Source organism: Flavobacterium sp. 1 (assembly GCF_002797935.1).
In the GTDB taxonomy this organism is placed as follows: Bacteria; Bacteroidota; Bacteroidia; order Flavobacteriales; family Flavobacteriaceae; genus Flavobacterium.
On sequence record NZ_PGER01000001.1, the window covers coordinates 2,768,224 to 2,883,566 of the forward strand.

87 protein-coding genes, 1 tRNA gene and 1 pseudogene are annotated in these 115,343 nt (G+C 36.7%); 40 read left to right on the forward strand and 49 right to left on the reverse strand.

Annotated features, from left to right (window positions below; all coding sequences use genetic code 11):
* Nucleotides 1–337: 337 nt before the first annotated feature.
* The 7 genes from gatB/aspS to CLU83_RS11135 all read right to left on the reverse strand — a co-directional run bounded on the left by gatB/aspS (nucleotide 338) and on the right by CLU83_RS11135 (nucleotide 11,856).
* The gene (gene gatB/aspS / locus CLU83_RS11105) at nucleotides 338–3,676 is read right to left on the reverse strand and encodes a bifunctional amidotransferase subunit GatB/aspartate--tRNA ligase AspS (protein ID WP_100431673.1); all 3,339 of its coding nucleotides are present in this window, start codon (nucleotides 3,674–3,676) and stop codon (nucleotides 338–340) included.
* Nucleotides 3,676–5,073: an amidase gene (locus CLU83_RS11110; RefSeq protein ID WP_100431674.1), complete on the reverse strand. Its 1,398-nt coding sequence runs from the start codon at nucleotides 5,071–5,073 to the stop codon at nucleotides 3,676–3,678. The genes gatB/aspS and CLU83_RS11110 overlap by 1 nt, the downstream gene beginning before the upstream one ends.
* 1 nt (nucleotide 5,074) lies before the next feature.
* Nucleotides 5,075–5,344, reverse strand: coding sequence for a hypothetical protein (locus tag CLU83_RS11115; protein ID WP_198512285.1), 270 nt, complete (start codon nucleotides 5,342–5,344; stop codon nucleotides 5,075–5,077).
* A gap of 180 nt (nucleotides 5,345–5,524) precedes the next feature.
* Nucleotides 5,525–5,974, reverse strand: a complete 450-nt coding sequence (locus CLU83_RS11120; protein ID WP_100431675.1) for a hypothetical protein — start codon at nucleotides 5,972–5,974, stop codon at nucleotides 5,525–5,527.
* Nucleotides 5,975–6,116: 142 nt separating this feature from the next.
* Nucleotides 6,117–7,937, reverse strand: a complete 1,821-nt coding sequence (locus CLU83_RS11125; RefSeq protein WP_232727067.1) for a TonB-dependent receptor — start codon at nucleotides 7,935–7,937, stop codon at nucleotides 6,117–6,119.
* A 33-nt stretch (nucleotides 7,938–7,970) separates the two neighbouring features.
* Complete coding sequence (locus tag CLU83_RS11130) at nucleotides 7,971–8,834, reverse strand: PhzF family phenazine biosynthesis protein (RefSeq protein ID WP_100431676.1); 864 nt, start codon at nucleotides 8,832–8,834, stop codon at nucleotides 7,971–7,973.
* Between the two features lie 7 nt (nucleotides 8,835–8,841).
* A complete protein-coding gene (locus CLU83_RS11135) occupies nucleotides 8,842–11,856 on the reverse strand; it encodes a tetratricopeptide repeat protein (RefSeq protein ID WP_100431677.1) in 3,015 nt (1,004 codons plus the stop codon).
* A gap of 269 nt (nucleotides 11,857–12,125) precedes the next feature.
* Between CLU83_RS11135 and CLU83_RS11140 the strand changes: the two genes are divergently transcribed.
* Nucleotides 12,126–12,809 (forward strand): cell division ATP-binding protein FtsE, encoded by a 684-nt coding sequence (locus CLU83_RS11140; protein ID WP_100431678.1) that lies wholly within the window; start codon nucleotides 12,126–12,128, stop codon nucleotides 12,807–12,809.
* Nucleotides 12,809–13,699 carry a glycosyltransferase gene (locus CLU83_RS11145; protein WP_100431679.1) on the forward strand — a complete coding sequence of 297 codons (891 nt, stop codon included), beginning with the start codon at nucleotides 12,809–12,811 and terminating at the stop codon, nucleotides 13,697–13,699. The genes CLU83_RS11140 and CLU83_RS11145 overlap by 1 nt, the downstream gene beginning before the upstream one ends.
* A gap of 5 nt (nucleotides 13,700–13,704) precedes the next feature.
* Here the strand turns inward: CLU83_RS11145 and CLU83_RS11150 are convergent, their stop codons facing one another.
* Genes CLU83_RS11150 through CLU83_RS11160 form a run of 3 tightly spaced genes read right to left on the reverse strand, consistent with a single transcriptional unit; the run spans nucleotide 13,705 to nucleotide 16,076 of the window.
* On the reverse strand, nucleotides 13,705–14,793 hold the full coding sequence (locus tag CLU83_RS11150) for a glycosyltransferase (RefSeq protein ID WP_100431680.1): 1,089 nt from the start codon (nucleotides 14,791–14,793) through the stop codon (nucleotides 13,705–13,707).
* A complete protein-coding gene (locus CLU83_RS11155) occupies nucleotides 14,790–15,188 on the reverse strand; it encodes an FdtA/QdtA family cupin domain-containing protein (protein WP_100431681.1) in 399 nt (132 codons plus the stop codon). Before CLU83_RS11155 ends, CLU83_RS11150 begins: the two co-directional genes overlap by 4 nt.
* Nucleotides 15,189–15,197: 9 nt before the next feature.
* Nucleotides 15,198–16,076: a glycosyltransferase gene (locus CLU83_RS11160; RefSeq protein ID WP_157802076.1), complete on the reverse strand. Its 879-nt coding sequence runs from the start codon at nucleotides 16,074–16,076 to the stop codon at nucleotides 15,198–15,200.
* Nucleotides 16,077–16,340: 264 nt separating this feature from the next.
* On the opposite strand from CLU83_RS11160, the gene CLU83_RS11165 reads away from it, so the two are divergent.
* Nucleotides 16,341–17,477: a glycosyltransferase gene (locus CLU83_RS11165; protein ID WP_100431683.1), complete on the forward strand. Its 1,137-nt coding sequence runs from the start codon at nucleotides 16,341–16,343 to the stop codon at nucleotides 17,475–17,477.
* Between the two features lie 17 nt (nucleotides 17,478–17,494).
* Here the strand turns inward: CLU83_RS11165 and CLU83_RS11170 are convergent, their stop codons facing one another.
* The 4 genes from CLU83_RS11170 to CLU83_RS11185 all read right to left on the reverse strand — a co-directional run bounded on the left by CLU83_RS11170 (nucleotide 17,495) and on the right by CLU83_RS11185 (nucleotide 21,560).
* Complete coding sequence (locus CLU83_RS11170) at nucleotides 17,495–18,736, reverse strand: O-antigen translocase (protein ID WP_100433707.1); 1,242 nt, start codon at nucleotides 18,734–18,736, stop codon at nucleotides 17,495–17,497.
* A gap of 34 nt (nucleotides 18,737–18,770) precedes the next feature.
* Nucleotides 18,771–19,850 carry a DegT/DnrJ/EryC1/StrS aminotransferase family protein gene (locus tag CLU83_RS11175; protein ID WP_100431684.1) on the reverse strand — a complete coding sequence of 360 codons (1,080 nt, stop codon included), beginning with the start codon at nucleotides 19,848–19,850 and terminating at the stop codon, nucleotides 18,771–18,773.
* Nucleotides 19,847–20,824, reverse strand: coding sequence for a GNAT family N-acetyltransferase (locus CLU83_RS11180; protein WP_100431685.1), 978 nt, complete (start codon nucleotides 20,822–20,824; stop codon nucleotides 19,847–19,849). The genes CLU83_RS11175 and CLU83_RS11180 overlap by 4 nt, the downstream gene beginning before the upstream one ends.
* A gap of 130 nt (nucleotides 20,825–20,954) precedes the next feature.
* A complete protein-coding gene (locus CLU83_RS11185; protein ID WP_100431686.1) occupies nucleotides 20,955–21,560 on the reverse strand; it encodes a trimeric intracellular cation channel family protein in 606 nt (201 codons plus the stop codon).
* A 132-nt stretch (nucleotides 21,561–21,692) separates the two neighbouring features.
* On the opposite strand from CLU83_RS11185, the gene CLU83_RS11190 reads away from it, so the two are divergent.
* The 6 genes from CLU83_RS11190 (at nucleotide 21,693) to nudK (ending at nucleotide 29,214) form a co-directional block, all read left to right on the forward strand.
* Entirely contained in the window at nucleotides 21,693–22,478 is a 786-nt protein-coding gene (locus CLU83_RS11190) for an RNA methyltransferase (protein WP_100431687.1), read from the forward strand.
* Between the two features lie 55 nt (nucleotides 22,479–22,533).
* Nucleotides 22,534–24,081: a serine hydrolase gene (locus CLU83_RS11195; RefSeq protein ID WP_100431688.1), complete on the forward strand. Its 1,548-nt coding sequence runs from the start codon at nucleotides 22,534–22,536 to the stop codon at nucleotides 24,079–24,081.
* Nucleotides 24,082–24,275: 194 nt separating this feature from the next.
* On the forward strand, nucleotides 24,276–26,495 hold the full coding sequence (locus CLU83_RS11200) for a bifunctional (p)ppGpp synthetase/guanosine-3',5'-bis(diphosphate) 3'-pyrophosphohydrolase (protein ID WP_100431689.1): 2,220 nt from the start codon (nucleotides 24,276–24,278) through the stop codon (nucleotides 26,493–26,495).
* 308 nt (nucleotides 26,496–26,803) lie between these two features.
* On the forward strand, nucleotides 26,804–27,283 hold the full coding sequence (locus CLU83_RS11205) for a Fur family transcriptional regulator (RefSeq protein ID WP_100431690.1): 480 nt from the start codon (nucleotides 26,804–26,806) through the stop codon (nucleotides 27,281–27,283).
* An 18-nt stretch (nucleotides 27,284–27,301) separates the two neighbouring features.
* Nucleotides 27,302–28,573, forward strand: coding sequence for an adenylosuccinate synthase (locus tag CLU83_RS11210; RefSeq protein ID WP_100431691.1), 1,272 nt, complete (start codon nucleotides 27,302–27,304; stop codon nucleotides 28,571–28,573).
* A 56-nt stretch (nucleotides 28,574–28,629) separates the two neighbouring features.
* A complete protein-coding gene (nudK, locus tag CLU83_RS11215; protein ID WP_100431692.1) occupies nucleotides 28,630–29,214 on the forward strand; it encodes a GDP-mannose pyrophosphatase NudK in 585 nt (194 codons plus the stop codon).
* 71 nt (nucleotides 29,215–29,285) lie between these two features.
* Here nudK and CLU83_RS11220 read toward each other — a convergent pair whose 3' ends face one another.
* Nucleotides 29,286–30,200 carry an AEC family transporter gene (locus tag CLU83_RS11220; protein WP_100431693.1) on the reverse strand — a complete coding sequence of 305 codons (915 nt, stop codon included), beginning with the start codon at nucleotides 30,198–30,200 and terminating at the stop codon, nucleotides 29,286–29,288.
* 127 nt (nucleotides 30,201–30,327) lie between these two features.
* Between CLU83_RS11220 and CLU83_RS11225 the strand changes: the two genes are divergently transcribed.
* From CLU83_RS11225 to meaB, 3 genes are all read left to right on the forward strand, one after another.
* Nucleotides 30,328–30,735, forward strand: coding sequence for an Rrf2 family transcriptional regulator (locus tag CLU83_RS11225; protein WP_100431694.1), 408 nt, complete (start codon nucleotides 30,328–30,330; stop codon nucleotides 30,733–30,735).
* A 57-nt stretch (nucleotides 30,736–30,792) separates the two neighbouring features.
* On the forward strand, nucleotides 30,793–31,434 hold the full coding sequence (locus CLU83_RS11230; protein ID WP_100431695.1) for an NAD(P)-dependent oxidoreductase: 642 nt from the start codon (nucleotides 30,793–30,795) through the stop codon (nucleotides 31,432–31,434).
* Nucleotides 31,435–31,584: 150 nt separating this feature from the next.
* A complete protein-coding gene (gene meaB / locus CLU83_RS11235; protein WP_232727069.1) occupies nucleotides 31,585–32,673 on the forward strand; it encodes a methylmalonyl Co-A mutase-associated GTPase MeaB in 1,089 nt (362 codons plus the stop codon).
* Nucleotides 32,674–32,729: 56 nt separating this feature from the next.
* On the opposite strand, the gene CLU83_RS11240 is transcribed toward meaB, so the two are convergent.
* A complete protein-coding gene (locus tag CLU83_RS11240) occupies nucleotides 32,730–33,524 on the reverse strand; it encodes a hypothetical protein (protein WP_100431697.1) in 795 nt (264 codons plus the stop codon).
* Nucleotides 33,525–33,741: 217 nt separating this feature from the next.
* Nucleotides 33,742–34,683 carry an NAD(P)-dependent oxidoreductase gene (locus CLU83_RS11245; protein ID WP_100431698.1) on the reverse strand — a complete coding sequence of 314 codons (942 nt, stop codon included), beginning with the start codon at nucleotides 34,681–34,683 and terminating at the stop codon, nucleotides 33,742–33,744.
* A 131-nt stretch (nucleotides 34,684–34,814) separates the two neighbouring features.
* On the opposite strand from CLU83_RS11245, the gene CLU83_RS11250 reads away from it, so the two are divergent.
* The 3 genes from CLU83_RS11250 to CLU83_RS11260 are packed head-to-tail and all read left to right on the forward strand — an operon-like array spanning nucleotide 34,815 to nucleotide 37,775.
* Nucleotides 34,815–35,528: a glycosyltransferase family 2 protein gene (locus tag CLU83_RS11250; RefSeq protein ID WP_100431699.1), complete on the forward strand. Its 714-nt coding sequence runs from the start codon at nucleotides 34,815–34,817 to the stop codon at nucleotides 35,526–35,528.
* Complete coding sequence (locus CLU83_RS11255) at nucleotides 35,528–36,160, forward strand: lipid-A-disaccharide synthase N-terminal domain-containing protein (protein ID WP_100431700.1); 633 nt, start codon at nucleotides 35,528–35,530, stop codon at nucleotides 36,158–36,160. The genes CLU83_RS11250 and CLU83_RS11255 overlap by 1 nt, the downstream gene beginning before the upstream one ends.
* Nucleotides 36,141–37,775 carry a glycosyltransferase family 39 protein gene (locus tag CLU83_RS11260; RefSeq protein WP_232727070.1) on the forward strand — a complete coding sequence of 545 codons (1,635 nt, stop codon included), beginning with the start codon at nucleotides 36,141–36,143 and terminating at the stop codon, nucleotides 37,773–37,775. Before CLU83_RS11255 ends, CLU83_RS11260 begins: the two co-directional genes overlap by 20 nt.
* Here the strand turns inward: CLU83_RS11260 and CLU83_RS11265 are convergent, their stop codons facing one another.
* The 3 genes from CLU83_RS11265 to CLU83_RS11275 all read right to left on the reverse strand — a co-directional run bounded on the left by CLU83_RS11265 (nucleotide 37,776) and on the right by CLU83_RS11275 (nucleotide 40,433).
* The gene (locus tag CLU83_RS11265; RefSeq protein ID WP_100431701.1) at nucleotides 37,776–38,003 is read right to left on the reverse strand and encodes a hypothetical protein; all 228 of its coding nucleotides are present in this window, start codon (nucleotides 38,001–38,003) and stop codon (nucleotides 37,776–37,778) included.
* A gap of 69 nt (nucleotides 38,004–38,072) precedes the next feature.
* The gene (locus tag CLU83_RS11270; RefSeq protein ID WP_100431702.1) at nucleotides 38,073–38,981 is read right to left on the reverse strand and encodes a prohibitin family protein; all 909 of its coding nucleotides are present in this window, start codon (nucleotides 38,979–38,981) and stop codon (nucleotides 38,073–38,075) included.
* Between the two features lie 69 nt (nucleotides 38,982–39,050).
* Nucleotides 39,051–40,433: an MATE family efflux transporter gene (locus CLU83_RS11275; protein WP_100431703.1), complete on the reverse strand. Its 1,383-nt coding sequence runs from the start codon at nucleotides 40,431–40,433 to the stop codon at nucleotides 39,051–39,053.
* A gap of 214 nt (nucleotides 40,434–40,647) precedes the next feature.
* Here CLU83_RS11275 and CLU83_RS11280 point away from each other — a divergent pair, with 214 nt between their 5' ends.
* Nucleotides 40,648–41,199 carry a hypothetical protein gene (locus CLU83_RS11280; protein WP_100431704.1) on the forward strand — a complete coding sequence of 184 codons (552 nt, stop codon included), beginning with the start codon at nucleotides 40,648–40,650 and terminating at the stop codon, nucleotides 41,197–41,199.
* A gap of 84 nt (nucleotides 41,200–41,283) precedes the next feature.
* On the opposite strand, the gene CLU83_RS11285 is transcribed toward CLU83_RS11280, so the two are convergent.
* Both CLU83_RS11285 and CLU83_RS11290 read right to left on the reverse strand, forming a co-directional pair.
* The gene (locus CLU83_RS11285; RefSeq protein ID WP_100431705.1) at nucleotides 41,284–43,047 is read right to left on the reverse strand and encodes a cytochrome-c peroxidase; all 1,764 of its coding nucleotides are present in this window, start codon (nucleotides 43,045–43,047) and stop codon (nucleotides 41,284–41,286) included.
* Between the two features lie 79 nt (nucleotides 43,048–43,126).
* On the reverse strand, nucleotides 43,127–44,581 hold the full coding sequence (locus CLU83_RS11290) for a hypothetical protein (protein ID WP_100431706.1): 1,455 nt from the start codon (nucleotides 44,579–44,581) through the stop codon (nucleotides 43,127–43,129).
* A 392-nt stretch (nucleotides 44,582–44,973) separates the two neighbouring features.
* Between CLU83_RS11290 and CLU83_RS11295 the strand changes: the two genes are divergently transcribed.
* On the forward strand, nucleotides 44,974–45,810 hold the full coding sequence (locus tag CLU83_RS11295; RefSeq protein ID WP_100431707.1) for a hypothetical protein: 837 nt from the start codon (nucleotides 44,974–44,976) through the stop codon (nucleotides 45,808–45,810).
* 12 nt (nucleotides 45,811–45,822) lie between these two features.
* Nucleotides 45,823–46,539, forward strand: coding sequence for a 3-ketoacyl-ACP reductase (locus CLU83_RS11300; protein ID WP_100431708.1), 717 nt, complete (start codon nucleotides 45,823–45,825; stop codon nucleotides 46,537–46,539).
* 103 nt (nucleotides 46,540–46,642) lie between these two features.
* On the opposite strand, the gene mtaB is transcribed toward CLU83_RS11300, so the two are convergent.
* Nucleotides 46,643–47,971, reverse strand: a complete 1,329-nt coding sequence (gene mtaB / locus CLU83_RS11305) for a tRNA (N(6)-L-threonylcarbamoyladenosine(37)-C(2))-methylthiotransferase MtaB (protein ID WP_100431709.1) — start codon at nucleotides 47,969–47,971, stop codon at nucleotides 46,643–46,645.
* Between the two features lie 503 nt (nucleotides 47,972–48,474).
* Here mtaB and CLU83_RS11310 point away from each other — a divergent pair.
* Nucleotides 48,475–48,996 (forward strand): hypothetical protein, encoded by a 522-nt coding sequence (locus tag CLU83_RS11310; protein WP_100431710.1) that lies wholly within the window; start codon nucleotides 48,475–48,477, stop codon nucleotides 48,994–48,996.
* 74 nt (nucleotides 48,997–49,070) lie between these two features.
* Here CLU83_RS11310 and CLU83_RS11315 read toward each other — a convergent pair whose 3' ends face one another.
* The 11 genes from CLU83_RS11315 to CLU83_RS11365 form a co-directional block, all read right to left on the reverse strand.
* A complete protein-coding gene (locus CLU83_RS11315) occupies nucleotides 49,071–49,277 on the reverse strand; it encodes a GNAT family N-acetyltransferase (protein ID WP_100431711.1) in 207 nt (68 codons plus the stop codon).
* Nucleotides 49,277–50,089: a Cof-type HAD-IIB family hydrolase gene (locus CLU83_RS11320; protein WP_100431712.1), complete on the reverse strand. Its 813-nt coding sequence runs from the start codon at nucleotides 50,087–50,089 to the stop codon at nucleotides 49,277–49,279. The genes CLU83_RS11315 and CLU83_RS11320 overlap by 1 nt, the downstream gene beginning before the upstream one ends.
* A gap of 85 nt (nucleotides 50,090–50,174) precedes the next feature.
* Nucleotides 50,175–50,393 (reverse strand): putative signal transducing protein, encoded by a 219-nt coding sequence (locus CLU83_RS11325; RefSeq protein WP_100431713.1) that lies wholly within the window; start codon nucleotides 50,391–50,393, stop codon nucleotides 50,175–50,177.
* A 169-nt stretch (nucleotides 50,394–50,562) separates the two neighbouring features.
* Nucleotides 50,563–51,081, reverse strand: coding sequence for a GNAT family N-acetyltransferase (locus tag CLU83_RS11330; RefSeq protein ID WP_100431714.1), 519 nt, complete (start codon nucleotides 51,079–51,081; stop codon nucleotides 50,563–50,565).
* A gap of 83 nt (nucleotides 51,082–51,164) precedes the next feature.
* Nucleotides 51,165–51,884, reverse strand: coding sequence for a DEAD/DEAH box helicase (locus tag CLU83_RS11335; RefSeq protein ID WP_100431715.1), 720 nt, complete (start codon nucleotides 51,882–51,884; stop codon nucleotides 51,165–51,167).
* 94 nt (nucleotides 51,885–51,978) lie between these two features.
* Nucleotides 51,979–53,142, reverse strand: coding sequence for a sigma-54 dependent transcriptional regulator (locus CLU83_RS11340; RefSeq protein ID WP_100431716.1), 1,164 nt, complete (start codon nucleotides 53,140–53,142; stop codon nucleotides 51,979–51,981).
* A 147-nt stretch (nucleotides 53,143–53,289) separates the two neighbouring features.
* The gene (locus CLU83_RS11345; protein ID WP_100431717.1) at nucleotides 53,290–54,606 is read right to left on the reverse strand and encodes an ABC transporter permease; all 1,317 of its coding nucleotides are present in this window, start codon (nucleotides 54,604–54,606) and stop codon (nucleotides 53,290–53,292) included.
* 60 nt (nucleotides 54,607–54,666) lie between these two features.
* Nucleotides 54,667–55,599, reverse strand: coding sequence for an ABC transporter ATP-binding protein (locus tag CLU83_RS11350; protein WP_100431718.1), 933 nt, complete (start codon nucleotides 55,597–55,599; stop codon nucleotides 54,667–54,669).
* Between the two features lie 118 nt (nucleotides 55,600–55,717).
* Nucleotides 55,718–56,830 (reverse strand): molecular chaperone DnaJ, encoded by a 1,113-nt coding sequence (dnaJ, locus tag CLU83_RS11355; RefSeq protein WP_100431719.1) that lies wholly within the window; start codon nucleotides 56,828–56,830, stop codon nucleotides 55,718–55,720.
* A gap of 48 nt (nucleotides 56,831–56,878) precedes the next feature.
* Complete coding sequence (locus tag CLU83_RS11360) at nucleotides 56,879–57,454, reverse strand: nucleotide exchange factor GrpE (RefSeq protein WP_100431720.1); 576 nt, start codon at nucleotides 57,452–57,454, stop codon at nucleotides 56,879–56,881.
* Between the two features lie 314 nt (nucleotides 57,455–57,768).
* Nucleotides 57,769–58,221 carry a DUF4442 domain-containing protein gene (locus CLU83_RS11365; protein ID WP_100431721.1) on the reverse strand — a complete coding sequence of 151 codons (453 nt, stop codon included), beginning with the start codon at nucleotides 58,219–58,221 and terminating at the stop codon, nucleotides 57,769–57,771.
* 469 nt (nucleotides 58,222–58,690) lie between these two features.
* Between CLU83_RS11365 and CLU83_RS11370 the strand changes: the two genes are divergently transcribed.
* The 5 genes from CLU83_RS11370 (at nucleotide 58,691) to CLU83_RS11390 (ending at nucleotide 63,049) form a co-directional block, all read left to right on the forward strand.
* Nucleotides 58,691–59,146, forward strand: a complete 456-nt coding sequence (locus CLU83_RS11370; RefSeq protein ID WP_100431722.1) for a DUF4870 domain-containing protein — start codon at nucleotides 58,691–58,693, stop codon at nucleotides 59,144–59,146.
* Nucleotides 59,147–59,292: 146 nt separating this feature from the next.
* On the forward strand, nucleotides 59,293–59,622 hold the full coding sequence (locus tag CLU83_RS11375; RefSeq protein ID WP_100431723.1) for a PadR family transcriptional regulator: 330 nt from the start codon (nucleotides 59,293–59,295) through the stop codon (nucleotides 59,620–59,622).
* A gap of 5 nt (nucleotides 59,623–59,627) precedes the next feature.
* On the forward strand, nucleotides 59,628–61,349 hold the full coding sequence (locus CLU83_RS11380; protein WP_100431724.1) for a PspC domain-containing protein: 1,722 nt from the start codon (nucleotides 59,628–59,630) through the stop codon (nucleotides 61,347–61,349).
* 43 nt (nucleotides 61,350–61,392) lie between these two features.
* Nucleotides 61,393–62,133, forward strand: coding sequence for a head GIN domain-containing protein (locus CLU83_RS11385; RefSeq protein ID WP_100431725.1), 741 nt, complete (start codon nucleotides 61,393–61,395; stop codon nucleotides 62,131–62,133).
* 82 nt (nucleotides 62,134–62,215) lie between these two features.
* Nucleotides 62,216–63,049 carry a GIN domain-containing protein gene (locus CLU83_RS11390; protein WP_100431726.1) on the forward strand — a complete coding sequence of 278 codons (834 nt, stop codon included), beginning with the start codon at nucleotides 62,216–62,218 and terminating at the stop codon, nucleotides 63,047–63,049.
* 72 nt (nucleotides 63,050–63,121) lie between these two features.
* Here the strand turns inward: CLU83_RS11390 and trxB are convergent, their stop codons facing one another.
* A complete protein-coding gene (gene trxB, locus CLU83_RS11395; RefSeq protein ID WP_100431727.1) occupies nucleotides 63,122–64,069 on the reverse strand; it encodes a thioredoxin-disulfide reductase in 948 nt (315 codons plus the stop codon).
* A 149-nt stretch (nucleotides 64,070–64,218) separates the two neighbouring features.
* Between trxB and CLU83_RS11400 the strand changes: the two genes are divergently transcribed.
* The 4 genes from CLU83_RS11400 to CLU83_RS11415 all read left to right on the forward strand — a co-directional run bounded on the left by CLU83_RS11400 (nucleotide 64,219) and on the right by CLU83_RS11415 (nucleotide 66,874).
* Nucleotides 64,219–64,293, forward strand: a tRNA-Pro gene (locus tag CLU83_RS11400).
* Nucleotides 64,294–64,592: 299 nt separating this feature from the next.
* On the forward strand, nucleotides 64,593–65,828 hold the full coding sequence (locus CLU83_RS11405; RefSeq protein WP_100431728.1) for a site-specific integrase: 1,236 nt from the start codon (nucleotides 64,593–64,595) through the stop codon (nucleotides 65,826–65,828).
* Nucleotides 65,829–66,086: 258 nt separating this feature from the next.
* The gene (locus tag CLU83_RS11410) at nucleotides 66,087–66,365 is read left to right on the forward strand and encodes a helix-turn-helix domain-containing protein (RefSeq protein ID WP_100431729.1); all 279 of its coding nucleotides are present in this window, start codon (nucleotides 66,087–66,089) and stop codon (nucleotides 66,363–66,365) included.
* Complete coding sequence (locus tag CLU83_RS11415) at nucleotides 66,362–66,874, forward strand: hypothetical protein (protein WP_100431730.1); 513 nt, start codon at nucleotides 66,362–66,364, stop codon at nucleotides 66,872–66,874. Before CLU83_RS11410 ends, CLU83_RS11415 begins: the two co-directional genes overlap by 4 nt.
* 65 nt (nucleotides 66,875–66,939) lie before the next feature.
* On the opposite strand, the gene CLU83_RS11420 is transcribed toward CLU83_RS11415, so the two are convergent.
* A complete protein-coding gene (locus tag CLU83_RS11420) occupies nucleotides 66,940–68,010 on the reverse strand; it encodes a phosphatidylinositol-specific phospholipase C1-like protein (RefSeq protein ID WP_100431731.1) in 1,071 nt (356 codons plus the stop codon).
* 246 nt (nucleotides 68,011–68,256) lie between these two features.
* Here CLU83_RS11420 and CLU83_RS11425 point away from each other — a divergent pair, with 246 nt between their 5' ends.
* From CLU83_RS11425 to CLU83_RS11440, 4 genes are all read left to right on the forward strand, one after another.
* Nucleotides 68,257–68,787: an RNA polymerase sigma-70 factor gene (locus tag CLU83_RS11425; protein ID WP_100431732.1), complete on the forward strand. Its 531-nt coding sequence runs from the start codon at nucleotides 68,257–68,259 to the stop codon at nucleotides 68,785–68,787.
* 78 nt (nucleotides 68,788–68,865) lie between these two features.
* Nucleotides 68,866–69,789 (forward strand): FecR family protein, encoded by a 924-nt coding sequence (locus tag CLU83_RS11430; RefSeq protein ID WP_100431733.1) that lies wholly within the window; start codon nucleotides 68,866–68,868, stop codon nucleotides 69,787–69,789.
* Nucleotides 69,790–69,862: 73 nt separating this feature from the next.
* Entirely contained in the window at nucleotides 69,863–73,144 is a 3,282-nt protein-coding gene (locus CLU83_RS11435; protein WP_100431734.1) for a TonB-dependent receptor, read from the forward strand.
* A gap of 3 nt (nucleotides 73,145–73,147) precedes the next feature.
* Complete coding sequence (locus CLU83_RS11440; RefSeq protein WP_100431735.1) at nucleotides 73,148–74,920, forward strand: RagB/SusD family nutrient uptake outer membrane protein; 1,773 nt, start codon at nucleotides 73,148–73,150, stop codon at nucleotides 74,918–74,920.
* A gap of 331 nt (nucleotides 74,921–75,251) precedes the next feature.
* On the opposite strand, the pseudogene CLU83_RS11445 reads toward CLU83_RS11440, so the two are convergent.
* A pseudogene (locus CLU83_RS11445) lies at nucleotides 75,252–75,491 on the reverse strand (LytR/AlgR family response regulator transcription factor); the annotation flags it as partial.
* A 229-nt stretch (nucleotides 75,492–75,720) separates the two neighbouring features.
* Between CLU83_RS11445 and CLU83_RS11450 the strand changes: the two are divergent.
* Together CLU83_RS11450 and CLU83_RS11455 are read left to right on the forward strand one after the other, a co-directional pair.
* The gene (locus CLU83_RS11450) at nucleotides 75,721–75,939 is read left to right on the forward strand and encodes a hypothetical protein (protein ID WP_100431737.1); all 219 of its coding nucleotides are present in this window, start codon (nucleotides 75,721–75,723) and stop codon (nucleotides 75,937–75,939) included.
* 508 nt (nucleotides 75,940–76,447) lie between these two features.
* Nucleotides 76,448–76,666, forward strand: coding sequence for a hypothetical protein (locus tag CLU83_RS11455; protein WP_100431738.1), 219 nt, complete (start codon nucleotides 76,448–76,450; stop codon nucleotides 76,664–76,666).
* A gap of 41 nt (nucleotides 76,667–76,707) precedes the next feature.
* Here CLU83_RS11455 and CLU83_RS11460 read toward each other — a convergent pair whose 3' ends face one another.
* Nucleotides 76,708–77,904 (reverse strand): IS256 family transposase, encoded by a 1,197-nt coding sequence (locus tag CLU83_RS11460; RefSeq protein WP_100431739.1) that lies wholly within the window; start codon nucleotides 77,902–77,904, stop codon nucleotides 76,708–76,710.
* Between the two features lie 98 nt (nucleotides 77,905–78,002).
* Here CLU83_RS11460 and CLU83_RS22850 point away from each other — a divergent pair, with 98 nt between their 5' ends.
* The 4 genes from CLU83_RS22850 (at nucleotide 78,003) to CLU83_RS11475 (ending at nucleotide 80,183) form a co-directional block, all read left to right on the forward strand.
* Complete coding sequence (locus CLU83_RS22850; RefSeq protein WP_369828805.1) at nucleotides 78,003–78,083, forward strand: topoisomerase DNA-binding C4 zinc finger domain-containing protein; 81 nt, start codon at nucleotides 78,003–78,005, stop codon at nucleotides 78,081–78,083.
* 375 nt (nucleotides 78,084–78,458) lie between these two features.
* Nucleotides 78,459–79,229 (forward strand): transcriptional regulator, encoded by a 771-nt coding sequence (locus CLU83_RS11470; protein ID WP_100431741.1) that lies wholly within the window; start codon nucleotides 78,459–78,461, stop codon nucleotides 79,227–79,229.
* 159 nt (nucleotides 79,230–79,388) lie between these two features.
* Nucleotides 79,389–79,538 (forward strand): hypothetical protein, encoded by a 150-nt coding sequence (locus CLU83_RS22105; RefSeq protein WP_157801981.1) that lies wholly within the window; start codon nucleotides 79,389–79,391, stop codon nucleotides 79,536–79,538.
* A 48-nt stretch (nucleotides 79,539–79,586) separates the two neighbouring features.
* Complete coding sequence (locus CLU83_RS11475; protein ID WP_100430376.1) at nucleotides 79,587–80,183, forward strand: ATPase; 597 nt, start codon at nucleotides 79,587–79,589, stop codon at nucleotides 80,181–80,183.
* Between the two features lie 420 nt (nucleotides 80,184–80,603).
* Here the strand turns inward: CLU83_RS11475 and CLU83_RS11480 are convergent, their stop codons facing one another.
* From CLU83_RS11480 to CLU83_RS11490, 3 genes are read right to left on the reverse strand one after another with little or no spacing between them, the layout of a single operon-like run.
* Entirely contained in the window at nucleotides 80,604–80,780 is a 177-nt protein-coding gene (locus CLU83_RS11480; RefSeq protein ID WP_198512286.1) for a hypothetical protein, read from the reverse strand.
* Nucleotides 80,767–80,991, reverse strand: coding sequence for a hypothetical protein (locus CLU83_RS11485; protein WP_100431742.1), 225 nt, complete (start codon nucleotides 80,989–80,991; stop codon nucleotides 80,767–80,769). The genes CLU83_RS11480 and CLU83_RS11485 overlap by 14 nt, the downstream gene beginning before the upstream one ends.
* An 11-nt stretch (nucleotides 80,992–81,002) precedes the next feature.
* Complete coding sequence (locus CLU83_RS11490; RefSeq protein ID WP_100431743.1) at nucleotides 81,003–81,398, reverse strand: DUF5675 family protein; 396 nt, start codon at nucleotides 81,396–81,398, stop codon at nucleotides 81,003–81,005.
* A 127-nt stretch (nucleotides 81,399–81,525) separates the two neighbouring features.
* Here CLU83_RS11490 and CLU83_RS11495 point away from each other — a divergent pair, with 127 nt between their 5' ends.
* Nucleotides 81,526–81,729: a hypothetical protein gene (locus CLU83_RS11495; protein ID WP_100431744.1), complete on the forward strand. Its 204-nt coding sequence runs from the start codon at nucleotides 81,526–81,528 to the stop codon at nucleotides 81,727–81,729.
* A 1,123-nt stretch (nucleotides 81,730–82,852) separates the two neighbouring features.
* Here the strand turns inward: CLU83_RS11495 and CLU83_RS11505 are convergent.
* The 8 genes from CLU83_RS11505 to CLU83_RS11535 form a co-directional block, all read right to left on the reverse strand.
* Nucleotides 82,853–83,770 carry a CFI-box-CTERM domain-containing protein gene (locus tag CLU83_RS11505; protein WP_157802078.1) on the reverse strand — a complete coding sequence of 306 codons (918 nt, stop codon included), beginning with the start codon at nucleotides 83,768–83,770 and terminating at the stop codon, nucleotides 82,853–82,855.
* Between the two features lie 101 nt (nucleotides 83,771–83,871).
* Nucleotides 83,872–84,540 carry a response regulator gene (locus CLU83_RS11510; RefSeq protein ID WP_100431747.1) on the reverse strand — a complete coding sequence of 223 codons (669 nt, stop codon included), beginning with the start codon at nucleotides 84,538–84,540 and terminating at the stop codon, nucleotides 83,872–83,874.
* A 265-nt stretch (nucleotides 84,541–84,805) separates the two neighbouring features.
* A complete protein-coding gene (locus tag CLU83_RS11515) occupies nucleotides 84,806–85,777 on the reverse strand; it encodes a type IX secretion system membrane protein PorP/SprF (RefSeq protein WP_100431748.1) in 972 nt (323 codons plus the stop codon).
* Nucleotides 85,778–85,828: 51 nt separating this feature from the next.
* The gene (locus tag CLU83_RS11520; protein ID WP_157802082.1) at nucleotides 85,829–107,458 is read right to left on the reverse strand and encodes a gliding motility-associated C-terminal domain-containing protein; all 21,630 of its coding nucleotides are present in this window, start codon (nucleotides 107,456–107,458) and stop codon (nucleotides 85,829–85,831) included.
* Nucleotides 107,459–108,574: 1,116 nt separating this feature from the next.
* Complete coding sequence (locus CLU83_RS11525) at nucleotides 108,575–109,231, reverse strand: response regulator transcription factor (RefSeq protein ID WP_100431750.1); 657 nt, start codon at nucleotides 109,229–109,231, stop codon at nucleotides 108,575–108,577.
* Nucleotides 109,232–109,376: 145 nt separating this feature from the next.
* Nucleotides 109,377–109,547, reverse strand: a complete 171-nt coding sequence (locus CLU83_RS22110; RefSeq protein ID WP_157802083.1) for a hypothetical protein — start codon at nucleotides 109,545–109,547, stop codon at nucleotides 109,377–109,379.
* A gap of 495 nt (nucleotides 109,548–110,042) precedes the next feature.
* The gene (locus CLU83_RS11530; RefSeq protein WP_157802084.1) at nucleotides 110,043–110,660 is read right to left on the reverse strand and encodes a Crp/Fnr family transcriptional regulator; all 618 of its coding nucleotides are present in this window, start codon (nucleotides 110,658–110,660) and stop codon (nucleotides 110,043–110,045) included.
* Between the two features lie 371 nt (nucleotides 110,661–111,031).
* The gene (locus CLU83_RS11535) at nucleotides 111,032–111,700 is read right to left on the reverse strand and encodes a response regulator (protein WP_100431752.1); all 669 of its coding nucleotides are present in this window, start codon (nucleotides 111,698–111,700) and stop codon (nucleotides 111,032–111,034) included.
* Nucleotides 111,701–112,287: 587 nt separating this feature from the next.
* Between CLU83_RS11535 and CLU83_RS11540 the strand changes: the two genes are divergently transcribed.
* A complete protein-coding gene (locus tag CLU83_RS11540; RefSeq protein WP_100431753.1) occupies nucleotides 112,288–115,218 on the forward strand; it encodes a triple tyrosine motif-containing protein in 2,931 nt (976 codons plus the stop codon).
* The last annotated feature ends 125 nt before the right edge of the window (nucleotides 115,219–115,343 follow it).

Here is a 115,343-nt window from a genome sequence, read left to right on the forward strand (position 1 = left end):
GTGGGCTGTCTCGTCCCAAAAGACCAGACGACCCACAAGGATTTTCACTGCACACGAGCGACAGCGAACTGACGAAGCAATCGAGGCTCATTATTTATTTTTTTTGTTATCATTCAAAAAATGAAACAATCCAACACAGGTTAATAAATCATTCGTGATTTTAAGCTTTTATATACCGCTTTAATTTTTTTTTACATTCAAAGTATTGCGGCACAAATAAAACAGCTGCATCACTCAAAAACGTTCATTAAAAACGCAACGAGAGAATTTAATAAAAAAAGCGGGTTTATATTTTTCAATACAAACCCGCTTTTAAATGGCTTAGATTATAAATCGGTTATCTCATGATTCGGACATTCATTTCCTCTACTTTTTTATCAGACAAAAGAGATGGTGCGCCAAATAATAAATCTTCACTTGTTCCTGTTTTAGGGAAAGCCATCACATCTCTAATAGATGCTTTTTTCTCCAAAATCATCATCAAACGGTCAATTCCCCAAGCAATTCCTCCGTGTGGCGGTGCACCGTACTGAAAAGCTTTATACATAGTTCCCACACTTTTTATCATTTCTTCTTTGTTGTAACCCATATTTCTATAAGTTGCTTCCAGAATCTCCGATTTATGTGCGCGAACTGATCCGCCGCCAATTTCATAACCGTTTAAGATTATATCGTATTGCTGTGCGATGATAGTTCCAATTTCATTGTCATCACCTTTCATATGCTTTTGCAAATCGTAAATCGCAGGCATCGAGAAAGGATTGTGCGTAAAAGTCCATCTTCCTTCATCTGTTCTTTCGAACATAGGGAAATCAACCACCCAAGCCGGGCATAATTCCTTCGGATTAATTAAGTGCAGTATTTTACCTAATTCCTGACGGACAGCATCCAAAGCTTTATTAGCAGTTGCATAATCTGCTGCTGAAAAAAATACAATATCTCCAACTTCTGCATTGGAAGCCTTAATAATTCCAGCCGCAATATCTTCACCTAAAAACTTAATAATCGGCGACTGCAATTCCTCTTCATTTACAATAATATAAGCCAATCCGCCTAAGCCGTGCTGTTGAGCAATAGCGGTAAGGTTTTCGATCTGCCCTTTAGACATACGTTTATTGCCTTGTTCTTTGGCCGAAACCTTGATACATTTTACAATTCCGCCGTCTTCAATAGGCTTGCTAAATACTTGGAAAGTGGTCTCTTTTACAATGTCGGTGATGTCCTGCATTTTTAAGCCGTAACGCAAATCAGGTCTATCACAACCGTAAAAATCCATCGCATCTTTATACGTAATCACTTCAAACGGTCGCAAAATCCATTTGTTACCATATATTTTTTTAACGACTTCATTAAACATTTTGGTGTTCAAATCTATAATCTGCTGCATACTGGCATAGGCTATTTCCATATCCAGCTGCGTAAATTCCGGCTGACGATCCCCACGAGAATCTTCATCTCTAAAACAACGCGCAATCTGGAAATACTTTTCATAACCACTTACCATCAACATTTGTTTAAACTGTTGCGGCGCTTGTGGCAATGTATAAAAGAAACCTGCTTGTTTACGTGTAGGAACAATAAATTCACGTGCTCCTTCATCGGTTCCAGCACTTAAAATTGGCGTTTCAATTTCTAAAAATTCTTCTTCATCTAAAATGTCACGCAATAATTTAATTACTTTATGACGATTTACAATTGCTCTTCTTACTTCTTCGTTTCTGTGGTCCAAAAACTTGTATTGAAAACGAATTGCTTCGTTTGTTTTAGCTGCTCTTTTTATTTCAAAAGGCAATGTTTTAGATAAATTTAAAATCTCTAAAACCGAAGTTTCTAATTCAATTTTACCCGTACGTAAACCTGCGTTGTAATCATCTTCATTACGACCAACAATTATTCCTTTAACAGAAATTACCGATTCAGGCTTTAATTTAACCAACTCATCAATGTTAGGAAATGATTCTCTGCTGATACGGATTTGAAAAATCTCATAACTGGAATCACGCAAATCGATAAACATCAGCTCACCGTGATCACGAACACTTGCAACCCAGCCAGACAATATCACTTCCTGTTGGATATTTTCTTCTGATAATTGTGAAATTTTATGAGTTCTATAGGTATCTTTTATAATAATCGGAATTTCAGGAAGTGATTCTTCTTGAGTTTCTTTATTTTCTGAAATTGGCACGGACAAATCACGATTTGCTTCCGAAAATGGTACGGACAAGTCGCGACTTGTCCCTACGTCTAATTTGTCTAAAATAATTTGACGAATTACTTTACCATTCGCACCTTTTCCAATAACACCTAAAACTTTACCAACTAAAATACCAGCTTTTCCTTGGTCACCAGCTTTAATATCATTGGCAACAGCCTCATTTTCTGAAATTACAGTAGCAATAACCTCTTGAATTTTATCTTCAGAAATGGTATTTTCTTCAAAGTACTTGTTGTAGTCAAAAGTTCTGTCTTTTAAGTACGAAGTAATCGCATTTTGAACTAAAACCGCAGTAATTTTTTCAGCTTTAAATAATTGGAAAATTTCCGTTAAATGAGCAATGCTATGGATTTCAGAATAATCTTCAGCCTTAATATTGTTTGCCAACGTTTTAGCAACAAACGAAGGGTCTTTGATTTCGTTATTTATCTCCACAAATGTCTGCGAACGTAGCTTATCTGCCGTGAAAAATTTGGCATCTTGAGGTAAAACACCACCGTTAATTAAAATAGATTCAACTGCAAATGGCAAAGCAGCTGTATCTACTTTAATAGCTTCCACTTCTTTTTTAATCGTTACAAAAGGCAGATCCGGCTCAGAAATAAAACGGTAATCCGCTTCAAATTCTTTTTTACGCATCACTTTGGTCTGCTTTAAATCAGCATCCCATAATACAGTCGTTTGATCAGGTCTAAACTCTTTGTGCTCTATAAAATAATTGAATTGTTTTTCAACTTCCTCTTTCAAAGCTTCCACCATAAACTTAAACGAGTTCAAGTTTTTGATTTCAGTTCTTGGATTCAATTCGTAACTGTGTTTTTTGCGCAAAGACACAGAAACATCCGATTTAAACTCTCCTTTTTCAAGATTCGCTTCAGAGATTCCTAAGTTTTGAACAATACGCTGAATGTATTGCGCATAAGTTGAAGCATCTTCAATATTACGAATACAAGGTTCCGTAACAATTTCAATCAACGGCACACCTGCTTTGTTAAAATCGACTAACGAAATCTTCTTTTCATGCATCAATTTAGCAGCATCTTCTTCAATATGAACCTGAGTTAAATTTACGGTAAACTGCGTACCGTCATTTCGGTAACAAGACACGTGTCCGTCAGGAATTATTGGATTATGAAATTGTGTTATCTGAATATTTTTTGGATTATCCGGGTATTCGTAATGTTTTCTATCCCAAGATATCACTTCATTGCTAAATGACGAATCCACCGCTTTTCCAAAATAAATTGCTTTTGTAATTGCTTCTTTGTTTAAAGCTGGCAAAACGCCCATTTGTCCCGTACAAACGGAACATATATTTTCGTTAGGTGTTTCTATTTCTTGATTTGGACAAGAACAAAACAACTTGGTTTTGGTATTCAATCGAACGTGAGTTTCCAGTCCAATTACCAATTCTAAATCGTGGGCTTTTATAGCCGCAGTTAATTGCTCCAATTCCATTATATTGTATCTTTTAAGAAGTTAGCAAACTTCAACACTAATTCATCATTATTTTTTGCAGCTGTAATCTGCAGTCCTGTGCTTGTTCCTTGCGGTACGGTTAAAGTTGGCAATTGACCCAAACTAAATCCAACAGTATAAGCATCGGATAAATACATAGCCAATGGATCTTTTAAACTGTCTCCAATTTTAGGCGGAGTACTTGGTGTAACCGGTGACAAAATGATATCAACCTCTTGAAAATCTTTACTGAAATTTTCAGAAATCTGATCTCTTAAAGCCAATCCTTTTAAATATATTTCATCTGAAAAACCTTGTGACAACACTTGATTCCCTCCCACAATTCTGCGTTTTGTTTCTTCTGAAAAATTTTCAGAACGTGTAACGGCGTAGGTTTCAATTAAATTTTCAGCTTCAATACGGTTACCATAATTGGTTCCGTCTAAACGAGACAAATTGGAAGCCGTTTCAGCCATAGCCAGCGTATAGTAAGTTGAAACTAAAATATCCGATTTGAAAAAATCCAATTCTTTTACTTCAATTCCTTTAGCTTTTATCTTTTCAATGCTTGCTAAAAAATCAGATTTTATCTGGGCATCGATAGCATCACTTTCAATAAAGTTTTTGAAATATCCTATTGTTTTTACTGCTGAAGTTGCAATAGCCTCTTCACTAATTTCGTTTGAAACAATTGAAGTCTGATCTTTTGGATCTTTACCGCTCATTACATTCAGTACGATTCGGATATCTTCGATTGATTTTGCCAAAGGTCCAACACAATCAGTAGAGGAAGCATAAGCCATCAAACCAAATCTCGAAATTCTTCCGTAAGTTGGTTTCAAACCGTAAATATGATTGTAACCAGCAGGCTGACGAACAGAACCTCCAGTATCACCTCCAATAGAAAAAACAGTATATTCTTTAGCAACATTCACTGCTGAACCTCCGCTTGAACCTCCGGCAACCAAAGACGGATCAATAGCATTTTTTACAGCTCCAAAAATGGTATTTTCACTAGAAGATCCGTGACCAAAACTATCGCAGTTTTCTTTTACCAAAGGAATAGCACCCGCATCCAATAATTTTTGAATGGCAGTAGCCGTATAAGGCGATTTATATTTTTTCAGCAATTCAGAACTTGCAGTAGTGTAAGTTCCCTGCACCATAAATACATCTTTGATTCCAAAAGGAATTCCTTCCAATAAACCGATTGATTCTCCTTTTGCAATTTTAGCATCAACCTTAGAAGCTAATTCCAAAGCCAAAGTATCTAATACTGAATTTACAGAATTATAAGTATTTTGTTTAAGTAAGTCTAATTTTTCCTGTACCAAAGCGGTGCAGGTTATTTGTTTTGACACCAATTGCTGGTGTATTTTTTTTATCTGAGAATCCATTTTATCCTTCTATAACTTTAGCAACCACTAAAAAACCATTTTTCTTGTTCGGGAAATTTTCTAAAATTAATTGTTTCTCAATAGCCGAACTCTCTATCACAATATCTTCCCTTAAATCACTCACAGACACACAATTATGATTGACATTATTTACAGCATTATTATTAGATGGAACTGCGTTTTTAATTACATCAAATAATTTGTTCACAGACTCTGAGGGCTGTGCTCCTTTAATACTCGACAAGATGTCTACTGTCATTGTTTTGTTCATAATTTCATTTCGTTTTAAAGTCAAACTTAAGCTGGCGAAATTACAAAAAGTTTTATTAGGGAAGCACGTTTTTTTAATGATTTCAACTGCTTAAAAACCAAAAGCTGTCACAAAAAAAGACAATTCTGTTAATTAAATAAAGTTTCATCTCAAAAACACAAATTCCATTGAAAATAGAAGCTATTCAATGCTCTCAATTGTGTATTTAGTTCCATTAATCTCAAAACCAAACCCAACTTTATTCCCCATCAATTTATTTCCAAGCGGAGATTGCGGAGATAAAGCGATGACATTAACTCCATCAACACTGATTTTTGGAAGAGCAAGGCTCAAGTATAAATAAATCCCATTGGCTTTGACCAAACTGCCCAGAATAATAGTTTCTGCCACTACCGAAGAATCCAATTTATCCAAAACCGCTTTTTGATTTAATACTTCTTTGAGTTTCGTATTGAGTTTTTCCTGTTCAATATGCATCATAGACAAGGCTGTCTCATGCTTATCGCCTGCTGAACCTTTTGCGTCATTTTTGGAATCTTCAGTCAAAGCCACAATCATGTCTCTGAAAGCATCGATTCTGTCTTGGACTAATTGATGGTATTGATTGTATATTTTTTGTTTGAAAGTCATAATTATTCTACCGCAAAGGCTCTAAGACGCAAAGAAAAAGAATTAAATTGATTTCTTCCAAAAAAAATCACACCATTATATTTTATGAAAAAAATCTCCAAACAAATATAACTTAGCGCCTTTGTGACTTTGCGGTTAATTTTTAAAAATCAAATTTATAATTCCCTCCAACCATAACCTGAAAACCTTGAACTGGATAATTCAGCCATTTTTGATAGTCATTATTCAGAATATTATTGGCTTTTAAAAAGGCGGTAAATCTTTCGTTGTGTTTGTAACGAACATTGGCATTCAAATCAAAATAACTGTCTAATGTGATTGGTCCTGGAGCAGTAACATAAACTATATCGGTATTCAGCTGATAATCTTTGCGCTCTCCTACATAAAATAAATTTACGCCTGCAAACCATTTATCAGTAATCATAAAATCAGCTTTTCCATTCAATTGAAACTCTGGTAAATTCCAAGCTTCCTGCTCAGATTTTTTAGTATAACTGTTTATTGTAACATCGGCTTCAACAGTTATTCCTTTGGCTAAATCCGCTTTTATTTCTCCATAAAAACGCATTGTCGTCAAATCATCATAAACAACTTGAAATGAATTTCCAAAACCATAATTAGCATTTGTATTGTTTTCAGTATAATCATTACTTCTAAACAATGCTTTATTTTCATCATATATATAGGACGCTTTTACATCATAACTCACCGTGCTTGCCAATTTTCCTTTTAATCCCGCCTGAATGTCATACAGCTCATTTGTCGGCTTAATATTTAATGTAGGCGAAACATAAGGATTATCATCAACAAAATCTTTATAGGTGTTTTGCTGTAAATTCCCAATGGCACTAGTATAAAATATCATCAAATCGCCCACTACATTATACGAAGCCTTAATCGACGGATAAATATAAAACTTATTGCTAGTGTTATCTTTACCCATACTATAGACCAAGCCCGCGCCAATATCGATTGTCCAATCGTCTCTTTTCATCACGAAACTCGGCACAATTCCCAAATTAGTAAAACCGTATTCAATATCGGCAGTATTGGTTCCTGAATAATCTTTCTTAAAACTTCCATCAACATAATCAACAAAAACTTTGGTTTTTATAGCTTCATCCATCACGTCAAACTTAAAAGTCGGAGCTAATAAAAAATGATTCTCTGCCGAACTAAATGCGTCTGTAAAATGTGTAAATTCAAGATTCACATTATCTACGGCACTTTCCTCAAAAACCATAGAAACTCCTGCCGTAATTGTATTATAAGACTGTTGCGGCTTAATGCCATATACTAAGTCCATACTTTCTGGAAGCGTCAAAGTACTCCCGAAATTTGCCGGCAATCCATACCAATTATAAATTTGGTTTTGATATCCCAGCTTAATATCCCAAGCCATTTCCTCCTTATTGGATCCATACATCAAATCTATTTTTGTATCATAATAGAAATTATCAAGCAGAACCTCTTTTATATCACCTTGAGAAGAATTATGGCGAAACATGCCACTTACAAAATCATTATTATTAAGATCATCGTTCACATATAATTCGGCATTCAAAGATCCATAATTGCCGAGACCAACTGTTGCATAATTTTTAAACAAACGCTCCTGCTTTCCTTTTTCTACTCCTTGAGCATTTCCTTTGGAAGGAGAAAAAGTCGAGGCAACAGGAAAAGGCAGAATAGAATAACTCACACTTTCTTTCTTAGTATTTTCATCATTTGTATTCACTGGAACTTCTTTTACTTTGAAAGCATTAGAGATTGTCGGAGTATAGGGTTTTACCACATTTACAACTTCAGTCCCGATATTATCCTGTTTGTTTTGAGCAAAAGATAACTGAGAAAGCAACAGCAGAAAAATCACTATCCTAATTCTCACACCAACTTCTCCCAAAGAAGGAGTCGAAAACGCTGATTGTTTATTTATGAATGCTTTTATGTTTTTGATTTTCATCTTTCTTTTTTTTTCTAACTTCTGATTTCTAAACTACACTTCCCATTCTCCTTTTGCGATGAATTGTGTCTTTCCTCCTATTTTAATGTCAAAATAATCTCCTGACAATTTCCCTTCAAAATAAATTCTCGAAGGACGACCAATAAAATCACCTTGATGATTGACAATTTTAATTTCTGGCGAATGATGTTTTAAAAGAAAAGCCTGCAGACAAGTACTTGCGCTTCCTGTAGCAGCATCTTCTACTAGTTGATTATGCTCAACACACAGCATTCTGCTATAGAGTTTACCTTCATCAAAACAATAGAAATACAACGCTCTATGATTTGTTTCGCAGTGAATCAAAAGCCATTCTTTCATCTTATTCAATTCAATACTTAAATTTCCCAAAGCTTTTTTGCTTTTAAGCGGAACAATCACAAACGCGCTTCCTGTAGTCACCTCCTGAATCGGAAATTTATCATCAAAATCGGCAGTGCTTAAATTACTGAAAGTCAAAAAACCTTCCTTTGCAAAAACATCCCAAAATTGAGGCTGTGCTGCCTGTAACCAAACCAAATCTCCTGATTGCTGAATTGGAATCTCACCAATTGGAACCGAAAGCTTAAAATTTCGTGGTTGGCTTTCGACAATTTTATTCATCAAAACCCATGAAGTTCCAATAACTGGATGACCAGCAAACTGCATTTCATGTTCTGCGGTAAAAATTCGAATTGATGCACTGTTATTTTCAGGCTGAATGGCAGTAATAAAAGTGCTTTCGGCAAAGTTTATTTCTCGGGCAATTTTCTGCATCTCTTCAGTACTCAAACCATCAGCTTCCAAGAAAACGGCCAATTGATTTCCGGCATATTTTTCCTCAGCAAAAACATCCACTATATAAAAAGGTAATTTCATTCTGCTTTTATTTAGTTATTGATGAATTTGTTTTGGCTTCTTCTGTTTTTATTCTATTCAATTCTGTTCTGGCTTCTTCAACAACATCCGTATAATCAGTAAAATTTTCGATTACATTGTCCAAAACATAAGTCGCCTGGTAACTGTCTTTTAAACCATAATAATTTTTTGCCATCAGGATCAATCCTTTGGCGCCATAATAACGATAGCTCGAATAATTTTTGGCTAATTTTTGAATAGCAGTGTTTGAAATCTCAAACTTTCCATCTTTATTTTTAAAATAGGCATCATAATACAAAGCTTCTGCAGCGAGTTCTCCTTTGCTTACCGTTAATAATTTTGCGTAAGCAATTTTAGCTTTGGCTTCATCACCTGACTGCATTGCTGAACGCGCCACGATAATCTGCGCATCACTTTTTACATTTTCCTCGGCTTTTGGATTAGCCAAAACGGTATCAGCATAAACAACTGAATTTGAATAATCCTTTGTCTCATAATAGCATTTCATCAAATTTGCTTGCGCAAAAGTTTTATTCTGAGGAAAATCGGCTTCTGTTTCTAAACGAACCAAAACAGAAATTCCTTTACTACAATTTTTATCTTTCAAAAATATCTGAGCCAAACGAACCAAAGACTGCTCTGTATATTCACATCTAGGCTGGCTTATCACATATTCATAATTAGGAATCGATTTATTTTCTGAACCTTCGGCATAATACAATTGTGCCAATTGGAAATTCGCCTGCAGAATATGCACTCCATTTGGAAACTTAGCCACATAATTACTAAAACCAGAAATTGCCTGCTTGGAATTCCCTTGTTCCAACTGCTTTTGGGAAGCTTCAAAAGTATCATTATCCAAATCCAAATCAGTTACAGCAACAAAATCCAAAGTACGAACCCACGTAGCATAATCATCTACTTTTCCGTTATCTACATAAATTAATCTAGCTGTGGAAACTGCCTCATAAGCTTCGGGAGTTTTTGGGAAATCCGAAGCCACCTTTTTAAATTTAGCAATAGCCAAATCATCTCTATCTGAATTATAATAAATCAGTCCCTGACGCAAAATAGCTCTTGAAGTATAGGAACTGCTTTTGTAATTTGCAATTAATTTATCATACGCCTTAATCGCTAAATCTTGTTTATTATCAGCTACATAAGTATTTCCCAATTCAAACAAAGCATCATCCTGGTAATCTGATTTTGGATACAAAGTCAAAAACGCGTTAAGCTCTTCTATTTTTTTGCTGTTTTTTGAAAGAAATCCATAGCAAAGCGCTTTCTGGAAATATGCATAATCTGCATCTACGCTTTTGGATTCTATTACCTTATTATAAGCGTCTAATGCTACTTGATATTTTGTAGTTACAAATCGGCAATCCGCCAAGCGTAGATAAGAATCATTCAGACGAAATTTATCTGCCTTATTGCTTTCTATCTGATTCTGAAAATAATTTCCAGCCGTTTCATACTCTTTCAGTTTGAAATTAGCGTAAGCAATATTGTAATTAACGTTTTTGAATTCAACAGTTTCTTTGGCTTTTGGCAAATCCAAAAACTGCTGATAACTCAATAAAGCTTCTTTGAAATTTTCCAAATTATATTCGGATTCGGCTTTCCAAAAAGTGGTGCGGGCTGTAATAGTAGCATCTTTTCGTTCCTTCAAACCTTTTTCGAACATAGATAAAGAACCAAAATAATCACTGTTTGTGTACAGTTCCAATCCTCTGTAGAAAACTACTTTTTGATAAACACCTCTGTTTTCGGATGATTTATTTTTTTCTAATAAAACCAACGCTTCCTTGTAATTCTTAGATGAAATATAAGAGTCAATCAACAATTTCTCTATTAAATTATTATTCGGATTGGTTGGATATTTAGTCATAAAACCCAGCAAAACTTCGGGAACAGTTTGGTACGAATTACCAATTTCATAACTTAATTTGGCATAATTAAAACTGGCATCTTCCTGCAGTTTTAGGTTAAAATTCATTTCGGAAGCATTCTTAAATGCATTCAAAGCCTGTTGCTTTTTATCAGATTCCAAATAGCTTTCTCCCAAATGGTAATACCCATTTTGGGCTATAAAATCGTTTCCGTCGATAATTTTATTGAATTGAGAAACCGCATTTTCATAATCTTTCTGCACATAATAAGCATAACCCAATTGATAAAAATCGGTGTTGTTCCATTTCCCTTTTTTGCCTTTATAGTCAACCAAATAAGGTATTGCTTTATCGTATTGCTTTAGATTAAAATAACTTTCGCCAATAATTTTATTCAATTCAGACTTTTCCTCAGGAGTAGAATTTGGCATTGCTTTAATTCCTAAATCAATGGCTTTTTGGAACTCCCCTGATTTGAAACTCATATCCGATTTGTAATATGATAATTTTTCGGCATATTTTTCATTTCCGGAAACCTGATCAAACTGCTTATTTGCTTCGGCATAATCATCCGATTCATACGCCATGAAACCCATATAATATTTGCTCTGCGTGCCATATTCATCCGAACTGGCTACTCGGCTAAAATAACTTTTGGCTTTTTTTGAATTTTTGGCATCAAAATAAGTATACCCTTTTTCAAAATTAAACTTGTTGCGCTCGCTGTCTTTTAAAACACTTTCATCCACTCTTTCAAACCAGTGCATGGCTTCTTTAAATTCTCGATGATCAAAATAGTAATAGGCGACATCAATAAAAGCTTGATTTTGTTTTCGGCTTGCAGGATATTCCTCTACAAAACGGTTAATCAGTTCTTCCGCATTATCCTGATCGGTGCGAATGGCGCAGTTAGCAATATAATAAGCACAATCTGACTGTAAACCTTCTGTTTTAGCAGTTTTTAGAACCTGCTTAAAAATAATTTGTGCCGAAGTATATTGTTTGTCCTCATATAAAGAAACCGCTTTGTCGAAGTCCTTTAATGAATAGGTGTTAATAGTCGATTGTTGAGAAAACATGGAGGTTATTTGAACAAAAAAAAGGAATAAAAAAAGCCTGATATGTTTACGCATTGTTGTTTTATTTAGTCAATCAAAGATATTTAATTCTGTTTCTATAACGAAAGCCGAGTCGCTTTTATTATAAACTATTTTTAAACAGAAAACCTTACCCCAAACCCTTCTCCCAAGGAGAGAGGAGCCGAACAATGAATTGGAATTTACTTTTTTTTAAAATTTTGCCATTTGAGATTTGCTTTTTTCCTTTTGGCTTTTATTTTTCACCTTTTACTTTTGTATTTGGATTTTATCTTTTTACTTTTACCCAATAAACAAATTCTATTATGTCACAATCTGTACTGTCTTTAAAAAACGTAAACATATATCAAGAAGGAAAAGCTATTTTATCTGATGTTAATCTGGAAGTCAATCACGGCGAATTTATCTACATCATTGGAAAAACCGGTTCTGGAAAAAGCAGTTTATTAAAAACATTATATGCTGATTTACCTTTAACTGAAGGCGAAGGCAAGATTGTAGAATTTGATTTAGCCACTTTAAAAGAGGATGATATTCCTTATTTGAGAAGAAAAATCGGTATCGTTTTTCAGGATTTCAAATTATTGCCAGACCGTACTGTAAAAGACAATATGTTATTCGTTTTGAAAGCAACCGGCTGGAAAGACAAAGACGAAATGGATGCTAAAATCGAAGAAGTTTTGTCTAAAGTAAACATGAAAGATTTTGCAAATCAGATGCCTCACCAGCTTTCTGGCGGTGAACAGCAGCGTATCGCGATAGCAAGAGCATTATTGAATGATCCTGAATTTATTCTTGCTGATGAACCAACAGGGAATCTTGACCCGCAAACCAGCATCGAAGTACTTGAAGTTTTGCGTCAAATCAATGCGCTGGGTAAAACAGTCATTATGGCAACTCACGATTATGCTTTATTGATGAAATATCCATACAAAACCTTAAAATGTGAGGATGCAACTATTTTTGAAGTAGTTCAAAGAACGGTATAATGCTTTCTATTCTTATTCCGGTTTACAATTACAATGCTTTCCCTTTAGTTTTAGAATTATACAAACAGTGTTTAGAATGCAATTTAGAATATGAAATAATCTGTCAAGATGATGCTTCGAATGCTTTTCTAGCTGAAAACAACGAAATAAATGCTTTAGAAAACTGTCATTTTTCCTCTAATGAAACTAATTTAGGAAGAGGGAAAAACATCAACAAAATGGCTAAAAAAGCAAACTATGACTGGTTGCTCATTTTAGACTGCGACACTTTTCCTCAAAACTCCGATTTTATAAAAAAATATTATTTTAAAATCCAGAAAAACGACAGCTCAATTGTTTTTGGGGGAATCCTTTATGAACAAAAAAAACCAGAAAAAGATCAATTATTGCGTTGGGATTACGGCCATAAAAGAGAATCGCTTTCTGTAAAAAAAAGAAAAAGAAAGCCCAACAGCAGCGCATTAACTTCTAATTTACTGCTAAAAAAAGAACTTTTTTCACAATATCCTTTTGATGAAAATATCACAAAATACGGCTACGAAGATTTATGCTTTATGATAACATTGGAAGCAAATAAAATTAAGGCAGCGCATATAGAAAACCCAACTTTCCATTTAAATTTAGAGACCTCTGCCCTGTTTTTGGATAAAACAAAAACAGCACTGGAAAACTTAGCTTACATTCTTAATTCCAAAAAAGCAGATTTGAAAGACAGCAAAATTATTACTGTTTATTCTTTGCTGAAAAAACTAAAACTGACACGCTTTACGGCTTACTTATTTAATTTATTTGAAGATAAAATTTCTGCCCAGTTAATTTCAAACAAACCGTCACTTTTGTTATTTGACTTATATAAACTGGGGCATTTTTGTAAATTACAATCCGAATAATTTCTTTAATACAAACCTTCCATAAGATTTTTCCAAGATTTCATTACAGCTTCGCTACTGTATTTTTCAGCATTTAGTTTTGCTTTTTGTCCAAATTCAATTCGCAACTCTTGATTTTCCAATAAAAGGAATAGTTTCTTGACAAACAGATCAATATTTCCGTCTTCAATAAGAAAACCGTCTTCATTATTAGTTATTATTTCTCTCGGTCCGCAGGGACAATCATATACTACAGAAGGCAAGCCACAAGTCATCGCTTCTATCAGCACCATTCCAAAAGCCTCGGATCTTGAAGTCATCAAAAAAACTGAAGATTGCTCAAAACAGCTTTTTATATCTTTTGTAACGGCAATGAAATTGACATTCTCAGATATTTGCATATCGACTGCCATTTTTTGGTACAACATTGTATCTTCCCATTCTCCATAAACATCAAGCTCCCAATCCGGGTATTTATTTATGGCTTCTTTCCAAATTAACAATAATCTGTCCAGACCTTTTTCATAACTATGTCTGCAGACAGCAATTGCTTTTTTATTTTTAAGTTCTGTGGCATTTTCTGAAACAAAAGAAAGCGGATTAGAAATAATCACACTATTTTCAGCATTCCATTCTTTGCTACCAGAATAAGTCTCATAAATAATCGCAATGAATTTTTTTAATGTTTTTTTCTTTAAAAAATACACCAGCTTAAATCTCAATAAACTCAACCAATCTTTTCTTCTCACTAATTTAAGAGAAGTGGAAAAATGTGTTTCTAGGACAATTGGCGTGTTTTTTTTCAAAAACCATGGTATTATCATCCATTGTGGCGCATCACAAATAACAATTACATCTGGATTTCTTTCTGCAATTATTCTTTTTATGAAAGCAATATATTTCCATAAAAAAAATATTGATTTTTGAAAATCTACACAATTATGCCATTTTATTTTTGAGTTAAAATCATAAAAAAAAGGAGCATTTTTGGTATTCGGAGCAATAATATCAACTTCATAATTAAAGACAGACACAAAATAATTTGCTTTCAGCGAAACCACACAGGCAATTCCCCCATAATCGGTCATGTCTGGAGTTATATATAAAATCTTCATTTTTTAGAATTCAAAAAAACATTAAAATCACGAATATAATCTTCTTCATCAAAAACATCAGATGCCAAAACAAGACAAACTGCTCCAGATGAAAAATTTTCAAGCTCTCTCCAAAAACCATTTGGAATCAATAATCCTATATTGGGTTTATTCAGCAGATAACTTTTTTTACTGTTTCCATCGTGTATTGTAACTTCAAAACTTCCGCTCAAAGCAATAAGAACTTCCTTTTGCAGGATATGTGAATGTCCACCGCGAAAAGCACTGCTTGGTACATCAAAAAGATAATAAACCCGTTTAAATTCAAATGGCAGGAAACCACTTTCTATAACCCCTAAATTTCCTCTGACATCTTCGACAACCGGAATTTCAAACAATTGTATTTCTTCGATCATTTCCTTTTATTATTTTGTACCAATTTGCATCAAATTTAGCCATTGTTCTCCAATTCTATCCAAAGAAAAATGCTGAATACTTTCTGATGCATTTTTTTTACAGTAGTCGTATAACACCTCATCTTCAATAAATAGATTAATAGCTTCGGTCAGTTTTTCCAAATTTTGATTTTCTACTAAAATGCCATTTTTTTTATCAATAATTATTTCACTCGGACCAGAAAGACAATCAAAAGATACTACAGGTGTTTCACAGGCTAAAGATTCTAAAATCACATTAGGCATACCCTCATTCAAACTACTTAAAATTAAAAATTTTGCCTTTTTCAGATATTTAAACGGGTTGTTTTGATATCCAAGGAAGTGTACTTTATCCTCAAGTTTTTTTTGTTTTACTAAATCGAAAAGGCTTGATCTTTTAATACCATCTCCTAATAAAACCAAATGTATATTCCTCGTTGGCAAAATAGAATTAGAATAGGCCTCAATCAATTTATCAAATTGTTTAATTGGGGTTTCCATTTGACCAATTCCTATAACAAATTCAAAGTTTAAATTTACGGCATCATTATACTTACCCTCTATATCTTTAAAATCAACAGGATTATTAATCGTGATGACATTTTTAAAATTATATTTTGATTCTATTAAATTTTTAGCTGTATTCGTAACCGAAACAATGGAATAACAGTCACCATACATAAAACGGGCTAAACTAATCCAGTTTGGAATATAATAATCTAATAAATAACTCCGAACACTAAAAATCACTTTAGTTTTATAAAGCCATTTGGCAATAAAAAATTCCTGAATTGTTTTTGTTCTTGGTCGAAAATCCAAAATAAAATCAAATTCATTTTCATTGAGGTATTTTTTAAAAAAAAACAATCTTCTAATTTTATTAAAAATGTCATTCGAATTATTTTTCAACTTTCCTAAATTGAGTAATTTTCCGGCATATGGATATGAAACATCATCTAAGACAATCACATTATGAACATCAATCCCCTTACTGTCAAAAAAAATAGACAAATTTGCCAAAGCTTTTTCGGCTCCTCCCTTTCCAAGTCGATATCCAACTAGAGCAATTTTTGTTTTTTTACTTGGCATTATCATTTTTGATTTATTATTTTCGTTCCAAATATAACACTTATGCGGATTCTACTTGTCGGTGAATATAGCCTTTTACATAATTCCCTCAAAGAAGGATTACTTGAACTTGGTCATGAAGTTACATTGATTGGAATTACTAACGGTTTTAAATGTTATCCTGTTGATTATGATTTTGAAGCTAAATTTTTCAAAAAAAAGATATTTACCATTCCCAGAAAAATAATTTATAGAATCTTTAAATTTGATTTTGCCAGTTTAGAAGCTGGAATGCGTTTTTATTTTTTCCTTCCTAAATTAAAAGACTTTGATATTGTACAGTTTGTCAACGAAGCATCAATAAAAACTACGCAAAAATTTGAGCTATACTTGATGAATCGCATTTATAAAACGAATAAAAAATTTTATATGCTATCCACTGGAATTGATTATTCCACTTTAAAATTTTACATTGAAAATAAATCCAAAAAGTCAATTCTTCAACCCTATTTCAAAAATCCAAAACAATACAAAGAGTTCAAACCCTTCTATGCCTATTTTACCAAAAATCATATTAAAATACATAATTTTATAAAAGAAAAATTCAATGGAATAATAGCCACCGATTTTGATTATGTGGAAGCAAACAAGAGTAACACTAACTATTCGGGTTTTATTCCATGTCCGATTAACACTAAAAAATTAACATTCAAAGAATTAGTTATAGAAAATAAAATAATAATTTTCCTTGGCATCAATAAATGGAGTTACAATCAAAAAGGCATCCCTTACTTTGAGAAAGCATTAGAAATTATCAAAGAGAAATATCCACATAAAGTAGAAGTTATTACGGTCAATACAATCCCATATCCTGTTTATATTGAACTATACAACAAAGCACATATTTTACTGGACCAATTGCATTCTTGTGATCAAGGCTATAATGCCCTCGAAGCCATGGCAAAAGGAAAAGTGGTTTTTACTGGAGCAGAAAGTGAATTTACGGAATACTATAACATCACCGAAAGAGTATGTGTCAACGCCATTTCCGATGTGGATTATTTGGTAAAAGAGCTGTCATTTTTAATCGAAAATCCCGAAGAAATTATTGCAATTGGAAAACGGGCTAGAGCTTTTATAGAAAAAGAGCATGATTATGTAAAAATTGCTAAAAGGTATTTAGAGGTTTGGAAAAGTTAGGATTTTGCCTATTTAATTCAAAACAAACTTTTTCTAAAATAAACTGCCAAGACCAATAAATAAATCAAGTTATCCAAAAATTGAGCTATTAAAATCCCTTGGATTCCAAAAAAATGAATTAAAAAATCACTTAAAAAATACAAAACGGCAAGCGAAGCTATTTCAAAAATGATAAAAGCCAGAGTTAATTTCTTTGCAAAAAACTGGTAACCCAAAATTAAAAAAGCAACTTTTAAAATATCTCCTGTCAATTGCCAAAAGAACATAGAGGCTACAGGCAGAAACTCTTTGGAGAAAAGTAATTCTACTATAAAAAAACGCAACACATAAATCAGAAAAAGACCAACGATAAATAATGGCAAAATACTTTTATAATAACTCCAGAAAACGGTTTTTGTTTCTCCATTACTTTTGGCACTAGCCAATTTTGGCAAAAAATACACTGACAAAATAGTACTTGCAAATAACATGTAATAGGATGAAATTCGATTCATTGTTTCCCAATAACCCGCTTGGTCAATTCCTACTGTAGCGATTACATTTTTTCGGATGGCGAGATATACCAATGGTCCAATTACAGATGAAACCAATGCCATAAGAGAATAGGACGAAAGGTTTTTTATGATTTTAAAGTCAAAATAATGTAACCGAATAGTATTCAAAAAAGGAATCTCTTTATTCACAAAATAAAAACCTACAAAGAATAACAATGCTGGAGATACTACCGTCGCTAGCAAAGCACCGAGAGTTTGATAATTCCAAATCAAAATTAATGACACCAATAAACCAATAATATTTCCAAAAATAGTAATCCAAATTACTTTCTTGAATCTCCCCAACCCATTGACAACTGAAACAAAAAACAGAGAAACAGCATACCAAGGCAAAGCCAATGCCAAAACTTTAAAAACAAACGAATAATTAAAATAAGTTCCAAAGATTTGATTGTTCCAATAGGCTGCAAAGAAAAACAAAATCCCGCTTAAGCCAATTGCGACTATCATCAGGCTGATGAAAACAGTAGCTATTATTTTCTGAAGTTCAGATTTATCATTGTCGCACTCAGTTACATATTTTACAATTCCGTTTTGAAAACCCAATGTCGAAATACTTTCCAACGAAGTCATGAAATTTCGCAAATTCCCTACCAAAGCCATTCCGCTGGGACCAACAAAAACAGCCAACAACTTGGAAGTTACAAGTCCTACCCCTATTTTCAAGATAACACTTAAACTGTTTAAAGATGAAATTTTAAACAACTGAGTTCGATTTATGTTTTTTATGAAGTTCAATTTAGTATTCATTTAAAATCTCAACAACAAAACTTACCTCATCAATTGTCATAACTGGACTTATAGGCAAACTCAGCACTTCCTGATGAATCTTTTCTGTAATAGGGAAAGACAAATTATTCCAGCTAGACAATGCCCTCTGTTTGTGTGGCGGAATCGGATAATGAATTACAGTCTGAATATTATTTTGGGCTAAATAGTCCTGCAAATCTTCTCTGTTTTCAGTTCGAATAACAAACAAATGAAAAACATGATTGTCGCTTAAATCCCAAAAAGGCAAAATGATTTTATCATTTTTTATTTCGGATAAATAACGTGTGGCAATTGCTCGGCGACGCTCATTATCTGTGTCTAAATTAGGTAATTTCACATTCAGGAAAGCCGCTTGTAATTCATCTAATCTTGAATTAACGCCTATGTATTCATTCTGATATTTTGTTTCAGAACCATAATTTCTGAGAGATTGAATAGTTTTAGTAAGCTGTACATCATTGGTCACTACAACTCCACCGTCTCCAAGCGCACCGAGATTTTTTCCTGGGTAAAAACTGTAAGCTACAGCCGATTGCGGGTTACTGATTGTTCCTGCCGATTGTGCGGCATCTTCAATAACTAAAAGATTATTTTGCTTTGCAATAATGTTTATCGCATCCATTTCTGCCAATTGCCCATAAAGATGCACCGCTAAAATAGCTTTGGTTTTAAATGTTACTTTTTCTTGAATTAAACTAGGATCAATATTGTAGGTTTCCAATTTTGGTTCGACTAAAACAGGTACTAAATCAGCTTGTAAAATTGCTAAAATACTGGCAATATAAGTATTGGCCGGCACAATTACTTCGTCTCCTTTTTGCAATTCCCCCAGTTGTATGTAACCTTTAAAAATTAAAACCAAAGCATCCAAACCATTCCCGACACCAATGCAATGCTTGGCTCCGCAATAGTTAGCGAAATTGGATTCGAACGCCTGAACTTCATTCCCTAAAATATACCAGCCCGAATCTAAAACCGATTTCAATTTCTCTTGAAAAGCGGTTTCATAAGGCCCATTTATTTTTTTTAAGTCTAAGAATTTGATCATTTTAATACGTTTTCGAGTTTAGAAAAATGAATCGTGGCTACTTCGTAAAAATCATGGACGATTATATTTGCGCCAAAACTTTCTTTCCAATACGATAACCCATCATTGAGTGTTTTCCCTTGATTTTCATTCGATATTCCAAAATCAAAAAAATGCTTATGAGCAAATACATTGTTTATTAAATGATCATACAAAAAGTCTAGACTCCCAAGATTTTCCTGTTCTTCATATTTTGAAATGTATTGGCAATGTACCACATTCTCGGATTCAAAAACGGTGGTTCCTGCTACAATTTCTTCATTGTAATACACATTAAATTGTCTTATGTTTTTATCAAAATGGCTTTTTAATAATTGAATTTCTTCAAGTGTGTGAACGGGTTCGGCGTTGTGTCTTGATTGCAAGTTGGGAATCAAAACCTGATTCCAAAAAGATTTAAAATCATTCTCTTCTTTTACGATTAAACCATTGCTTACTCCTTTTTGAATACCCCGCTTTCTTATTTTTGAAAATTGAAATGGTTTTGACAAATCTATAACTGCAAGCGTATCTCTTCTTATTAATTGAGCTTCGGCCAGAAACAGCGCATAATTCAATTCTTCGGCGGGTTTGTTATGATAAATGGATGGAAGTGTTTTGATTTGGATTTTGGTAATTTTATTTTCGTTCAAATAAAATAAAACCGCTTTGAATACTTGGATTACGGAGGCTAACTTTAGATTCTCTTTGTAAACCAAACCTCCATAAGTCAATCCTTGATGAGAATAAACATGCTCTCCTGCTCTGTTAGCTGGTAAAACGGCAACTGTTTTTTCACCGTCAAAAACCATTAAAGAAAAATCTTCAAACCGGTCTTTGTGATACTCCATAAAATCGCGATGAAAAAGAAACGTAGCATTTTTGGCTTGGTTTACAAATGTATTCCAGCTGTCATAATCACTTTCCTGATATTGTTTTACACTGTAGTTTTTCACAATTGAGTATTAAAGACTGGAAAAGTACACAATTAGGCTAATATTCTAAATAGGAATTGCAAAAAAACATCAAAGAGATCGATTACGCAAAGATTCACAAAGAGAAACTCAAAGGTAGTCCAAAATCACTTTATTTTTCATTTTCTAAAGGAGCCAGATGCCATTTGTATTTTACAGCTATCAAACGAATCACAATAATTATGGATGAAGTTGCCAGATATAAAACATCATTTTCTACATTCATTTTTCGAAGGGCAAAAAATACGATGCCTCCAATTATACAAATGGTAGCATAGACTTCCCGGCGAAAAATAATGGGAATTTCTACACATAAAATATCACGAGTGACACCTCCAAAACAGGCTGTCATAGTTCCCAAAGCAATGCAAATAACGGGATGAAGGTGATAATCTATACCTTTTTGAATTCCGATTAAGGTAAAAACACCCAATCCAATGGTGTCAAATAAAGCTAATGACGTTCGAAGTTTATCAAATTTTTTTCTAAATATAATCGCCAAAATAAAACCCCAAACAATTACATACACATAAGTTGGGTCTTGCATCCAGCCCACAGGCGTCCGGCCAATCATGACATCGCGCAAAGTTCCGCCTCCCACAGCCGTTACAAATGCAATGATAAAAACGCCAAACGGATCTAGTTTTTTGCTCATCGCTGTTAATGCACCTGACATCGCAAATGCCATGGTTCCAATGATGTCGAGTAGATGAAACATTTAGATTTTAGATTACTATTAGTGTTTCAAAATTAAATAAAAAAGGACTTACTGCTGATTATTTTAAGAATTTAAAAAATGATAGTACCTTAGCGCCTTTGCAACTTTGTATCTTTTCTCATTGAAATCGCCATGAAACAAATCACTTCTATCCAAAATCCTTTTATAAAATCCTTGGTGTTATTGCAGGAAAAAGCTAAAGCCCGCAAACAGTCGGGAACATTCCTGATTGAAGGAAAACGTGAAATTTCATTAGCCATGAAAGGCGGATATGAAATAGAAACGATTTTGTTTTTGCCCGAAGTCTGCTCGGAAACAGAAACCCGAAAATTATCAGGTAAAACAGAATTGATTGAAATCAACAAAGACGTCTATCAAAAACTGGCGTACAGAGATACTACCGAAGGAATTTTGGCTGTAGCCAAAGCCAAATCAATGCAGTTATCCGATTTGCAGTTATCCGAAAACCCATTGATTATTATTGCCGAAACTCCTGAAAAACCAGGAAATATTGGCGCTTTATTGCGTACTGCCGATGCTGCAAATCTTGATGCGGTGATTATTGCCAACCCAAAAAGTGATTTATACAATCCTAATGTTGTCCGCTCTAGTGTTGGCTGTCTATTTACTAATCAGATTGCAACAGGAACTACTTCCGAAATTATTGCTTTTTTGAAAGAAAGAAAAATTAATTTTTATTGTGCCACTCTGCAAAATTCCACTTCCTATCATACGCAAGATTATACTTCGTCAACAGCATTGGTTGTCGGTACAGAAGCTACAGGATTGACACAAGAATGGCGAGATGCAGCAACTCAAAACATTATTATCCCAATGCAGGGCGAAATTGACAGCATGAATGTTTCGGTAGCTGCAGCGATTTTGATTTTTGAAGCAAAGAGACAGAGAGGGTTTTAGATTTTAGAATTGTAGATTTTAGAATAAAGATTTTGAAAAAATTTAAATTAAAAACATGAAAAAATACAGCCTTTCCCTTTTAACCATTCTTGTATTCAGTTTCCATTCTTTTGCCCAAATTACAGAACAGGAAGTAGACAATTTAGTTAATCGGACTTTAACTGCCTTCAATATTCCCGGAATTGCTGTTGCGATAGTTAAAGACGGAAAAGTCACACTGGCCAAAGGCTACGGAGTAAAATCTATACTGACCAATGAAAAAGTCGATGCAAACACTCTTTATGGAATCGCTTCCAACAGCAAAGCCTTTACAGCAACAGCTTTGGCAATATTAATAGACGAAGGCAAACTGAAGTGGGATGACAAAGTGGTTACTTATCTGCCAAATTTCAAAATGTATAACGATTATGTGACCAATGAATTTACCATTCGGGATTTATTGACTCACAGAAGCGGATTAGGGCTTGGCGCAGGTGATTTGATGATTTGGCCAGACGGAAGTAATTTCACCGCGCAGGATATCATAGGAAATTTACAATATTTAAAACCAGTATCAGGCTTTAGAACAAAATTTGATTACGATAATTTATTATATATGGTAGCTGGTGAAGTTGTTCATAAAGTAAGCGGTATAAGCTGGTGTGATTTTGTCGAAAGCCGAATTATGAAACCATTAGAAATGAAAAACAGTGCTGCATCTTTTGTCCGATTGAAAGACACCAGCAATGTTATTGTTCCTCACGTACCCGTTGACGGAAAGCTAAAAGTAATCTCCAGATACAAAAATCAAATATTGGATGCGGCGGGAGGAATTTATTCAAACGTAAATGATATGAGCAAATGGATGATTATGCAATTGAATAATGGAAAATACGGAACCGAAAACAAACAATTATTTTCTGAGAAAGAACACAACGAAATGTGGACGCCGCAAACCATACTTCCTGCAGTCACAAGACCTCCATACAACACACATTTCTCTTCTTACGGATTGGGTTGGTTTTTGAACGATGTAAAAGGATACAAAGAAGTAACTCACACAGGAGGACTGGAAGGAATTGTAACTCAAGTTACTCTTCTTCCCGAATTGAATTTAGGAATTGTAGTTTTGACGAACCAGCAGTCGGGTGCTGCTTTTACTGCAATAACTAATACAATCAAAGACAGTTATCTAGGAATCAAATCAGTGGATTATGTGATGGCTTACAGTAATAGAGTAAAAGCCGTAGAGGAAACAGCAGATAAAACGACCGAAGAAGTTTGGGCAATGGTTGCCAAAAATAAAAAAGACAAGGTCAAAATCGACTTCAGTAATTATGTTGGAACCTACAAAGATGTATGGTTTGGCGAAATTATAATCAGCGAAAAGAAAGGAAAATTACTTTTTGCCTCCAAACGATCCCCGCAGCTTGCAGGAGAGCTTCTTCTTTATAAAGACAAAAATCTGGTTGTAAAATGGAACAATGCATTTTTCCATGCAGATTCTCATCTGTTTTTTGAATTTGATGCCGCTGGAAAAGCAATTGGAATTAAAATGAAACCTATTTCTGAGCTAACCGATTTTAGTTATGACTTTCAGGATTTGGATTTTAAGCGGATATAAAGGATTCGAATAGAAAACACAACATAGAGAATAGATTAAAGAAACTCAAATAATTCTTTAATTTATTCTCTATTTTTTATTCTAATATCTAAAATCAAAAAATAAAATTCTACAGTTTAAATTCTAAAATCCCTCCTCTTCCCCTTGCACAGCAGCTAAAATTTTCTTATTTTTAAGAATTGAACCATGCCGTTATGATAGAAATCGATATAGAAAAAGAAAACAAAGCAATTGCTCACGAGTACAAAGAGCTGCTTCGCATCAGTTACCAAACCTTAACCACAGAGGATAAAAAGGTGATACGCAAGGCGTTTGATGTTGCTGTGGACGCACATAAGGATCAGCGCAGAAAATCTGGCGAAGCCTATATATTCCACCCCATTGCAGTTGCCAAAATCGTAGCCTCAGACATTGGTTTGGGAGCAACTTCTATAGCAGCGGCTCTAATGCACGACGTTGTAGAGGATACACCGATCACCGTCAAAGACATAGATAAAATGTTTGGTCCAAAAATCGCACAGCTGGTCGAAGGATTAACAAAAATATCTTTGGTACAAAAAGATCTCAATGTATCAATGCAGGCAGAGAATTTCCGCAGAATGCTTTTGACTCTAAATGATGATGTACGTGTAATCCTGATAAAAATTGCTGACAGACTCCATAACATGCTGACCATGGATTCTATGGAAGACCACAAGCAAGTCAAATTAGCATCCGAAACCTTATACATTTATGCCCCATTAGCACATCGGTTGGGACTCTATAAAATAAAAAACAAACTGGAAGATTTAGGTTTAAAATATACCGAACCTGAAAGATACAATAACATTGTCAGCAGAATAAGAGAAACCAAGGAAGAACAGGATCTTTACATCAAAGACATTTCTGAAGTGCTCCAAAAAGCTTTAGATGAAGAAAATATAGACTACATCATTAAAGGACGACCAAAATCCATTTATTCGATAAATAGAAAGATGCTGGCGCAAAATGTAAGTTTTGACGAAGTCTATGACAAATTTGCTTTACGCATAGTTTACAAGTCAAATCCGCACGACGAGAAATTCTTAGCCTGGAAAATTTACTCCATTGTGACAGATCATTACAGACCCAGCCCAAGCCGGTTACGTGACTGGATATCGTCACCAAAATCAACTGGTTACGAAGCCCTGCACATTACCGTAATGGGACCAAAAGGCCGTTGGGTAGAAGTACAGGTTCGAAGCGAGCGTATGGATGAAATTGCCGAAAAAGGATATGCTGCACATTATAAATACAAAAACGGAGCTACCGAAGAAAACGGTCTTGATGTTTGGTTAAATCTTCTGAAAGAAGCACTGGAAAACTCAGAAACGAGTGCAGTAGATTTTGTAGAAGATTTCAAAATGAACCTGTACTCCAAAGAGATTTATATTTTTACACCGAAAGGAGAAATCAAATCCCTTCCAAAAGGAGCCACATCACTGGATTTTGCATTCAGTATCCACTCAGAAATTGGAATAAAAACAAGAGGAACAAGAGTCAACGGAAAATTAGTCCCTTTAAATTATGAATTAAAAAGCGGTGACCAAGTCGAAATTATCACTTCTCCTAATCAAAAACCAACCATCAACTGGCTGGATTTTGTGACCACGTCGAGAGCAAAAAACAAAATCAGAAACGTTCTCAACGAGAATACCAAGAAAATTGCCGAAGACGGAAAAGAACTTCTTACCCGCAAACTAAAACACCTAAAAGTAGCCTTAAATGAACAGACTACTAATGAGTTAGTGAATTTTTTTAAACTAAAAACCAGTCTGGATTTATTTTACAGAGTTGGTGTTGGATCTATTGACAACCAGCAATTAAAGGATTATGCTAGCCAAAAAAGCAACTCTTTAATCAACTTTTTCAAAAACAAAATTAAACGTAACAACAATACTCCCAACGAAGACATCCATAAACAAGTCATCAGCAACAATTATGACATGCTGGTTTTTGGCAAAACGCAGGACAAACTCGATTACAAATTATCCAGCTGCTGCAACCCAATTCCGGGAGACGAAGTATTTGGTTTTGTAACCATAAACGAGGGCATTAAAATTCACAAAAAAGACTGTCCAAATGCCATTGCATTACAGTCCAATTATGCTTACCGAATCATGCAGGCCAAGTGGATCGACTCCACTCAGCAAGATTTTAAAGCCACCATTAACATTATGGGAATGGATAGTTTAGGACTTACAAACGAGCTGACAAAAGTGATTTCAAACAACATGAACGTGAACATACAAAGCATTTCACTCAATGGAGAAGCAGGTATTTTTAAAGGACAAATATCTGTAATTGTGCCCAATATCACCATTTTGAAGAAATTAATGGACAACATCAAAAAAATTGACGGAATCGACAAAGTGACCAGAGTCTACAAAAACTAACTTTAAACATTAAAATTGTTTAATCGTCAACAAAATAAAAAGCTTCAAAAATCATTTGGGCGTGCCACCATCCCGAAAAAAGGGCTATTCTCTTTGCGGGTACACGCCCTTTTATCGGGATGCTGTCGGGCTATCCGTGCTACTTCGGTAGCTTACTCCTATCCCTCACGCGAAAATAAGAAGCTTAATTTTCATCAGAAAAATTCACAAAAAATAAAGCTCGAACACCAAAAAAATTAAAGTAAACTCCTTAGAATTAAAACCCTATTTTTTTATACTTTTAAAATAATAATTTATCTTTGCAGGATATGACACTCATTTCTACAGATAACAACAAAAATCAAGAGATTGTAAAAAACGTTTTTACAATGTATCTTGAAAACAAAGGACACCGCAAAACACCCGAACGTTATGCCATCCTTCAGGAAATATACGAAAGTGAAGAACATTTTGATATAGAAAACCTATATCTCAAAATGAAAAACAAAAACTACCGTGTCAGCAGGGCAACCCTTTACAATACAATCGAATTATTACTGGACTGCGCCTTAGTCCGCAAACATCAGTTTGGACAAAATCAGGCTCATTATGAGAAATCTTATTTTGACAAACAGCACGATCATATCATTATGACCGACACTGGTGAAGTAATTGAATTTTGCGACCCTCGAATTCAAACAATCAAAAAAACAATTGAAGAAATTTTTGATATCGAAATCACTAATCATTCCCTATACTTATACGGAAACAAGAAAAAAACAAACACAGAAGACACAATAGAAAATTAACTGCAAATAAAACATAGAATGACTGTAGATTTATTATTAGGATTACAATGGGGAGATGAAGGAAAAGGAAAAATTGTTGACGTTCTTACCTCAAATTATGATATAATTGCTCGTTTTCAAGGAGGACCAAATGCAGGGCACACTTTAGAATTTGACGGAATAAAACACGTTCTTAGAACTATTCCATCTGGAATTTTTCATAAAACAGCTATCAATATTATTGGAAACGGAGTAGTAATTGACCCTGTAGTTTTTCAAAAAGAAATCGAAGGTCTTGAAAAATTTAATCTGGACATCAAAAGTAAATTAATCATTTCAAGAAAAGCACATTTAATTTTACCAACACACCGCTTACTTGATGCTGCTTCGGAAGCATCAAAAGGAAAAGCCAAAATCGGTTCTACGCTTAAAGGAATTGGACCAACTTACATGGACAAAACCGGCAGAAACGGATTGCGTGTTGGAGATACAGAATTAGAAGATTTCGAAGAGCGCTACAGAGCATTGGCTGACAAGCACGAAGAAATGATTAAATTCTACGATGTTAACATCCAATACAATTTGTCCGAAATGGAAAAAGAATTCTTCGAATCTATCGAAGTTTTAAAAACATTAGACTTTATTGATAGTGAAGAATATTTAGCGCAAGCCCAAAAAGCTGGAAAATCAATCCTTTGCGAAGGTGCTCAAGGATCTTTATTAGATGTTGATTTTGGAACATATCCTTTTGTAACTTCATCAAACACAACAGCCGCTGGTGCTTGTACAGGTTTAGGAATTGCTCCAAACAAAATCAAAGAAGTGTACGGAATTTTCAAAGCTTACGTTACACGTGTAGGAAGCGGACCTTTCCCTACTGAACTTTTTGACGAAGACGGTGCTACAATGGCCAGTGTAGGAAACGAATTCGGATCGGTTACAGGAAGACAAAGACGTTGCGGATGGCTGGATTTAGTAGCTTTAAAATATGCTGTTCAAATTAACGGAGTAACACAATTAATGATGATGAAAGGTGATGTGCTTTCTGGTTTCGAAACTTTAAAAGTATGTACCGAATATAACTATAAAGGGAAAAACATTTCGCATTTCCCTTATAACATCGAACCGGAAAATGTAACTCCAATATTCAAAGAATTCAAAGGATGGCACCAAGATTTAACAGGTATGACCACTTACGATCAATTGCCGATTGAATTAAAAGAATACATCGAATTTATAGAAAAAGAAGTCGAAGTTCCAATAAAAATTGTTTCTGTTGGACCGGACAGAAAGCAGACAATTCTTAAATAATACAGCTAACGTCCCGATAAACCGGGACGTTTTTTTATATTCAAAAGACAACTCTTATGGACAATCCAAAATATAAAATACAAAAAACAGAACTGCTGTCCGACAATTGGTATATTCTAAACAAAGTTACTGTAGACTATCAGAAAAAAGACAATACTTGGGACACTCAAGAACGCGAAGTATATGACAGAGGTAACGGAGCTGCCATACTTTTATACAATAGTACAAAAGGAACTGTGATACTAACCCAACAGTTTAGACTCCCAACGTATTTAAACGGAAACAAAAGCGGCTTAATGATTGAAGTATGCGCTGGATTACTAGACAAAGATGATCCCGAAGCCTGCATTATCCGAGAAACTGAAGAAGAGACAGGCTACCGTTTGCCTGCAGTTAAAAAAGTTTTTGAAACCTACATGTCTCCAGGTGCAGTGACCGAAATTCTATATTGCTTTATAGGAGAATATGACAATAGCATGAAAGTAAGTGCTGGTGGCGGACTTGAACACGAACATGAAGAAATTGATGTTATAGAAATCCCTTTTGACCAAGCTTATCTTATGATCGAATCAGGAGAAATAAAAGATGCTAAAACGGTCATGCTGCTGCAATATGCCAAAATTCATGATTTGGTCTCCTAAAAATTGGAAGATGGTATAGAAAATCAAAATTCTGCTTTCATCTGCCTAATTTATATTATCTGTTGGTTATTTTATAAAATGGAATTTGCTGCAAAATACCAAAATAGCAAAGTAATAAAAGAAAGAGGAATTCCAAAACCAATCATCATACTGCACAATCTAGGCTTTAAACCATAAGAAGCAGCAATAATACTGGACGAAATCATAGGCGCCATTGCCGCTTCCATAAGGGACACTTGAATCATTTTAGAATGCTGATCCAAAACCACAACATACAATAAATAAATTATCGCAGGAGTCAATATTAATTTATAAAAAAGTCCCAAACCTAAAAATTTAAAGTGCTTGCTTCTTCTGTCAAAACGCAATTGCAAACCTACCGAAAGCATTGCCAGCGGAGTCATCACACTTCCTATCTTTTGCAGACCATACTGAATGTATTGATGAAAATCAAAATGAAACAGGTTCATAAAACAAGCCAAAAGAAAAGCGATAAACGGCGGAAAAAAGATTATTTTCTTCACTATTTGCACTCCATTAGAACTTCCTTTAGAATATAAAGTGGCAACAAAAACACCTAAAGTTGAAAGCACGACAAATGTTCCCGGCTGGTCAACCAAAATAGCCATTTTCAATCCCTCTTCACCATACAAAGCCTGAATAATAGGAAATCCTAAAAAAGAAGTATTACTGAAACCAGCAGTCATAATCAAACACCCTGTGAGTTTTCTAGACCATCCGTACTTCTTGCCTAGTAAACTAAAAAACAACCAAGAAACAGTAAAACTGATCCAAGTTACAGCAATCGGGTACAATAATTTTGTATCCAACTCAATTTTTGGAATGTAAAATAAGGCTAAAGAAGGAAGACAAAAATAAATAACAATATAATTCAACCGCTTGTATGTATTGGCCGGTAAACGTTTTACTTTTTGCAAAAGAATGCCAAGCAATAAACAAACGAAGATTAAAATTATGTTGTACATAAAGCAGAATTGAATGCAAAAATACCATTAATAATCTATTTTAATAAATGTAAGCTTTGAAATTATTAATAAAAAAAGCCGAACAAGTGAATTTAATTCATATATTTGTAATATATTTTATTACAGTATGATTTCAGGTAAATTTGCCATAACAGTTCACATTCTAACATTGCTGTCTAAATTTCCAGATGAATATCTATCATCGGATTTTATTGCAGTAAGCATGAATCTGCATCCGGTTTTGGTCAGAAAAGAAATAGCAAACCTGAAAAAAAATAATATTGTAGAAAGCAAAGAAGGCAAAAATGGAGGAACCCGTTTACTGAAATCCGCTTCAAACATAACTTTGGATGTCATATTCAAAATGACTTTTGATACGGTAACATTAGGTTTTTCAAAGAACGAACCAAATCCAGATTGCCCAGTAGGCAAACAAATCAATAAAAATTTAGAGAATTTATATGAAGACATTAATCAGACGATCAGCATGCAATTGAGCGACATTACATTGAAAGATTTTTCAAATAAATTTTAATTCTATTTTTTTAACCAAAACTGTAACATTTTTTATTACTTTTAAATACATATAATTATGAAAATCGCAATTATCGGAGCCACAGGATTTGTAGGTTCAGCAATTTTAAATGAATTAGCAGACAGAAACCATGAACTGACTGCCATAGCAAGAACTCCAAAAGACACTCCAGAAGCTAAATGGATTGCCGTAGACATTTTTAATACAGATTCTTTGGCAGAAATCTTAAAAGGTCATGATGTGGTTGTTAATGCATACAACTCAGGCTGGACAAACCCAAACATTTACGATGATTTTATCAAAGGTTCAAAATCAATCCAAGAAGCAGTAAAAAAATCAGGAGTGAAACGGTTCATTACCATTGGTGGTGGCGGAAGTTTATTTGTTGCGCCAAATTTACAAGCTGTTGACACTCCAGACTTCCCAAAAGAATATTATGTTGCCGCTACAGCAGCAAGAGATTATTTGAACATTATTAAACAAGAAAAAGATTTAGATTGGGCATTTTTCAGCCCCGCTTTCGAAATGCACCAAGGAATTACTACAGGACGAACAGGTAAGTATCGTTTAGGCTTAGAGAATCCGGTTTTTAACGATGAACAGCGAAGCATACTTTCGGTAGAAGATTTAGCAGTTGTTATTGCCGATGAAGTAGAAACTCCCAAACATCATCAAGTTCGTTTTACAGCGGCATATTAATCCCGTTTAGAAATATAAAATAATCCAATTCAATTTCCCTCTCCTTTGTTGAGGGATGGGATGAGGATAAATAAAAACAGTTTCAAAACAATTGCGTTTTTGAAACTGTTTTTGTTTTCACTACTTTTACTTTTCAAAAAGAAAAGCATTTTGCCTAACAAAAAAAATAACCCAAGCGCTTTGAACGAAAAAGCCGGTGTTTCTTCTCAAGAAACAATCAGCTCAAATGCTATACGCCAAATTAAGGAATCCAGAAAAAAACAGCCTTCTGCAAAAGAATTAATTGACGGCATTTTGAAAGAAAACATAACGGCTCTCAGCCGTGCAATCACATTAATTGAAAGCACTAACCCTGCTCATCTGGAAAAGGCAACTGAAGTTATCAACGGCTGCTTGCCACATGCCAACAAATCAGTTCGAATAGGAATCACAGGTGTTCCTGGTGTTGGCAAAAGCACTTTTATCGAAGCTTTTGGCAAACATCTAACTAGTTTAGGTAAGAAAGTTGCTGTTCTTGCTGTAGATCCAAGCAGTACCATTTCGCACGGAAGTATACTCGGAGACAAAACCCGAATGGAAGAATTAGTGAAAGATAAAAATGCATTCATCCGACCCTCTGCATCTGGAGAAACTTTGGGAGGAGTTGCCCGAAAAACACGGGAAACCATAACACTGTGCGAAGCATGCGGTTTTGACATCATATTAATTGAAACCGTAGGCGTGGGGCAAAGCGAAACTGCCGTTCACAGCATGGCCGATTTCTTTTTACTGCTAAAAATTGCCGGTGCCGGCGATGAGCTTCAAGGCATAAAACGAGGCATTATGGAAATGGCAGATGCAGTGGTTATCAATAAAGCCGATGGAGATAATATAAAAAAAGCGCAATTGGCAAAAGTCGAATTCAACAGGGCATTACATCTATTTCACCCAAAAAAATCAGGATGGATTCCTACTGTCGCTACCTGCAGCGCACTTACTCACGAAGGCATTGGAGCCGTTTGGCAAACTATCCTGGATTATCTTGAACTAGTCAATTCAAATCATTATTTCGAAGAAAAGCGCAAGGAACAAAACCTGTTTTGGATGATGGAAACTATTAATGAACAATTAAAAGACAATTTTTACAATCATCCTGAAATTCAAAAACTCTTAACTTCAACTAAGAAAGCGGTTTCAACCGATGAAATTTCACCTTTTGCAGCCGCTCAATTATTATTAAAAAAATATTTTAAATTTTAATTCTCTCTATGTAATATATTTAATAACAAACTTTTCTCAATCGAATACATTTTCATTTAACGAATGTTGCCTACTGAATTTTTAGCCGTATCATGTTTTGTTTTCAGTAGCCCTTTCTCAATAGTAAAACCAATGCGGACTTGAGTTTTTAATGTGTCTTTTAAACCCAAATTTGTTTTTTCGGCTATCACAAATGTTAATTGATATTCGCCATCAAGTAAATCTAATACTGCATTATTTTCGTTATCATTAATTTTCAAAACTTTTTTTTCTGAATCTGAATTTACAGTTCGTCCGGTAGTGGCATACGAAGCTGCTGCGGCTCCACTGCCGCCGCCAGCTAAATTACCCACACTCGAAACTGCTGCTGAAATAATCGATCCGCCAGGCAAAGCACCACCCAATAAAGATGCCCCTTGTGCCAAAGCGCCACCAGCCGCATGTAAACCTTGATTTACTTTTTCTCCAAAAGCAACGCATTCATTACTGTTCAATTCCTTAATACTCTTATCCGTTGTATTGACTCTATAGCCTTCATTGGAAGGGAATAAAACAATACATCCGCCTTCAGCTAATATCACATTTATTTTTCCAGAATTTACTTTTTCACCAAAAGTGGCTCCCTGTGTCTGCTTTGCGACAGTAACATTCATCGAAATTCTATTTGGCATTCCGTTACTGTTTATACCATTTATATTACTTTTTTGAGCAGAATCACCTAAAGTGCTTTCCAAACCGGAACTGGATTTATTAATTTTTTCCTTTACTATTTTGGTTTCTTGTCCTTTTACATTTGCCAAACAAAACAATACCATTGCTGCTGCAAAAAAAGTTGTTTTAAGATTTTTCATATCGCTTCACTTTAAAGATTTATTATAGATAAACAAAGTCTAATTTTTGTTACCCTCTTTTACTTTTAAAATCAACATTATTACAAAAAACTGAAAATTAAGATATTAAAGTTACAACTATTTCATCAGACAGTTGCTTTAATGTCTAGCATCTTAAAATAAAAAAACTGCAAAAGCTGTTTATCCAACTTTTGCAGTTTATATACAAAACAAGTTACTATAAAAAATTATCCTGATACCATTGCACTTGTTCTTTCAAACCTTCGTGCAAACTGGTTTTTGGATGGTATCCCAATAACTTTCTGGCTTTATCAATCACTGCTTTAGTTCTTAACTGATCGCCGCTCCTAGCCTCCACAATTTGCAGGTCAATTTTTTTATTTAAAATTTGCTCAACAATTTCAATACCATGCTGCGTTGTATTTTCTTCTTCTGTCCCCAAATTGATAATTTCATTGTTAATTATATCTTCCTTACCAATGACGCTTACCACACCATCCACAATATCCTGGACATACGTAAAACTCCGTAAATGATTTTCACTGCCCTTAAACAAAGGAAAAGAAACATCATGTAATGCATTTGCTATTAGCTTGGTATATAACTTCTCGGGTCTTTCTCTTGGTCCATAAACAGAATACAATCTCAAAGAACAAGCTTTTAATTGCCCAAGTCTGCTGCTTTCTAAAACCAATTGCTCCGCTGCCAATTTAGTCACACCATAATGAGAAACGGGAGTTGGAGGAACTGATTCATCAAAAGTCGCATTCATGCCATAAATTGAGGAAGTAGCTATATTTACAAAAAGATTTAAATTTTTATTTTTTAAAGCAAAATCAAGTAAATTTTTGGTTCCAACAACATTGTTTCCTAAGTAATCTTCAAAACTGGAAATTGCAGAAATCCCAGGCTGCGCGGCAAAATGAAAAATATAATTAAAATCTGTTGGTAATGCTTGAAGCTGTTCAATAAACCGCAAATCTATTTTCTCAATCACGATCCCTTTTACCTCCAAAGCTTTTGCATTTAAGTCTTTTAAAGATACATCGTAATAATCTGAAAAATTATCCAAACCGACCACATCATTTCCAAGTGATTTCAGCCTTTCAGCAACATGTGAACCAATGTATCCTGCTGCACCTGTAACTAATATTTTCATAAATAAAAATTTTACATATCATATAAAAGTAAGAATAAACATTATTATCTTTACCTAATAGCTTGAATTTTAATAAAAATTTAATCTAGCTCTTCTTAAAATAAAATACTTTTGTAAAAATTCCATCAGTTATGAGTTTTGAATTAACAATCATTATACCAGTTTATAACGAACAAGACAACCTGAATCGTGTACATCAAGAAATGAAACAGTTCTTGAGCATCGCTAAAAAAAAGACAAAAATTCTATTTGTCAACGACGGTTCCAAAGACAACAGCCAATCGCTTATTGAAAAAATCTGTGAAGACAATGAAGAGTTTACCTTTATTTCTTTTGAAAAAAACGCAGGTCTAAGCGCGGCCATAAAAGCTGGTTTTGATTATACAGATACTCCTTGGGTTGGCTACATAGATGCCGATTTGCAGACTGCTCCCGAAGATTTTAATATACTAATGAAATATGCAGAGGATTTTGACTTGGTTACCGGAGTAAGATCGAACCGAAAAGATTCTTTTACAAAAAATATGTCTTCAAAAATTGCCAATGGCATTCGAAGAGCTTTTACCAATGACGGTATGGACGATACTGGCTGTCCCTTGAAAATTATCCGTACAGATATGGCTAAAAGAATCCCAATGTTTAATGGTCTGCACCGCTTTTTACCGGCTATGATTTTGCTTCAAAACGGAAAAGTCAAACAAACTCCAGTAAGGCATTTTCAAAGAATAGCCGGTGTATCCAAATTCAATCTATGGAATCGTTTATTAGGACCGCTTCAAGATTGTTTTGCCTATTTGTGGATGAAGAAAAAATATATTAATTACAGTGTAGCAAAACAAGGGTAATGAATAAAATTATCATTTATTCGATAGGATTCATTGCCCAAATTTTGTTTTCGAGCAGAATGATACTGCAGTGGATTATTTCTGAAAAAAACAAAAAAATCCTAACTCCAGTTTTGTTTTGGGAAATCAGCTTATTTGCTTCTTTTTTGCTATTTGTATACGGCTATTTAAGACATGATTTCTCGATTATGTTAGGCCAAACTATTACGTATTATATTTACATTCGTAACATTCAGCTTCAAAACGATTGGAAAAAATTACATATACTTTTAAGATGGTTTGTACTTCTTTTTCCTTTTTTTATTGTTGGATATGGTTATAATAACAACGTGATTGATGTAGATTTCTTGTTTAAAAACGAATCCATGCCAAAATGGCTGCTTTGGACAGGCATTACAGGTCAAGTATTATTTACATTACGATTTATTTATCAATGGCTTTATTCTGAAAAGAAAAAAGACTCTGTCCTGCCGTTGGGCTTTTGGATTATCAGTCTGACAGGATCGCTTATTATTTTTATTTATGCAATAATCCGTAAAGACCCTGTATTATTAGCAGGTCATGCCATAGGTTTAGTCATTTATTCAAGAAATATAATAATCATAAAAAAGGATGGCAAAATTAATTCATAATTACACTTTTTGGCTTTTCATAGTAGCCTCTTTGATGCTTTTTCCCCATTTGGATGTTATTGAAACCAACATCATGGAGTCCCGTAACTTTATAACGGCCAGAGAAATGGCAACTCATAATCACTGGATACTAACGACTTTAAATGATTTGCCCCGTTATGAAAAACCGCCGTTACCAACTTGGCTAACTGCCGTTTCAGGAATGTTTTTTGGCTTTGACAGTATTTACGGCATGCGTTTGCCTGTTGTTTTAATTACATTGCTGCTTGTTTTTGGCACTTTTAAACTTTCTGAAAAAATGGGTTTATCCCAAAAACAAAGTTTCCACAACGGGCTTATATTAGTCACCTCTTTTTACATCTATTTTGCAGGAAGAGACAATCAATGGGATATGTACACTCATAGTTTTATGATAATCTGCATATTGTTTTTATGGAATTTGCTGAATGATTCTAAAAAGCCTCTTTTTAATTCTGTAATGGCTGGGTTATTTTTTGGTCTCTCCTTTTTAAGCAAAGGACCAATTTCAGTATATGCGCTGTTAATACCGTTTTTAATTGCTTATGGATTTACTTATAAATTTCAATTAAAAGACAAAAAAATATACCTCACACTCATTCTTCTGATAGGCATAATTATTGGTTTGTCCTGGCCTTTATATGTAAAATGGGCTGATCCTGCAACCTATTTAAAAGTCACCAAACTTGAAAGCAGCCGATGGGGAAACTACAACACCAGGCATTTTTATTATTACTGGAGCTTTTTTACCCAAAGCGGTATTTGGACAGTTCCAGCTTTTATAGCTTTAATTTATCCGTATTTAAAAAACAGAGTCAGCAATTTGAAAACCTATCAGTTTACGCTGATATGGACATTAGCCTCAGTAGTATTACTTTCAATTGTACCCGAAAAAAAATCAAGATATTTATTGCCTGTCTTAATTCCTATGGCTTTAAACACTGGGTTCTATATTGAATACTTAGTAAATCATTTCAAAAACATCAGTGCAAAAAAAGAAAAAGGAATTGTTTATTTTGCTTTTGGACTTATCACCCTTATCTGCTTCGCTATTCCAGTTGTGATTTTCATCAAAGTAAAAAATGATTTTGCAGGTTATGAATTTTGGCTGATTGGATTAACTCTTTCATTATTTACAATAGGCTGTTTATTGTTTACCTATCTAAAAAACAAAAATTTCACAAAAGTATTTTATGGCGTAATAGCTGTACAAGTGGCAGTGGTTGCCTTTGGTATTCCATTTACCAAACTTATTTTAAAAAATCCAGATTATGCCAGTGCTAAAGCAATTAGGGACAATGAAAAAAATCTGGGAATTAAAACCTATGAGCTGAATGCATTTACTCCCGAAATAATTTGGGATTATGGATTTAGCATGCCTATACTGTTAAATGAAAAAACCAAAAAACTAAACTTACCTGTTGAGGATAAATTTGGTTTATTGGCTTTTAAAACTGACAGCGTTACTGCAAAAAAAGAATTTAGCAGTTATAATTTAAAAGAGTCTTCTTATATAGATTTGAATCATGTTCCAAAAGGTTCAAAGAAACATAACGACCGATTGACAAGAATATACTATATCGTTACGAAGAAATAATTATTCTTCGTAGCGGATTATTTCCCTATCATAAAACTCATTGGCAAGAACAATAAGCCCTTCCATTTCGGCATTCAACTCGGCTTCATCAAGATCTTCCGCTTCTTCCATGAATTCTACTTCATCGTCTTTCAGATTGATAATAAATCTTGGGTAATCCAAGTGAATGATAAAAATATCATCTGGAAAATCGGTATTGTCGCCTAGTAAAAATTTTGGTAATTCCATGTTTTAAAGTTTAATCGTTTATTGTTTATTCGGTAAACGGTTAAACAAATAACCGTTTAACCAAAAAAATTATTTATCCGACAAAATAACTGGGGCACTTCCTTTTCCATTCATAAAAATAATTTTGGAATTTGGTGAAGCTGCTAGTTCTTTTTGTGCTTTAATCTGTTCATATTGCAGTTGCTTATCCGTCAATCCTAGAGAAATAATTCTTTGATAATCGGCAATACCCTGTGCTTCTACTCGTTTGCGTTCGGCTTCCTGTTTTTCTTTTTGAAGCACGAATGTCATTTTTTGGGCATCCTGCTCGGCATTAATTTTACTTTCTATCGATTTTTTCACCGAAATCGGAAGATCAATATTTCGAATCAACAATTGTTCCAATACCAAGCCTCTGGTTTTAAAATCAGTTTCTATGCTCTTAAAAATTCGTCCCTGAAATTCATTTCTTTTAGTCGAATACAAAGCCACAGCATCATAAAAAACAGCGTTGTCCCTTATTCTGGTCCTAGTGATTGGTCTCACAATTTTATCGGTATAATCCACCCCTATATTCTTAAAAATCTTTGGAGCATCACCAGGAACAACACGATACAAAACAGTCAAATCAATAACCACTTCCAATCCGTCATTGGACAAAACACGAATGGCATCGTCTCCTTCCTGAGCACCTTCGCCGTGAACCGCAGACATGGTGTAATTTTGAGTTTGAATATCAAATTCTGTAATATCCAAAAGAGGGTTTATAATATGCAGACCGCTTTCTAACACTCCTGAATCTACACTTCCATAAAGTGATTTCACTCCGACTTTTCCTGCATCAATTTGCTTGAACATAGAAGAGAACAATCCTAAAACAATTAGAATAAACCCAAAAATTCTAAATAAACCAGTAAATTTAGAAATCGGATTAGCCTTATTGTTCAATATAAATCCAAGAATCAGTAAAATTACTCCAAGAATAATAAATAGTATCATTTTATAGTTTTTTAATTGGTACGGTGATTATACGTTAAAACCAATTATAAGTTACATTCTTACAAACACTTATTCTCCTGAATTTTCCAAAATCAACTTTTTTGTCAAATAGGCAAATCTAATATATAAGAACACAGCGGCGGCAGTCAGACCAGCCAAAAGACCAATCCATACTCCAACCGCTTTCAAGTCAGTATATTTCCCTAAATAAAAAGAAATAGGAAAACCTACCACCCAGTATGCCACAAATGTAATGTACATTGGAACTTTTACATCCTGCAGACCTCTCAAAGCGCCCAAAACAACTACCTGTATTCCATCCGAAATTTGAAAAATTGCAGCAATCAACAATAATTTTGAAGTAATCATAATGATTTCTCTATTGTCTAAAACTTGTGCAGAATCATGCATATTTAAAAACAAATGTGGCAGCAGATTATGAAAAACTACAAAGATTAATGCAAAAACGGCTTCGGTAATTACTGCTAATAAAAAAATCGATCTCGCTACGACAATTAAATTTTTATAATCGGCCATCCCTCTAGAATGCCCTACCCGAATCATCGCGGTAACGCTCAAACCCATAGCTACCATAAACGTTGATGAAGCCAGTATAAGCGCAATCTGATTGGCCGCCTGACTGTTTTTGCCCAAAGATCCTGAAAGCCATATTGCTGCTGTAAACAAAGTCACCTCAAACAGCATCTGCATAGCCGAAGGAACTCCAAGATCAACGATTTTTTTGATTATGGATTGTTTAATTTCTTTGAACGTAAAATTTTTAAAATACTTCTTCATAACTGGATTGTGCATCATCAGATAATGCATAAAAGCTACCATAAAAATTCTGGAGATCACTGTCCCCAAAGCGGCTCCTGTCACTCCCAGTTTCGGAAAAATCCAAAACCCGTAAATCAGTACATAATTAAAAATCACATGCACAACATTAGTCAGAATAATAGAATACATCGAGTATTTAGTAAAAGACAATCCATCAGCAAACTGCTTATAGCCCTGATACATCACAACTGGAATCAAAGAAAATGCAACCCAATCAATGTAAGGAGCAGCCAATAATACCACCGCCTCCGGCTGATCCATAAAATACATCAGCTGCTTGGACAGTACTGTCAGCATAAACAGCGAAACTCCCAGAACAGTGCATAACAACAAGCCATGATGGAATGTAGTTCTGATTTTTTTATCATTTTTCTCAGCATCAGCTTCGGCCACCAAAGGGGTAATCGCTGTAGAAAATCCGATCCCGACAGCCATAGCCAAAAATATAAAACTATTACCCAAGGAAACGGCTGCTAACTCAGTAGAACCCAAATTCCCAATCATATAATTATCCACAATCCCTATCAGAGTATGTCCCAGCATCCCTAAAATTACGGGGTAAGCCAATTTAATATTATACGCAAATTCTTTAGTGTACTGTTCAATCTTCATTTTAAATTTATTGAGTCGGCAAAGGTAATTAGAACAAACCTGATTCTATTAATATTATTTCAATTATAAAAAACTTAACCGCACATCATCTTTAAATTATGTAAGAATTCCAAATAATTCTATAATCCACAAGGAGGTTATCAGCTATACTTTTGTCAAACATCCTTTACATGGGTGCCTAATTATATTTTATTACAAACTAAAAATTAAAATCATGAAAGTTACAGAAAGAATCAAAATCGTTATGGTAGCAGCAATCACAATACTATTCGCTAATTATTCCACTGCACAAGAATCATCAAGCTCTCAAAATTATGACCAAGGGTTTCGTTTGGGAATCGGTATCACCGGCGGATATGCCGTACACGATCCATACAAACTAGCATTAGGTGCAGATGCCAGATTACAATATGATTTATCCAAAAGATACTCACTAACTTTAACAACTGGATACAGCCGTTTGTTTGTGAGTGAAGCTGATGGAGATGATCTTGGGTTTGTTCCAGCAAAACTGGGTTTTAAAGCTTTTATTTGGAATGATCAGTTTTATATAATGGGCGAAGGCGGTGTTGCTTTTGTAACCGATCCTCATTATCACAATACTTCGTTGCTTTTGGCACCAAGTATTGGTTATGCCACAAAATATATCGACATTTCTTTGCGCTATGAGCATTATAATGACTTACCAAGATGGAATAATAATGGAAGCTTAGGTAAAGGCGTTGGCCAAGTAGGCGTTCGCGTTGCTTATGGTTTTGATTTGTAAAAACATTTAGAATCTTACAAAAAAATGCCCTGGAAATTCAGGGCATTTTTTTTGTTTAAAATTATTTCAGTGTTGACACTTTTTTTAATACAGATTTTTATCTGTCAAAGTCTTCATAAAAGCTATTAGCTGTTTTTTCTCTAAAGGGGTTAAATTTAGCTTATCGATCGGCAAAGTTTGATTAGTCAAGTTAAAACCTAAACCTTGTCCACCTCCAAGATCATAAAAATCTACAACTTCTTCTAAAGTTTTAAAAACACCATTGTGCATATAAGGAGCTGTTAAAGCAATGTTTCGAATTGTTGGTGTTTTAAAAGAATAACGATTTACTTCAGCATGTGTCAGATCATATTTTCCAAAATCAATATCCAGCTTTTTGTTTCTTCCGGGAACACCAAGAACTTCACTTTCCGATCGGTCAAAATTGGGAGGAACTGTTCCGTTTGTTAAAGGAATAAAATGACAGGTGGCACATTTGGCTTTGCCTGCAAATAAATTAAAACCGGCTATTTCATCAATATTAAATTTTTCTTCCTCTCGCATAAAACCATCAAATCTGGAGTCATAATTACTCAGAGATCGAATGTAGGATGCTAAAACATTTTTAATCGCAAAAGCGGTAATTTCTTTATTTGGAAATGCTTTTTTAAAATCGGCAGTATATTTTTTGCTCTTTTTTAAATCCGAAACAGATTTCTCTAAAGACCCGTGCATTTCATTCTCATTTGTAATTACGGCAACCGCTTGATCTTCGAGATAACTTACTCTCGAATCATAAAAAAAACTACGCTGAAAAGCGATATTGGAAAGTGTAGGCGTATTCCTTTTCACCATCATTGTTCCATCCAGAGAAACTGCTTTCTCCAAACCATCTGTAAAAGCTTTGTCCGCATGATGGCAAGAGGCACAAGAACGGGAATTATCACCCGACAAAACGGGGTCATTAAACAGCATTTTGCCCAATTCAATTTTTTCTTTTGTCGTCACATAATCTGGAAATCCAGAGAAGGCTTCAGCATCAAAAGCATTTTTATCAAATAAGGTCTGAGCTGTCACTTTCAATCCCCGGCTTTCTTTAAAAAAAGGAATTTTTAAATCCAATTGCATCTGATAAATCGCTTTACTCAAAGGATTCAAATATTTTTTGATAAAATAAGCTCGGTCAAATTCATTAAAATTTAAATTTTTATTCAAATACTCTTTTCCTTCTTTTAGTCTTTTCAGAGCCACAGAGTTTTGTGGATTTTCCTCATAAACAGTTAGCTGTCTTTCAATAGTTTCCAATGAAGTTATTGCTTCCGGCAAAGAGTTTTGGGCAATTGGCGAATCATATCCAGTGATTCCTAATGTAATGATTCTAAAAACCTGCAGACGAATAGCGTCAAAAACAGAAGAATCTGTTAACTCATTTGTTTTTGAAATCATTTCTAAACGATACAAATTAGCATTTAGGATTCCAATTTCCTCTAATAAATCTTTTTTTTCAATCGAATCAAACTTTGGAAAAAGATACTCCTCAATAACCTGAAGTCCTACAGGCGGAACAGTGATCCCTTCATCGACCTCATACTCATCCAGAGCCGGTCCATTTATTGCCTTAGAAACTGTCGGAAAATAGTACTCACAAATAGACTCTACTCTTTTATAACTTTGATGCACTTTTAAAAACTGAATTTGAAGTTCTTTTGACGCAGCATCACTTTCTGCCAAATGCTGTAATTGAATAACTTCTCCTTGTAAAACAACCAAATCCGACTTATACAAATCGTTAATCTGTTCCGCTTTGGTTTTAGAATCAGAACAAGAAAATAGTAAAAAAGAAATCAAAAGGAAAACAATATTTTTCATATAAATGATTAAAATGTAAAAAACAGAAACCACGGTTTCAAAAAATAAAACCGTGGACTTCTGAAAAAAAATAAAAAAACTATCTAGCCAATCCTTTAATCAAAACAATTTGGCTCGCTTGATTTTCTTTAGGCCTGCCACCACCACCGTCAATATTTGTATACTTCTCACCTGTCCAAGTATGAGGCTGTACACTTAACAAAAAAGTATCATCAATTCCCAATTGCTCAGACACGTCAATCAAAGCACCGTATTCCCAAGAACCAAATTTTGAGGTTCCGCCAACATTGTATTTTGCAGCATCAGATGCAGTGCGGCGATGATCCAATTCTACTACTACACTTAGTTTTTTCGTAGCAATATTGTACTGATATATGTATGCATCATGAGTTTCATCACCATATCCATTGGCATCTTCTTCAACATATACATAATTTTCAGTCACACAAATGTTATCCGGATTTTGAAATTTTCCTGCAATTCCAGTACGGTCGTCTCCGTCAAGCAACACCTGTAAAGTTCCAGCTAAAGGATTTGCTACATCTAAATTCAACTTATAAACCCTTCCGTATTTAGTTCTAGAAGCATCCGCATTAGTTGTAGTGATATCTTGACCGGTAACATTAAAATAAATTTCACGATCGGCATCACCACCGCCTTTTCTGTAATCTAAATCTTCAACTCTTCCAAATTTAATTGCAGAAAGCGTATTAACTGCAGCATTGATTTGAGCACCTGTCAAATCGGTATGATTCTCAATTTTTATAAAAGAGACCGGATAATCCTTCCCCGTAACCATATCTTTTTCCCTTTGGTTACCATCAGTTCTTTTCATCATATACAATGAACCGTTTGTAAGATCTCCAACAGTATTGGCAACATACATAAACACTTGCCCACCATAAGTTCCCGAATCATCATCACCAATAACTACAACAGTTTTACCTGCAAATGCAGTTTTTCTTAAAGGCAAAGCATTTTCGGCACTTAAACGCCCGAAACTTTTAATCGCTTTAGATACGTTTGCCGTCCCCACATCTCCATAAGGATTTAATGCATGCGTTTGAGACTCTTCGCCAGATTCACCACATGTTAAGTAAGTTGGCCCAAAACCGTGTTCAGCCGGTGTAGCCATCGTAGCACCACATAACCTCCAAGTTCCCCCTTTTGAATTCAATAAATATTCACCTTTTACTGGTTTGAATGTTTTATCCAAAGTGATTCTTGATACCGAAAAATTATCCTCTTGGTTAACTAAAAATGTAAAAGTTCCATCATCATTTTTCAATAATCCAGAACCGTCTGCAGAACCACCAAAAACATAATTTGGGCTTCCTGCCAAAACATCATCTGAACTAATAAGTGAAAACAATTCCAGTTTCTCAAAACCAGCTTGTTTTTTCAATAAAACAGGTGTTACAGATTGGTTTGAAGCTAAAACAACACTATTTATTGGATTTTCTTCTTCATTTTTATCATTGTTACATGATAGTAATGACACTACTGCAAGTATCGGTAAAATAATTTTTTTCATTTGGTTATTTGTTTAAATTCATCGCAAAGAAACTTCCATATTTTAAACTAAAGATGAAATTAGCATTAACAAAACTTCAACAAAAACAAATTATCACTTCTAAAAAACCAACAATTGCGTACTAATTCACCTAATATCTAATAAAATGTGATTTTATATAACACTTCTTTACCAATTAAAATTTCGGGTTTCCCTTCCCAACAAAAAAGACTATTTTTGAGGAGCTAAATCCAGCTGTTCGTTACAACCTTTTTCAAGAACTGCTTTTTTTTCTAAGCACTTGCAGGAGCTTCCGTTGGTCGCTCTGCCAGTACAAGAAAAAAATAGCCCTTCTTTTCAAAAGGATTTCCACTTCCATCTGGGCTAGGGCATTCATTTTCAAAACAGCATTAATGGAAAAATTTACACTCGAAATCCTTTTTCACATCATCGGGATAGGCTCTGCCTCCGGACTAATCTACAAAGACAACAGCTTATTTATCATTGGCGACAACAGCGGATTTCTATACGAGTACGCGATTTCTTCACAAACATTGCAACAACATAAAATCATGGAAAATGCCAAAACAAATATTATAAAAAGTGAAAAACCTGATTTTGAGGCGATTACTAATTTTGGAGATAATCTCTATATTTTTGGCTCGGGTTCAACCCAAAAAAGAAATAAAATGGTTCAAATCAATACGATAGAAAAAGAAATAAGCACCAACGACCTCACCGATTTATATTCCGTAATGCAAAGTTTCGCCGAAATTAAACCCGAAGATTTTAATCTTGAAGGAGCAATTTACACAGGAGAAGAATGGTATTTATTCAACCGAGGAAACGGACAATCTGCCAAAAATGCAATGTTCACTATTCAAGGTAAAAACTTAATTAACGAGTTCAATATTCTTTCGAATAACTATAAATTACCCAAAATAAAAGGAGTACGGAGCAGTTTTACCGATGCCGTTGCGATAGATGGCAAGATTTATTTTCTAGCAACTGCCGAAGACACAAAATCTACTTATAACGACGGTGAAATTCTAGGAAGCATCATTGGCTGTATTGATGCCAAAACCATGAAAATCGATTTTACAAAAAAAATCAGTGACACTCAAAAATTTGAAGGAATTACAGTTTATCAAAATAAAACGGATACGATTGAGTTTTTACTTTGCGAAGATAAAGATACCGAAGTATTAGAAACCACTATTTATAAATTGACAATAGCGAAGAAACATTAAAAAAACAAAGCAATGAACGACTTAAAAAATAAAAATGCTCTTATTACTGGTGCTGGAAAAGGAATTGGAAAAGCCATAGCCCTTGCACTAGCAAAAGAAGGCGTAAACGTAATTTTACTGGCTCGAACACAAGATGAAATCGAAAATGTAGCTGCAAAAGCACGCTCATTAAGAGTGAAAGCTCTAGCCATAACCGCCGATGTTGCCGATATCAACTCCGTAAACACTGCCGTAGAAAAAGCCTTGACAGAATTTAAAACCATTGACATTTTAATCAATAACGCCGGAATTGCAGCTTTTGGTAATTTTTTAGAATTAGAACCAGCCGATTGGGAACGCATCATTCAGGTAAATTTAATGGGAACCTATTATGTAACACGTGCCATTTTACCCAACATGATCGAAAGACAAACAGGTGACATTATCAATATTTCTTCAACAGCAGGATTAAACGGTAATGCATTAACCAGTGCTTATAGTGCTTCCAAATTTGCTGTTCTAGGACTGACAGACTCATTGATGCAGGAAGTACGTAAACACAACATTCGTGTTACAGCTTTAACACCAAGCACTGTTGCTACCGACTTGGCAAAAGAATTAAAACTTACCGATGGTAATCCCGAAAAAGTAATGCAATCAGAAGATGTTGCTGAATTAATTATTGCCCAGCTAAAATTAAACCGACGCGTATTTATCAAAAACAGCAGTATCTGGTCAACAAATCCTTAATATTCAAAATTATTAAATACGAATTGCGCTAATTTACACAAAACTGTTCGTGTAAATTAGCGCAATTCGTGTCAATTTTCATCCTGAAAATGTGGTTTCTTTTTCAAACCTCCACATTCAAAAACTCCATTCGAACGCTTCCATCTTCATCAATTTTTGTCAAATTGATTTCGTGCAAGGTATTTACCAATTCTGGATTCCAAGGTGTTTTTACTTTAACGTAATTCTCAGTAAAACCATGAATGTAGCCTTCTTTATTTTCGCTTTCAAAAAGTACCGTTCTATTGCTTCCCAATTGGCTTTCATAAAAAGCACGGCGTTTTTTAACCGACAAACCTCTTAGCATTTTGCTTCGTTTGGCACGAACATTAGCAGGAACTACGCCATCCATTGCTGTGGCTTCCGTATTATCACGCTCCGAATACGTAAAAACATGCAGATAGGAAATATCCATTTCGTTAAGAAAATGATAGGTTTCCAAGAAATGTTCATCAGTCTCTCCAGGAAAGCCTACAATCACATCCACACCTATACAAGCATGTGGCATGGCTTCACGAATTTTATTTACTCGTTCTGTATACACTTCTCGCAAATAACGGCGTTTCATCAATTTCAAAATAGCATTGCTTCCCGATTGCAGCGGAATATGGAAATGCGGTACAAAAGTTCTGCTTTTCGATACAAATTCTATCGTTTCATTCTTCAATAAATTAGGTTCAATCGAAGAAATACGCAGTCTTTCGATTCCTTCCACTTCGTCTAAAGCCTGAACCAATTCCAGAAAAGTATGTTCATGTTTTTTATTCCCGAATTCCCCTTTTCCATAATCCCCAATATTAACTCCTGTAAGAACAATTTCTTTGATGTTTTGCTTCGAAATTTCGTAGGCATTTTTCAATACATTTTCCAGTTCGTCGCTTCGGGAAATTCCACGGGCAAGCGGAATGGTACAATACGTACATTTATAATCACAGCCGTCCTGTACTTTCAGAAAAGCTCTGGTTCTGTCTCCGATTGAATAACTGCCAACATAAAAATCGGCTTCGGCTATTTCGCAGGAACGTACTTCGCCAAAATCATTTTTCGATAAATCATTGATATAATCGGCAAGTTTGAATTTTTCAGTAGCTCCAAGAACCAAATCTACTCCATCAACATTAGCCAATTCCTCTGGCTTCAGCTGAGCATAACAACCAACTGCAGCGACAAAAGCCTTATCATTCAATTTCATCGCCTTGCGCACCACTTGCTTGAATTGTTTATCTGCATTCTCTGTAACCGAACAAGTGTTGATTACATACATATCGGCTACTTCTTCAAAATCAACTCGGTCAAAGCCTTCATCTTCTAAATTACGTGCAATTGTTGATGTTTCCGAAAAATTCAGTTTGCACCCAAGCGTGTAAAAAGCCACTTTTTTTCTATTCTCCATAATTACCTTAAATTAATGAAATCGTTGTCAAAAAATTTAAGTGCGCAAATTTACGAACAAAAATCTACACTATAAAGCCGATGATTATTTATATTTAGCTGTTTTTGAGCCGTTAAATGTAATTTTATCTTTTCGTTATTTAAACTTACAAAACTTACACTTTAAAATCTTTATTTTTTCCTCCAAGGCTTTGTTCCTATTCATTTAAATATTAATTTCACATTTCCAAAAACAGGCTAACGGTGCAAACTTTAAATTAATCTAAATAAAGTACGTATCGTTATGTAAAAAATCTAATTATTTCAAAAATAATGCTGAGAGGATAAAATATTATATGACTTTTTGTGTTTAAAAAAAGGTAAATCCATTACTATTATATTTTTTGAACATTTACTTAATCTCTCCAAAATTTAACTTTAGAAACAAAACTATATTTTCACAACAATAAATGGGATCGCCGAAAACCATAAAGAGTAGGTAATTAAAATAAATAATAACAAAAAATGAAATCATTCTGCCTCACAATCTCCCTACTATTTATCACACTTTGCTCACAAGCTCAAAATGCACCAACAATAGCAACTAAAAATCCATTTCCAACAATCAGTACTCTGACAGCTTGGGCTAGCTATAATTCACAGGAAAAATTCAACCTTGACATTAGAAGCCTTGGTTTTAAATTTGAAGAAAAATCAGTAGAAACTGCTTCAACTGCGTACACTTATATCAGAAAAGTTTCGGTTGACAACATTAACTATACAGACAGAATCGTTTACAGAATTGCTAATGACAATTCGGCCAGCATAATTTCACTAGTTACTGCATCTACTGATTTAGTATCTTTTTACACGCCGCAATTAGCAGGTTATAAAACAGGAAAATGTGATAATGAAATGTCAAAAGACAAAAAAACAACCTGTACTTGTTACAACAATGACAAATTCGTAATCGATGTTTGTGACGAAAGAGTAAAACTGACAATGGGTGACGGAAATAATTATTTTATTTCGGTTGCGAAAAAATAACACCCAAAAAAAACCGTATATGTAGTGCAAATCATAAAAAAATCCGTCTCATTGTTATAAATGGGACGGATTTTTTATTTTGCAAAAATTACAAATTTGGATTCAGCATATTGCTTTCTTAAATTTTGGATCATCAGCCTGCTTTCATCAATATTCGTTACAGGCCTATTTCCTAAAAAACGATGTGCCTCAGAATTAGAATCCAATTCGAACATACCTTCATCATCGGAAAGAATCATTTCCCTTAAAAGCAATCTTTCAGTCTCAATACAGGACTTCATTAATTCAAAACATATCGCTTAATAACCTCGGCAACACCATGGTCATTATTGGAAGCCACAATAACATCACCAAATTCTCTTAATTCAGCATCAACATTATCAACCCAAACGCCCAATCCTGCATATTGTATCATTGTTAAATCATTTCCTGCATTTCCAACGGCAATGATTTCACTTTGATGAATGTTGAGTTTTTCGGCCAAAACCTGAATAGCAGCTGCTTTGTCAATTCCGTTTGGTGCCGCTTCCAGAAAAAACGGTTTCGACATGCAAACGCTCAGATCCGGCATCGCATCTTTCAATACGGCTTCCACACTTTTGAGATAGCTTGGCTCTTCCAGTAATAAACATTTTACAGCCGAAGTTGTTACCGCATCTTTAAAACTTGGAACAATTAAAAGCTCTAAACCTGTAATAGTACTTTCAATATCAATATATTCCGAATGCCTTTCACTGATAATTTGTTCGCCCAAATAAGTAATAATATGAGTATTATTCTGCTGGCTAAAATCATACAGGGAATGAATCTGCTCTTTGGTTAAGGCGTGCTCAAAAAGCACTTTATCTTCTTTTAAATCTGTAATCGTCGAACCATTAAAAGAAATCATATACGAATTATAGTAATCCATTTTCAATTCTTTGGCATAAGCCGTCATCGCCGAAGTTGGCCTCCCTGAAGCCAAAACCACATAAATTCCCATTTCTTGGGCTTTAAAAATCATTTCTTTATTCTCTTCAGATATGATGTGATCGTCTGTTAGTAACGTGTCATCCATATCCAAAACAATCATTTTGTATTGTACTCCTTTCATTATAAAATTATTATGTTATAAAAAAACCCTGACACTAAAATAAGTTTCAAGGTTTTTCAAAAAAATTAAAATCAATTTAATTTAACTAGATACTTAACCTAAATTCTTCGATAACCGGATTTGCTTTTGCAAAATCAGTTTCTTGAATAAACACCTCAACAGCGGAGTCCGAATTTGGAAAACCTGACATTCTAGCCGATTGAATATTATTTTTAACTGTAGTTTCCACTCCTGCGGCCTCTATTTTTTCCTGCAAAGCCAATGCCAAAATTTCACTTCCCGAAAATACTTTCATTAATCCCATGATGTTTTATTTTTTTAAAATTATTACTATATCAAATCTTCAAACTAAAAAGCGAATTAAATCCTGTTTATCGTTCCCACTCTTCAAGAGATTTAAAAAGGGTTTGCCCGAATTTATACTTTAACAAAACTAATATTAAATTACACCTAAAAAAGTTAAATTTAACTAACTACAATTTGAGTTTCATCATTATATCTGTCTGTTCATCATCTCCTAACTTAAAAATGTGTTTATCAAACTCAACGAAACCATTCTTCTTATAAAAGCTTATTGCTCTAGGATTTTCTTCCCAAACACCAAGCCAAACATATTCGGAGTTTTTCTCTTTTGCTGTTTGAATTGCTCGGTCATAAAGCAATTGTCCAACACTTTTTCCATAAAATTTTTTTGAAACATAGATTCGCTCAATTTCAAGAGATTTGTTATCCTTTAATTCGGTTTGTGAGTCTCCAAAATTGAGTTTTAAATATCCTATTACTTCATTATCAGCTGTAGCAAAATAAAATTCGGAGTTTACGTCATTAAGTTCCGCAGTGAGCTTTTCGTTAGAAAAACCTCCTTCTAAATAGCTTTTCATATTCTCTTCGGAATTTGATTCTGAAAATGTTTCTTGAAAAGTTTTTCTGCCAATTTTCTGCAGTTGGTCAATATCGTTTAGCGTTACTTTTCTGATTTTAATATTTGCCATTTTTTAAAATATTCTTATTTAAAAGCCGTTGCTGACTTCGAATTCTCTTTTCTAGCTAATTAATACTTTCTTATTTTGAAAAACTATTCTTCTTCATCATCTTCAATTTCCTCATCCTCTTCTTCAAAATCATCAACCTCTTGATTTACTGATTCTTCTTCATCAAAATCCTCCTCGTCCTCGTCATATTCTTCATCAAAATCAAAAACATAAGGTTCCAATAACATCTTATCAGCTAAAATTTCAATTCGCTCAGTCAATTGGTCAGTAAAAATAATACGTTGCGTTTTGGCAATACTATTTGAGATTCGCATGATTTTTGTTTCATGGCGCAGTTTCAAAATCGGGTCGGCATCATCAAGAATAAACATTCTTAATCGGTTTACATTATATCCCGCTGTGGTAAACATATCGCTTAATTTATTTGGAGTCCCGATCAGAACATCAATACCTGTAGAAATATAATTTTTATCATATTCCATATCACCTTTATCGTGAACGCCATACACTCTCAAATTGGTGAATTTTCCAAACTTCTCGAAAAGTTCTTCCATTTCAAGAACCTTAGCTTTGTCTTCAACAATGATTAAGGCACGAGGCGATTCTTCTCCTTCACAAACCAATTGCTGAATAACATTCATCACGATAGTCGTAGATTTTCCCGAACCTTTTGGAGAAACAATAATTGCATCTGCTCCACTTTTTATAGTCGAAAAAGTTTCTTTTTGCATTTCATTAGCTTCTGTCAACCCGCTATCAATTAAGGCTTCCTGCAATACTTGATTTATTTTTTTTAGTTTCATTTTTTAATATTGAAAGATTTAAAAATTAAATAATTAAAAGATTAACAGTTGTCAAATCTTTAAATCATACCATTTATAAATCATTAAATTTCTTTTATTTGCTTGCAAAAGCCTTTACATCACTCTCGGAAATTTCATTTCCTCCAAGAATAATCAGGCGCTCGACCACATTGCGTAATTCTCTAATATTTCCTGTCCAATCGTATTCCTGCAGCAGACTGACTGCCTGTTCCGAAAAATGCTTAACGGCATTCCCATGCTCATTAGCTATTTTTATCGTAAAATGCCCTATCAGCGCAGGAATATCACTTCTTCTGTCATTCAAAGAAGGAACTTTAATCAAAATAACGGCTAAACGATGGTATAAATCCTCTCTAAAACGGCCTTCGGCGATTTCTTTTTTTAAATCTTTATTGGTAGCGGCGATCACGCGAACATCTACTTTAATATCATTGTCTGCACCTACTCTTGTAATAATACCTTCCTGTAAAGCTCTCAAAACTTTGGCTTGCGCCGATAAACTCATATCGCCAATTTCGTCTAAGAAAATAGTTCCTTTATTAGCAGCTTCAAATTTTCCAGCACGGTCTTTCACTGCCGATGTAAAAGCACCTTTTACATGACCAAACAATTCGCTTTCTATCAATTCACTTGGTATTGCTGCACAATTCACTTCAACCATTGGAGCACTGGAACGTTCACTTTTGTCATGCAATTGATGAGCAACTAACTCTTTTCCCGTTCCATTTGGACCCGTAATCAAAACTCTAGCATCGGTGGGAGCTACTTTATCAATCATTATTTTCACTAGATTGATAGGTTCACAATCACCTATTATTTCGTATTTTTTACTAACTTTTTTCTTTAGGATTTTATTCTCTACTGTGAGTTTTTTTCTGTCTAAAGCATTTCGAACCGTATTCAGTAACCGATTTAAATCGGGCGGTTTTGAGATATAATCAAAAGCTCCAAGACGCATCGTATTAATCGCAGTTTCCATATCGCCATGACCGGAAATCATTACAATAGGAATTTCGGTATCAATTTTTTTCACAGCTTCTAGTAATTCTACGCCATCCATTTTTGGCATTTTTATATCGCATAAAACCAAATCATAGTCGTTCTCTTTAATTTTTTCAAATCCTATAACACCATCTTCAGCTACATCAACTTCATAAGATTCGTTTTCCTCGCGAAGTATTTTAGCCAATACTCTCCTAATCGCTTCTTCGTCTTCAATAATTAGTATTTTACTCATTCTTTTTTCTTAAAGTTTCTGAGAATCTAAGTTACTAAGATTCTAAGCTATTTTCTTAACGTTTCTGCGATTCTAAGATTTTCCTAAAGCACTTTTAAAACTAAAAAACTTAACATCATAGTTTCTCAGCTGCTTAGTAGCTTTCTCTTAATATTTAAGCCATTTATATAACTCTCTCCAACTTGGTTTTTTGCCATACATCAAAATTCCCACACGATAAATTTTGGCTGCGAACCAAACAACTCCAAAAAATGTACCGAATAACAAAGATACGGAAATTGCAATTTGCCACCATGGCACACCAAAAGGAATACGCATTAGCATCACTATCGGAGAGGTTAAAGGAATCATAGAGAAAACTACAGCGACAGTTCCATGCGGGTTATTTATTACTGTAAAAAAACCAATATAAACACTCAGCATCAACGGCATGATAATTGGCAGAAGAAACTGCTGTGAATCTGTCTGATTATCAACAGCGGCTCCAATAGCGGCATAAAAAGAACTGTATAAAAAATACCCTCCAATAAAATATACAACAAAACCAATCAAGATACTCGCGATTGGAAGATTCCATATTTCTTTAATATACATTTGGGCAGTACCCGATAATTCCTGTTGTGCTGCGTGCATCATTTCAGGAGAAACCCTAGCCGTTGGACCAATATTAACCCCAAAAAATGCTGAAGCGGCAAACATTAAAGTCAAACCTATTACAGTCCAAATTAAAAACTGCAGCAATCCTGCCAATGAAGTTCCTATTATTTTTCCCATCATCAGCTGGAAAGGTTTAACTGAAGAAATAATAATCTCAACAATACGGTTGGTTTTCTCTTCGATCACGCTTCGCATTACCATATTGCCATAAATAATAATAAACATCATAATGAGGTAGCCAAAAGCGCCGCCTATTCCGATTTTTATTTCATTCAGACCTCTGAGACTTTCTTCACCAGAAGATTTAGACAATTTAAAAACCACTTCCGCTTTAGCTTTTTTAATTGCCAAAGTATCTAAATGTGCCAATTCCAGATTATTCTTAGTTAATTTATCAGCAATAATTCCTTGTGTTTTTTCGATAAAACTAATACTCGGGCTTTCATTGGAAACCAGCTGAATTTTTGTTTCTAACTCTTTATTAGAAACCGTTTTAGGAATATACAGCAATGCTTCGTAGTTTTCTCTGGTAATACTGTCTTTTAAAATCTGAAGATCGATTCCTGAATAATCCAAGTATCTGTAATCACTGTTCTCATTATTTAAAGCCATGAACTCATTAACAAACAAACCCGATTCATCATGAATAGCAATAAGCTTAGTATCTGGCTTCATGGAACTTAAATACACAATAAACCCAGTAATGGCAGCAAATAGCAGCGGACTTAAAAAAGTCATCACAATAAATGACTTATTACGAACCTTGGCTACAAACTCTCTTTTTATGATTAATGATATAATACTCATATTTCGTAAATTACAAATTCTAAAAATTCCAAAAGACAATACTTTGGAATTTAGAATTCCCTATTGATTCTTGTTTTCTGTTACTGTTTGGATGAAAATATCATTTACACTAGGAATTTTTTCGACAAAATGGGTCACCTGACCACGCTGTGTCAAAGCATGCAGTAATTCATTTGGTGAAGCATTTCCAAGTTGAATCTCTAATTTTATTTCATCGTTTAAAGATTTGAAATTAGCCTGACCAACTTTAAATTTCTGAGTAATGTCAAACATTAGCCCTTCAACATTGTCTGACAATATCCCTACTTCAAAACTGTTTGTCTTGAATTGTCTTTTTACATCAATTAATTTACCTTCTATCAGCTTATTTGATTTATGAATCAATGCAATATGATCGCACAATTCCTCTACGCTTTCCATTCTGTGAGTCGAAAAAATAATAGTTGCGCCATCCTCTTTTAAGGCTAAAATTTCATCCTTGATCACATTGGCATTTACTGGATCAAATCCAGAAAAAGGCTCATCAAAAATCAATAATTTAGGCTTATGCAAAACGCAGACCACAAACTGGATTTTTTGCGCCATACCTTTAGATAATTCCTGAATTTTCTTGTTCCACCAGCCTTGAATTCCTAGGCGATCAAACCAATATTCGAGCTGTTTTTTGGCCTCGGCTTTGGACAACCCTTTCATTTGAGCCAAATACAGACATTGCTCCCCTACTTTCATAGTGCTGTACAATCCTCTTTCTTCGGGAAGATATCCGATGTATTGTATGTGTTTGGGCTGCAATTTTTCTCCATCAAGGATAACTTCACCACTATCTGGCATTGTTATCTGATTGATAATTCGAATTAAGGAAGTTTTCCCTGCTCCATTTGGGCCAAGAAGCCCATATATGCTTCCTTTGGGTACTGTTAATGATATCTCGTTAAGCGCTACATAATCACCATATTGCTTTACTACTTTACTTACTTCAAGTATGTTACTCATGCTACTTTTTTAATTGGCGTAAAAGTAAATAATTTCGAGCCTAAATTCTCTTAATTATCCATTAAAAAACCCATCCTTAACAATAAAGGATGGGTTTGTATTTTATTATTTATAAAAGTTAAGAAAACATATCTTTTACTTTTTCAAAAAATGATTTATCTGATTTTTCAGGATTTGGTGTAAAGTTATCATCAGTCAACGCTTTTTCAAAGAATTGTTTTTGTTCTTTGTTCAAGGTTTTTGGAGTCCAAACGTTTACATGAACCAGTAAATCACCGCTTCCGTAACCATTAATGCTTGGAATGCCTTTTCCTTTTAATCTCAGAATTTTACCAGACTGAATTCCTTCTTCCAGCTTGATTCTTACTTTACCGTTCACGGCATCAATATCTTTTGAAATTCCAAGAACCGCTTCTGCAAAACTGATGTAAAGATCATAGTGAAGATTTTCTCCTTCACGTTTCAGGAATTCATGCTCAATTTCTTCGATAACAACAATCAAATCTCCCGAAACACTGTTTCCTGGAGCGTCATTCCCTTTGCCGGAAACTTTCAATTGCATACCGTCTACAACACCTGCAGGAATTTTTATAGAAACAGTTTCGTCTTCGGCAACCATTCCTTGAGAATCGGCATTATTTGGTTTTTTATCCAAAATCTGACCAGAACCTCCACAAGTAGGACAAGTAGAAGCTGACTGCATTCTTCCCAAAATAGTATTAGTTACACGCATTACCTGTCCTTGACCATTACAAGTAGAACACGTTTTATAGCTTACACCTGGTGCTTGAACTTTACGCTTAACTTTTACTTTTTTCTCAACACCATTGGCAATTTCCTCAATAGTCAATTTTACTTTGATACGTAAATTGCTTCCTTTAACGCGACGGGAACCGCCTCCGCCTCCGCCAAATCCACCGAAACCAGCACCAAAAATATCACCAAACTGACTGAATATGTCATCCATGTTCATGCCACCATGACCACCGCCGCCAAATCCGCCTGAACCGTCAAATGCTTGGTGACCGTATTGATCGTATTTTGCTTTTTTGGCAGGATCGCTCAATACTTCATAAGCTTCGGCTGCCAATTTAAAATTTTCTTCTGCCGCTTTGTCGTCAGGGTTCTTGTCAGGATGGTATTTTAATGCGCTTTTTCGGTATGCTTTTTTAATTTCTGCAGCATCTGCATTTTTTGAAATGCCTAATATTTCGTAAAAATCTTTTTTCATAATTAAAGTAATTCCAAATTAAAAATCCTAAATTCCTATTGTTGGAATTTAACTGCCAATTACCACTTTTGGAAAACGAATGATTTTGTCTCCCAATTTGTAACCTTTTTCAAGAACATCTACAATTTTCCCTTTCATATCATCACTTGGAGCTGGAATTTGTGTAATTGCCTCAGCAAAATCAGCATCAAATGCATCGCCCGCTTTAACCTCAACCTGCTCTAATCCCTTAGTTACCAAAGTGCTTTTCAATTTTTCGTGAATCAGTTCCACACCTTTAGCCAAAAGTTCGTCTTCAGATTTGCTGATTTCAATTATTGCTCTGTCAAAATCATCTAAAACCGGCAGCATAGCAAGCAGAACTTCCTGATTAGCAGTTTTAAACAATTCGATTCTTTCTTTAGTAGTACGTCTTTTGTAATTTTCAAATTCAGCAAATAATCTCAAAAACTTGTCTTTTTCTTTAGCTAAGTCTTGTGTTAACTGCTCTTCAACACTTAATTCTTCAATAATAATTTGCTCCCCATTTGCATTATTTTCTAATGTCGCATCATCTATTTCTTGATCGAATTCTGTATTTTCTGTAGTCATATTACTTTTATTTTTAAAAAAATTCTTAAACATAGTTTTATTCGTTAATTTTTGATTGCAAAAGTACTGCCAAAATTTATAAAATGTCAAATTGTCACTTTTTTTAAAAAATAAAAAAATTTGTTCACAAAGTTCAAGAATCTGATCAAAAAAATTAATATAATTTTAAGACTATTACGATATAGTTTATTTAAATTTGTGGCAGATTTTTATTCTAGCCCCAAAGGATACAACTCAAAAATTCGAATTTAAGGTTGTTTTCTGTTTATAATTATTAATTCACCATGCCTTATATCAAAAAAGCTTCGTTTTAAGATAACGAAGCTTTTTTTTTTGCAAAACAGAACTTATTTCAATCGAATGCTCCATTCAAAATCCATTTCAGAAACCTGCACTCCATCTTCATTAGTACCAATAGATTTCATCCAAAACGTTTGGCCTTCACCATTAGCAATCGTCTTTTTAATGGCTTCTTCAATTAAATGTCCATCCCTGCAGACAAAAGTGATTCTGCCTGTAGCTTTCTTGGAATAATTTGATTTATTATTAGCGACCAGCATCGATATTTTTTGACCGCTATTTTGGATTTTATCAATCACCATTGCGCCAGTGGTCATCTCAGCAGCCATTGCCTGCACGGCAAAATACATGGAATTAAAAGGATTTTGGTTAATCCATCTGTGTTTTACAGTCACCACGCATTGGTCTTTATCAATAGATTTCACTCGTACTCCACAGATAAATGCTGAAGGCAATTTAAAAAGTATAAACCTGTTCAATTTTGATACTGTTAATCCCATAGTCTTTTTTTTTTGCTAAAATACAAAAAATACTATGCGTACATATAAAAAAGAAAGGTTTTAAACTTTGGGAGTGCCATTAAGTTAAGAGATTTTTGATTGAAGATTAACGATTCATGATTTAAGATTTGGTATTAGTAAATAAAAATTTGTCAGTTTTGAAGGTTTAGGAGTTCCGCCATCAAAAATCTGCCATCAAATTTATCGTCTTTCCTTAACTTAATGGTATTAGGCTTCTATCCTTCACGCAAAAAAACAAAAATCATTAAATGAGACAATTTGTATTCATAAAGCTTTTATGTAAGTATTAAGTTTCAAAATACACTATATTTGTTAATATTATGTTAACATACACTACTATGCGATACAATATACTATCCTTTAGACATATATTTGCATAAGAAATTACTAGGTAAGTCATTTAGTTGATTTCTGAAATCAATCATCAATCAAAAAACGAAATCAAATCATGGAAACTTCAACCGAAAAAAAAATTGCTGCACTTACACACTTAAGTACATTTACTCAATATATCATCCCGTTTGGGAATTATATTTTTCCGATAATTCTTTGGACTTCAAAGAAAGACGAATCAGAATTTGTAGATCATAATGGCAAACAGGTACTGAACTTTCAATTGAGTATTTTAATTTACTCGTTGGTTTTGGCAATGATCGCTATTCCAGTGTTTTTATACACTGTTTTGAAAAACATCTCATTCAATGATTTAATGCACAATGAAGATATTATTTTTGAACATTTTGATTACGGAAACAGCATCGGAATGTTGACAGTAGGCGCTCTGGCACTTTTTGGATTTGCCTGTATAAAGGTTGCTGAATTCTTTTTAATCATTTATGCTTCGGTAAAAGCTTCAAATGGAGAAGAATACAATTATCCGCTGACAATACCTTTTCTTAAATAAAACAGAAACGGTTATTTTACAATAGTACTATCAAAAGCTAATCACTAATTACTATTACTATTTACCAATAACTAAATAATAATCAATCATCAATCAAAAAATGAACAAATTAATCAACAAATCAAATCAACTCAAATTTAAAAATTATGAACATTGAAAACACAAAAGCCCAGATGCGTAAAGGTGTTCTTGAGTTTTGTATCTTATCAGTATTAAAAGAGAAAGACGCTTATACCTCAGAAATATTAGACACTTTGAAAAACGCTAAATTATTGGTCGTAGAGGGAACCATTTATCCGTTATTAACTAGATTAAAAAACGACGGACTGCTCAACTATCGTTGGGAAGAATCCACCTCCGGACCGCCACGAAAATACTACGGTTTGACCGAAATTGGACAAACTTTTCTGAAAGAACTGGATAGCACTTGGACAGAATTGTCTAATGCCGTAAATTTGATAACCAACCAAAAATAATAGTCATGAACAAAACTGTAAATATAAATTTAGGTGGAATGTTCTTCCATATTGACGAAGATGCATACCAAAAGTTAACCCGTTATTTTGATGCTATAAAACGATCGCTGTCAAAATCATCCGGACAAGAAGAAATCATCAAGGATATCGAAATGAGAGTTTCGGAATTATTGACAGAAAAACAAAAAACAGAGAAACACGTAGTTACAATTAGAGAAGTTGACGAAGTTATTGCTGTTATGGGACAGCCAGAAGATTATATTATTGAAGAAGATGGTCCATCGAATAATACAACAAATGATTATTCAGCTCCAAGAACTACAAAAAAGTTATACCGTGATAAAGAAAACGGAATGATTGGCGGTGTTTGTACTGGTTTAGGTCACTATTTTGGGGTTGACGCAGTTTGGATAAAACTAATACTTCTAATATTATTTATTTTTTATGGCGTTGGATTTTGGGCTTACATTATTCTTTGGATAGTAACTCCAGAAGCAATAACAACAACAGAAAAACTGGAAATGACAGGAGAACCTGTTACTATTTCGAACATTGAGAAAAAAGTTCGTGAAGAATTTGAAAATGTTTCAGGTAAATTTAAAAATGCAGATTACGACAAATATGGGAATCAAATAAAAACAGGAGCTGAAAAATTGGGAAACTCATTTAGCGATTTTATCATGACTGTTTTTAAAATTTTCGCTAAATTTCTTGGAGTGATTTTAATAATGGGTGGCTTAACTGTTCTAGTATTGCTTTTTATTGGAGTATTCACTTTGGGAACAAGCGTTTCAATGGATTTTCCTTGGCAGAGTTTTGTCGAAGCTGGTAATTTTACCGATTATCCAATTTGGTCTTTTGGCTTATTGATGTTCCTTGCAGTAGGTATTCCGTTCTTTTTTATGACTTTATTGGGTTTCAAATTATTGGCTCCTAATATGAAATCTGTTGGAAATATTGCAAAATACACTTTATTGGCACTCTGGCTAATCGCTCTTTCAATTGCTATCTCAATTGGTATAAAACAAGCTACAGCATTTGCAGTAAATGGCAGAACGGTTCAAAAAGAAACGATCAACTTTAAACCAACAGATACGCTTTTAGTAAAATTCAAGCACAATGATTATTTTGCTAAAGATGTAGATGACCGACATGAATTCATGATTACCAAAGATTCATTGAATAATGACATTATTTATTCTAATGATGTAAGTATCAGAATTGAAAAATCGGACGAAAAATATGCATACATTCAAATCGAAAAGGAAGCAAAAGGCAGATCATTGTCTGAAGCCAAAAAAAGAGCAGATGCAATCAAATACAGCTATAAAATTGTGGGCAATCAATTGATCTTTGACAATTATTTAATTACTGATTTAAAAAATAAATTCCGTGATCAAGAAATAGAAATCACTTTATTTTTACCTATAGGAACTTTACTAAAAGTAGATGAATCTGCGGCACATTATGATCGTACTGACGATGATTTCTTTTATTGGCATCCAGAAGATTCAGACAAAAACGTCTTTAGAGTAGAGGATGAAAAAATAAAATGTTTGAATTGCCCTGATGATGAAAATGATGAAAGCGACAACAATGAAAATGAAAGCAATATAACTATTAATAAAAATGGAGTTACAATAGAAAGTGATTCGGTAGTTAAAACAAAAAAGAATTTCAAGGAATTGAAAATCAACAAAGACGGCATTATTATCAAAACAGAATAAACCGCAGCTAAAGCAATCGAATGTAAATTAAAAACCAATAGCCATGATAAAAGTCATCACATTAATTACCAAATTTATTGTTATTACATTAATAGCGCTATTTTTTGGATCTTGCAATCAGTTAGGCGAACTAGGGTCTATAACTGGAAGCGGTCATGTTACTACCGAAAAAAGAACCGTAACAGGTAATTTTAAAAATGTAGAAGTAAGCAATGCTTTAGATCTAGTTATCGAGCAATCGGATAAAACAGAAATAATTGTCGAAGCCGATGATAATTTGCAAAAAGAAATCACTACAAAAGTAGAAAATGGAGTGCTTATTATTTCTTGCAGAATAGGTAACTATATAAATGTTTCTTCCAAAAAAATAACTGTAAAAATGCCTGTTATCGAAGGGCTTGAAGCTTCATCAGCATCAACAATCAATGGCAGTAACACATTAAAAGGAAGCCGTTTAAATTTAACCTCGTCAAGTGCTGGATCCATTCATGTCACAGCAGAATATGAAAACATTCAATTGACCAGCAGCAGTGCCAGTAATCAAACCATTAATGGAAAAGCAATCCATTTAGAAACATCCTCTTCCAGCGGTTCGATTTTAAATGCTGGTGAATTATTAGCAAATGAAGTAGTTGCCCATGCTTCGAGCGGATCATCAACAACTGTTTTGCCTATTGTGAATTTGAAAGCGGAGGCTTCAAGCGGAGGAAGCATCTCTTATAACAAAACTCCAAAATCGATTCAAAAAGAGGAGAATTCTGGAGGAAGTGTTCATCAAGAGTAACATATAAACATTAAAATTCAAAAAATCATCCATCAGAAATGGGTGATTTTTTTATATTTGCATTCAACCCAAAACGTATAAAATGAAATATTCACATCTTGTTGTTTTTTTCCTATTTACAACAACTCTCGCTATTGGTCAAAATAAAGAAAAAATAAAAGGATCTAAGACAGTCGTTGAAAAACCAAAAGAAATTGGTGAATTTACTGCTCTGGAAATTGAAGACAACCTAACTGTTTTCTTGGAAAAAGGAGCTAAAAATGAAATAAAAATTGAAGCCGATGATAATCTTCAAGAAGCCATCTCTTTTGACATCAAAGAAAAAACACTGCGTATTTACACTACCAAAGAAATCAGCAGTTTTAAAAAACTGACCTTAAAAATTAAATACACTAATGATTTAAAATTAGTTACTGCCAAAAATATTTCTATTATAAATGCACTCGAAGCTGTTCAGCTAGATGATATTACTTTTAAATCATTAGATTTTGCCAAATTATATTTAAACGTAAATTCAAAAAGCTTCAACTTGATTTCGGATGATAAATCGAAAGTGGAATTGAATTTAAAAGCCGAAAAATCTAAAATTCAATTAAGCAAAAATGCACAAGTTAAAGCTTTGATTACAACAACAGACCTTGCATTTGATATGTACCAAAAAACCACAGCGATAATTGAAGGCGAAAGTACCAATGCCATTATCCGACAAGACAATAACAGTGTATTTACAGGAGTTAACTTTACAATACACAACGCCGATGTAACTGCTGAAGCATCTGCAGTCTGCAATTTAAGAGCGGATACGAGTCTTATTGTTGATGCGAATGGTTCGTCTAAAATATATTTATTAGGCACGCCAAGAATCGAAGTCCGTAAGTTTTTAGGCGAAGCTCAATTGATTAAAAAAGCGAAATAATCTCAAACTTTTTTGACCATAAAAAAAGTCCCAACTTAAAAAATTGGGACTTTTTTATTTTAAAGCAAATTTTTAATGTTTTGCAGCCAAATATCTTTCAGCATCCAAAGCAGCCATACAGCCTGTTCCCGCAGCAGTAATTGCCTGACGGTACACATGGTCAGCAGCATCTCCAGCAACAAAAACTCCTTCAACATTCGTTTTTGAAGTTCCTGGTGTATTTATAATATAGCCAGTTTCATCAAGAGTAAGATAATCAGTAAAAATATCGGTATTCGGTTTGTGTCCTATAGCTGCAAAGAAACCTGTAGCAGGAATATCAAAAATATCTCCCGTTGTTTTGTTTTTTGCTTTCACGCCTGTAACTACTTGACCGTCTCCTAAAATTTCAACAGTATCGTGGTTCAACAAAATAGAAATATTCTCTGTTTTACGAACACGAGCTTCCATAATTTTGGATGCTCTAAATTTATCACTGCGGACAAGCATTGTCACTTTCGAACATAATTTAGATAAATAATGCGCTTCTTCACAAGCTGAATCTCCTGCTCCAACGATAACCACTTCTTGATTTCTATAGAAAAAACCGTCGCATACCGCACAAGCCGAAACGCCTCCACCCATTTTTAAATAATGCTGTTCAGAATCTAATCCTAAATATTTAGCTGATGCGCCAGTAGAAATAATCACAGTTTCGCAATGCAATTCTATTTTATCGTTAATCCAAACTTTGTGGATATCTCCAGAGAAATCAACTTTGGTAGCCCAGCCATCACGGATATCTGCACCAAAACGTTGTGCTTGTTCCTGCAATTGCACCATCATTTCCGGACCAGTAACTCCATCTACATAACCTGGAAAATTTTCAACTTCATTCGTGGTAGTCAATTGACCCCCTGGCTGCATACCTTGGTATAATACTGGATTCATATTAGCTCTAGCAGCATAAATAGCGGCAGTATAACCTGCAGGACCTGAACCTATAATAAGACATTTTATTTTTTCGATTGTATCAGACATATTTTTATTTTTTGAGGTACAAATGTAATCTTTATTCTAAAAAATACATACCCAAACAAATCCAAAAAACTGATGCAGAAATAAATTTTATTTATTTTATAATTTTATTTTGAAAAGCAGAAATAAACCTTATATTTGCACTCGATTTACGGGGTGTAGCGTAGCTCGGTTATCGCGCCTGCTTTGGGAGCAGGAGGCCGCAGGTTCGAATCCTGCCACCCCGACAATAACGCCTCTTAAAGGTAGTCAAAACCCCTTAAATCCTATGATTTATGGGGTTTTTCTTTTTATTCAACTCCAAAATATTCAAGTTATATCAAAGAAAATGGGACCTATTCGGCTACCCCTTTTCTTTTTTTACCTTTAGGTCCCAAAAATATATTTAATATTTTAATAATCAGTCAATTGTATTCAAATTTTAACATTTGATGCTTCTCGAAGTACGCGTTTTTTTTAACCAAAAATTCGGCAGTATTGGGACCCATTTAATGTGCAAATGATCTGAACATTAAATTTTTGAAATATGAAATCAACAAACACTACATTCGGGGTACTCTTTTACTTAAAGACACAAAAAACTTCTACGCAAGGCAAGGCCCCTATCTGTGCCAGGGTAACAGTAAATGGCAAACGCACCGAGATTTCGGTAAAGCGTTCGATTAACGCAAATGAATGGGATGAAAAAAAAGGCATGACAAAAGGAAGTCGTAAAGAGACAGTTGAACTTAACATGTTCCTTAACCAGTTCAAGGCAAAGATCATAAATACGTATCAGCAGATGGTCCTAAGTGACGCTGCGATAGATGGCCCAGCAATCCGCGATAAGGTATTGGGCGCAGACCACTTGGTACCAACGTTAATATCCCTGATCGAATATCATAATGAGCAACAGGCCTCTAAATTAGCTAAAGGCACTATGAAAAACTACTATACAACGCAGCGGTATATCGAAAAATTCCTCAGGGAGAAATACTATAGGAATGATATAATCCTTTCACAACTTACTTACAAATTTATTTTGGACTTTGAGCACTACCTTTTTAATTATGTTCCTAAGGACCATCAAAAGCAACTTAACAACAACGGTGTCATGAAGCATATCGAAAGACTGCGCAAAATGATAAATATGGCTGTTAAATTAGATTGGTTGCCCAAAGATCCCTTCGCAAGCTTTAAAAAACATTTTGACAAAGTGGAGCGAGAGTGTCTGACCAATAGAGAACTTGCAGATTTAGAAAAGAAACATTTTAGCATAGAACGTCTGAAACATGTAAGGAATATGTTCCTATTCAGCTGTTATACAGGACTTGCCTATATTGATCTTACCGAACTATCACCACATAATATCATTACCGGCCTTGATGGAGGGCTCTGGATATCCACAAGCAGGGCAAAGACAGATACAGGTGTTCGTGTACCACTGTTACCACAAGCAACTGAGCTAGTAGAAAAATATCGTGATGATCCACGAGCACAAAATATGGGCACGGTCTTCCCTGTAATTTCAAACCAGCGGATGAACGGTTACCTCAAAGAGATTGCTGACCTCTGTGGAATAACCAAGACGCTCACCTTTCATATTGCCAGACATACTTTTGCTACTACTGTTACCCTCAGCAACGGTGTACCTATTGAAAGTGTATCTAAAATGTTGGGACACACCAGCATCCGTACCACGCAGATCTATGCAAAGGTTTTAGAACAGAAACTTAGTGAGGACATGCGAAATCTTGAACAGCGAATATCAGCAAAAATATAGAGACAAAAAACAAAGGGTTTTAATATTTAAAGGCGGTGGATAATAACCGCCTTTTCTCCTATACTTAGAGATGAACCAAATCATTAATCATTTTTTTCCATCATCATATTTTATTTAATAGGTAAAAGGAAGCCAAAATCGGTCAAAGCTGCGCAATTTCATTTCACAATAATATAGTGCCATTACTTTGTAACTAACCAATGGAACACCAACAAAAATATAGGTTGCTTGAGGTTATTTAATTTAAAAATGTGAAAGATGAATGTAGATCTGATTACAAAGGATGACCTTGAAAGATTTAAAAAAGAGCTATTAGAAGAAATTCGCAGATGCCAATTGTATCCGCGTAAACCTGGTCAGGAAACACGAGTATGGCTCAAAAGTTTTGAGGTACGTAAATTGCTAGGAATCTCCGCAGGAACCTTACAGAATCTACGGATCAATGGCACCCTTCCCTACAACAAGATAGGTGGCTTAATGTACTATCGTTATGAGGATATTCAAAAATTGATGGATGGGGTAAGTAATGTAAAATGAACCTTATAAAATTCGGTACACCAAGAGAATACTGTAACACAACAATACTGCCCCTTAATTTTAATTCTTTTAAGGCCCTTAACTTAAAGAACTTTGGTTTTTATCCCAACAAGAAATACAAATTTTGGGCAACTCAATTTAGCACATATACCAATCAAAATTACAGTTATGCCAAAGCGGCAAAAAAGGCATTATTGTCTAACAGATCCTATAGTGCAGCGCCGGGATATGATGTTCCAGATGTGACTTATGTTGTTGAACCAATAGAAGGACTTTGGTTATTGGCGATTGACGGCAATGTGTATATTGGAACCAAAAGAGCAAAACAATATAAGGTTTTAACGGAATTATTTTTTGAAAACCATAAAGAGAACAGTTCAATAGATAGGCCATTGCAAAATCAAATGCGCCTTTTTTTAATCATATTTGATAAGTTTAGTCACGGTACTCCAGCAAATCATTTTCAGATAGATTTAAACTCGGGAGCTATTCAAAATTTAGAAAAATAAATATACAGTCTCCGTTTTTAACTTTTTTTAGACAAAGACTAAAAACGGAGAATGAAAACCTGATGCTATTTCTTTTCTCCGTTCACAGGATTGTTACGAACATAAGTGCTATCATCGAATTTAATTTGGTAAGGCGAATCAAAAAAGCGACTTGGCAGATAATAATCGGTGGTAATGATTTGTGCTCCGGATGTTTTAGCGGCATTAAAATGGCTGTAATCATTGGCGCGAGCTTCTTTGGTATCTGCGTCAGCTCTGGTACGAATGAGGTATCCTTTTTTTACCAAATCAGGAATTGTTGCATCTTCAGGATTGTTTCTAAATAAAGTCGCAGCTTCTGGTTTTCCTGGATCGGCATTCACAAAAACGGCGCGACCTTTTAATGATGGATGGTTTAAAACATATAAATCTCTTTTGGCTCCATTATTATCTAAAATAAATAAAAACCTTCCTTGGGCTTTTTTTAGATCAGGCCAGTTATTGTGCAATACAGCTTCTTCTAAAGTTTTGTATTTCCCTCTTACCATATCTGGTGTAATCAATTTATCGGTTCCTAATTCTTTACGAATTACTTTGTCTAAAGCATCAAACAGTTGGGGAGTAAAATCTTCAGGTTTGGTTCCAAAAAAATTAGCTTCTCCATCTTTTGGTTCTAATGTGATAAAAATAGGAATATGATTTGGATTCGCCTCAGACCATTTTTTGAGTTCTTGCAAACAGATTTCAAAAGTTAGACAAGAAGTTCTAAAGTCAATGTCCGGCATATGAAACACTTTGAAACCTGGTTTTTGCATTAATCCTTTTGGATCATACGCTTCGTTTGCTTTTACAATATCCAATCCTTTTGGATGTGCATATTTACCGCCTTTACTATCAGCATATACATCGATTTCCAGATTTCGCAATCCTTTATTCAATTGCTCAGTAAGTCCAATATGTGTGTATTGCAAGCCTTTTAGAGAACGCGAAGTGTCTTTTGCTTGTATAATACTGTATAAATCAGTTTCGATAGCTTGTCGATAACTGTTGTGCGAACCAATAACTTGTAATTGATTTATTTTTTGATTATCACTTTGTGCATTGCTATGATAAGATAGAGCGCTAGCAATTAGACATGCAAACAGAATTCGTTTCATAAATTTAATTTTAAGGATTTGTAATAGGTAGAGTTTGAGGCAATGCAATTTCAGTGTACGCTTTAGCCAACTAAATTAAAAGCAAGAACCGTTTTTAAGGTTAGCTAAAGAAAAAGAAATCGCAAACCTATCATCATTTTTAATGAATAATTAGACATTCCTTAATTGAAAGATAACCTTAAGAAATAAAATATAGAAGTAACATTTTATTATTTTACATACCTTCAAATACCACAAATTTCACCTATGAAGAATACTGAAACTTTCGAGAAAATGTATACTGACTATTGGAAAAAGCTGAATACTTTTTCGTTCAAGATGACCCAGGATAAAGATTTAGCCCAAAATATTGTCCAAGATGTTTTTATTGACCTTTGGGAGCGACATAAGGATTTAGAAATTGTTGCTATAGAAGCCTATTTGTTTCGAGCGGTAAAGAATCAGGTTTTTAAACATTATCAAAATAATCGTTTTAATAAAACTATTATGGAAGATAAATTTGAAGATTATATTATTGACAATTTTTCTTCTGTTGAGCCTGAACTTGCGGATTTACTTTATGCATTACTAGAAAAATTGCCAGAAAAAAGAAAAGAGGTTTTGTTGATGAATAAAATTCAGGAGATGAGCATTGATCAAATCGCTGCTGAACTCGAAATATCCAAACAAACGGTCAAAAATCAACTTTCGGCAGCATTAAAACAACTGCGGGAAGGCTTGAAAGATTTAACTTGGATAACTCCGTATCTCATTATTTCCTATAAATTTTTTAAATAACTTTCTATTGATGTTTTCATAACATTTTTGGATAGTACGATTTTTGATTTTTAGTACTTATGGGTAACAATAAGTATTATGATAAAAAGAATTAAACATAGTTTAGAATATCTTATAGAAAAAAGCTTTCAGAAAAAAACATCTGAAAAAGAAGAAAAGTTATTGAATGATTTTGCTTTGTCAGAATATCAAAATTCCAAATGGGATGACCTTGCAATGGGAAGTAGTGAGCAAGCTTCCGTTAATATATTTGAAGGTATTCAACTTAGAATCGATAAAAAGAATACGTTTCATTTGTATCTAAAATATGTTGCTGCAGCCAGTATTGTTTTTTTAATTGGTTTGGGATTTTTATACAAGCCATCAACTTCTACCAAAAAACAATTGGTATTTACTAGTTCATCTTTACCCAAATCAATTCAATTAAGTGATGGTTCCAAAGTTTATTTGGCAGCCAATTCAAGATTAGACTATCCTGCTCAATTTGATGAAGAGGAAAGAAAAGTCTCTTTGCGAAAAGGGAACGCTTTTTTTGAGATTGCTAAAGACAAAAAACATCCTTTTATCATTAGTTCTGGTGGTATTAAAACAAAAGTTGTGGGAACATCATTCCATATTCAATTATCCAAATCAAAATGCGAAGTTATTGTGGTTACAGGAAGAGTGAATGTTACTGCAAAAGGGCAAAGTGTAGATTTAGTGCCTAATGAAATGGCTTCGTTTATGGCACAAAAGCTAACAAAACAACTAGCCGATGCATCTCTTTTAGTCAATTGGTATGCCAATGATGTAACTTTAAATCAAGCTACTCTTCAACAAGTGATTACCGTTTTGCAATACAAATACGGAGTGAAATTTGAATATAGCGATGAGGCTGTATTAGCCACTCCTGTTACTGTATTTATAGAAAAGGGCGCTTCTTTAAAAAGCGTTCTGCAACAAATAAATTATATAAACAATCTAAAATTTAATGTTTATGGAGAAATAGTAAAAGTGAATTAGAAATCAAAAAAAAGCAGTTGCTGAGAACAACTGCGATTAAAAATTAAGCATCGTAAAAACAATTACTTAAATTATGTATTTTAAACTAACCTATCTATCTCTAAAGAGGATCTTCTTTTTATCGTTGGCATTACTGTCCTTTCAAAGTGGCCACAGTACAGTCATTTTTCTTAAAAATTCAAATGTAAAAAATAAAATAGAAAAAGCAACACTTGTTTCTATTTTTTCAAAGTTGAGCCATCAAACGGGCTACAAATTCAGTTATGGTGAAGCCATAATCGCTGATAATACCGTATATACTGTAAATTATGCAAACGAGTCTGTAACATTAATCTTAGAAGACCTTTCTAAAAAAGCAAATTTTAATTATAACATTAATGGCAAATTAGTTTTAATCAAAAAAGCTGTTGCTGTTGCTGCAAACAGAAAAGCAGTTGAAAAAAGCACAGTAAAAGGAAAAGTGGTTGATGAAAATGGTGTGCCTATTCCAGGTGTAACTGTTTTAGAAAGCAATACTTCAAACTTTGTGGTTACTGGTTATGATGGTGATTTTGAACTTTTAGTCACAGACAGTAAAACGATACAGCTGTCTTATATGGGCTATAAAACTAAAACAGTTACTATTCAAAACAGTTTTATGACTATTTCATTAGAACCCAACACTTCCGAATTAAGCGAAGTACTAGTAGTGGGTTATGGTAAACAATCTAAAAAAGATGTAACAGGAGCAGTAACACAATTAGAAGCTGCCAATTTTAGACAAGGAATTACGATTTCACCAGATGCTTTGCTGCAGGGAAAAGTGGCGGGAGTTAGAGTGGTAAGTACTAGTGGTGAACCAGGAGCTGGAGTGAATGTTACCATTCGTGGAGTTGGATCGATCAGAAGTGGAAGTACTCCTTTGTTTGTTGTTGACGGAGTTCCTTTGTCTAATGATGAAGTAAGTCCTGCGGGAAGTAATGTTGGTTTTGGGACTTCATCGGCTAAGAATCCTTTAAATTTTTTGAATGCAAGCGATATAGAATCGATAACAGTTTTAAAAGACGCTTCTGCTGCAGCGATATATGGAGCGAGAGGTTCTAATGGAGTGGTACTTGTTACTACAAAAAAAGGATCAAAAGGAGATGCAACACTTACTCTTGATACTTATATGGGGATTTCAACTGTGGCGAATAAGCTTGATGTCTTAAATGCAGATCAATATCGAAAAGCAATAACAGACCCTGCTTTTGACCATGGCAGTACTACCGATTGGCAAGATGTGATTTATAGAACAGCAATTACAAAAAATAATGCTTTGTCATTTTCTAAACAAACCGCATCAGGAAATTATTATGCTTCATTGGCACAAATGGATCAGGAAGGGGTTATTAATAACAGTAATTTTAAACGTCTTTCTGGTAGAATCAATGCTGCCGAATCATTTCTGGACAACAAACGTTTGAGAGTAAAAATGAATCTTACAGCCAGTGAAACTAAAGATGATGGTGTACCTACCAGCGATGACGGAGGATCCAATGGACAATTAATTGTACATACTTTAATGGCTAACCCGACTAGATCTGTTTTCGATAAAAATGGAGATTATACCAATTTTAATATGAATGCGCATTATAATCCAGCTTATTTATTGAGCATTTATGAGGATCAGACACGCACGCTACGAGTTTTAGGAAATGTAGAAACTTCTTTCCGAATTGTTAACGGATTGGAATACAAATTCAATTTAGGGATTGATCGTTCGACATCTGAGAGAAACACAACTATTTACCCCAATTTAACCGATTTGAACCCAAAGGGGAAATATGTTCAAAGTAATCTTGATACCAAAAACACTTTGGTAGATCAATACTTAACTTATAATTTGTTATTAGACAAGCATAAAATAGAAGTTTTAGGAGGCTTCTCCTATCAAAAATTTGAAAATTCAGGTACTACTTTCAGCGTTGATGGCATAGCCGTCAAAGGTACCGGAGTTAAACCTGAATACAATCCTGGTTTCGCAGGAACACAATCAGGAGTTTCTGGTTATGCTCAAGAAAATGAATTGCAATCATATTTTGGAAGAGTAAATTATACTTTAGAGGATAAGTATCTTTTAACAGCTTCGATGAGAGCAGACGGTTCGACTCGTTTTGGAGAGAATAATAAGTATGGTTACTTTCCTTCATTTGCTTTAGGATGGAATATCTCTAAAGAAAATTTCTTCAAAGATTCTTCGTCAATTGACAACTTAAAATTAAGAGCCAGTTGGGGAGAAACGGGAAATCAAGAGGTGGAAAATAAAATTACACAAGCTAGTTATTCTTTATCTGGAGCTGACGGCTATTATTTATACAGTGATTTAAACTTGGTAAATGGAATTTCAGTAAACAGAACTCCAAATCCCGATTTAAAATGGGAAGTGGTAACGCAGTATAATCTAGGATTGGACTTTAATTTATGGAAAGACAAGTTTTATGGTACATTCGATTACTTTAATAAAACTACTACTGATGCAATTCTGAATATTCCTTCACAAGCATTAAGTCCAACTACTACTATTTGGACAAATATTGATGGTAAAATTGTCAATAAAGGTTTTGAGATTATGTTGGGCTCAAAAATAATTGATTCTAAAGATTTTACTTGGAACGTAGATTTAAACGGTGCCACTTTGGATAATGAAATTCAAGACTTGCCAGTTTCAGAAATCTTGACAGGAACCATTTCTGGCCCTGGTCAATCAGGTGTATATGCCAATATTTACAAAAGCGGTTATGCTGCTGGTTCTTTCTATCTTTTAGACCATATTGGTTTTGATTCAAAAGGCGCTAATATCTTCAGAGATACTAATGGTGATGGTAAAATTGATAATAGTGACCGAATAATTATTGAGGGCGCATTACCAACGTTTTATTATGGTTTTAATAGTGATATGAAATACAGAAATTTCAGTTTTTCATTTTCAATAATTGGACAATCAGGAGGTTATTTGCTGAATAATACTGGATTAAATGCTTTGAATATTAATAATCTGGCTTCTGATCGAAATGTTGCTACAGATTATTACGAATCTGGTGCAAACCCTGCAAATTCGCCGATTTTGTCTACTCTTTTTTTAGAGAAATCGGATTTTATTCGATTAAATACAGCTCGTATAGGATATAATTTTGATCTAAAACAAATCACTTGGTTAAATGGTTTGACGCTTTATGTCACAGGTCAAAATTTGATTACCATTACGAAATATTCTGGATATGATCCATTAATTAATAGTCCTAAATCAAGCGGTGGAAATCAATCATTAGGAATTGATTATGCTAGTTATCCAACTTCCAGAACGTTCAGTTTTGGAGTAACTTTAAAATTATAAATTATGAAAACAAACACAATTTTCAATATAAAAACAGTGGCACTATTCTCTTTTATTTTACTGTTTAGCAACTGCACTAATTTGGACGAAGTGGTTTTAGACGAGGTGCTTGGGGATAATGCTTCTAATCCGGCTGGAGCATTAGCAGCAGCTTATGATCGATTAGGGGACAGGACCTTTGTAGATCATGGATGTATTTTTTCTTTGCAGGAATATACCACAGACGTTGCAATTTTACCAACTCGCGGAAGTGATTGGGGAGATGGTGGAAAATGGAGAGCAATGCATGAATTTACTTGGGCACCAGACAATGCTATCATTACAGATAACTGGAATTTATTAACGAATGGAATAACCCGTTCTTTAACAGCCATTCAATCAGTTCAGGAGAGTTCTATTCCTGAGAAAAAATTGTTTTTAGCCGAAGCCAAAGGACTTTTAGCCTATTATACTTATACTACTTTGGATTTATTTGGACAAGCACCATATAGAGATCCAAGTAATCCAAATGGCCCATTGCAAATTCTAAAATCCGAAACAGAAATCGATAATTTGATTATCCAAGTTGAAGCTTTATTGCCAGATTTGGCTGATTTGGGTCAGCAATCAACTCATCATGGTCGATTTACAAAACAAGCGGCTTATGGTTTATTGAGTGCAATGTATTTAAATCGTGCGGTGTATAAAGATCGTTACAATGCTGCATCCAGTTTTAATTTTAATGAGACAGCCGTAAGCGGAACAGGAACGGATATGGATAAAGTTATTTATTATACTTCTTTGTTAATCGATTCTGGGAAATTTAAATTAGAGAGCAATTACTTTAAAAATTTCTCTATTGATAATACTAACGGATCTGAGCTGATTTTTGCCATTGTGCAAAAGATTGATTATGTTCGAAACGGGTCTAATAGTTTTGCTTATGTTAGTATGGAGCGTAACCAAAGAACCTCGGCAGCCAACAGAGGAACAAATGCAGCCTGTACAACACCCGAATTTTACGCTAGTTGGAACGGAAATCATGATGACCCTAGATTTCAAAGAAATTATCAGTATTCAGATGGCACATGGTTTATGAATGATGGTACTACACCAAGTGTTCCTGCTACCGACATTGTACCTAAAAGTGCAGGATTACCTTGGTTTCATTTTAATATGGGGTTAGTAGTAGGACCGCAATATGGGCCTAAGCTATTGTCAACAGGAGGATTTGAAATGACGGCTGATAATCGTATTAAAGTTTCTCCTTTATATATGGAAAAAAGTTCAACTACCCGAATGGATTTTACTCCTGAGTTGATTTTTAATAACCCATCGCAAGCTATTTTTTCTCAAAATCAAATCAATCAAGGGGTTAGAGTATTTAAATTTGAATTTGATCCAGAAGAAGGAAATGGTTCCAGTAATGTAGATATCCCATTATATCGTTTGGGAGGAATTTATACGATGAGAGCCGAAGCCTATTTTAGAAAAGGATCAATTGCTTCAGCACTTGCCGACATCAATATGTTACGTACTAGTAGAACTAGGGAATCTCTGTTTGGAAATGCTCCAGGAAAGGCACTCATAGCTTTAGATAAAGAATCGCTTTATAAAGAATTAGGATTCGAAATGTACTGGGAAATGTACAGACGACCACAAATGATTCGTTTTGGAAAATTTGATTTGCCTTATACTGCAAAACCGGCTTCAGAGCCATTCAGAAGAGTTTTCCCTATTCCGCAAGCAACTATTGATGTTACTAAGGAATTCAAACAGAATCAAGGGTACAATTAGTTTTTTGTTAGTTTTTTGTAAAAAGCCTGCTCTAAAAAAGAGCAGGCTTTTTTATGGTCTGAATAATTTGTGCTTTTATGATTTTTCTAAAGCACTTAGCAACGCTGAGATAAATAATAGCATAAACATTGTTTACTTTTTTGCTAAAAAACTTTTTTTATCTGAAATATAAAATTTATAATTCAGATAAAAGCTTTAAATCTTGCAATAAAAGGTTCTGTTTTTACCCCATGAGGTCCATATAAAATCTTATGAACGATTGATGAGTTTTTTGTTTTTAGGTGCAAGTTTTGCTGGGGTTAAATCTAGTAAATCGAATTTTCACTGTGAATTATTGGAATTTGTTTTTGTATTGTTCTGCGACAGTAATTCGCTGTTTGTTGATGATAACTTGGTTTCGTTCTATTTCTTCAATCTTGTCTAAAGCCACAATAAAGGAACGGTGAATTCTCATGAATTTGAATTCTGGTAATTCTTCTTCCAATGATTTTAAACTCATTAAAGTTAGTAAGGTTTTGGGCTGATTCGCGAGCCTGATTTTTATGTAATCTTTCAATACTTCAAAATATAACGCTTATTGGGAAAATTGGCTACTATTATCGACTGCAGGTTTAGCTAATGGTTTCATTTTAGGAGATGAATTTTGCTAAAGACTATAAGTCTAAAATACTTACCATCTTTTCCAGAACCCAAAAGGCGCAACATGATTATAAAAAAGTACTAAAGTCTTTAAAAATAAAGGTTCAGGGCTTTAATTGTCTCACATCAAAGGTGTATGTTGTGTTTGCAAACATAAAGATATGATTATCGACAAAGTTACAACATCTTCAAAAAACCTAATTCCTTTTGGACGATTAAAGTTAATTTACAAGGCACTATTCAAGAAAGAGTTGCCTAAATTCATTGACCAACAGCTAGGTTGTCGTAATATTCGAGCCGAAAATTCGTATTCAGACATTGTTTTGTCATTATTAGGAAACGCACTCTACCAAGGTAGTTATATAGCTGATTTAAAATAGTTAGAGAAAAAATTCAACAATTAATATTTTAAGAATATTCTTTCTGCCGATACTGTTGAATATGCTTGTCAAGAATTGAAGTTACCTAATGCAATTAAACATCTAACTCAGGAATCGAGCATCCAATAAGCTTCAACGACAGCTTGAACAACTAATGTAAATCATCAGATTATATACATGATTTTATCCGATGCTTAATTTTTAACTTTTAAGGTTTTTTAAAAATATCAAAACAGGTATCAAGTGTTCGATTGTAGTCCCTGAAAGCCCACATAATGACAAATAACGCCACTGCCCTCCAGTCGCGTTATTTTTTTATAAGCTTTTTCCCTAGACAACTATTTGTCTGTTATCCCGTTTTAGAAAAAGTAAATTGTAATTTATGCGAATCAAGGGTTGAAAATCAATTGCCAAGGCGACAAAATAAGAAAGAAATAACTTTCAAATAATTTGTTTTAAAGTCTGGAAATCAGTATATTTAAGGTGTATTCAACGCTCTTTTAAACATATGATTAACCAGACAAAAGCCCTAAAATTAGTACATATTTATTTAACAATCTGTGATAGATTTAAAAAAGATTTAAAATATACTTGTGAACGATTCAGCAACAACGATAAGCCGGATTTAACAGATGAAGAAATTATGACCATTTATTTATTTGCAATTGAGGAAGAACAACGATTTACTGTAAAACAAATTCACAAATTTGCCGGGACACTATCCTAAAAAGTGTGTAAGTTAAAAACTATAGGGGTTTGACTTTTTAATTAAAGTTGAACCCTTTTTTCAAATATAGTTAAGAACTGGTTGAGGATTAATCCCCAGTTTTGGATTGGCATTGACCATTTTTTGGTTGCTTCTCTCAAAGCCAAATATACAGATTTTAAAACAGCTTCATCTGTTGGGAATGATAATTTGTTTTTGGTATATTTTCTGATTTTGCCATTGAGATTTTCGATTAAATTTGTGGTGTAAATTATTTTTCTGATTTCTACAGGAAAGTCAAAAAATACGGTAAGTTCCTCCCAATTTTCTTTCCAGGATTTAATCGCATAGGGATATTTATGATTCCATTTTTTAGAAAAATCTTCCAAGGATGCTTTGGCCGCTTCTTTAGTTGGAGCGTTGTAAATAAGCTTCATATCTGCTGAAAAATCTTTTTTATCCTTCCAAACCACATAACGTGCCGAGTTCCTGATTTGGTGTACTACACAGATTTGGGTTTGTGATTCTGGGAATACATTTTTGATGGTTTGCGTAAAACCATTTAGGTTGTCAGTAGCAGTAATTAGTATATCTTGAACACCTCTAGCTTTTAAATCGGTTAGAACTCCAAGCCAAAAACTAGCACTTTCATTTTTTCCTAGCCACATTCCCAGTACTTCTTTCTTACCTTCTCGGTTCAGACCAACGGCTAAATAGATGGTTTTGTTGATTATTTTTGAGTTTTCACGAACTTTAAAAACAATGCCGTCCATCCAAACTATTAAATAAACAGATTCTAAAGGCCTATTTTGCCAAGCAATAATATCACTCGAAACAGTATCGGTAATTCTGGAGATGGTACTGGTAGAAACCTCAAAGTTATAGACTTCTCTAATTTGTTCTTCAATGTCACTATTGCTCATTCCTTTGGCATAGAGAGAGATAATTACGTTCTCTAAACCATCAAGCATACTTTGCCTTTTGGGAACAATTAGTGGGTTAAATGAAGCGTCTCGATCTCTTGGAACTTGAATCTCGGATTCTCCAAATGAGGTTTTTATTTTCTTGTTAGAGAAACCATTACGAGCATTGGGTTTAGTAGTTTTCTCGTGCTTTTCATACCCTAAATGAGCATCTAATTCGCCTTCGAGCATTTTCTCTATTCCTCGTTTTTGTAGTTGGGCTAAAAAGCCATAAAGGTCTTCGCCTGTTTTGAATTGCTTCAAAAATTCATCGGATAATAAATCTTCCTTTTTCATAAAATGTGTAAATATTAAAATTAAGTAAAAAAAGTATGAGCGTTTGCACAAACCCTCATACTTTTTTTACTTACACACTTTATGGGATACTACCTTTTATGACAAAAAGAAGTGGGAAGTTTGGCAATTTTTTAGGTTGTACAAACTACCCTAAATGCACAAACACAGTAAATTTATAAGCACAATGCCCGAATCCAATCGCGGATATGTCTCTATGTACGATAGTGCGGAATGCCCCTCTGGCTGGCTGCTTATTTATAGAAACTAAATGAAGCGTTTGCAACGCGGTTCTCAGGAAGTAATCTTTATTCTTTACCCGAAGCGTTTGCAGCTCGGTTCTCATCCCACTGCTCTCTACCCTTCACTCTTCACTCTTTACTCTTCACTCTTCACTCTTTACTCTTCACTCTTCACTCTTCACTCTTCACTCTTCACTCTTTACTCTTTACAGTTTTTTTCTCACAACTTGTGACCTCCCTTGTGAAAATAAACCAAACAATCCCAACATTTTTGCATCACAATAACTTAAGAAAAACCTTAAAAAAAAACTAAAAATGAACTACATCAAACACCTCACAGGCTTCTTCGACCGTATAATCCAAGACCCAAACCTCAACCCTACCCATATCAGTCTATACATGGCACTATTCCAGTTTTGGAATGTCAGCCGTTTTAAAAACCCAATAAGCATCACCCGGGATGAAGTAATGCATATCAGCAAAATTTGTTCAAAGGCAACCTATCACAAATGCATGAGAGAATTAAATGAAAAAAAATATATAAAATACATGCCATCATTCAATCCGTTTAAGGGTAGTATGGTAATACTTATCAGTCTCTCAGAAGATCCAAAACCGATTCAAAAAAGAGCAGTTAACAGCAAAAAAAATGAACAGGCTCTGAACAGGCAGAAAACTAGTAGTGAAACAAGTACTGAACAAGCATTGGTATCTTCTATAAACAATATAAACAAAACAAACATTGAAAACGATATAAACTTGGGAGAGCCATCCCCGCATTTCCAAATGCATGTAGCTTTTTCCAATTATGAAAAAGACAAAATACAAAAATGCATACCAGCATTTGATGAAATCAAAAAACATTTCCAAGAAAATAATTTCCCGGAGCTGGAAGCGCAAAAATTTTTCAACTATTTCTCCAGCAATGGATGGCTCGTTGGTGGCAAAACCCCCATGATCGATTGGAAATCGGCCGTGCAAAATTGGATGCTGAACGCAGACAAGTTCAACATTGGCAAACCCAAAACCAACAGAGCAAAACACCTCAACACCCCCAAAGATAAAAACTATTCAGAACCACTGTAACTAACCCCAAGCATTCTCAAAATCCCTTTCCGCCTAAAGGGGATTCAAGGGTGTGAAAAACTACGCTAATTTTTTTAATCCGTAACCATGAAATATTTTCTTTACTCTTGGCGGCCATTGCGTTCAACCTTTGCTCACTTTGCGGTTAAACCCTAAATTATGAAAACAAAATCACAATACAACTACGATGAAATGATTACCTGGATTGAGCTAAAAGGCATTGAATGTTACAGAAACCCTTTTAAAATGCATAAAACAGATCATCCCATCATTCTTAAACTAATCGCATACTTTCTAAAAGACATTTGATATTAAGAGGACAGCCAGTGGCTGTCAGATATAAAAGCTAATTTATTTATGAATACAACATTAAATTATATAGAAGTAATAGCTTGGATTGAGCGAAAAGGGATTGATCTATATGGCAAAAGATTTAAAATCATCGAAAGTGACCATCAAATTATTTATAAATTGATTGCTTACTTTCTAAAAGACGAACAAAAGTGCTTAGAATATCACATCGACCTCAACAAAGGAATTATGCTGTCAGGTCCAGTTGGTTGTGGCAAAACATCGCTGATGAATCTAATGAAACACCTCACCCCTTCTGCTAACAAATTCACTGTAAAACCCTGCCGGGACATCAGTTTCGAATTCATCAAAGAGGGTTATGAAATAATCCACAAATACAGTAAAATAGCTCCCAAAACAATCTGTTTTGACGATTTGGGAACAGAAAACAACCTCAAATACTACGGCAACGAATGCAACGTCATGGCCGAAATCCTATTATCGCGTTACGACCTGTTCATCACAAGAAAACTCCAAACCCACATCACCACCAACCTGTCCGCCTCAGAAATCGAAGAAGCCTACGGCAACCGAGTACGCTCCCGATTGCGCTCCACCCTAAACCTCATCGCTTTCCACAAAGAAACCAAAGACAAACGATAGCATCTCCACACAATATTTGCCCGTATCGAATCAATCTCCAAAGTTCAAGAAAAATCAACACCTGTAATAAACTCATGAAAACGTCTTTCGTCGCCCTTATATTTTTACGCCTAAAATCACGATAAGGATTTGCGCGCTGGCCGTAGAGAGTGACCCCGGAGTCGAGTGTGAAACACGAGCGGCTGGGGTCGCGATAAGGAAAATCCGTCCGATGATTTTCTTCTATAAAAATATTCAGGCTTGATTTTTTTGTTACTTTTTTCATCAAAATAAATCGAAGATTCAGCGAACACCAATTATAATAAAAATTAAGTGAGCTAAAAAAGTAAAATGCCCTTGATAAATAAAAACAAAAAAAGCCCATTCCTTTTACGGTATGGGCTTCCTCTAATCAAAACGTTGAATCATCAGCTCAAACAACTACTTCTTGTGCTTCTTAACGACAAATTTAAGTATCATCGACAATACAAAACTGACTATCGCTCCAATCGCTGCCAATAAAACAGTTCTTAAAACATCCTCCGAATGTAAATTCGGTAATACACTCAAAAAAGTGCCGCCGGCAGTACCAATTAATATAGGATTACTGGACGGCATTTAAATCATCGTTTTGGCTTGTAAGTTGGCAGACTGCAGTCAATACACCGCCTGCCACAGCCATATACCCGCCAATTGAGCTAACTGTTAAGGGCAAAGCAATTGGCACAGCCACAATAGTTCCTCCAATAGTGGCTAATGTCAATCCGATATTTCGAAGCACTTTAAAAAATTTCGGCACGGGAGCTTTCGCTCTTTTTATTACATTCATAATTAGATTTTTTAAGATTTAACAATTAATAAAACCTTTTCCTTTCGCTCCAGACTTTTATAAACTAAACTTTTCAATTTAATAAAAGCTTGTCGCGATTCAAGCCCCAGACTGGAACCTGAAAGCTTCATTACGGGAGCAATACAGCCCTTCAATTCTTTTTGGGCATTATTGGCAGGATGAAACAAAATAGCATTTCTGTTCTCCACGTCAACTACTTCAATATGCCAGCGAAACTTCTTGCTGTATCGCTTTCTTAAGACATATTCCCCTTCCGGAATACAGGAAACCTGTTTGGTATTATTGAGCCGCGGCAATTCAATGGTATAACAGACAAATCTGCCCTCCCATTCTAGTTTTCCGTTAGTTCCGTCAGGGAAGTAAGTTCTGGATAATACTAAGACCATCCTACAATCCGCTTACTTGAACCAAGGCCAAAGGATTGTATGCTCCATTCTTTAATGGATACATTTTACCGTTCACACCCTGATAGAACTCTGCACCCAAAGTGGATAATGTATTAAAAGTAGTAGTGTGATTGCAGCAAACATCAGGGTATGTATTTATCCAAAAGATGTACAGCGTATTACCGGTAAAACATACAGACAGGCAAGGTTGTATTTAAACAAAATTAAAGACAGCTTGAATAAAGAACCGCATCAGTTAATTTCGATAGAGGAATTTTGTTCGTATTCAGGTCTTCAGTTAGAGCATGTTTTACGCTGTATAATTGGATAGGAATCTAAGGATTTAAAAGTCTGTCACTCATCTGTAATAAAACGATACTAGTTCAATAAGTAGTTCAAGAACTAATAAAACTGCTAATAGATACAGCCTTACAGCCATACATACCTCCTAATAAGATTTAATAACCTGAGTTCGATTAATAATTTCGTAAAACATCAATAGAAATGGGCTAAAGCCCATTTCTAAAATGAGTTTTTGGTTGGCTTTAGCCGAAAATATATAACATTAGTGGATATAAAATAGTTCAAAGATGCGAAGTTGTTTTTTCAAGACAACGATAAAAATCATTGCATAGCCTTCGCTGCGGAATTATTTTTCAAGGAAGACTCGAGCTTAGCGGACAGGCGAAGCAATTGGAGAAAAAGAACAAGTAGATCGGACTATTTTATAGATGCTAATGGTATAACTTATGAACTAATACCTTTGTCTTTCGTTTTTAAAAATGGGAGTAAGTTCTTGGTTTTGAAGAAGGCATCGAAGATTACATTTGACCAATTAAAAAATAATAAAGACAAATGAAATTTATTCACTGAACTCCGCTAAAAAATATAAAAATGGTGAAGTAATTTAGATGTAGTAGATTTCTAATGCGGAATCTGGGTTAAAAGCAAATGAAAAACGAACCCAAATGAAAAATACTTAGGTTATTTGCAGTCTAATCGCTGTGATATTTAGTATCCGTTCTAAATCTTAAAAAAAGTTAGACATTTGTTGTGGAGAGTTCAGTAAAAGTTCTTTAAAATATTATAAAAGCCAAACTGACAATCTTGAAAACAGACTGCAAAAAAATAATTCAAAATTAAGTTTATCAACTAAAAATGGTAAAGCTTGAGATTGAATCTATAAGATTGAAGTTTCAACTCGGTCGGAAGCAATGATTTTAGAACAAAAAAAGAGAAGCCAAAAGATCCTCTCTCTGCTAAATAATTCATAGCATTCCAAATTAATCGTAAACTATGTTTGCGTTTTCTATTACCTAAATTTAAAGTTTTTGTATAAATTGCCAATGGGTTTCTATTAAATCGGTTGGATACATCTTTTTATTGTTTAGTCACTACAAAAAGAATCTTTTCAATCGGTTTCTTTTACCCATATTTTTTATTATTTTACATTTTTAACAGACTCTAATAACTTTTGAAAAACAATATAATGGTACTACAATTACGGCAAAAGTTATACTTTTTAGCATAGTTGACTCTTTTATTTTGTTAGCTGCTTTAGGGCTGTTTCTGTAATACCATTCAGTAAACTTTTGTCCCCAAAGTCTTTTTAATAGCCAACTGTCTCTAAAATAGCGAAGTTCAAGTACAATCGGATGGTTGTAATTCCCCATTGTTGCAGTAGCTATAAAACAACCAGAAGTTGATTTTGGATTGGTTACTTCATTATTAGGTAAAATTTTATCTAATTCAGATTTCGAAAATTGGAATAATTCTCTCAATAATATACTCTCAGAATAATTACCGTCTAATTTATAAAAGTGTTCGCCTGTATATTTAGAAACAGTATTTGTATAATTAACACTTCTATAACCTTTTTCACAAGTTATTGCAGTTGGTTTCATTCTTACAACAAAATCCATAACCTTAAAGTATTGAAATAATTTTTCTGAATAGCAACTCCATACTTTTATTTCGATACTGTTTTTTTTAAAATTATGAAAATGAAGTGTACCAACAGCTATTTGTAAAGCATTGAATTCACGCTCAATTTCATTTTGAATGAACTTTGCGCCTTCCACTATTTTATCAAAAATGATTGTTGAGATTTCATTTGCAATATTAGTTAATTCGTCTTCTTTATATGTTGAAAGTTTTAATACTGCCTTTATTGACATCATAACTTCTTTGTCTAACATCCTATCAAATTTTGATAAATATAAGGCACAATAACCTTTTCTTAACCAATTATTATGATTTTCTATATTCTGTTCTAACAGACAATTATAATAATCATATGCTAATTCGTAATTCTCTGATTCAAATGCAGAATCTGCCAAAATTTGGAGGTTTTCATTTTTTTGTTCTAACATGTTTTTTAATTTTTCATCAACATATTTTTTTTTAATAGGTGATAACAAACAACTTAAACTAATTTCGAAAATGCATCTTAACTTTTTGTTTGCATATCCATTTACAGCAATCCTATTTTTTTAGCTTTACTAACCAGATCCTTATCACTGCCTTTACCTTCTAAAAGTTGATCTTTTATGTTAGCTTTCCTTTTTTCTATAGCACTCATAGAAAGAGGAATGTAGTTTGGGAGATTAGTAGTTTTAACTCCCTGAGAAATTAAGATTAATATCTCATTATCATAAATATCCCAATTTATATTTTTTTTAAATAATTCTCTTTGGGATTCTATAATTGTTGTACTTTGGTATATATTTCCATCGATAATTTTTTTGCAAATAAATGGGAATGATTCAGAGGTTATATCATTTTTAGAAAAGAATCCTTCAGGTTTAATTTTTTTTATGATTCTATCTACGGTTAAGGGTTCACTATACATTGTAATAATTATTATTTTACAATCTGTAAACTTTTCTCTAATGAGTAAAGCCAAATCTACACCATCATTAATATTAAACTCTTTATAGGAAGGAAGACTAATATCTAATAAAGCTAAATTAATGTTTACTTGCCGCTTTAGATTTAAAAATATTTTGTTGTAGGCATCTTCACAATTATGGCTTTTAATAAAATTCAGTTTGTTTTCTTGAAAATCAGTTTTTGATAATAGATTAATATAGCCGTCTACAATTATTGGAAGATCGTCTATAATCAGAACTTCATAATTCATACTTTAGTAGGTTTACTGTTAATAAATTAAAAATCCCAGACTAAGTAGTACAATTTATATAAAGTAATATTTAGCAGGAATTATCAGTGGGGATAAATTGAGAAAAAATGGGGCTAATTCGCAATCAATCAAATAACCATTAGTTATCAAAATGAAATGATAATTTAAATCCAGTTTAAATTTGTAATCTATTTCATAAAACTTCACGGCAACAAATAAACAAGGGCACTATAAATGAAACGTATAATTTTTACATATATATATTTTAAAAAAATCTTAGAGACATTGTTCTTCCGTATTCATCAAACAATTCGTATCTCAAAAAAATCTCATGAGAACCAGAATTGTAGTTCGATAATCTTGTTGCATCTAAGTCATAACTATAACCTATAAACCAAGAAGGACTTGCTTGAAAACCTACCATAGCACTAGTGGCCGCACTCCATCTGTAAGCCACACCAGCTACAAATTTTTCATTTATAAGAAAGTTTCCTGATAAATCAACTTGCAATGGTGCACCTTGAACATATTTTGCAAGTACGGACGGCTTAAACTTTACGTCCGTACTCAAATCAAATACATGACCCGCTATTAGATACAAATTGATATTCTCTTTTGCCACATGACTATTGCCAATAGTACCTGCATACCTATCGAAATGTTTTGTCTCTAACAAGTTTGGAACGGACAAACCTAGGTATGTGTCCTCAGAATGCAAATAGAATCCTACTCCTATGTTTGGAGAAAACTTATTATCTATATTGGCATCGAAACTATAATCATTTTTGTCATACTTATTTAATTTATCAAAATCAATATTGAGTAAGTTCCCTGAAGCTTTTAATCCAAAAGATAATTTATATATTTCCGAAGTATTAATCGTGTACGAGAGATCAACAGCTATATTACTTTCATCTGATGGTCCTATTTTATCATTGATAACAGACAAGCCAAATCCCATTGCTGATAAAGCTGTTGTCTCATGTGGACAAACATTACAATCATTTAATGGACCATTTGGTGTATTGATAGAAAAAGTATTGGTAACAGGCGCTCCTTCTAATCCTACCCATTGCGTTCTATGCAAAGCAAAAACACTCATTGATTGTCTTGACCCTGCATATGCAGGGTTTATATTGACTGTGTTATACATGTATTGAGTAAACTGAGAGTCCTGCTGAGAATAACCAGCACCCGCCACTAGTATAAAAATTATGCATAATGTCTTTTTTATCATATCTTTTTTATTACAATCCTTAGAAATTAAATCCTAAAAGAGTTACTAAATCTATTTTCTGTTAATATATAAGTAACCTGCTTTTTCATGCATATTTGAAGCGCTATCTTTATATCTAAAAATATAATAGTAAGTCCCAACTGGTAATTCATCGAACTTATTTACTGTCACTCGTCCTTCAGATACTCCTCTAAAAGCACGATCATCATTATTATAGTTTTCTCGCTCGAATACTAAGACTCCCCAGCGATTATAAACCTCCACGGTATTATCTGGATAACATTCCAGTCCTCGGATATAAAATATATCATTATGTCCATCTCCATTTGGAGACAACGCATTAAACACCTCAATAGAACAACCTGGAATTATCACAATAGTTGGTTTGTCACTAAGATTATTTCCATCATCTGATAAATCTTTTACAAGAATACCGGTCGGACTTATTCCTGATACAATTGCCTGATTTGATACACTTCCAAAATTAATATCAGCTTGAGTAATTGCATATGAAGCGACATAAGCCGTACTATTTGTCATTCCTGTTCCTAAAACAGCTATAGAACTTCCCTTCATCACTAATCCCGGTAAACTAGTGTCTGTAACAGTGACATTAGTCAATGGTTCATTTCCTGTATTAGTTACTGTAAAATTATAAGTAATGGTTTCCCCTGCATTTGCATAACCATCTCCATTTTCATCATTGAAGTGGGCTGTTTTCACTAAGCCGATACTAGGCCGCGCCACGAATACGGTTACTTTAGCTATACTACAATTTGAAGAAGGATTTGCTTTTTCACAAATGCTATACGTTAAAGTATAAATCCCTTCTGGAGTGTTTGCTGGAACACTTACTGTTCCTGTAGCAATATCAATTAATGGAACTGATGCTCCTGGTGTTTTTGAAACTGCCGGTGTCACTACTTTTAAATCCACTAATCCGATAACTACTGGCTTACCATTCAAAATATCAAGATTCGTTGGACTGCTGGCTAACACGTTTCCTGCGTTTAGTGTTCCTGCTGTTCCGTTTCCGCCTGATATGATATCGTCTTTAGCTGTGATTGATGGTGCATCATCATTGTCTTGAATGATTCCTATCGCTGTATCGCTGATATTGCCTACTGTTCCAGTAGTTGAAGCAATTTTTACAGTTAAATCCTCATTCAATTCATCTATCAAATCATCGGTTGTTTGCACAGTTGCCGTAGCTTTAGTGCTTCCCGCCAAGAAAGTTACGGTTACTGGTGTAGCGGTATAATCTGAATTTCCTGCTGTTCCGTTTACAAAATTCAACGTAACGGTAATGTTTGTAACCGATGGATTACTCAATTTTACAGGGAAACTCAATATTCCGCCTTCTGCAATTGTTGCATCATCTACTGTTACATCTGGTGCTGTTTCAATAGCTATTAAAACAGAATTTGAAAACACTGGATTACAAACACCATTTTGAACAACAGCTCTGAAATAAGTATTCACGGTAAGATTACCAATTGTACTGCCCAACAAAGTAGTTGATGTAATCGAAATAGCTACAGGATTCATAAATCCAGCATCATTAGATTTTTGCCATTTTACAACAGAACCAAAATTACCGCTTAATAATAAATCTGCTGGAAAAGTACCTGAAGTAATAACTTGATTAGAGGATACTAAACCTCCTACCGGCGGCGGCGTGATCGTTACCGATACCGAAGCTCTCGAACTCTCGCAGCCGTTTACTGTCTGGCTTGCATAATAAGTTCCCGTAGCCAATGTCTCGATTCCTGCATATAAGGTTCCTGCTGTTGACGCTGAATACCATTTGATCCCTGTTCCCGATGCTGAAAGGTCGCTTACTTTTTTGGTCTCAGCCGAGCAGAAAGTCTGTGTCGATGCCGTTGGAACTGCCGGGCTGGCCGTGATGGTTACCGATACCGAAGTTCTTGCGCTCTCACAGCCGTTCACTGTCTGGCTCGCAAAATAAGTTCCTGTTGCCAGCGCCTCAGTTCCTGCATATAAAGTTCCTGCTGTTACCGCAGAATACCATTTAACTGCCGTGCCTGTAGCTGACAGATCGCTTACTTTTTTAGCCTCTGACGAACAGTAGGTCTGCGCCGATGCCGTTGGGACAACTGGGGTTGTATTCACTGTGACAGCAACCGAAGTTCTCCCGCTCTCACAGCCGTTTACTGTCTGGCTGGCAAAATAAGTTCCTGTAGCCAGCGCCTCGGTGCCTGCATATAAGGTTCCCGCTGTTGACGCTGAATACCATTTGATCCCTGTTCCCGATGCCGAAAGGTCGCTTACTTTTTTGGCTTCCGAAGAGCAGTAGGTCTGTGCAGTTGCCGTTGGTGCTGACGGGCTGGCCGTGATGGTTACCGATACCGAAGTTCTCGCGCTCTCACAGCCGTTTACCGTCTGGCTTGCATAATAAGTTCCTGTTGCCAGCGCCTCAGTGCCTGTATATAAAGTTCCTGCTGTTAACGCTGAATACCATTTGATCCCTGTTCCCGATGCCGAAAGGTCGCTTACTTTTTTGGCTTCCGAAGAGCAGTAGGTCTGGGCTGTTGCCGTCGGGGCTGACGGGCTTGCCGTGATGGTTACCGATACCGAAGTTCTTGTACTCTCGCAGCCGTTTACCGTCTGGCTCGCATAATAAGTTCCCGTTGCCAGTGCCTCAGTGCCTGCATATAAGGTTCCCGCTGTTAACGCTGAATACCATTTAACTGCCGTGCCTGTAGCTGACAGATCGCTTACTTTTTTGGCCTCCGAAGAGCAGAAAGTCTGAGCTAAAGCCGTTGGTGCTGACGGACTTGCCGTGATCGTTACCGCCGCCGAAGCTCTCCCGCTCTCACAGCCGTTTACCGTCTGGCTCGCATAATAAGTTCCTGTAGCCAGCGTCTCGGTTCCTGCATATAAGGTTCCTGCTGTTACCGCAGAATACCATTTAACTGCCGTGCCTGTAGCTGACAGATCGCTTACTTTTTTAGCCTCTGACGAACAGTAGGTCTGCGCCGATGCTGTTGGGACAACCGGTGTTGTATTCACTGTGACAGCAACCGAAGTTCTTGCGCTCTCACAGCCGTTTACCGTCTGGCTTGCATAATAGGTTCCCGTAGCCAGCGTCTCGGTTCCTGCATATAAGGTTCCTGCTGTTACCGCTGAATACCATTTAACTGCCGTGCCTGACGCTGACAGATCGCTTACTTTTTTGGCCTCCGAAGAGCAGAAAGTCTGAGCTAAAGCCGTTGGTGCTGACGGACTTGCCGTGATCGTTACCGCTACCGAAGCTCTCCCGCTCTCACAGCCGTTTACCGTCTGGCTCGCATAATAAGTTCCTGTAGCCAGCGTCTCGGTTCCTGCATATAAGGTTCCTGCTGTTGCCGCAGAATACCATTTAACTGCCGTGCCTGTAGCTGACAGATCGCTTACTTTTTTAGCCTCTGACGAACAGTAGGTCTGCGCCGATGCTGTTGGGACAACCGGTGTTGTATTCACTGTGACAGCAACCGAAGTTCTCGAACTCTCACATCCGTTTACCGTCTGGCTCGCATAATAAGTTCCCGTAGCCAGCGTCTCGGTGCCTGCATATAAGGTTCCTGCTGTTAACGCTGAATACCATTTAACTGCCGTGCCTGTAGCAGACAGATCACTTACTTTTTTAGCCTCTGACGAACAGTAGGTCTGTGCCGATGCTGTTGGTGCTGACGGGCTGGCCGTGATCGTTACCGCTGCCGAAGCTCTCGCGCTCTCACATCCGTTTACCGTCTGGCTCGCATAATAAGTTCCCGTAGCCAGCGCCTCAGTGCCTGCATATAAGGTTCCTGCTGTTAACGCTGAATACCATTTAACTGCCGTGCCTGACACGGCTAGATCGCTTACTTTTTTAGCCTCCGAAGAACAGTAGGTCTGTGCCGATGCTGTTGGTGCTGACGGGCTGGCCGTGATCGTTACCGCTGCCGAAGCTCTCGCGCTCTCGCAGCCGTTTACCGTCTGGCTTGCATAATAAGTTCCTGTTGCCAGCGCCTCGGTGCCTGCATATAAGGTTCCTGCTGTTAACGCTGAATACCATTTGATGCCTGTTCCTGTAGCAGACAGATCGCTTACTTTTTTAGCCTCCGACGAACAGTAGGTCTGTGCCGATGCCGTTGGTGCTGACGGGCTTGCCGTGATCGTTACCGCCGCCGAAGCTCTCCCGCTCTCACAGCCGTTTACCGTCTGGCTCGCATAATAAGTTCCCGTAGCCAGCGCCTCAGTGCCTGTATATAAAATTCCTGCTGTTAACGCTGAATACCATTTGATGCCTGTTCCTGTAGCAGACAGATCGCTTACTTTTTTAGCCTCCGACGAACAGTAGGTCTGTGCCGATGCCGTTGGTGCTGACGGGCTTGCCGTGATCGTTACCGCTGCCGAAGTTCTTGCGCTCTCACATCCGTTTACCGTCTGGCTCGCATAATAAGTTCCCGTTGCCAGCGCCTCAGTGCCTGCATATAAGGTTCCTGCTGTTAACGCTGAATACCATTTAACTGCCGTGCCTGACACGGCTAGATCGCTTACTTTTTTAGCCTCCGCCGAGCAGAAAGTCTGAGCTGAAGCCGTTGGTGCTGACGGGCTTGCCGTGATCGTTACCGCTGCCGAAGCTCTCGAACTCTCGCAGCCGTTTACCGTCTGGCTTGCATAATAAGTTCCTGTTGCCAGCGCCTCAGTGCCTGTATATAAAATTCCTGCTGTTAACGCTGAATACCATTTGATGCCTGTTCCTGTAGCAGACAGATCGCTTACTTTTTTAGCCTCCGACGAACAGTAGGTCTGTGCCGATGCCGTTGGTGCTGACGGGCTTGCCGTGATCGTTACCGCTACCGAAGTTCTTGCGCTCTCACATCCGTTTACCGTCTGGCTCGCATAATAAGTTCCCGTTGCCAGCGCCTCAGTGCCTGCATATAAGGTTCCTGCTGTTAACGCTGAATACCATTTAACTGCCGTGCCTGACACGGCTAGATCGCTTACTTTTTTAGCCTCCGCCGAGCAGAAAGTCTGAGCTGAAGCCGTTGGTGCTGACGGGCTTGCCGTGATCGTTACCGCTGCCGAAGCTCTCGAACTCTCGCAGCCGTTTACCGTCTGGCTTGCATAATAAGTTCCTGTTGCCAGCGCCTCGGTTCCTGCATATAAGGTTCCCGCTGTTAACGCTGAATACCATTTGATGCCTGTTCCTGTAGCACCTAAATCGCTTACTTTTTTAGCCTCCGACGAACAGTAGGTCTGTGCCGATGCCGTTGGTGCTGACGGGCTTGCCGTGATCGTTACCGATACCGAAGCTCTCGCGCTCTCACAGCCGTTTACCGTCTGGCTCGCATAATAGATGCCTGTTGCCAATGTCTCGGTGCCTGCATATAAGGTTCCCGCTGTTATCGCTGAATACCATTTAACTGCCGTGCCTGTAGCTGACAGATCGCTTACTTTTTTTCCTTCCGAAGAGCAGAAAGTCTGAGCCGAAGCTGTCGGGGCTGACGGGCTTGCCGTGATCGTTACCGATACCGAAGCTCTCGCGCTCTCACAGCCGTTTGCCGTCTGGCTTGCATAATAAGTTCCTGTTGCCAGGGTCTCGGTGCCTGCATATAAAGTTCCCGCTGTGACAGCAGAATACCATTTAACTGCCGTGCCTGACGCTGACAGATCGCTTACTTTTTTAGCCTCCGAAGAACAGTAGGTCTGCGCCGATGCTGTCGGTGCTGAAGGGCTGGCCGTGATCGTTACCGATACCGAAGTTCTTGCGCTCTCACAGCCGTTCACTGTCTGGCTTGCATAATAAGTTCCTGTAGCCAGCGTCTCGGTGCCTGCATATAAGGTTCCCGCCGTTGCAGCAGAATACCATTTAACTGCCGTGCCTGACGCTGACAGATCGCTTACTTTTTTAGCCTCCGAAGAACAGTAGGTCTGCGCCGATGCTGTCGGTGCTGAAGGGCTGGCCGTGATCGTTACCGATACCGAAGTTCTTGCGCTCTCACAGCCGTTCACTGTCTGGCTTGCATAATAAGTTCCTGTTGCCAGGGTCTCGGTGCCTGCATATAAGGTTCCCGCCGTTGCAGCAGAATACCATTTAACTGCCGTGCCTGCAGCCGACAGATCGCTTACTTTTTTTCCTTCTGAAGAGCAGAAAGTCTGCGCCGATGCTGTCGGTGCTGAAGGGCTGGCCGTGATCGTTACCGATACCGAAGTTCTTGCGCTCTCACAGCCGTTCACTGTCTGGCTTGCATAATAAGTTCCTGTTGCCAGCGTCTCGGTGCCTGCATATAAGGTTCCCGCTGTGACAGCAGAATACCATTTGATGCCTGTTCCCGATGCCGCTAAATCGCTTACTTTTTTTCCTTCTGAAGAGCAGAAAGTTTGAGCCGAAGCTGTTGGCGACGTTGGTGACGGAGTAATCGTTACCGATACCGAAGCTCTCGAACTCTCACAGCCGTTTACCGTCTGGCTCGCATAATAAGTTCCCGTTGCCAATGTCTCGGTGCCTGCATATAAGGTTCCCGCTGTGAGCGCTGAATACCATTTGATCCCTGTTCCTAATGCCGACAGGTCGCTTACTTTTTTAGCTTCCGAAGAGCAGAAAGTCGGAGCCGTTGGTGACGGAGCCGTTGGTGACGGAGTGATCGTTACCGATACCGAAGTTCTTGCGCTCTCACAGCCGTTTGCCGTTTGGCTTGCATAATAAGTTCCTGTAGCCAGCGTCTCGGTGCCTGCATATAAAGTTCCCGCTGTTACCGCAGAATACCATTTAACTGCCGTGCCTGACGCTGACAGATCGCTTACTTTTTTAGCCTCCGAAGAACAGTAGGTCTGCGCCGATGCTGTCGGTGCTGAAGGGCTGGCCGTGATCGTTACCGATACCGAAGCTCTCGAACTCTCACAGCCGTTTGCCGTTTGGCTTGCAAAATAAGTTCCTGTAGCCAGGGTCTCGGTGCCTGCATATAAAGTTCCCGCTGTGACAGCAGAATACCATTTGATCCCTGTTCCCGATGCCGACAGGTCGCTTACTTTTTTAGCCTCCGACGAACAGTAGGTCTGTGCCGATGCTGTTGGGACAACTGGAGTTGTATTCACTGTGACAGCTACCGAAGTTCTTGCGCTCTCACAGCCGTTCACTGTCTGGCTTGCATAATAAGTTCCTGTAGCCAGGGTCTCGGTGCCTGCATATAAAGTTCCCGCTGTGACAGCAGAATACCATTTAACTGCCGTGCCTGACGCTGACAGATCGCTTACTTTTTTAGCCTCCGACGAGCAGTAGGTCTGCGCCGATGCTGTTGGGACAACTGGAGTTGTATTCACTGTGACAGCTACCGAAGTTCTTGCGCTCTCACAGCCGTTCACTGTCTGGCTTGCAAAATAAGTTCCTGTAGCCAGGGTCTCGGTGCCTGCATATAAAGTTCCCGCTGTTACCGCAGAATACCATTTAACTGCCGTGCCTGACGCTGACAGATCGCTTACTTTTTTAGCCTCCGACGAGCAGTAGGTCTGCGCCGATGCTGTCGGTGCTGAAGGGCTTGCCGTGATCGTTACCGATACCGAAGCTCTCGAACTCTCACAGCCGTTTGCCGTTTGGCTTGCAAAATAAGTTCCTGTTGCCAGCGTCTCGGTGCCTGCATATAAAGTTCCCGCTGTGACAGCAGAATACCATTTAACTGCCGTGCCTGACGCTGACAGATCGCTTACTTTTTTAGCCTCCGAAGAACAGTAGGTCTGCGCCGATGCTGTCGGTGCTGAAGGGCTTGCCGTGATCGTTACCGATACCGAAGTTCTTGCGCTCTCACAGCCGTTCACTGTCTGGCTTGCAAAATAAGTTCCTGTAGCCAGCGTCTCGGTGCCTGCATATAAAGTTCCCGCTGTGACAGCAGAATACCATTTAACTGCCGTGCCTGACGCTGACAGATCGCTTACTTTTTTAGCCTCCGACGAGCAGTAGGTCTGCGCCGATGCTGTCGGTGCTGAAGGGCTGGCCGTGATCGTTACCGATACCGAAGTTCTTGCGCTCTCACAGCCGTTCACTGTCTGGCTTGCAAAATAAGTTCCTGTAGCCAGCGTCTCGGTGCCTGCATATAAAGTTCCCGCTGTTACCGCAGAATACCATTTAACTGCCGTGCCTGACGCTGACAGATCGCTTACTTTTTTAGCCTCCGACGAGCAGTAGGTCTGCGCCGATGCTGTCGGTGCTGAAGGGCTGGCCGTGATCGTTACCGATACCGAAGTTCTTGCGCTCTCACAGCCGTTCACTGTCTGGCTTGCATAATAAGTTCCTGTAGCCAGCGTCTCGGTGCCTGCATATAAAGTTCCCGCTGTGACAGCAGAATACCATTTAACTGCCGTGCCTGACGCTGACAGGTCGCTTACTTTTTTAGCCTCCGACGAGCAGTAGGTCTGCGCCGATGCTGTTGGAACTGACGGGCTGGCCGTGATCGTTACCGATACCGAAGTTCTTGCGCTCTCACAGCCGTTTGCCGTTTGGCTTGCATAATAAGTTCCTGTTGCCAGGGTCTCGGTGCCTGCATATAAAGTTCCCGCTGTGACAGCAGAATACCATTTGATCCCTGCTCCCGATGCCGCTAAATCATTTACTTTTTTAGCCTCCGACGAACAGTAGGTCTGTGCCGATGCTGTTGGGACAACTGGAGTTGTATTCACTGTGACAGCTACCGAAGTTCTTGCGCTCTCACAGCCGTTCACTGTCTGGCTTGCATAATAAGTTCCTGTAGCCAGGGTCTCGGTGCCTGCATATAAAGTTCCCGCTGTGACAGCAGAATACCATTTAACTGCCGTGCCTGACGCTGACAGATCGCTTACTTTTTTAGCCTCCGACGAGCAGTAGGTCTGCGCCGATGCTGTTGGGACAACTGGAGTTGTATTCACTGTGACAGCTACCGAAGTTCTTGCGCTCTCACAGCCGTTCACTGTCTGGCTTGCAAAATAAGTTCCTGTAGCCAGGGTCTCGGTGCCTGCATATAAAGTTCCCGCTGTTACCGCAGAATACCATTTAACTGCCGTGCCTGACGCTGACAGATCGCTTACTTTTTTAGCCTCCGACGAGCAGTAGGTCTGCGCCGATGCTGTCGGTGCTGAAGGGCTTGCCGTGATCGTTACCGATACCGAAGCTCTCGAACTCTCACAGCCGTTTGCCGTTTGGCTTGCAAAATAAGTTCCTGTTGCCAGGGTCTCGGTGCCTGCATATAAAGTTCCCGCTGTGACAGCAGAATACCATTTAACTGCCGTGCCTGACGCTGACAGATCGCTTACTTTTTTAGCCTCCGAAGAACAGTAGGTCTGCGCCGATGCTGTCGGTGCTGAAGGGCTTGCCGTGATCGTTACCGATACCGAAGTTCTTGCGCTCTCACAGCCGTTCACTGTCTGGCTTGCAAAATAAGTTCCTGTAGCCAGCGTCTCGGTGCCTGCATATAAAGTTCCCGCTGTTACCGCAGAATACCATTTAACTGCCGTGCCTGACGCTGACAGATCGCTTACTTTTTTAGCCTCCGACGAGCAGTAGGTCTGCGCCGATGCTGTCGGTGCTGAAGGGCTGGCCGTGATCGTTACCGATACCGAAGTTCTTGCGCTCTCACAGCCGTTCACTGTCTGGCTTGCATAATAAGTTCCTGTAGCCAGGGTCTCAGTTCCTGCATATAAAGTTCCCGCTGTGACAGCAGAATACCATTTAACTGCCGTGCCTGACGCTGACAGGTCGCTTACTTTTTTAGCCTCCGACGAGCAGTAGGTCTGCGCCGATGCTGTTGGAACTGACGGGCTGGCCGTGATCGTTACCGATACCGAAGTTCTTGCGCTCTCACAGCCGTTCACTGTCTGGCTTGCATAATAAGTTCCTGTTGCCAGGGTCTCGGTGCCTGCATATAAGGTTCCCGCCGTTGCAGCAGAATACCATTTAACTGCCGTGCCTGCAGCCGACAGATCGCTTACTTTTTTTCCTTCTGAAGAGCAGAAAGTCTGCGCCGATGCTGTCGGTGCTGAAGGGCTGGCCGTGATCGTTACCGATACCGAAGTTCTTGCGCTCTCACAGCCGTTCACTGTCTGGCTTGCATAATAAGTTCCTGTTGCCAGCGTCTCGGTGCCTGCATATAAGGTTCCCGCTGTGACAGCAGAATACCATTTGATGCCTGTTCCCGATGCCGCTAAATCGCTTACTTTTTTTCCTTCTGAAGAGCAGAAAGTTTGAGCCGAAGCTGTTGGCGACGTTGGTGACGGAGTAATCGTTACCGATACCGAAGCTCTCGAACTCTCACAGCCGTTTACCGTCTGGCTCGCATAATAAGTTCCCGTTGCCAATGTCTCGGTGCCTGCATATAAGGTTCCCGCTGTGAGCGCTGAATACCATTTGATCCCTGTTCCTAATGCCGACAGGTCGCTTACTTTTTTAGCTTCCGAAGAGCAGAAAGTCGGAGCCGTTGGTGACGGAGCCGTTGGTGACGGAGTGATCGTTACCGATACCGAAGTTCTTGCGCTCTCACAGCCGTTTGCCGTTTGGCTTGCATAATAAGTTCCTGTAGCCAGCGTCTCGGTGCCTGCATATAAGGTTCCCGCTGTTACCGCAGAATACCATTTAACTGCCGTGCCTGACGCTGACAGATCGCTTACTTTTTTAGCCTCCGAAGAACAGTAGGTCTGCGCCGATGCTGTCGGTGCTGAAGGGCTGGCCGTGATCGTTACCGATACCGAAGCTCTCGAACTCTCACAGCCGTTTGCCGTTTGGCTTGCAAAATAAGTTCCTGTAGCCAGGGTCTCGGTGCCTGCATATAAAGTTCCCGCTGTGACAGCAGAATACCATTTGATCCCTGTTCCCGATGCCGACAGGTCGCTTACTTTTTTAGCCTCCGACGAACAGTAGGTCTGTGCCGATGCTGTTGGGACAACTGGAGTTGTATTCACTGTGACAGCTACCGAAGTTCTTGCGCTCTCACAGCCGTTCACTGTCTGGCTTGCATAATAAGTTCCTGTAGCCAGGGTCTCGGTGCCTGCATATAAAGTTCCCGCTGTGACAGCAGAATACCATTTAACTGCCGTGCCTGACGCTGACAGATCGCTTACTTTTTTAGCCTCCGACGAGCAGTAGGTCTGCGCCGATGCTGTTGGGACAACTGGAGTTGTATTCACTGTGACAGCTACCGAAGTTCTTGCGCTCTCACAGCCGTTCACTGTCTGGCTTGCAAAATAAGTTCCTGTAGCCAGGGTCTCGGTGCCTGCATATAAAGTTCCCGCTGTTACCGCAGAATACCATTTAACTGCCGTGCCTGACGCTGACAGATCGCTTACTTTTTTAGCCTCCGACGAGCAGTAGGTCTGCGCCGATGCTGTCGGTGCTGAAGGGCTTGCCGTGATCGTTACCGATACCGAAGCTCTCGAACTCTCACAGCCGTTTGCCGTTTGGCTTGCAAAATAAGTTCCTGTTGCCAGCGTCTCGGTGCCTGCATATAAAGTTCCCGCTGTGACAGCAGAATACCATTTAACTGCCGTGCCTGACGCTGACAGATCGCTTACTTTTTTAGCCTCCGAAGAACAGTAGGTCTGCGCCGATGCTGTCGGTGCTGAAGGGCTTGCCGTGATCGTTACCGATACCGAAGTTCTTGCGCTCTCACAGCCGTTCACTGTCTGGCTTGCAAAATAAGTTCCTGTAGCCAGCGTCTCGGTGCCTGCATATAAAGTTCCCGCTGTTACCGCAGAATACCATTTAACTGCCGTGCCTGACGCTGACAGATCGCTTACTTTTTTAGCCTCCGAAGAACAGTAGGTCTGCGCCGATGCTGTCGGTGCTGAAGGGCTGGCCGTGATCGTTACCGATACCGAAGTTCTTGCGCTCTCACAGCCGTTCACTGTCTGGCTCGCAAAATAAGTTCCTGTTGCCAGCGCCTCAGTGCCTGCATATAAAGTTCCTGCTGTGAACGCAGAATACCATTTAACTGCCGTGCCTGTAGCAGACAGATCACTTACTTTTTTAGCCTCTGACGAACAGTAGGTCTGCGCAGTTGCTGTTGGGACAACCGGGGTTGTATTCACTGTGACAGCAACCGAAGTTCTCGCGCTCTCACAGCCGTTTACCGTCTGGCTCGCATAATAAGTTCCTGTTGCCAGCGCCTCGGTTCCTGCATATAAAGTTCCCGCTGTTACCGCAGAATACCATTTAACTGCCGTGCCTGTAGCAGACAGATCACTTACTTTTTTAGCCTCTGACGAACAGTAGGTCTGCGCAGTTGCTGTTGGGACAACCGGGGTTGTATTCACTGTGACAGCAACCGAAGTTCTCGCGCTCTCACAGCCGTTTACCGTCTGGCTCGCATAATAAGTTCCTGTTGCCAGCGCCTCAGTTCCTGCATATAAAGTTCCCGCTGTTACCGCAGAATACCATTTAACTGCCGTGCCTGTAGCTGACAGATCGCTTACTTTTTTAGCCTCTGACGAACAGAATACCTGCGCCGATGCCGTTGGTGCTGACGGGCTAGCCGTGATCGTTACCGATACCGAAGTTCTCGCGCTCTCACAGCCGTTCACTGTCTGGCTCGCATAATAGATGCCTGTTGCCAGGGTCTCAGTTCCTGCGTATAAAGTTCCTGCTGTTACCGCAGAATACCATTTAACTGCCGTGCCTGTAGCTGACAGATCGCTTACTTTTTTAGCCTCTGACGAACAGTAGGTCTGCGCCGATGCCGTTGGGACAACTGGGGTTGTATTCACTGTGACAGCAACCGAAGTTCTCCCGCTCTCACAGCCGTTTACTGTCTGGCTGGCAAAATAAGTTCCTGTAGCCAGCGCCTCGGTGCCTGCATATAAGGTTCCCGCTGTTGACGCTGAATACCATTTAACTGCCGTGCCTGTAGCTGACAGATCGCTTACTTTTTTGGCCTCCGAAGAGCAGAAAGTCTGAGCTAAAGCCGTTGGTGCTGACGGACTTGCCGTGATCGTTACCGCCGCCGAAGCTCTCCCGCTCTCACAGCCGTTTACCGTCTGGCTCGCATAATAAGTTCCTGTAGCCAGCGTCTCGGTTCCTGCATATAAGGTTCCTGCTGTTACCGCAGAATACCATTTAACTGCCGTGCCTGTAGCTGACAGATCGCTTACTTTTTTAGCCTCTGACGAACAGTAGGTCTGCGCCGATGCTGTTGGGACAACCGGTGTTGTATTCACTGTGACAGCAACCGAAGTTCTTGCGCTCTCGCAGCCGTTTACCGTCTGGCTTGCATAATAGGTTCCCGTAGCCAGCGTCTCGGTTCCTGCATATAAGGTTCCTGCTGTTAACGCTGAATACCATTTAACTGCCGTGCCTGACGCTGACAGATCGCTTACTTTTTTAGCCTCCGAAGAACAGTAGGTCTGTGCCGATGCTGTTGGTGCTGACGGGCTGGCCGTGATCGTTACCGCTGCCGAAGCTCTCGAACTCTCGCAGCCGTTTACCGTCTGGCTTGCATAATAAGTTCCTGTTGCCAGCGCCTCAGTGCCTGTATATAAAATTCCTGCTGTTAACGCTGAATACCATTTGATGCCTGTTCCTGTAGCAGACAGATCGCTTACTTTTTTAGCCTCCGACGAACAGTAGGTCTGTGCCGATGCCGTTGGTGCTGACGGGCTTGCCGTGATCGTTACCGATACCGAAGCTCTCGAACTCTCGCAGCCGTTTACCGTCTGGCTTGCATAATAAGTTCCTGTTGCCAGCGCCTCAGTGCCTGTATATAAAATTCCTGCTGTTAACGCTGAATACCATTTGATGCCTGTTCCTGTAGCACCTAAATCGCTTACTTTTTTAGCCTCCGACGAACAGTAGGTCTGTGCCGATGCCGTTGGTGCTGACGGGGTTGTATTCACTGTGACAGCAACCGAAGCTCTCGAACTCTCGCAGCCGTTTACCGTCTGGCTCGCATAATAAGTTCCCGTAGCCAGCGTCTCGGTGCCTGCATATAAGGTTCCTGCTGTTAACGCTGAATACCATTTGATGCCTGTTCCTGTAGCAGACAGATCGCTTACTTTTTTAGCCTCCGACGAACAGTAGGTCTGTGCCGATGCCGTTGGTGCTGACGGGCTTGCCGTGATCGTTACCGCTACCGAAGTTCTTGCGCTCTCACATCCGTTTACCGTCTGGCTCGCATAATAAGTTCCCGTTGCCAGCGCCTCAGTGCCTGCATATAAGGTTCCTGCTGTTAACGCTGAATACCATTTAACTGCCGTGCCTGACACGGCTAGATCGCTTACTTTTTTAGCCTCCGCCGAGCAGAAAGTCTGAGCTGAAGCCGTTGGTGCTGACGGGCTTGCCGTGATCGTTACCGCTGCCGAAGCTCTCGAACTCTCGCAGCCGTTTACCGTCTGGCTTGCATAATAAGTTCCTGTTGCCAGCGCCTCGGTTCCTGCATATAAGGTTCCCGCTGTTAACGCTGAATACCATTTGATGCCTGTTCCTGTAGCACCTAAATCGCTTACTTTTTTAGCCTCCGACGAACAGTAGGTCTGTGCCGATGCCGTTGGTGCTGACGGGCTTGCCGTGATCGTTACCGCTGCCGAAGCTCTCGCGCTCTCACAGCCGTTCACTGTCTGGCTGGCATAATAAGTTCCTGTAGCCAATGTCTCGGTGCCTGTATATAAAGTTCCTGCCGTTGCCGCTGAATACCATTTAACTGCCGTGCCTGTAGCAGACAGATCGCTTACTTTTTTGGCCTCCGAAGAGCAGTAGGTCTGTGCCGAAGCTGTCGGTGCTGACGGGGTTGTATTCACTGTGACAGCAACCGAAGCTCTCGAACTCTCACATCCGTTTACCGTCTGGCTCGCATAATAAGTTCCCGTAGCCAGCGTCTCGGTGCCTGTATATAAGGTTCCTGCTGTTAACGCAGAATACCATTTAACTGCCGTGCCTGACGCTGACAGATCGCTTACTTTTTTAGCCTCCGAAGAACAGTAGATCTGTGCCGATGCTGTTGGTGCTGACGGGCTGGCCGTGATCGTTACCGCTGCCGAAGCTCTCGCGCTCTCACAGCCGTTTACCGTCTGGCTGGCATAATAAGTTCCCGTTGCCAGCGCCTCAGTGCCTGCATATAAGGTTCCTGCTGTTAACGCTGAATACCATTTAACTGCCGTGCCTGACACGGCTAGATCGCTTACTTTTTTAGCCTCCGCCGAGCAGAAAGTCTGAGCTGAAGCCGTTGGTGCTGACGGGCTTGCCGTGATCGTTACCGCTGCCGAAGCTCTCGAACTCTCGCAGCCGTTTACTGTCTGGCTTGCATAATAAGTTCCCGTAGCCAATGTCTCGATTCCTGCATATAAGGTTCCTGCTGTTGACGCTGAATACCATTTGATCCCTGTTCCCGATGCTGAAAGGTCGCTTACTTTTTTGGTCTCAGCCGAGCAGAAAGTCTGTGTCGATGCCGTTGGAACTGCCGGGCTGGCCGTGATGGTTACCGATACCGAAGTTCTTGCGCTCTCACAGCCGTTCACTGTCTGGCTCGCAAAATAAGTTCCTGTTGCCAGCGCCTCAGTGCCTGCATATAAAGTTCCTGCTGTGAACGCAGAATACCATTTAACTGCCGTGCCTGTAGCAGACAGATCACTTACTTTTTTAGCCTCTGACGAACAGTAGGTCTGCGCAGTTGCTGTTGGGACAACCGGGGTTGTATTCACTGTGACAGCAACCGAAGTTCTCGCGCTCTCACAGCCGTTTACCGTCTGGCTCGCATAATAAGTTCCTGTTGCCAGCGCCTCGGTTCCTGCATATAAAGTTCCCGCTGTTACCGCAGAATACCATTTAACTGCCGTGCCTGTAGCTGACAGATCGCTTACTTTTTTAGCCTCTGACGAACAGAATACCTGCGCCGATGCCGTTGGTGCTGACGGGCTAGCCGTGATCGTTACCGATACCGAAGTTCTCGCGCTCTCACAGCCGTTCACTGTCTGGCTCGCATAATAGATGCCTGTTGCCAGGGTCTCAGTTCCTGCATATAAAGTTCCTGCTGTTACCGCAGAATACCATTTAACTGCCGTGCCTGTAGCTGACAGATCGCTTACTTTTTTAGCCTCTGACGAACAGTAGGTCTGCGCCGATGCCGTTGGGACAACTGGGGTTGTATTCACTGTGACAGCAACCGAAGTTCTCCCGCTCTCACAGCCGTTTACTGTCTGGCTGGCAAAATAAGTTCCTGTAGCCAGCGCCTCGGTGCCTGCATATAAGGTTCCCGCTGTTGACGCTGAATACCATTTAACTGCCGTGCCTGTAGCTGACAGATCGCTTACTTTTTTGGCCTCCGAAGAGCAGAAAGTCTGAGCTAAAGCCGTTGGTGCTGACGGACTTGCCGTGATCGTTACCGCCGCCGAAGCTCTCCCGCTCTCACAGCCGTTTACCGTCTGGCTCGCATAATAAGTTCCTGTAGCCAGCGTCTCGGTTCCTGCATATAAGGTTCCTGCTGTTACCGCAGAATACCATTTAACTGCCGTGCCTGTAGCTGACAGATCGCTTACTTTTTTAGCCTCTGACGAACAGTAGGTCTGCGCCGATGCTGTTGGGACAACCGGTGTTGTATTCACTGTGACAGCAACCGAAGTTCTTGCGCTCTCGCAGCCGTTTACCGTCTGGCTTGCATAATAGGTTCCCGTAGCCAGCGTCTCGGTTCCTGCATATAAGGTTCCTGCTGTTAACGCTGAATACCATTTAACTGCCGTGCCTGACGCTGACAGATCGCTTACTTTTTTAGCCTCCGAAGAACAGTAGGTCTGTGCCGATGCTGTTGGTGCTGACGGGCTGGCCGTGATCGTTACCGCTGCCGAAGCTCTCGAACTCTCGCAGCCGTTTACCGTCTGGCTTGCATAATAAGTTCCTGTTGCCAGCGCCTCAGTGCCTGTATATAAAATTCCTGCTGTTAACGCTGAATACCATTTGATGCCTGTTCCTGTAGCAGACAGATCGCTTACTTTTTTAGCCTCCGACGAACAGTAGGTCTGTGCCGATGCCGTTGGTGCTGACGGGCTTGCCGTGATCGTTACCGATACCGAAGCTCTCGAACTCTCGCAGCCGTTTACCGTCTGGCTTGCATAATAAGTTCCTGTTGCCAGCGCCTCAGTGCCTGTATATAAAATTCCTGCTGTTAACGCTGAATACCATTTGATGCCTGTTCCTGTAGCACCTAAATCGCTTACTTTTTTAGCCTCCGACGAACAGTAGGTCTGTGCCGATGCCGTTGGTGCTGACGGGGTTGTATTCACTGTGACAGCAACCGAAGCTCTCGAACTCTCGCAGCCGTTTACCGTCTGGCTCGCATAATAAGTTCCCGTAGCCAGCGTCTCGGTGCCTGCATATAAGGTTCCTGCTGTTAACGCTGAATACCATTTAACTGCCGTGCCTGACGCTGACAGATCGCTTACTTTTTTAGCCTCCGAAGAACAGTAGGTCTGTGCCGATGCTGTTGGTGCTGACGGGCTGGCCGTGATCGTTACCGCTGCCGAAGCTCTCGCGCTCTCACATCCGTTTACCGTCTGGCTCGCATAATAAGTTCCCGTTGCCAGCGCCTCAGTGCCTGCATATAAGGTTCCTGCTGTTAACGCTGAATACCATTTAACTGCCGTGCCTGACACGGCTAGATCGCTTACTTTTTTGGCCTCCGAAGAGCAGAAAGTCTGAGCTGAAGCCGTTGGTGCTGACGGGCTTGCCGTGATCGTTACCGATACCGAAGCTCTCGAACTCTCGCAGCCGTTTACCGTCTGGCTTGCATAATAAGTTCCTGTTGCCAGCGCCTCGGTGCCTGCATATAAGGTTCCTGCTGTTAACGCTGAATACCATTTGATGCCTGTTCCTGTAGCAGACAGATCGCTTACTTTTTTAGCCTCCGACGAACAGTAGGTCTGTGCCGATGCCGTTGGTGCTGACGGGCTTGCCGTGATCGTTACCGCCGCCGAAGCTCTCCCGCTCTCACAGCCGTTTACCGTCTGGCTCGCATAATAAGTTCCCGTTGCCAGCGCCTCAGTGCCTGCATATAAGGTTCCTGCTGTTAACGCTGAATACCATTTAACTGCCGTGCCTGACACGGCTAGATCGCTTACTTTTTTAGCCTCCGCCGAGCAGAAAGTCTGAGCTGAAGCCGTTGGTGCTGACGGGCTTGCCGTGATCGTTACCGATACCGAAGCTCTCGAACTCTCGCAGCCGTTTACCGTCTGGCTTGCATAATAAGTTCCTGTTGCCAGCGCCTCGGTTCCTGCATATAAGGTTCCCGCTGTTAACGCTGAATACCATTTGATGCCTGTTCCTGTAGCACCTAAATCGCTTACTTTTTTGGCCTCCGAAGAGCAGAAAGTCTGAGCTAAAGCCGTTGGTGCTGACGGACTTGCCGTGATCGTTACCGCTACCGAAGCTCTCCCGCTCTCACAGCCGTTTACCGTCTGGCTCGCATAATAAGTTCCTGTAGCCAGCGTCTCGGTGCCTGCATATAAGGTTCCCGCTGTTAACGCTGAATACCATTTAACTGCCGTGCCTGTAGCAGACAGATCGCTTACTTTTTTAGCCTCCGACGAACAGTAGGTCTGTGCCGATGCCGTTGGTGCTGACGGGCTTGCCGTGATCGTTACCGCCGCCGAAGCTCTCCCGCTCTCACAGCCGTTTACCGTCTGGCTCGCATAATAAGTTCCCGTAGCCAGCGCCTCAGTGCCTGTATATAAAATTCCTGCTGTTAACGCTGAATACCATTTAACTGCCGTGCCTGACGCTGACAGATCGCTTACTTTTTTAGCCTCCGACGAACAGTAGGTCTGTGCCGATGCTGTTGGTGCTGACGGGCTGGCCGTGATCGTTACCGCTGCCGAAGTTCTTGCGCTCTCACATCCGTTTACCGTCTGGCTCGCATAATAAGTTCCTGTAGCCAATGTCTCGGTGCCTGCATATAAGGTTCCTGCTGTTGCCGCTGAATACCATTTAACTGCCGTGCCTGACACGGCTAGATCGCTTACTTTTTTAGCCTCCGCCGAGCAGAAAGTCTGAGCTGAAGCCGTTGGTGCTGACGGGCTTGCCGTGATCGTTACCGATACCGAAGCTCTCGAACTCTCGCAGCCGTTTACCGTCTGGCTTGCATAATAAGTTCCTGTTGCCAGCGCCTCAGTGCCTGCATATAAGGTTCCCGCTGTTAACGCTGAATACCATTTAACTGCCGTGCCTGTAGCTGACAGATCGCTTACTTTTTTGGCCTCCGAAGAGCAGTAGGTCTGTGCCGATGCTGTTGGTGCTGACGGGCTGGCCGTGATCGTTACCGCTGCCGAAGCTCTCGAACTCTCGCAGCCGTTTACCGTCTGGCTCGCATAATAAGTTCCTGTAGCCAGCGTCTCGGTTCCTGCATATAAGGTTCCTGCTGTTACCGCAGAATACCATTTAACTGCCGTGCCTGTAGCTGACAGATCGCTTACTTTTTTAGCCTCTGACGAACAGTAGGTCTGCGCCGATGCTGTTGGGACAACCGGTGTTGTATTCACTGTGACAGCAACCGAAGTTCTTGCGCTCTCGCAGCCGTTTACCGTCTGGCTTGCATAATAGGTTCCCGTAGCCAGCGTCTCGGTTCCTGCATATAAGGTTCCTGCTGTTACCGCTGAATACCATTTAACTGCCGTGCCTGACGCTGACAGATCGCTTACTTTTTTGGCCTCCGAAGAGCAGAAAGTCTGAGCTAAAGCCGTTGGTGCTGACGGGGTTGTATTCACTGTGACAGCAACCGAAGCTCTCGAACTCTCACATCCGTTTACCGTCTGGCTCGCATAATAAGTTCCCGTAGCCAGCGTCTCGGTGCCTGCATATAAGGTTCCTGCTGTTAACGCTGAATACCATTTGATCCCTGTTCCCGATGCTGAAAGGTCGCTTACTTTTTTGGCCTCAGCCGAGCAGAAAGTCTGTGCCGATGCTGTTGGTGTAGCAGCATTGACCGTTACGGCAACCGAAGTTCTTGCGCTCTCACAGCCGTTTACCGTCTGGCTTGCAAAATAAGTTCCTGTAGCCAGTGTCTCGGTTCCGGTATATAAAGTTCCCGATGTTACCGCAGAATACCATTTGATTGCTGTTCCTGCGCTAACCGTTAAGTCGCTTACTTTTTTACCATCTGCCAAACAGAATGTTTGAGCAGTTGCTGTTGGTACTGTTGGTGTAGCAGTTACAGCAACAGTTACACTTTCGGTAAATTCACACCCACTTCCAGTAGTAATTTTTAAAGAATATATACCTGCATTAACAACTTGAGCATTTGGAATGATTGGAGATTGTAAAGACGACGTAAATCCATTTGGACCAGTCCAAGCATATGTAGATGCTCCATTAACACCACTTAACGACACTGTACTACCTTGACAAACTGGAGTTGTTACTAATGAAATAACTGACTGCGTGACATCAACCCAGTGATCCTCAACCTCACCATCAATTGCAAGTCCAGTTGAAGTAAGTGACAAATCAGTAGATAATCTTATACGAGCATAAAAATTTGTTCCATTATTTAAACCCTTAATCGATGATAATGGAACTACTACATTACCATTAGTTCCTATAGGCACAGTTGAAGTTGCTAACTCATTGGTGTCAAATACACCATTCCTATTTGCATCAATCCATACATACAATTTAGCAGCAACGGTAGTTGTATTTTTAACATTAATTGTTGCTGAACAAGTTGACCAAGTAAAATTCATACTAGCATCTTCATCATCACTACCACCAAGATCATCACCATTTGGGGCTGTTCCTATAGCGGCATTATAACCTGCACCCTCTGTATCTACATCAGTACCAATTAATAATAACGGGTCTACTAATGTAGCTCTGTCCGTATCTAAAACATTGGTTGTTGTGCTTAAATCTTTATTTCCGGCCGCAAAATTTCCACCTGTAAAGGCTGAATTAACAATATGGTAGGCTGAACCATAAGAAACTGGTGCGTCAGAAAAATCTAATTCTTCAAAAATACCAATTGCAACACTCTGTCCGCCACCGCTAGCGGCTAATTCTACATCAATATAAGGTACATCTTCCGCAAATAAAAGTGCATCACCTTTACTATCACCACTGCCAGGATTAGTTGCTTTAATAGTTCTTCCCGAATTAGATACAATTAATCTAGTAATCATATTTGTCCAAGTATCATTTTTAATAAACTTGTCCAAATAACGTAACACTGGTGAAGCAATCGGCACTGACAATTGATAATACTCAGTAGGACCTGACATACTTTCGGCACCCGCAATAGCTAATCCAGCGGCATTAATTATAGCACCTGATGGCAATGTTGCAGTAACTGTAATTCTAAAATTCACCTTGTTACCAGATCCTGCTCCTCCAATTATCTTATTTGAGAGACCAATCATTTTTGTACCATTAGAACTAAAACCACCATAACCAAATGGCATATTGTTTCCACCAAAACTATCAATATATGCACTTGAAAAAGTACCCGGTGTAATTGTTTGAACAATATTAGATATAGTAGCCCTATATACTATTCCAGAAGGGCTTGTAAAAGTTCTTACAATACCATTTGTAATAAGATCCTTTTGCAATGAATCAGAATTTAAATCCCAATTAATCCAAAAAATTTTTTCTTTATACAAACCTGTTCCTGTCGTGGCCCTTGAAGCCGATTGCGCTAATCCCGAGGTCTGTATTATAAATAACGTAAGAAACAATAAGTACTTAGTAGGGAAGTATCTTTTTCTCATAAATTAATCTTTTTGATTCATTTAGCTGTTACACCAATTCAATAATTTGATATTATACCATTTAGAAATATAAAATAATCCAATTTTTTATCTCCCTCTGCTTTGGAGAGGGTTGGGGCGATAAAAAACAAAAAAACTATTTTATATTTCTAAATGATATTATATACCTTGTATTGATTTTAACAACAAACGATTTTGAGCGAAAATAACAGTAATATTTTTCTAAAGATTACGGACTTTTTTGATAAAAATTACGGACTTATATCTAGGACATATAAGTTGCCTCTAATAATTCAATCGAAATAAAAAATATAATCTCCTAATATGTAATTCTCAGAATGACAAACTCATCTAAACAATTATTTAGAGGTTAATCCCTGCCAAGCCGGGCAAAAAAACAGACCTATAGCACAATGAGTAGGAAATTACAAATCAACCAATGTTCATACATAGTTCATTTTTATCAAACTAAATCACAGATTGTTAATATTTTTTTTTAGAAATTGAGTACTGAATGGCTGCTTTTTATTCATTACTTGTGTATTGCACTCATTTTTAGTGATGATATAACTTATTATCTACTTTTAATTTTATAGTTATAGGATAGTTTTGTTGGTCTCAGTTTGGACTTAAAACCCTGTATTTTATTGCAGAACTTTAGTGATACGAAAAAATCTTTATCTTAATCTTATGAGTACAGATTTAAGAAAAGGTTCGCATACTATAAGTCGATTAACATGTCATGTTGTTTGGGTTACCAAGTATCAATTTAAAGTTTTGAAGGAAGGTATTTAAAAGCACTTTCGGGCAGTTTTGATACAAAATATGTGAAGCACAGAAAGAATAGAGATCTTAAAAGAAATTGTAAGTTCAGATCATGCTCTTATACATATCGAATATGCACCAAAGTAAAATGTGAGTTCAATTTTAAAAAATTTTAAAGATTCTAATTTCATTCTCGACTGAAATGAAAAGAGGGATTTTAGTCTTTCATAAAACAAACGGCTACACTTTGAGTACAGAGTTGTTTAGTTTCAAAATTCCAGGAATAAAATATTGCTGCCGTTTTTTTTAAATCATTATTTCATCCGGCTTAATGTTTCAAGCAACTTGAATTTACAACAATCCTATTTTTTTAGCTTTACTAACTAGATCCTTATCGCTGCCTTTTCCCTCTAAAAGTTGATCTTTTATGTTAGCTTTTCTTTTTTCTATAGCACTCATAGAAAGAGGAATGTAGTTTGGGAGATTAATAGTTTTAACTCCCTGAGAAATTAAGACTAATATCTCGTTATCATAAATATCCCAATTTATATTTTTTTTAAATAATTCTCTTTGGGATTCTATGACTCTTTTACTTTGATATATACTCCCATCGGTAATTTTTTTGAAAATAGATGGGAATGATTCAGAGGTTATATCATTTTTAGAAAAGAGTCCTTCAGGTTTAATTTTTTTTATGATTCTATCTAAGGTTAAAGGTTCACTTTTCATTGTAATAATTATTATTTTACAATCTGTAAACTTTTCTTTAATTAATAGAGCCAAATCTACACCATTATTAAGATTATAATCTTTATAAGCTGGGAGACTAGCATCTAATAAAGCTAAATTTATATTTACTTGCCGTTTTATTTTGTTGTAGGCATCTTCACAATTATGGCTTTTTATAAAATTCGGTTTGTTTTCTTGAAAAACATTCTTTGATAACAGATTAATATAACCGTCAACAATTATTGGAAGATTATCTCCAATCAAAATTTCATAATTCATACTTTATAAAGTGTTTTATTGTTAATAATAGAAAAACTAATAAAAAGTGGAATAACAGTTAAGATCTTTTTCATCGCTTAGACTGCATTTTTGCTCGCATGCCAACTGGTTGTTATAAGAAACATTCCAATCTATTTTGGTCACATTAATTAAAACTTATTGCAGTATAAAACATGTAGCTCACGTCAATAACATTGCTGACATACAGGTTTGTATCCCATTCTTGTGTTGGAATAGTAATTGAAACACTATTGAAAGAACCAGTATTATCGGTTTTCCAGATAGTAATAAAAGCATCTAGGGCTGAATCTGCCACTCCAGCCTGAATCTGAATGGCAAATAAAAAAAAGTAGTAAAGTGTAAAGTTTTCTCATAAAACTATTATTTTGGGGCTATAATAATTGGATTTTATACGACAAAAGTATCGTTAAAATTTTAACAGTTTAGCAATGCAAATACACCCTAAGAAGAATCACAAAATTTCGGATGTTAAAAACAAATTCACAAATAACTCATTTATAAACATTTAAACAAAACAAACAGAAAGTTTTAAAAAAACGAGGAATAATTATTTGACAAATGTCAAACTTTATTTTTCAGATGTATCAAGAATTTACCTACAAAACAAATTTAAAAACCTACAAATTAATAAGCAAAAGAAGACAATACACCTAAACGTAACTTGATTATAGATATGAACTAAAGAGCAGAAGTGAAATTAAATTATTAAAAAATCGATAAAAATCTTATTTTTAATGATTTAAAAAAAATGAAAAAAAAGGAATGTGATTTATTTGATAATTGTCAAACTTTATTTTTCAGATGTGTTACGAATTTGGCTACGAACACGGCTTAACGTTTCAAGATTAATGCCCAAAAAGGAGGCAATGTATTTTAACGGAATTCGGTTAGAAAGGTGTTTATATGTTTTTAAAAAATATTCATACTTGATTTCAGCTTTACTTAGTCGTCCCACTAAAGCTCTGATTTCAGCCTGAGCATAGTGTACTTCGTAAAACCGTCGTGCTGTTATATTAAATTCCGGCTCAATATCGTACAAATATTGTAAGTCTGAATATTTCATCCCTAAAAGATCCGAATCTTCGATTGCTTCCATATTTTCTTCACTTGGTATTTGAAATATAAAACTATAAATAGACGCCACCAACTCATTTTCGACTGTAATCCAAGTGGTAATTTCCCTATTACAATCTTTCACGTAACCTCGAATTGCCCCTTTATTCACAAAATAAATCATATCGCAAATCTCACCTGATTTATGCAATTTTTTACCTTTTCTTAACTTTATCGGGTAACTATTTTCGGTAAGGAATTTTTGAGAACCCTCACTGATAGGATAAACACTATTGAGAACGTATAAAAGTGTAGCGGCTTCTTCGGGAGTACTATGGCAAGGCTGTAAATTCAAATTATTCATAATCCGATTAAAAAAAATCTATTGGTTTATTTGGGGCATTTTTATTAGGCAAATATAATTGTTCAGGATAAAGAAAAACAAAACCCAAAGAATATAGTTCAAAATAAATAAAATGCAACTATCTCTATTCCAATACTTACAACTCTTGTAAATACTGTATTTCCTACTCTGAATTTGTAAACAAAAAGTAGAAAAAAAGTTAAGCTAGATTTTTTTGTAACTAGTTAATTTAACTCATTGGTACAATTAATTTTTTAACAATATAAAACAAAGAAAACCTGTATTTTTATTTGCTTTTTTGACAAAATCTAAATCTATTATTTCTTTCTTATTTGACTCTTGATGTTTCAAGCAGCTTGAATTCACAGCAGTCCTATTATTTTAGCTTTACTAACCAAGTCTTTATCACTGCCTTTGCTTTCTAAAAGCTGATCTTTTATGTTAGCTTTTCTTTTTTCTATAGCACTCATGGAAAGAGGAATGTAGTTTGGGAGATCAGTAGTTTTAACTCCTTTAGAAATTAAGATTAATATCTCATTGTCATAAATATCCCAATTTATATTTTTTTTAAATATATCTCTTTGTGATTCTATGATTGCTTTACTTTGGTATATATTCCCATCTATTATTTTTTTGGAAATAGAAAGGAATGATTCAGAGGTTATATCATTTTTAGAAAAAAATCCTTCAGGTTTAATTTTTTTTATGATTCTATCTACGGTTAAGGGTTCACTATGCATTGTAAGAATTATTATTTTACAATCTGTAAACTTTTCTCTAATGAGTAAAGCCAAATCTACACCATCATTAATATTAAACTCTTTATAGGAAGGAAGACTAATATCTAATAAAGCTAAATTAATCTTTACTTGTTGTTTTAGATTTAAAAATATTTTGTTGTAGGCGTCTTCACAATTATGGCTCTTTATAAAATTTGGCTTTCTTTTTTGAAAATCAGTTTCTGATAATAGATTAATATAGCCGTCTACAATTATTGGAAGATCATCAACAATCAAAATTTCATAATTCATACTTTATAAAGTGGTTTATTGTTACTAAATTAAAAAAACAAGTTATTTCCAACTACTATACTGATATTCAATTATTATAATAGTTGCAAAGTAATATTAAGTAAGGAAGTATGAATAGGGATAAATCAGTAAAATTAAGGGGGCAAATTCGCAATCGATTTAAAAAAAAATAGGCATAAAATAATAGTTGCGCTTTATATCAAAATAAGGGATGCTTTTTAGCTACACACGAAAAAGCACGCCGACTGACATTATTTTGATAAAGTAAACAAAAGGCTGTAAGGTAAAACATTACAAATGAGAGCTATTCGGTTAGCCTTTTTGTACGCTGCATTATAAATGACGAAATTGGTTTCTATAACTTGTAATGCATCCAACTTTTAAAAAATCTCAAAATTTTTATATTTCAACTAAGACATAAGCAATCAAGACAATACTATTAAATATTACAATACTTACTTACATTTGTAGTTAATATATTCAAATTTACACACTGATTAATCTTACTTAAAATAACTTTCCCAAAGAGTTGTTTTAAAATTACACCTCACAAAATCGTAAAAAAACAACCTACAAAAAATCACGAAATGACAAGATTTACTATTAGAATTCTAATTCTATTAGCTTTATTTGTTACCTACACATTTAATGCTCAAATCAAAAAAATTGGAATTCCTTTTATAACAAATTATAGTCCAAAAACATACAAGGCTGCCTCTGAGAATTGTGATGCCATACAAAACTCTAATGGAATGATGCTTTTTGCTAATCATTTTGGCTTATTGCAATTTGATGGAACAAGATGGGACATAGTGGCGCAGCCTAAAAATAAAAGTATGGTTCGCTCTCTGGCAATTGATAAAAACAATAAAATTTATATTGGAGCACAAGGAGAGTTAGGTTATGCTGTACAGCAATCAAATGGTCAATATTTATATAACTCTTTGATGAAATTAATTCCAAAAAATTCAAGAAATTTCGGAGAAGTAATACATACAATTATTCGGGATAATGAAGTTGTTTTTTTTTCGAGAGAAAAAATATTTATCTATAAAAACAACAAAATCATAGTTTTATATTCTGAAACTAATTTTAATGACTTTTTCGAAGATAATAAAAATATATATGTTTCCGATAATAAGAAGGGACTGTTTATACTAAAAAATGACGCTCTTGAACTAATGCCTGCAGGTTTAAAGTTTGCCGAAATGAAAATCAGAAAAATCTTTGAAATCAATAATGATTTAATACTACTGACACAAAAAAAAGGACTATACATCTATAAAAACAATCAATTAAAGCCTTTCAAAACTGAAGCAGATCATTTATTAAAACAAGGTCAAATTTCTGTCTGCATCAAAATATCGGGCGGATATTATGCAATTGGAACACGTCAAAAAGGATTGGTAATTATTGACTATGATGGAAATCTAATTCAGCATATTAACAAGCAAAAAGGGTTACAGAATGATTATGTTACGAATCTTAAAATAGATAAAGAAAATAATCTGTGGGTTACATTAAAAGAAGGTATTGATCTTATTCAGATTTCTTCTCCTTTCTCAAGAATATTTGATACCACTAATTTTGAATCTAAAATACACAGTAGTCAAATTTATAAAAACAAACTTTATATAGCAACCGACAATGGAGTTTTTTGCTTAGACTGGGAAGCTTATAAAAACAGAAAAGACGAAAATGTTCATTTTCAAAACATCTCTGGTATGTCTGAAAATGTATGGAATCTAGGTCTTTTCGACGATGTTCTTTTAGCATTTGAAAATAATGGAATATTTGAAATAAATGGGAATACTGCAAAACTATTAGCTAAAAATGATGGGTTTTGGAAAGGGACGCTTTTACCAAATCATCCAGACTTATTGCTTGTTGGAGGGTATTCAGGTTTGTATTTATTAAAAAAAACAAATCATTCTTGGGTATATCAAAATAAAATTAAAGGGTTTGGTGAAAACTGCCGTGTAATTGAAATAGATAAGGATGAAAACATTTGGATCGCACATGGATATAAAGGAATTTATAAAATAAAGCTCAGCAAAAAGCTTGAAAGTGTAGCTAGAGTTCAGTTTTATGACAAAAAAAATGGCTTTCCATCCAGTATCTTCTTAAATACTTTCAAAATTAATAATCAAATACTATTTGGCACAACAAAAGGAGTTTATAAGCAAGACTCTTTTTCAAAAAAAATGATTCCCGAATCTTTCTTCAAAAAATATTTAGGAACCCAAAATCATATTCGTTTATTAAAATCAGATGACCAAAATAACATTTGGTATGTTTCAGGAGATAATACGGGAAAAATTATTAAAAAAAACAATGGTGCTTATGATGTCGAAGAGTTACCGTTCAAGAAATTAAGATATTTTCAGATTCCCGGCTTCGAAAACATACAAACTACCAAAAACGGAGATGTTTTTTTTGGAACCCAAGAGGGCTTAATGCATTATGATCCTTCAATAAAAAAGAGCTATCAGTCAAAATTTAAGTCAATTATTTCTGAAGTTAAATGTATTTTTCCCAAAGACAGCTTGTTGTTTTCAAGCAGATTAGATGCACCCTCTATAAATACAAAATCATCTAATAAAGCAATTTATCCAAAATTACCCTTTTCAAATAATGCAATAAAATTTTCATTTTCATTATTATCTTATGATGATATAGATGGCACAAAATATCAATATTGGCTGGAAGGTTTTGAGCCAAAATGGTCTGATTGGAGTCTACAAACAGAAAAAGAATACACAAACTTATCTGAAAATGAATATGTTTTTCATGTAAGAGCAAAGAATATATACGACAATGTCAGTAACGAAACTATTTTTAAATTTGAAATCTTGCCTCCTTGGTACCGAACAAAATGGTCCTACTTATTGTATTTATTACTTTTTGGAACAATGATATATACCATTATAAAATATCAGCAATATCTTGGAACTCGTGAACGCGAACAATTAATAATCAATCAAAAAAAAGAACTTTTATTACATCGTGCCAAAGCAAATGAACAAAAATTAGCGTTAGAGCACAAAAATATGGCTATAATCTGTAAAAATTTGGAAGCAACAATTAATCTTAAGAATGCTAAGGTTGCTTCAAATACTGTAAATCTCATCCATTTAAATAAAATTTTATTATCTATAAAAGAACTCATAAGCCAAATTGATAAAGAAAATGATTCGAATACTAATTTTAATATATTAACAAAAATAAACCGAATAATAGAACACGAACTGCAAGGTGATCAACAATGGAATGAATTTGAAGAAATTTTTAATCAACTCCATAGTAATTTTATACATCGTTTGAAAACAAGTTACCCTGAATTGACACCCCGTGATATGCGCTTGTGCGCCTACTTGCGAATGAATTTCAATACCAAAGAAATTGCACCACTTTTAGGTATTTCTATTAGAGGCGTTGAAGATACCCGATATCGCATTCGCAAAAAATTACAACTTTCATCAGAATCCAATATTACTGAATTTTTAATTAATTATTAATTAAAAATTCAGTAATTACCACGTAAAATCTTATACGTGAATATACGTGATTTACAAAATTTAACCCTAATTTACTTATTCACCGTAATCAAACCGTAGTTCAAAATTTGAGTTTTATATACTTT

What these genes read in the sequence shown, in the direction of transcription:
- gatB/aspS (WP_100431673.1), bottom strand. Translation starts at nt 3,676, where the DNA reads ATGGAATTGGAGCAATTAACTGCGGCTATAAAAGCCCACGATTTAGAA.
- CLU83_RS11110 (WP_100431674.1), bottom strand. Translation starts at nt 5,073, where the DNA reads ATGGATTCTCAGATAAAAAAAATACACCAGCAATTGGTGTCAAAACAA.
- CLU83_RS11115 (WP_198512285.1), bottom strand. Translation starts at nt 5,344, where the DNA reads ATGAACAAAACAATGACAGTAGACATCTTGTCGAGTATTAAAGGAGCA.
- CLU83_RS11120 (WP_100431675.1), bottom strand. Translation starts at nt 5,974, where the DNA reads ATGACTTTCAAACAAAAAATATACAATCAATACCATCAATTAGTCCAA.
- CLU83_RS11125 (WP_232727067.1), bottom strand. Translation starts at nt 7,937, where the DNA reads ATGAAAATCAAAAACATAAAAGCATTCATAAATAAACAATCAGCGTTT.
- CLU83_RS11130 (WP_100431676.1), bottom strand. Translation starts at nt 8,834, where the DNA reads ATGAAATTACCTTTTTATATAGTGGATGTTTTTGCTGAGGAAAAATAT.
- CLU83_RS11135 (WP_100431677.1), bottom strand. Translation starts at nt 11,856, where the DNA reads ATGCGTAAACATATCAGGCTTTTTTTATTCCTTTTTTTTGTTCAAATA.
- CLU83_RS11140 (WP_100431678.1), top strand. Translation starts at nt 12,126, where the DNA reads ATGTCACAATCTGTACTGTCTTTAAAAAACGTAAACATATATCAAGAA.
- CLU83_RS11145 (WP_100431679.1), top strand. Translation starts at nt 12,809, where the DNA reads ATGCTTTCTATTCTTATTCCGGTTTACAATTACAATGCTTTCCCTTTA.
- CLU83_RS11150 (WP_100431680.1), bottom strand. Translation starts at nt 14,793, where the DNA reads ATGAAGATTTTATATATAACTCCAGACATGACCGATTATGGGGGAATT.
- CLU83_RS11155 (WP_100431681.1), bottom strand. Translation starts at nt 15,188, where the DNA reads ATGATCGAAGAAATACAATTGTTTGAAATTCCGGTTGTCGAAGATGTC.
- CLU83_RS11165 (WP_100431683.1), top strand. Translation starts at nt 16,341, where the DNA reads ATGCGGATTCTACTTGTCGGTGAATATAGCCTTTTACATAATTCCCTC.
- CLU83_RS11175 (WP_100431684.1), bottom strand. Translation starts at nt 19,850, where the DNA reads ATGATCAAATTCTTAGACTTAAAAAAAATAAATGGGCCTTATGAAACC.
- CLU83_RS11185 (WP_100431686.1), bottom strand. Translation starts at nt 21,560, where the DNA reads ATGTTTCATCTACTCGACATCATTGGAACCATGGCATTTGCGATGTCA.
- CLU83_RS11190 (WP_100431687.1), top strand. Translation starts at nt 21,693, where the DNA reads ATGAAACAAATCACTTCTATCCAAAATCCTTTTATAAAATCCTTGGTG.
- CLU83_RS11195 (WP_100431688.1), top strand. Translation starts at nt 22,534, where the DNA reads ATGAAAAAATACAGCCTTTCCCTTTTAACCATTCTTGTATTCAGTTTC.
- CLU83_RS11200 (WP_100431689.1), top strand. Translation starts at nt 24,276, where the DNA reads ATGATAGAAATCGATATAGAAAAAGAAAACAAAGCAATTGCTCACGAG.
- CLU83_RS11205 (WP_100431690.1), top strand. Translation starts at nt 26,804, where the DNA reads ATGACACTCATTTCTACAGATAACAACAAAAATCAAGAGATTGTAAAA.
- CLU83_RS11210 (WP_100431691.1), top strand. Translation starts at nt 27,302, where the DNA reads ATGACTGTAGATTTATTATTAGGATTACAATGGGGAGATGAAGGAAAA.
- nudK (WP_100431692.1), top strand. Translation starts at nt 28,630, where the DNA reads ATGGACAATCCAAAATATAAAATACAAAAAACAGAACTGCTGTCCGAC.
- CLU83_RS11220 (WP_100431693.1), bottom strand. Translation starts at nt 30,200, where the DNA reads ATGTACAACATAATTTTAATCTTCGTTTGTTTATTGCTTGGCATTCTT.
- CLU83_RS11225 (WP_100431694.1), top strand. Translation starts at nt 30,328, where the DNA reads ATGATTTCAGGTAAATTTGCCATAACAGTTCACATTCTAACATTGCTG.
- CLU83_RS11230 (WP_100431695.1), top strand. Translation starts at nt 30,793, where the DNA reads ATGAAAATCGCAATTATCGGAGCCACAGGATTTGTAGGTTCAGCAATT.
- CLU83_RS11240 (WP_100431697.1), bottom strand. Translation starts at nt 33,524, where the DNA reads ATGAAAAATCTTAAAACAACTTTTTTTGCAGCAGCAATGGTATTGTTT.
- CLU83_RS11245 (WP_100431698.1), bottom strand. Translation starts at nt 34,683, where the DNA reads ATGAAAATATTAGTTACAGGTGCAGCAGGATACATTGGTTCACATGTT.
- CLU83_RS11250 (WP_100431699.1), top strand. Translation starts at nt 34,815, where the DNA reads ATGAGTTTTGAATTAACAATCATTATACCAGTTTATAACGAACAAGAC.
- CLU83_RS11255 (WP_100431700.1), top strand. Translation starts at nt 35,528, where the DNA reads ATGAATAAAATTATCATTTATTCGATAGGATTCATTGCCCAAATTTTG.
- CLU83_RS11260 (WP_232727070.1), top strand. Translation starts at nt 36,141, where the DNA reads ATGGCAAAATTAATTCATAATTACACTTTTTGGCTTTTCATAGTAGCC.
- CLU83_RS11265 (WP_100431701.1), bottom strand. Translation starts at nt 38,003, where the DNA reads ATGGAATTACCAAAATTTTTACTAGGCGACAATACCGATTTTCCAGAT.
- CLU83_RS11270 (WP_100431702.1), bottom strand. Translation starts at nt 38,981, where the DNA reads ATGATACTATTTATTATTCTTGGAGTAATTTTACTGATTCTTGGATTT.
- CLU83_RS11275 (WP_100431703.1), bottom strand. Translation starts at nt 40,433, where the DNA reads ATGAAGATTGAACAGTACACTAAAGAATTTGCGTATAATATTAAATTG.
- CLU83_RS11280 (WP_100431704.1), top strand. Translation starts at nt 40,648, where the DNA reads ATGAAAGTTACAGAAAGAATCAAAATCGTTATGGTAGCAGCAATCACA.
- CLU83_RS11285 (WP_100431705.1), bottom strand. Translation starts at nt 43,047, where the DNA reads ATGAAAAATATTGTTTTCCTTTTGATTTCTTTTTTACTATTTTCTTGT.
- CLU83_RS11290 (WP_100431706.1), bottom strand. Translation starts at nt 44,581, where the DNA reads ATGAAAAAAATTATTTTACCGATACTTGCAGTAGTGTCATTACTATCA.
- CLU83_RS11295 (WP_100431707.1), top strand. Translation starts at nt 44,974, where the DNA reads ATGGAAAAATTTACACTCGAAATCCTTTTTCACATCATCGGGATAGGC.
- CLU83_RS11300 (WP_100431708.1), top strand. Translation starts at nt 45,823, where the DNA reads ATGAACGACTTAAAAAATAAAAATGCTCTTATTACTGGTGCTGGAAAA.
- mtaB (WP_100431709.1), bottom strand. Translation starts at nt 47,971, where the DNA reads ATGGAGAATAGAAAAAAAGTGGCTTTTTACACGCTTGGGTGCAAACTG.
- CLU83_RS11310 (WP_100431710.1), top strand. Translation starts at nt 48,475, where the DNA reads ATGAAATCATTCTGCCTCACAATCTCCCTACTATTTATCACACTTTGC.
- CLU83_RS11315 (WP_100431711.1), bottom strand. Translation starts at nt 49,277, where the DNA reads ATGAAGTCCTGTATTGAGACTGAAAGATTGCTTTTAAGGGAAATGATT.
- CLU83_RS11320 (WP_100431712.1), bottom strand. Translation starts at nt 50,089, where the DNA reads ATGAAAGGAGTACAATACAAAATGATTGTTTTGGATATGGATGACACG.
- CLU83_RS11325 (WP_100431713.1), bottom strand. Translation starts at nt 50,393, where the DNA reads ATGGGATTAATGAAAGTATTTTCGGGAAGTGAAATTTTGGCATTGGCT.
- CLU83_RS11330 (WP_100431714.1), bottom strand. Translation starts at nt 51,081, where the DNA reads ATGGCAAATATTAAAATCAGAAAAGTAACGCTAAACGATATTGACCAA.
- CLU83_RS11335 (WP_100431715.1), bottom strand. Translation starts at nt 51,884, where the DNA reads ATGAAACTAAAAAAAATAAATCAAGTATTGCAGGAAGCCTTAATTGAT.
- CLU83_RS11340 (WP_100431716.1), bottom strand. Translation starts at nt 53,142, where the DNA reads ATGAGTAAAATACTAATTATTGAAGACGAAGAAGCGATTAGGAGAGTA.
- CLU83_RS11345 (WP_100431717.1), bottom strand. Translation starts at nt 54,606, where the DNA reads ATGAGTATTATATCATTAATCATAAAAAGAGAGTTTGTAGCCAAGGTT.
- CLU83_RS11350 (WP_100431718.1), bottom strand. Translation starts at nt 55,599, where the DNA reads ATGAGTAACATACTTGAAGTAAGTAAAGTAGTAAAGCAATATGGTGAT.
- dnaJ (WP_100431719.1), bottom strand. Translation starts at nt 56,830, where the DNA reads ATGAAAAAAGATTTTTACGAAATATTAGGCATTTCAAAAAATGCAGAT.
- CLU83_RS11360 (WP_100431720.1), bottom strand. Translation starts at nt 57,454, where the DNA reads ATGTTTAAGAATTTTTTTAAAAATAAAAGTAATATGACTACAGAAAAT.
- CLU83_RS11365 (WP_100431721.1), bottom strand. Translation starts at nt 58,221, where the DNA reads ATGGGATTAACAGTATCAAAATTGAACAGGTTTATACTTTTTAAATTG.
- CLU83_RS11370 (WP_100431722.1), top strand. Translation starts at nt 58,691, where the DNA reads ATGGAAACTTCAACCGAAAAAAAAATTGCTGCACTTACACACTTAAGT.
- CLU83_RS11375 (WP_100431723.1), top strand. Translation starts at nt 59,293, where the DNA reads ATGAACATTGAAAACACAAAAGCCCAGATGCGTAAAGGTGTTCTTGAG.
- CLU83_RS11380 (WP_100431724.1), top strand. Translation starts at nt 59,628, where the DNA reads ATGAACAAAACTGTAAATATAAATTTAGGTGGAATGTTCTTCCATATT.
- CLU83_RS11385 (WP_100431725.1), top strand. Translation starts at nt 61,393, where the DNA reads ATGATAAAAGTCATCACATTAATTACCAAATTTATTGTTATTACATTA.
- CLU83_RS11390 (WP_100431726.1), top strand. Translation starts at nt 62,216, where the DNA reads ATGAAATATTCACATCTTGTTGTTTTTTTCCTATTTACAACAACTCTC.
- trxB (WP_100431727.1), bottom strand. Translation starts at nt 64,069, where the DNA reads ATGTCTGATACAATCGAAAAAATAAAATGTCTTATTATAGGTTCAGGT.
- CLU83_RS11405 (WP_100431728.1), top strand. Translation starts at nt 64,593, where the DNA reads ATGAAATCAACAAACACTACATTCGGGGTACTCTTTTACTTAAAGACA.
- CLU83_RS11410 (WP_100431729.1), top strand. Translation starts at nt 66,087, where the DNA reads ATGAATGTAGATCTGATTACAAAGGATGACCTTGAAAGATTTAAAAAA.
- CLU83_RS11415 (WP_100431730.1), top strand. Translation starts at nt 66,362, where the DNA reads ATGAACCTTATAAAATTCGGTACACCAAGAGAATACTGTAACACAACA.
- CLU83_RS11420 (WP_100431731.1), bottom strand. Translation starts at nt 68,010, where the DNA reads ATGAAACGAATTCTGTTTGCATGTCTAATTGCTAGCGCTCTATCTTAT.
- CLU83_RS11425 (WP_100431732.1), top strand. Translation starts at nt 68,257, where the DNA reads ATGAAGAATACTGAAACTTTCGAGAAAATGTATACTGACTATTGGAAA.
- CLU83_RS11430 (WP_100431733.1), top strand. Translation starts at nt 68,866, where the DNA reads ATGATAAAAAGAATTAAACATAGTTTAGAATATCTTATAGAAAAAAGC.
- CLU83_RS11435 (WP_100431734.1), top strand. Translation starts at nt 69,863, where the DNA reads ATGTATTTTAAACTAACCTATCTATCTCTAAAGAGGATCTTCTTTTTA.
- CLU83_RS11440 (WP_100431735.1), top strand. Translation starts at nt 73,148, where the DNA reads ATGAAAACAAACACAATTTTCAATATAAAAACAGTGGCACTATTCTCT.
- CLU83_RS11450 (WP_100431737.1), top strand. Translation starts at nt 75,721, where the DNA reads ATGATTATCGACAAAGTTACAACATCTTCAAAAAACCTAATTCCTTTT.
- CLU83_RS11455 (WP_100431738.1), top strand. Translation starts at nt 76,448, where the DNA reads ATGATTAACCAGACAAAAGCCCTAAAATTAGTACATATTTATTTAACA.
- CLU83_RS11460 (WP_100431739.1), bottom strand. Translation starts at nt 77,904, where the DNA reads ATGAAAAAGGAAGATTTATTATCCGATGAATTTTTGAAGCAATTCAAA.
- CLU83_RS22850 (WP_369828805.1), top strand. Translation starts at nt 78,003, where the DNA reads ATGACAAAAAGAAGTGGGAAGTTTGGCAATTTTTTAGGTTGTACAAAC.
- CLU83_RS11470 (WP_100431741.1), top strand. Translation starts at nt 78,459, where the DNA reads ATGAACTACATCAAACACCTCACAGGCTTCTTCGACCGTATAATCCAA.
- CLU83_RS22105 (WP_157801981.1), top strand. Translation starts at nt 79,389, where the DNA reads ATGAAAACAAAATCACAATACAACTACGATGAAATGATTACCTGGATT.
- CLU83_RS11475 (WP_100430376.1), top strand. Translation starts at nt 79,587, where the DNA reads ATGAATACAACATTAAATTATATAGAAGTAATAGCTTGGATTGAGCGA.
- CLU83_RS11480 (WP_198512286.1), bottom strand. Translation starts at nt 80,780, where the DNA reads ATGCCGTCCAGTAATCCTATATTAATTGGTACTGCCGGCGGCACTTTT.
- CLU83_RS11485 (WP_100431742.1), bottom strand. Translation starts at nt 80,991, where the DNA reads ATGAATGTAATAAAAAGAGCGAAAGCTCCCGTGCCGAAATTTTTTAAA.
- CLU83_RS11490 (WP_100431743.1), bottom strand. Translation starts at nt 81,398, where the DNA reads ATGGTCTTAGTATTATCCAGAACTTACTTCCCTGACGGAACTAACGGA.
- CLU83_RS11505 (WP_157802078.1), bottom strand. Translation starts at nt 83,770, where the DNA reads ATGTTAGAACAAAAAAATGAAAACCTCCAAATTTTGGCAGATTCTGCA.
- CLU83_RS11510 (WP_100431747.1), bottom strand. Translation starts at nt 84,540, where the DNA reads ATGAATTATGAAGTTCTGATTATAGACGATCTTCCAATAATTGTAGAC.
- CLU83_RS11515 (WP_100431748.1), bottom strand. Translation starts at nt 85,777, where the DNA reads ATGATAAAAAAGACATTATGCATAATTTTTATACTAGTGGCGGGTGCT.
- CLU83_RS11520 (WP_157802082.1), bottom strand. Translation starts at nt 107,458, where the DNA reads ATGAGAAAAAGATACTTCCCTACTAAGTACTTATTGTTTCTTACGTTA.
- CLU83_RS11525 (WP_100431750.1), bottom strand. Translation starts at nt 109,231, where the DNA reads ATGAATTATGAAATTTTGATTGGAGATAATCTTCCAATAATTGTTGAC.
- CLU83_RS11535 (WP_100431752.1), bottom strand. Translation starts at nt 111,700, where the DNA reads ATGAATTATGAAATTTTGATTGTTGATGATCTTCCAATAATTGTAGAC.
- CLU83_RS11540 (WP_100431753.1), top strand. Translation starts at nt 112,288, where the DNA reads ATGACAAGATTTACTATTAGAATTCTAATTCTATTAGCTTTATTTGTT.